Consider the following 112013-nt stretch of genomic DNA (forward strand, 5'->3'; position numbering starts at 1 on the left):
GCGCCTGGTAATACGACGCGCGCTTCCGTCAATACATAATCGATCTTAGCGGCGGTCGGCGTCTTTTCATCAGAGGTAACCATGTCTGCATCTCCATGGCGTTGACGAAATAGCATGGGTCCGTACCACAGCCCGAGCGCTGAGAGGCCGCATGCGATACCAGCGGTCAGTCCGACCCATGTGCCGAGGCCGCGGCTAGTGGCGACCCCAAGATCCAGGCCGAGCGCCAAGGCGAAGGGGGCGAGCGTCAACATAGATACGCGCGTGATAAAGTCGTTAAAACGTTGCGTTGCTTCTCCTCGCTCCACGACCCGATGGCGCGCGCTTGGCGCGATTAGGAGTCCCACGATGACCACCATGACGCAGAGCACGATGGCCCCGATCTCCTTCTCGTATAGGCTGAGAGAAGGACGCGCGTTCTGGAACGGCCCATGAAACTGAAACCCAAGCAAGATTTGCGCGCCCAACATCAGCATTCGCAATTCATCCAGAGCTGTCTTGGTTTTATCAGGCAAAGGCATCCCGCGCGACCTATGTTCTTCTGCGCGAACGCGATTTCATTGCGCCGCAGCTTGACAATTGGACGAAAAATGCTCCAGCGGATCGGAGCTTCGGACCCGGCAGCGTAGATCGACGTGACAGTGTCTGCAATACGACCATAAGGTCGCCACTTGATTGGGCCATTCTGGCTCGGTCGACGGCTATCTCGATCCTTTCGAAAACCGCGTCTGCGCTTTCGTCGCCCGAATGTGAGCTGGTGAGGATACTCCAAGAGCAGAGTTATTCGACGTATCATGATCGCAGTCGGCTCGGTACATTGGCGGTTTTCTGGATTGGAGAACCAGTTTGTGCCGGGTCGCCATGTAACCGATTATTCATGAAGTATCGACAAACGCACTCTGTCGAGGCTGCCGCCGCGAAAGCGTCTACCAGCCGGGCCATTGCTTACCGCCTCGATAAAGAGACGCGTCTTCCAGAGCAAAACGCCACGCGGACGTCGTGGCCCCGATCCACTTGAGCCCATATCCGATTCCGAGTTTGTCCCGCTCGTCAAGGCAGCACCCGGCATCCGCGCCGACGCCGTTTACAATAGCTTCAATGAAGTAGTCCCTCAATTGTGAATTCGATTGGACGCACCACCTAAGAGCATCCGGTCGCCTCAGCGCCAGGACAGCTGGTCCTTCGGTAGCCGACCGCTTGGATCGACCACCGTTACCTTGTGCGGAAGCTCCGCGCCCCAGTCCCAGAGCACGAGGTTCTTGTCATCGCCCTCGGCTCCGGGCGCGAAGCTCGGAACAATAATACCTGAAACGCCTTGAGGTCGCAGGCGATCGTAAATCGCCCACGACGCCGGCCGATCTCCCATACTGAGCGCCGTAGCCCATGCACAGGCCATATCCTCCAATGCGACGTTGAATTCTACCCTTCTCTCTTCTACCGTCAGGTCCACGACATGGTCGCAATCGACCTCGTAGGAGCAGAGCACACACGGATCGATCCGATGAGCAAACCCCTGATTGGCCTCCTTCACAGCCGTCATGATGCTCAGGCCCAAATATAGCGCTGGCACACCCTTGGGATTGAAACGCGCACCCCTTATCGCCGCTCCATCACCGGAGATCGGCTTGAATGCCCAACGAGGATCATGCGCCCGATAGCAGGTTCCCACGCACCTCAAGCAAAACCGCCGAGGGCCATATGATCGAGGTATTCGCGAACCGCAGCTGCCTTGCCGTCTTTCACGAGCGATTCGGCGGTGCGCCCGCCGAATGCCGGAAGCGGATGGGCCCGATACCAGGCCATAGCCTGCTCTTTACCGCCCGCCCATTCTGTAACGCGGCTGATGATCTCGAGCATTTCACGCAGGCGACCTTGGGTTTTGGCCGTGCCGCTGCGCTCCACCCGATAGAGCGTCTCCCGTGCAAGTCCTGCCGTTTCTGCGAGCTGGGTCTTGGACATGCCGAACCCGTCCGCGAGCCGATCGACTATGATCCTACCAGACCTATCCATATACGATAGAACCAGCGGTCCATTTTGCATTGCAACCTTCATGGTCCCGGCCATCGCCATCACCTTGCCACATCCAATGCCATATATTTCGTACAGAATATATGACCTCTCCGCGCGCAATGCAACCTCCGAACAATTGCCGGCAAAGGCTCCTGAAACGCATGCTTGAAGGATTATCGCGTGATTCAGCGCCGCTCACGCCCGCCATCAAACGCCAGATGCGACGACGATCGGCGGTCGAGCCCGTCATCGGACACCTGAAGAGCTAACGCAGTCGTTGGCTAACACGGTGATGCCGTTAATGCCGTTCTGGCGGCCGCCATGGTTGCTTTTAGGTTTGTTAGCAGCACTACTCTTCACGTTCCAGAGCCGGCCAATCCGGCATCTGCCTGCTTGAAAACGAGCCGTTTACGATCGGCTACTTCGGACATGTCGAATAAGCACCGTGCAGTGGCAGGTCTCAGCCTCGTGCAGCAGGGGCACATCTCAATCCCGCTGCACTCCGGCGGTTCGGCCCGATCATTCTGGGCGTTAATGGCGCAATAGGAATCATGTTAATTCCCTGTTCCGCAAGGGGCTAGTTTTCCAGCCACGTGTTAAAGCCGTCTCGCGCAGAGCATCAACGATTTCCACGATGGTGGCCTCATTAAGATGCTTGAGTGGCAGGGTTCCTGCGATGAGAACGATCTTCCCGGTCCTCATGTCAACTATCGACTAAGTCGAGTCCGGGTCACGTCTTGCATAGTAGGGCCGGGATCTGCGCATAATCATATTGGCTCCTTCAATCGAAGTTTCCAAGTTCTGCCCAGCGTGTGGCAATCGAGTGCCAACTTGCTGGATTCGATCTCGAACATGTCGCTGCTGGCAGCCTCTTTCACCGAAATCCTCGCTTCGGTGCTGCCCAGGCCGCCAAAAGGAAGACGCAGATCACTCGAACGAAAGCCAGGAAAGCAGGATTTCGAGAAGGTGGGCCATAGGATGGCTGGTCCAGGTGAACCGCGAAGGAGCCGGTCAATTCCATCGTGCTGGAACTTCGCCCTGGGATGTCGGTTAATCCACAGTCGCACAGTGTGCGGTCGCAAGCCACGGAGGTCGAATTGAATACAGCCAACCTGCAGCTCGAAGGTTTTATTATGGCCGTCGCCGCTCTTTCGGACATGCTTGTTGCCAAAGGCGTCGTCACTCATCAAGAATTGTCCGCTGCCCTTGGGCAGGCCGAGAGGGCCGTCGAACAGGACGATGAACACGATCTTTCGGACTCGAACCGTGCGGCGACGCTTTTTCCAATCCGCGTTCTGCTCCTGGCCAACGAGGCTTCCCAGCGTGGCAAGAAGTTCGCGTTCTCTGATTACGCGGAACTCGTCGGAAGGCTGACCTGACGAATTGGAGGCGTTGGAACTGGAAGATGGTCGACGTGCCGGTGGTCCACCGGCTTTGCATCGGAAGATGTGGTCCGACATCACTCAGCGTGCCGCGGCAGCCGCGTGATGGTAATAGAGCATACAATGTTGAAGGCCGCACGTGCGCGCGGCCAACTTTTCATGTTCCATGGCCATGCGGTTTTGCATGTCCGTGAGTCCGCATGTAACGCTCGTCCAATGCCGCGATCAGCGCTTCAGCTTTCTCCCCGGCACCGATCTTCAGCAATTCATCAATCTTGGCTTCCATGCGGTCATCGTTTTCCTTCGAGGAAGGCGAGCCGACGTAGAGGAAATAGGCAAGGCCCACCACTTGCCAGAGCAACTGCAGGAATTCCGACTGCCAGTTTTCCAACGTGTCTCTACCAACCTGGATGAGATACGCCGACAACTCGGGCGACTCACCATGCTGGGCAGCCTCATCCACGAAGGCGAACCAACCCAGGATCCAGTGACCCGAGATCGTGATGAGGAAAAAGGCGGCCGTGATATAGGCGTATCCATAACGCTTCATCGTCAAGGCTCCCAAATTGCGATTTGAGGAAATGCCTTACGTTGTCTTAATGTTCCGCAATGACGCTTGAGGCGAGGTCAGCGGGAAAATCAAATAAGATCGTGATCTTCGAGCGCAACGTCTGGGCTGACTCTACGGGCCAGCAACCTTCAGGGTGGATGTCGAAAAGTTCGCAAAATGGCGACAGCATAGACGATTTTGTCGGTCTGACGGAGAACGGTCGTCGGCCTCCGCACGTTGAGAGCCTCCGTTCCTAATCGGCCAAGATTGCCGCAACACACGCTCCACCGCGTTGCCTGCGCTCCCAGCTGTGAGCACTGCATCGATTTTCAGCCAGCGAAACGAGACTGCATCAGTAACGGGGTCGGATCCTAGTTCCCTCCACTCTCGATGTCGCTGTAGGACTAGGCCAACATGGCAGCTTCAATACTGGCAGCGATGAAGGCGTCGCTAGCAAAATCGGGCGATTCTTTGCGCTCGACAGCAGCGGCACAGATGCGCAGAGCGCTCAGATACTGGGGACTGTTCGTCGTTGGCCATCGATGTTTAAGATACTCGACTGCGGCCACGGGGCCGAAAATCGGTTCGCTGAAACCGTTTCCTGCTCTGACATTCACTGGTGCACTCCAAAATATCTGGGAGAACTTTCTTGCCTCGATGCTCATCGTGGGCGCCTCCTGAAGTCTAATTGCCGAACTATCAGGGGATTGGAACGTTCCACCCGAAAATCGAAGTGGGGCATTGATGTTGCGCGCGATTTTGCACAGCAGCCAGATCGGTGCTACGTCAGGATTCTTCGTTTTCGGGAACTCGCTGAGGTCTTGGGCTCTCGACGCCGCCGACCGATTTCAAGAAGGGAATCGCGGTGACCCTGGGCCCGAAATGTTGCGGCCGCACAAAAACCCGCGGGAATGGCGGCCTCACCGTCTGAACCGAAAAACACCGCGCCGTGATGCACATGACGACGGCGGCCGTGAGACCGCCATGGTGTATCCAAGGCATATCGGCTCGACTGGAGCCCGCGGAACCGCGGGCCGTCCAAATCCATCAAATGATCGTTTACTTCGCGTTCTTGTGGCTCTGCTGACCGGCTTTGACATGCTGTTCGTGGGAACCGCCTTGCTTTCCGGACGAAGAAGACTTCCGAGACGAAGAGCTGGATGCGCTCTTTTCGCCCTTGCCCGAGCTACTCCCCTGCCTGTTTTCATTTGGTGCCATGGGTGTTCCTCCATCGAGACCGTGATTGGCCACGCTATCTAACCTCGGTCAGCACTGTCGGTTCCACGCATCACATCCTGTGTAGTGACGACAAAAGAATCGCACGGCCCGCGCTCTTGTTACCTTCTGACGCGCGTCGAGAACGCAAGTTACACCGATATCAAAAGTCTGAAGCTCGATGACAAGGCGATTTGGATGGCGTTGGCCCCTGATGGCCATTCCAAAAAGAAGGATTGAGGCCTTCGGCGCCTTCGACATGTTCTCGATCAATCCCATTGCGAGGATGATTATGGCGGCGACGATCCCCTCCTAATGAAACTCTTTCTCCCCAGACGCTACAGCCGAGTAAATGAATCCGCCCGTCTCGAGCTGATGAGTTCATCAATTCGTCTGAGGCCGCGGTGGCACGTTATCATTGTCCCATCATAAAGCGGGACTTGGATCGCAGCCTCACCGGTCGCAGCTTTTATGGCAGATCACGAAACCTTCTATCAAGCGTTTGAAAAGATGATCCGGACAACTCATACATGTCGGCCTGGTGATCCTGCTCGCGACCACCTCCACAGGGAAACGCACGCAGACTTTTACAGGCGACAGGCAGTCCCCATCATTCAGGCGCGATCCTCATATGCGTGGATGCGGTTCTTAAGGATAAAAACTCGTCGCACTCCGCTCGGTAATTTCGCGTGACCAGAGTGAAGAGATCGAGCAGATGAATGCGGTCAAAGCTCGCCTTAATGATCTCGACTGATTGCCTTCAGTACGGCGCTAAGCGGCTGGATGAAAGAAGGCGCGAATTTCGCTGCACCTTTTGCGGTTGAGTGCGTTGAGGTGATCTGGATTGAGCATTTCTCTCGCTCGCCCCATAAACGCGGACTCGCGTCACGTGGATTGAACCCCGCGCTTGATCGCAGGCGTGATCTCGCTGTCGTGGAATGCCTTTATAATCATCAGGGCGCGGAGTTTCGGCGTGAACTCCTCGCCGGGAACCGTGGTGAACTTCACATGAGCTTGCGCAAATACTGCCAGTGGCTGTTCACACGGCCACTGGCAAAACACATCTCAGGCCCGAGGTATCTCCCAGCTCAAGTTTGCCGTTCGAAAACTCACTGAGTAGCCAGGGCCGGAAGCTGCACCTTCCTGACGGGCGGCGGATTCCATTTTCCGATCAGCGCTTCGGATTTCGGAGCGTACATGCGCATCGTCAGAGTGAACGCTCCTTTCGGCGTAGGTAGCCAGTTGGCCTCCTTATCCGGACCGGGGGACTCGTTTTGAATGTAGAGATCGAGCGAGCCATCGGCGTTGTGTGTGAACGGCATCCAGCTACTGACTGCAAAACGTTCGAGGCTGTTACCAACCTGAAATCCGGCTGCATCGTAGAGCGTGATCGACCAGAAAGCGTTGACGGGCGGCATGGCATTCCTTTCGAACGCTATGGTGTATTTATTCGCGCCATCGAGAGGCTGTCCTGACTCGTCGGCGAGATTGAGAGGGTAGATGGCATCCTCCGGCAGATTCGCGCCAAGGCCTTGCTGCGCAACAATGGCCCGCTTCAAATAGTAGTTGCCGTATGCTCCCATTGTATCGGTGTTCATCGACCAGCCGTTTTCTACCCTTGCCAATGTCGCCAGCTTCCATTCCATCAGTCTCTGGGCGACTTGCGGCGCGCTTTCCAAGGCTTTCTGCACGGTCGGATCGAGCTTGCTCATGTCAAAGCTCTTGCCGGGCTCGATGCCGATCTTCTTCATCTCCGCGAGGATCGGTTGATCGGTCAGGTGGGGCGGCTCGACCTTGAGCAGTTCGGCTGCATATGCGAAATATTTGCCAGCGTCCATCGTATCGACCTGGGTCTTTGGCGGTGTCTTCATGTCGACGCTGGGGTCGATTTTAACCTCAACCGGCTTCGCTGACTTACCCCAGTCCGACAGGAGCGTAACCTTGTATCCCGCTTGGATCTTGTGCACGGCATCGTAGTCAGCCGGGCCGTCGGTCTTTGTCCGGCCGATAACCCAGACATGTGTCGTCGGCGCTTCAATTCGCTGGGTGTTCTCGGGGAGCTTGAACTCCTCAATGAACTTGTCGCGCAAGTCGGGTCTCCAGCCCGGCGGCGTGACAAGGTATGTCCCTGCGGTTGTGCCCGTCGTCCGCCAACCCGGCGACGCAAAAACATCCGTCCACATGTCCAGCATCGGGAGTAGGTAATAGCGTCCGTCGGTATCCGGAGCACTGATCACCACCGGCTCCTTCGTCATGTCGAGCCACGCGGAGGAATACAGCGTGTCGAAGTTGGGCCGAACCACGCCCTTGAAATCCGCCGGAGGATACTCGGGAACGTTGGTGAAGACGTTCATCGGACCCTTCCCGAATTCCTTGCCAGGTTCGACGTTTGTGAATGTCTTTCGGCTGATGTCCATGGACAACAGCGGGTAGAAATACACATAGGCGTCCACTGCAATGGAGTGCGCCTCTGCCTCAGTAAGAGCGGGCTGCGCGGCTTGTGACAGCGCTGCCTGCCCGAGGGCCGAGCATAAAAGAAGTCCTAAGGACAGTCCGATCACGTGCCTGTTCATGATGTTCTCCCGCTGCTTTGATTGATGGCTCATGTGGGTGATGCCAACGCCGGACAACCTTCTCGTAGAGGTCCGTAATAGCAAGTATGTTACTGTAATACACGGCGATCGACTGCCTCCTGAGTGCCCGTCCTTTTGCGCGGCCGAAGTATCATGGATGCCGGTGCCGTCTGCGCGCGTAACGAGCGGTCGAGGATTCCATTTTGGACGACAGATTGTGTTGGATCAGGCCGCGCTTTCGGCGCAGTTGCTTTTGATGAAGTTGAAGGGCATCAGAGCGTCGACAGCGCGCTGAGGCAAATTCGGTGAGGACGTGGCGCAGCCATGTTAACGGCTCGACGCCACAGGCGCGGCAGGTCAGCATCAGGCTGTAGACGATGGCGCTGGCCTTGGCTCCGTCGACAGTATCGCTGAATAGCCAACTCTTTCTGCCAGTGGCAAAAATTCTGATGTCACGCTCCAGAAGATTGTTGTCGATCGGCATCCTGCCATCTTCGGTGTAGCGCGGTATAGGTTACGGCATCGCCGAGCTTGCTGTCAGGCAGGACCATTGGCTTGATTTCGTCGAGCCAATCCTTGAGAGCATTGAGGACGGGCACGCTGTGTTGCTGGCGGAAGCGGCGAATGCGGTCGGCCTGCGTTTCACCATCCTCGGGTTTTCTGTCCCGCGCTTGCCTTTCAACCCGATAGAGCTGCTCGAAGAACCGGAGCGCCTGTTCCGGCGATCCACCACCCGCCTTTCTGGCCTTGAAGGCCTCGACGAAGCGGCGTCTGGAATGGGCCATGCATCCCAGATGAGTTGCCCCACCCAGTGTGCGCCAGGCGGTGTAGCCATCGCTCATCAATATGCCGTGGTAATCGCCGAGGAAGGCCTGCGGATGTACCTGGCCGCGGCCCGGCTGATAATCCAGCAGCACGATCGGGTGGTCACTGTCCTCGCCGGTCCGGTAGGCCCACATATACGATGTGTCGGTGGCCTCTCTGTCCTTTTCCTTCAGGACCTGAACCGTCGTCTCGTCGCCATGGATGAGAGGCTGCGATCTGAGCCGCAGCTCAGTGCGTCATAGATGCGATGCAGGTGCTTCTCGCTCGAGCCGATCACCCAATGGCCCAGAGCGCCTCTGCAGACAGGAACACTGGCGCGTCGCCAACTGCGCCATCAGCTCTGCAACGCTTTGTTCGCCAGTTCGATTCATCGTAGTTTTGAATCTGAACCGTCCCGCCGCGTCAACCGCAGAATTCGAGAGGCCTCAGCCAGCAAGCTGATATTGCCGCACCGGATGGCGCACCATCGCATCGATATCAATGCCGTCGAGAATCCAGTGCAGTTGCTCGGTTGTCAGCGCACCTCACGGCGCGGCCATCGGAACTTGTCCTCGGTCAACCACTTCAGGACCAGCACAAAGCCCGACCGGTCGAAGAACAAGAGCTTCATCCGGTCGCGACGGCGATTACAGAAGGCAAAAACCGCAGGAGCAAACGGATCGAGTGCCATCGTCTCCTGGACCAGCACCGCAAGGCTATTGATGCCGGCTCGAAAGTCGATCGGTTCACGATGCAGGTAGACCTTGATATCAGCGCCCAGTCTGAACATGACCCAGAGCTCCGATTATCGCTGCCAAAGCGGCCACATCACTGCGTCAGCTTCACACCGTTCGGAAGTGACGCGTTCACCTTGGCTGGAGAGGACAGTGGGGCGATCCGCTCAGATTTCGACCGCCGCTCTTCACCACGAGTGGCAGCCAAATCCAACGCAAACGCACTGTTCTGTCGCGAACGGGCCTGATCCGCGGCGCTCTCAATCTGAACCGGAATAAACGTCGATGTTGAAGACGGAGGGAGAGGCTGGACCTCCGTGCGCTTCCTTATCCACTTCCAAAGGAGGTTCGCGCTGACCCCATATTCGAGCGCAAGGCGCGATACCAAGACATATGCGGCGGCTTCAACGCCATGCGCTCTCGTTCTTTTGCTCGTAGTGGGCAAAGGCGGTCTTCAAGCCAATGAGGACCTCGGCCGAAGTCTCAAACATCGCTTTAAGCTGCGGCTCATCGACCTTATCGATGTCTTCGCGAAGGTGAGTGATCGTCTCCTGAAGGTGGGTTTGCATCTTTTGAGTATGGTAACGTGGATTGCGGTCGGCTTCGCTCGCCATTAGAACACTCCCTGGCAATTGGGTTGCTTGATCCGCCGGCTTCGGTAGTCGGCGGACCAATACCCGTCCAACATCGGCTATCGCTATTGGTTCCCGCCTTTTCGAACTTAAATGCTCGCACCGCCGGTCTGGGAATGCTCCCCTGGACGGCAGATGGCCGAGAGTGTTGGTCCCGCCGCACCGTCACCCGATGTCACTACGACATCTCCGAGTGAGAGAATGCCGACGAGGCGCTTGTCCCGATCAACGACCGGCAGTCGCCGGATTTGCTGATCGCCGAGGTTCTGCAGCTCGTGATCGATATCTTCGTCTTCGAAGCAGTATTTCACTTCTGCGGTCATGACGTCTGCGATCTTCGCATGGGTCCCTTGCCGCGGGTGACAGCGCAGACGGCAATAATCGGATAGATTATTGCAGGCGGACGAAATCCTGCACCTGCCGGCCGGGCCGCGCCTTTCCGATCGGTCCTGGGCAGACGCAGTTGGCTCGGACGCCGTATTTACCCTGCTCCAAGGCACGCCGCGCATGAAGGCATGAACGAACGCTTGTGTGCCGCCATAAGGCGCATTGTTCGGCTCGCCGACTTCGCCGGACTCCGAACCGGTCGATAGGACCACGCCCCGACTTTTCTCTAGATGAGGAGGCGCGAGTATCGTCATCAGGAAGACGGAGCGGATATTGTTGGCGAATTGGTGCCGGCGTAGAGGAACAGTGCTGCAGGGGGAACTTTCCCTTGCAGCGCAAGTTGGTGCGCCAAGAGGCCTTGGTAATGAAAGTCAGGATTGTTCAGTTTCTCGCCATCATCATAGGCGCGCTCGCCCTTATCCCTTCCGGAGCGCATCTTGCCGCTTTGCCCAACAAGATCGGACTGCCTCAAACCGCCTATTTCACCGTTCAAGGCATTTATTACGGATGGGCAATCCTGGGTCTGCTCTGGCCTGCGGCCATGATTGCGAATGCCTTGTTCGCCTTCGTCGTTCGCGCCCAGAATCGTCCGTTTTGGCTCGCCGCGGTGGCCGTGCTCTGTTTCCTGGTCATGCTCGTGATATTTCTTGTATGGACGTTACCTGCCAACCAGGCGACGGAAAATTGGACAACGAGCCCCGACAACTGGGAAGTGCTGAGAAAGCAATGGGAATATTCTCACGCCGCAAATACGGTCATTGCTTTCGTGGCGCTCTGTCTCACGGTTCTGTCGGTGCTTTCGGCGCGTCCGGCAAGTCCGTAGCGCCTTCAGTCATCGTTGAAGAACCGGTCCGTACGGCAGCCCCCGCAACAATTCTCTTTGTTTCGAGCGAATCCAAAAGAGCGGCAATGGCGGCCATCGCCCATCGGGGGTTACCATGAAATGGTGGCCGCCCTATTATGACTAGATATCCTTTTCCGTCCGTCTGGTAGAGCCACCGCGTCGCCTGCCCCGCCCGCCGGCAGCACATCGCTCCAGACGGTCTTGCCGGTCTTGATGTCAATTGCAAGAATCAGATTGTCGGTAGCCGCCGCTATAACTATCCAGCCGCCGGCGCTCCCGACCGAACCGCCATTGTTTAGTGTTCCGAATTCGATCGGCAACATCGAACGAATGCTGAAGTTACGTTTGTTCGTAAATCCAGCGCCGTCAACCGCCCGCGCGCTTGTGATGCCCGCTTTCCTGGTTTTTGCCACGGATCATCTGGCGGTTGTCCTTGTCCGTCAGTTCGACTCCCGCGCCGCGAAGCTTCGCGCCGCCCCGATGGGCTTCCCGCTCCTGTTTCGAGCGCTTCAGTTCCTTCTCGGAGTTGAGATCGTCCCCGGCATTGCTGGTGTTTTCGCGTTTTTCGATAATGCGAAGCTGTTGCTCGTGAGTTTTCGGGCTAGCCATATCGGGCTCCTGCTATTTGTTTGTGCGTCCAGTGTGATTGGGCTTGATGCCGCCTTGCGGCGTAACATCGTTCTGGACGTCGCCCTCGAACGTGTTGTCGCCGTCGAGGCTTTCATCATCATCAAGGATTTCGCCGCCCTTAATCGTGCCCTTGGAGCTGCCGATTCCAGGGTTTTGCCGCAAATCCTTGTCGGTCGGTTTGTGGGTCTTTCGATGTTGATTGCCCATCGAATCTATCCTTCATTGGGTTGGTGGGTCTGGCGGAAGCCGACCTTGCATCGTCCGCAGCGCCGCGCCCAGAAGATGCCATGCGAGTTGCCGGTCGGACCCCAAATCCTCCATGATCTCATCCAACCAGATGTTTGTGGTGTGGATAGGCTTGACGAATATCTCTGGTCCTACAGCGCTCATCGACGCCTCCCGCGTTAATGCCCGTCGTGCGTACGAACTCGTGAAGAAGGCAGAGGTTCCGGAACAAATCTCGCCGTCTCGGGTTTCGAGAAATCATCAGACATTCGTTAGCCGACGAGGCGCTGGCTCGATGGAGTTGGTACCCTCATCCACAAAAACGGAGGAACATGATCATGGCCCATGGCGACAAAAAGCATTTCGGTAAGGGAACACAGGGGAAGGGCGCGGGCGCGGGCGGTATGACCGAACTCGATGAAGACAGCGTCGGAGAAAACGTGGTGCTCTCGAACCGGGACAAGAAGCAGCACTCCGAGGAGCGGGGTCAGGACGGCAACGCGATAAAGACCGAGCAGCAGCAGGACCACTCCGCCAATCGCCGGCCTTAGGAGCTATGACCATGCCTCAACTTGGTGCAGGCCTGCGTCGAAGAATGCCAACGCTACTACCCGGTCTGCCTCTCGAAATGGCTCGCGCCCACGTCGAGAAAGACCACTTCGCCCTCATGATGGCTTGCCCTGAAATCTGCCGGACCTCGGCGCATTTCATGCTGTTGGGTTCGCCTCACCACTAGCACGCCTGCGCCGAATGTGCTGAAATCTGTACTGAGTGCGCCGAGGATTGTGAGCCGGTCGGCGACATATTGGTGCTGTTGGACGTGCTTGACTGCGGTGACGCCGACAAGACCAAGCATCGATCGATCTTCATACCAAATACGGCCGCTTGCGTCGAATACAATGCGCATGTCGCTCGGACATCAACGCAAATTGCTCTTGGCCGAACAGAACCGTCCCGTAGCCGCCTTCTTACTAACTCCATAAGTGGCGGGAAGGGTTTGCTGCAAAGGAGCTCATAATTCAGCCTGGCTGGACGACTTAATCCTTCATCATCGGTTGAAGGAAGGTGCGCGAGGACGTTGAAGATCGACACAACGGGGTCATCTCAATCTCCTGTCCCGCAAGGGGCTGGTTGCCCAACCAGAGGTCAAATCCCTCTCGCACAGGGCATCTAAGATTTCGATGACAGTGTCCTCTTCAAGATGCGTGATTTTTGAGGGGCATGGTTTCCGCGATGACAACGATCTCCCCGGTCCTCATGTCAACTATCGACCAAGTGGCGTCCGGGTCTCGAATGATCACATTCGCTCCTTATTACAAAAGAGCCCCGACGGATCGGGGCTAGTTGACGACGAAGAGGAACGTCGGAGACGTTCAATGCATTCAACGCCTAATACGGATCATGGTTTCTGTACGATATCATACCATTGCGGCCAAGGATTGAGTGAACCGCTCGTGGCCGCACGATCCATTCCGCCGAAGATACGCGGCGGCAGCGGCAGTCGTCATATAAGGGGCGTGCGTGAGGCCGACGGGAATGCGGAGATTTATCAGATAGAGGAAACAATCGGCAGGAACCTGTTCCTCTCGCCGAGGTTCGGTGGATCAGAACCGAAGCTCAAAATGGAGGATCATCCAATGCTTCTGAAACTTATCACGGTCTTTGCACTTTCGATCGGCCTTGCAACATCGGCCATGGCTCAGGCCAACGACGGCTCGGGCGGTTCTGGTGGCACTAGTGATTCTGGCGAGTCGGGCAACACTTCAGGTTCAACCTCTGGGACGAGCTCTTCCGATAAAGACAAGGATTCCCAGGGCAAGCAAGAGTCTTCCGACTGCGCACCGGGTCAGGTTAAAAATGCCGCCGGCAACTGCCAGTAAAATCTGGCTATCGACAAAGAAACCCCGCGGTCAACTTGAACTCACCTCATTCAACGGAGGCAGGACGGCACCCCGCCCAGCCTCTGATATGGCTTCGTAAGTGCGCGCCTGATCTTTGCATTCTGCAGGGCAGCGGCTTTGGGCATGTAAGCCTCGATTGTCTTTAGGCTGTTCTCATGGACCGCATGGGCCGGGAAGAACAAGGCCGTCTCTACTCGACGAGTAATTTCCGCTCTTTGCGCACGCGCGGCTGACTCTTCTCACCGAAGGGTTCGAGGTACGCACCTTTCGCAAGCGCGCGCCCGGCGCGATGCCGACGGTCCTCGTCACATTGGCGTCCTCACACAGCTTCGAACTTTCGGAAGCCGCCTCGCTCGGCAGCGCATCGCGATCCTGTCGCTGCATCCCGCAAAGCAAGGACGCGGCCGAATATGGCGGCAAGGCGCAGGCGACCGAGCAGGCGCGCGACAGCGATCTCAGGCGGAGCGGGTAGCGAGGCGCGCGAGCTGATTATTGAATGAGTCCGTGGTCGCGGCGGAACACTTCTTCCACTTTGCGGTTAAGTTGTCAGGCTTACCGCGCATTAGCAAAGGAGAACCTCGATGAATCGAATCCTATTGGTATCGGCCATGCTAGCCCTGTCGGCAGGCGTTCCCCTTGCCCAAACGAGCACAACGAGTGGCACGACAACAACGACAACTACGACGACCAAACCAACTACTACCGAAAAGGAAACCGACACTGCGACCACTGGCAGCACGACGAATTCAAACTCGGCTAAGGACTGTGCACCTGGCCAACAGGCCGGAAGCGCGAAGCAGGCGGCACCGGGACAGCAGGATACTGACGCCAACTCTGCCGCTCCCGGCCAAATGAAGAAGACGACTGAGTGCTAACAGGCCAATAACCGGGCGCAGAGGTCGCGGGCCGGGGTAACAACGAAATAGCCCCGGCCTTAATCCGCTAGCGTCCGTGCAGCCTTTTGATCCGCTCGTAAAGCTCTTCGACTTTCTCTCTATGTCTCGCCCGAGGGCGCCCATCCGTTGTGAGGCAGAATGTTTTGCCTTTGCCAAGTATTATATTGATCGCCCATCGCCACTGGCGGGCGCGCGACCCGCTGGTAAGGTCGAGATAAATGCGGCAGAGCTTTGCCCTTCACGAGGGCTCGCGCTGGCAATCGGGTCAAACGCGAGTCATTTGTATCGCGCGACCGGGTGAGGGGTGACGGGGCGTCTTCATCCAGCCACGCACCACTAGAATAACAGTCCTTCAAGAGAGATCAAACTTGAGAAAACCCTTGGGTCGTCCCTGTGCGTTGGGCTGGCTGGTATATCCGAGTAACCACCTTGGCTTCTTCATTAAAAGAGCCCCGATGGGCTAATTGTTGAATATGGAGAGAACGTTCGACGGCGTCAGAAGCATCATAAGGGATGATGGTTTCGGTACGCTAACGCACCGATGCGTCGAGAATTGAGGTGGACCGTACAGCCACGTGCAAGGGCGGAAGCACGGTCACAGGAGAATTAGGCCGCACGATCCACTCGGCCGAACGTCTGAAGCGGTTGAAATGTTCCCAGTCGTCGGAACGTCAGTCATTCCACCAGTCGGCTGATATTTCGGTGGGTGCATGGGTCTTTCGCATGGAGTCCACTTCCAGCGACTTGGTTCACTGTGTCTTTATTCATTTGTTGTCAATCGCGGTTTCTCATTGTCTGTGTCCGGGGTACACTGCTCGTACGGCCCGTTAACAGCCGAGATGATCGTTTCTATTGCCACATGGAGGAGCACAAGATGTCCCTTCAAGAATTACTTCCCCTCGATGACAGCCGAATCGACATGGTTACCACGGTGGTTCACCAATGGTGCAAATGTCATCATGTTCCGATAGAGAGTGGCCGTGTGGCGATGACGACCGCTATTAGTCTAGCGCTCGGTGGCGAGCATTCGTCTAAAGCTCTCGCCGAGGCCGTCGGCCGCTTATGCGGATCGAGCAGTACAAGCGGCCGGTAGATTAGTATCGGCTGAATCTGCGTTGCCGGCCGAGACCGGTTGACAGTTCGGTCGCTTGCGCAGCGTGAGCAAATCTGCGCGGCATTTGCTATAGCCCGTTTAAGGGCGTATCATCCACCATCGGTCAAACGATTAAGGGTGCAGGCCGCTTGGGAGATAATCTGCTCTTGCCCATAAGGGAGGAGCAAGATGCCCGACCGAAACGCAACGCGCAATACCCTCATCGCAGCGATGGATGAAGAAACGGCCTGGGCCGTTCTGGACGCATCGGAGCGCGTCGAGCTCGATGTCCATTACCAGCTGCAGGCCCCCAACACTCCAAACGACTACGTTTATTTTCCGGAATCAGGCGTCACCTCAATTGTGGCCCATGCCCCGGGCGGTTTGAAGATCGAAACCGGCATTATCGGAAAGGAGGGAATGGTTGGAATTACCGTGCTCTCGGGAGTCAATCAATCTCCCCATGAGATATTCGTCCAGATGGCCACCACCGCTCGACGCATACCCGTTGACCAGATGCGGTCCTTGATCGCGGACAACCAGGCTCTTCAAGACCTCCTCGTCCGGTATTTGCACACCGTACATTTGCAGGTTGCCTGCACGGCGCTCGCAAACGGGAGGACGACAATTGTTCAGCGGCTGGCTCGCTGGCTGCTGATGTGTCACGATCGGGTCGGCAGCCCGAGGCTGTCACTGACCCACGAGTTCCTGTCCTTGATGCTGGGCACCCGCAGGGCCGGTGTCACAACGGCGTTGCACATTCTGGAAGGTGAGCATCTGATACGATCCGAGCGATCTATTTGCACCATCACCGACCGGGCCGGCCTTAAAGCACGCGCCGGCGGCATTTACGGTATACCCGAGGCGGAATACCGTCGGCTAATTGGCGTAAGCGCACAAGATCAGGATGCGATCATCAATGCGACGGCGGCCTCGGATAGTTATCGTCATGGCAACACCCGAAGTGAAGCAGCTTTGAAGCACTAGGACTTACCGCTTTGCCGTGATGTCGGCTTCGGCGCGCGTAAGAAAAGCCTCGGTTACACCGGAAAGATTGTCTTCCAGCCACTTTGCCATGGCGATCTCTTCTTTCAGGATGCCTTCGCAGACCGCCTTCGTTTGCCGGTCGCCGGCAAACTCTGCGGCGGCAATGAGAATCCTGTAGCTGGCAATCTCAAAATGCTCGAACGTGTAGCTCGCCAGCGATCCTTTGACGATCTCATCGCTCACAAACAGGCCGCTGAGGCCCTGCCCGAAGGCGGTTATCTTTCCGGCCATGTCCTTGATGGTCGAGGACCCGCCACCTATTTGGTTCAGGCAAGTCTCCAGTGATTTTGCCTGCTGCCTGGTTTCTTCGAGATGCTGACCGATGCGTGCCTTCAGATCCGGATAGTTTTTGATGCGCTCGTATTGTGCCTTCAGCATCGTTTCGGCCTGCTTTTCCATCGCGTGAGCGTCACGGAGCCAAGCGACGAGATTGTCTTGCGCAGTAGACATGAGATCCTCCATTGTTGTGCGGTGCTAACAGATCGTCTCATGAAATGTTCCGCTGGTGTCTGTGCAGAATCTTCATTGACACCCGCCTGAAGCCATTTGTGTCGGCAACCGGAATTGCGTCATAAAAAGCCGATCACAGATGGACAAGGACCGGGCTCGCCGTCGCCCTATACAGCTGGCCAGAAATGCTTTTCCGAAAATTCCAGTCGTTCGACAGACCATTTCAAAAAAATCGCCCCGCTGTCGATCGGCGGGGCAAAGGGGAAAAATGACGAATACCGCTCATAGGGGTGTGCGGCTTTTATAGAATGGGTGAGATCATCTGCCGATAAAACTAGCCCAAAGGTATTAGTACGATTCTGGACAAATTGGTGAATTGAAGCCCGACACACAAGCAGGGATCATCTCAATCCCCTGTCCCGCAAGGGGCTGGTTGCCCAACCAGAGGTCAAATCCCTCGCGCACAGAGCATCTAAAATCTCCATGATGGTGTCCTCTTCGAGATGTTTGATTGTGAGGGGTACGGTTTCCGCGATGACAACGATCTGCCCGGTCCTCATGTCAACTATCGACCAAGTGGAGTCCGGGTCACGTCTCGCATAGTAGGGAGCGCGTACTTGAATGATCACGTCCGCTCCTTCGCTACAAAGAGCCCCGACGGATCGGGGCTAATTGACGACGAACAGGAACGTCGGGAGACGTTCAGAACATGAACGAATGATGTGGAGGATAGTTTCCGCACGATATCATACGAAATTCGAGGCGGACCGCACAGCGACGTGAGGCTAAAGCACGGTCAGGAGAAATTGGCTGCACGATCCATTTTGCCGAACATTCGAGAAGGTGGAATGTTCCTATCGGGGCCTGGGGTTCGCGAACGACCAACAAAAAATGCCCCGCTGCTGCGATCGGCGGGGCAGAGGAAAGTGATGATGGTCGCCGCACAAAGTGGCGGCTCGTCATAAGTTAGGTGAGACGATCTGAAGGCAAACCAGCCTTAAGGTGTGGGTGCGATTTCGCACAAAACGGTCCTCTGAATCGGTGTAGCGCATAGGCATACTCGTTGTATTGGAAAGAGCAAAGCTCCAAGGCAAAGAGGCGCGAAAGCTGAATAAACGTACTCGCGCCTGAATAAGGAAAGGCTCGCGCTGAGCTACCGTTCAACGCGAGCCTTTTCGCAGCGCGTGACACAAGGGAAGGGTTTGCCTCCGCCACGCACTACCAGAATGACAGACGATCAAAACAGAGCAAATTAGTTAAAATGACTTAGGCCGTCGTTCGTGCCTTCGGCGGAGGCGCTGAATTCTCTGGAAGCCGAATGCCGCCTTCTCAGTTCATCGATAATCCCCAAAGCGGTGGCTTCATCAAGGCGTTTGAGCGGCATGGTTTCAGCAATGACAGCGACCTTGTGCGTCTGCGTATCGACAATCGACCAGCTGCCATCCCCGTCGCGTCTGGCGTAATACTGCGGTCGTATATTCACGTCGGCCTCTCTATCACGACGATGCTCTGATGGGGAGGAATAGCGGGCCCGGGGGCGGGCCCGCAGTGCTTTCAAGTTACTCGACGACCTCGATCACCGCGCGGGTCTTCGGATTGACGAGCACGCGCTTTTCGTTGACGACCACATAACCGTAATCCGGCTGATCAGGGATCGTGTGGATCTCGACCGTATCAGGAAGCGTCGTACCGACCGCAACCTCACCTTCGAATTTGACCGATGGCGATTTCTGCTCAAGAACATAGGTTCTGACCTCGCCGGGAACGGTGACCGTCGCTGTTTGCGCGATCGCCGCGCCCCCGATCGACAGAAACAGCGATACGGCAGAGATGACCAGTTTTTTCATGTTATCCTCCCAGGATTTTCAGGGTGCGGATAAAACGCTACCGATGGGATATAGTTCCTCCGCTGCACGGGATAAGTGCGGCGCGACGCGGCCTTATATTCCGGCCGCGCTCCCTGGCTTGGTAACGTGTTAACCCCGGCCTTATCGCTCTAAGCCGAATCTGGAAATCGGTTGTGTGCGTCAAGTTCTGCAAAATTGGGCGGTCATGAGTGCTGGTCATGCGGCTTGACGGAGTGCGAGTTTCTTGTGCTCTCGCAGATCGTCCATGTTGATGTAGCGATTGGCCTCCATCCAGTTTTCGTGGGTTTCGACGGCGAGCGCGCGGACGAGGCGTAGGCAGCTCTCGGTATTGGGAAAGATGCGCACGACGTAGGTTCTGCGGCGGATTTCCTCGTTGAGGCGTTCCAGCATGTTGGTGCTCTTGAGGTGCTTGTGATGCTGGCGCGGCAGACGAAAGAAGGTCAGCGTCTGCTCGATGGTTTCCTCGACCCAGGAGGTCAGGCGCGGATAGCGGACCGACCATTTTCCCAGCCAGGCGGCGAGATCGGCCTTCGCCTCGTCGAGATCGCGGCGATCATAAAGCCATCGAAGCTCCTGCAGGCAATCGTCGCCATGCTTGCGCGGCAGATGATCGAGGGCGTTCCTGAGGAAATGCACGTAACAGCGCTGCCAGGCAGCTTCCGGGATCACCTCGCCAATTGCCGCGACGAGACCGGCATGGTCGTCGGAGACCACCAGTTCGACGCCCTTCAAACCGCGCCCTTTCAGCCTGACGAGGAAGTCCTTCCAGGCGGAACGGCTTTCACGGCCGGCCATCTCGACCGACAGGATCTGCCGCCGCCCGTCCCAGTCGATGCCGACAGCGATCAACACCGCCTGGCTCATCACCACACCGGCCTCGCGCACCTTCTCATAACGGGCATCGAGGATCAGGTAGGCAAACGGCTCTTGAAGCGGGCGCTCGGCAAAGGCCTTCAGGCTCTCGTCCAGCCGCTTGTTGATCGCCGAGATCGACGACGCCGAGAAGGCATGGCCGCACAGCTCCTCGGTGATCGCCTTGACCTTCCGCGTCGACACTCCTTGCACATACATCTCCGCCAAGGTTGCCACCAGCGCCCGCTCGGAGCGCTGATAGCGTTCGAACAATTCGGTGGAGAAGTGCCCCGAGCGATCCTGCGGCACCCGCAGCTCGAGCTTGCCCACCCGCGTGATCAGCGTGCGGCCATAGTGGCCCGAGCGGTAGCCGAGCCGCTCCGGCGTGCGCTCGCCTTTCGCAGCTCCCAGCGCCTCGTCCATCTCCGCTTCCAATACCTCCTGCATCACGGTGCGGATCACCTCGCGCAGCCCATCGGGGTTCGAAAGCAAAATGTCTTTGACGGCGGCGCTCGCTGTCTTACCTTCAGTCTTGGTCATGGTGGCGTTTCCTTCCAGGGAATCAGGTGACGTTGAACATCACCAGCCTGCCATGACCGCCTCTCTCAGTGAATTTGCAGAACCTTCAGCACACTACCTGGAAATCGTTTGATGGGGAGCTGCCCTAATGAGTACGATGCGGGCCCGCGCGCATCGGAACAACGCGAGCCCTTCCGCACCGCGCGACAGGGTGACAGGGAGCTAACCTCCATCCTGCCACGCGCCAATGACAGACCTTCAAAAGAGAGCAAACTAGCTAAAACGGCTAAGTCCGATCTCCGCGTCCCTTTCAGGAGAGGTTCCAGGTGCTTCAGACGCCGAATACCTCTCACTCAGGGCATCGATAACCTCCATGGCAGTCGCTTCATCAAGGCGTTTAAGCGGCAGAGTTTCAGCAATGACTGCGACCTTGTGCGTTTGCGTATGGACAATCGACCAGCTGCCATCCCCGTCGCGTCTGGCGTAATACTGCAGGCGTATTGGCATTTTTCAGGTCTACCTCTGTTCCTCGGCAATACTCGCGAGTAGCTGTTCCAAGCTTTCGGACCCTATTTCCTGATGCCAGGTTAATGCGTATTTGATGGCTCAGTTTCGAAAATCGATCCTGAACGTCGGATGAAGAGCAAAGCGGTACCGTTCAGGCGGGACGACTGGGCTCGTCTGAGGGAAGGGTTCGAGACGAGCCCGTCGCATCATGTGCCGTAGCTGATCCAACTACGGCGCTTGGCTCGCGCGACTCGGTGGGCGAACGAGGGGCGGACGCCATCCCGTAAGGTGATTAACGAGCCCTCGTCGCGCGACGTTAGGTCAACGATCAGTGCGTCAAAGCGTTCCAGTGCGGTGTCGTACCGAGCCGGTTATACCCGAGGAGGAATGCCGTCGACCCCAGGGTGTTACGTCATGGCAACAGCTAAGATGAAGCGGCTTTGAACCAGCCTTACCGGGGTTCGAGTAGTCTCAGAAATTCCGGAACCTGGTGTCAAAATTCCGGAAATTCGCGTCCGGCTACATCGGATCATTCGATCGACCGGTGCGGCGGTCGGAAAGGCGTTTTAGCAGGTCATTGCCAGACAAGGTCCTCACTGTTCGCCAATGAGACCTTTGATTTCCGCCAACTTCTTCATGCAGCCCTGCTCATCACCGGCCTGGGCCATTTTGCGGGCATCCGCCATGATCTGGCTTGGCTTGCCGGCACTTTCACCAGTCCGTTTCCCGGTTACCTGCTCCTGATGGGGCGAAATCGCTTTCGTCTGGGTACCGGTTGAGCCTGTTGTTTCAGTTCCAACGCCCTGCTTCTGTTTGCCGGCCGTAACGTCTTCCTGGTGCTTCGTAACGGGCACACCGGACTTGTTGGCGCTTGCACCCGTTTCCGCGGAAACTACAGCTTGCTCGAGTTTTGCGAGTTCTTGACTGCAGTCCGCGAATGCCGGGACAGTCAGCAGAAGGGGGACGGCGGTAGCGGCTATGAGACGTATCAACATTTTGCTCCTCGCTCGCTGTCTAGGGATGCAACGCATCCGATACACGTGTGGAGCAAACGAAGCTCTAGGCGAAGAGTTCCGTGTGCAGATCGCTGAGTTTCTTTTAAATTCAGCTCGCGCTTAATTTCGAATAACTACGCGTCCGATGACACCCAAATACATCTTGTCGATCGAGGTCCTGTCGACCCGGTCACTTTCGGGGTGGCGGCGGATGTCGGTAGAGCATAGACGGTCAATCCTGTGAAACGGTCAACAGGTATGGCTTGTTGATTGCTCATGGACGGGCTGGTCTATGAGCCTTCGCGCTGGCTGATGGAGTTGGGCGAGCTTGCGGATATAAGTTCGCTCGACGGAGTTAGTTTGAAGAGGCCTTAAAGTGGTTTTCAAAAAATTCCGGAAACCCGTGTCAAAATTCCGGAAATTCGCGGCGGGCTACAATCGACCTGGAGCAGAGGACTTTGCAAACCATCGACAACCCGTTCGGCACGAGGTTGTCACCCATGTGTTAGGTACGTTTTGTTACCGATGTCTCCGGTATGGACAAAGAGTTGACTGGTAGCGGAGGAGGGATTTGAACCCCCGACACAAGGATTATGATTCCTCTGCTCTGACCTACTGAGCTACTCCGCCACTGGTCAACGATGCCGTTCGCGAAGCGGCGGCTCGTGGGATGAGCGGCTTATAAGGTGCGGTCCGGCTTGGTGTCAAGCAGGTGACATCAAGAAAACGGCGAGCCTTGTTGCACGCCGTTTCGCGTCCGGTTCAGGCGGCGACGGGTCCGGAAAGCAGGGCGTTCAGCGAGGCTTCGGCCGCCGGCTCGCGCTCTGAACGCTCGACAAAGCCGCCGCCGAAGACGCGGGCGTCATCGCCCGGCGCCGAATAAAGCGCGCAGGCCTGACCAGGTGCTACGCCGGCTTCGCCGACGGTCAGGTCGACATAGATGCCGTGCGCATCGGCACGGAGAGCGGCCGGTGCCGGCGCCCGGGTAGAGCGAACCTTCGCGTAGCAGGCAAAACCTTCCTCCGACGCAGCTTCGGAAAGCGGTTCGTCGCCGAGCCAGTTGACGTCGCGAAGATAGACGCGGTGTGTCTCCAGCGCTTCCTTGGGACCGACAATAACACGGCGGGAGCGCGCATCGAGAAAGACAACATAGAGCGGCTCGCCGGTGGCAACGCCGATTCCGCGGCGCTGGCCGATCGTATAATGAAGGATTCCGTCATGGCTGCCGAGGACGCGGCCGTCGAGATGCACGATCTCGCCCGCCAGCGCCGAGTTCGGCTTCAGCTTGGTGATGATATCGGAATATTTGCCCTGCGGCACGAAACAGATGTCCTGGCTGTCGGCCTTCTTGGCAACGACGAGCCCCATCTCCTCGGCAAGCCTGCGCGTCTCGGCCTTCGGCAACCCGCCGAGCGGGAAGCGTAAATAGTCGATCTGTTCCTGCGTGGTCGCAAACAGGAAATAGCTCTGGTCACGATCGGCATCGGCCGGGCGGTAAAGCGCGCGGCGGCTGGGGTTGCCAGATGCCGGATTCGGGCGCGAACGGATGTAATGGCCGGTCGCCAACGCATCGGCGCCGAGTTCCTTGGCGGTTGCCAGAAGATCGGCGAACTTGACGGTCTGATTGCAGGACACGCAAGGGATCGGCGTTTCGCCGGCGACATAGCTTTCCATGAAGGGATTGATGACGGTGTCGCGGAAGCGCTTCTCGTAATCGAGCACGTAATGCGGAATGCCGAGCGTTTCGCAGACACGCCGCGCATCGTCGATGTCCTGCCCGGCACAGCACGAGCCGGCCCGGTGAACGGCCGCGCCATGGTCGTAAAGCTGCAGCGTGATACCGAGCACATCGTAGCCCTGGCGCTTCAAGATGCCGGCAACGACGGAACTGTCGACGCCGCCCGACATCGCGACGACAACGCGCGTATCTTCCGGCTTCTTGTCAAAATCCAGTGTGTTCACGGGTGCTGCCAGTTCAGTGCTTGTTTCGCCCCGCCGTTTGCCCTGCAAATGCGGCGGAATTCACGCCTTCCGGCATGCTCGTTCGCCGGGCTTTCGTGGCCGTGGATATAGAAAGGATTGCGGCTTCGCGCAAGAGGCGGGGATTTGCAGCCAGCCGCGCTATTCTGCTGCCGCCCTGCGCCCCCTCTCCTCCCGGCTCTCCAGCATCGCTCTGAGCTGCGGCAAGGCCTGCGGATATTCGCGTTGGATGAAATCGATCAGCTTTTCGCGGATTTCGCAGCGCAGATCGAAGGTTCGCGCGGAATTCGAGGCTGAGGCGAGGATGCGGATTTCCATGACGCTCTCCCTGAAATCGGTGACGGCGACGTTGACCACCCTCCGATCCCAGAGCTTGGAGCCAGCCAGTATCTCCTCGGCCTTGGCGCGGATCGCGGAAACCGGCACGCTGTAGTCAAGATAGATCATGACCGTACCGATCAACGATGCGCTCTCGCGCGTCCAGTTCTGGAACGGGTTCTCGATAAAATAGCTGAGCGGCAGGACGAGGCGGCGCCAGTCCCATATCTTCACGACGACGTAAGTCGAGGTGATCTCCTCGACATTGCCCCATTCGCCCTCGACCAGAAGCGCATCGTCGATGCGGATCGGCTGCGTGATTGCAAGCTGAATGCCGGCGAAGAGATTTTTCAGGACCGGCTGCAAAGCCAGACCGACGACGATGCCGGCAACGCCGGCTGATGCGAGAAGGCTCACGCCATATTGCTTGACTGCGTCGAACGTCATCATGCAGGCGGAAATCGTCACGACGACGATGATCATGTCTGCGATCCGCTCGATGATCCGCGACTGCGTGACATGCTTGCGCGCGAGCAGATTGTCCTCGGCGTCCAGCTTGAAGCGCCGCAGATAGACCGTCATCCAGATATGCTTGGCAGTCTTCGCCATCCAAGCAACGAGGATGATGAAGGCGATCAGCAACACGTGGCGCAACGTCGAGGCCTGATATTCCGTGAGCGGTGAAATCGTGGCGGCAAAGCCCAGCGCGGCAGCCAGGATTGCTAGCCGCGCCATGCCCTCGAGCCGGGAGACGAGCGACCGCCAGAAGAGATCGTGTGAGGCGACGAGGCGTGTCAGAAGCCGGAAAGCCACGCGATGGAAGAAAAGCGAGAACGCCACTAGGATAGCGAAGGTGCAAATGCTTGCCACCCAATCAGGCAGCCAGATGCCTTGGCCGCGAATATCGTTCACAAGGTCGGACATGAAACGGCACTTAGGGTGCATTGCAATATGGAAAAGGGCAAAAATTCATGCGACCGCTTGCAGCGCAGCAAGGCCGCGGAGCCTTTCGATGCGAGATCTAAGCCGTTGACGGCGATGCGCAACTTTTAAGGGCGTGCCGTGTGTCAAATTCTTCGGCTTGCGCTCGTGGCATGTCTTGCCAAGCAGATGGCTCTGGATTTTCCCGAAACCTCCTACTTGAGCCTCTTGAGCTACTCTTTTGTTTCGACGACACCTTCGGCAGGCCTCGCGCAATGAAGCCCGGACCGATGCCGACTGCGCGGATGATGGCGAGATGCCGGCATCGCTCTCGATACCGGCCAGAAGCTGCGATCGAGTTTGCCTTGTCGAAGGCTGGTCACAGAAGAAAAATACATAAAATCAGCATCATAGATCGCCTGACTTTGGGCCAGAAGAATGTTGATCAGGCGATTGGAAACCGTTTGATGCCGCAGGAACAATCCCTGCGGCAATTTGTTTCTAGTGAGACGGCACGGAGCCAACGAAGGCGTCGAACCGCCCTTACGAACAACACACAAATAACCGACACATTTCGAAAAGGAGGCTCTTGTGACTCTCCTGGAACTTAAACCGAACCAGGCGGACGGCATCGCGCACGCAATTCGCCATGCATGCGAACCGCTGCCTCATCCCGCTCATATGATCGAATTCGGCGCGTTCTTTGATCCATATATCGATAGCTCGAAGGTCGTCCTCCTCGGCGAGGCGTCGCACGGCACCTCCGAGTTCTACCAGGCGCGCGCGGCAATCACCCGAAACCTTATCGAAAATCACGGTTTCAACATTATCGCCGTCGAAGCCGATTGGCCCGACGCCGAAAGGATCGACCGGCATGTGCGCCACCGCAACGTGCGAACTTACGACGCAGAGTCGTTTATACGTTTTCCCGATTGGATGTGGCGGAACGCCGAGTTCGAGCAGTTCGTCTCATGGCTGCGCAGCTACAATGAGAGCCTCGCGCCGGACCGGCGCGTCGAATTCCGCGGCTTGGATATCTACTCACTGAATAGCTCGCTCAAAGCCGTGCTCAATTACCTCCAGCGTATCGATCCCGAGGAGGCGATAGCAGCCCGCCGCCGCTATGCCTGCCTGACGCCATGGCAGGAGCGGCCCGCGGGCTATGCCCATGCCATCCTTTCCGGCGTTCAGGAGGAATGCGAACCGGCCGTCGTCGCACAGTTGCAGGAACTGCTCGCCCGCGAGCTCGATTATGCCGCCGCTGACGGCGAGGACTTTCTCGATGCAGCTCAAAATGCGCGTATCGTCGCAACCGCCGAACACTATTATCGGGCGATGTACCGGAGCGGCAACGATTCCTGGAACCTGCGCGACAAGCATATGTTCGAAACGCTCCAGAAGCTCATGGAGTATCGGCCAGATGCAAAGGCTGTCGTATGGGCCCACAATTCGCACATCGGCAATGCGGCTGCCACCGCCATGGGCTGGGACGGCCAGTTCAACATCGGCGAGCTTGCCCGGATCGCCTATGGCGAGGAGGTCCTCCTCGTGGGCTTCGGGACGGACCGCGGTACTGTGGCGGCCGCCGACGACTGGGATCAGCCGGTAAAAATTAAGACCATCAATCCTTCGCGTCCGGACTCCTACGAGCGTGTTTTCCGGCAGACCGCGATACCAAGATCGCTGACCGACCTGCGTGGAACCCGCGATCGGGCAGTGCGCGAGATACTGTCGGAACGACGACTTGAACGCGCCATCGGCGTTGTCTACCGGCCCGACAGCGAATTCTACAGCCACTATTTCGAAGCGGTGCTTCCGGAACAGTTCGACTGCTACCTTTGGTTCGAAGAAACGAAAGCCGTGAATCCGCTTGCCGCCGTGCGCCCGCAAGGCGTGCCCGAAACCTATCCGTTCGGATTGTGATGATGCAGAGCGCTCTCCGCTTTTATGATCGTGCCGACGCGGGCAGAAGGCTTGCCGAGGCCATTGGCGCACGAAACGATGCCCCGGTCGTGCTCGGTCTGCCGCGCGGCGGCGTGCCTGTGGCATTCGAACTGGCGCGCTGCCTGCACGCGCCGCTCGATATCCTCCTCGTCCGCAAGATCGGGGCGCCTGGCTATCCGGAATATGCCATCGGCGCTGTCGTCGACGGCAAAAATCCACAACGCGTGATGAACGAAGACGTCCTTGCCTACTGCGGCGCGTCCCTCGATTATTTCGAGAAAGAGGCAGCCCGCCAACTCGAAGAGATAGAAAGGCGCCGCAAGGTTTATCTCGGTGATCGCCCACCGACTGATCTTGCGAACCGGAGCGTCATTCTCGTCGACGACGGCATTGCCACCGGCGCATCGGTAAAGGCTGGATTGAAGGCGCTCCGGCAGGCGGGTGCGGCCCATATCACACTTGCGGTCCCGGTTGCGCCGCGGATGGTAATCGAGGAACTGAGGGCGCAAGTCGACGAAGTCTTCTGTCTATCCGCGCCCGAAGACCTCCAGGCGGTCAGCCTTCACTATGACGATTTCAATCAGACCAGCGATGGTGAGGTCACCGAGTTGCTTGCAAGGACTGCCTACGGCGACCTCCCGAAGGACTGAGGGCGGATAAGGCTCCAGCACCACTTCTCCACGTTCTTGCCATTCCAGTAGTGACGGCGATCGTATGGACCTTGATCATTGCGCCATGAGAAATGATCTGCCCCGTTTAAATTCAGTGGTGCGGATGCATGCACTGGCCGTGATCGGCAAGGACTTCGATGACCCGGCACTGATCCACACGGCCGTGGCCGCAGCCTTCGACCATGATCTCCAGCTCGGCTTTCAATGCCATGAGGCTGCGAATACGCTGTTCGACCTCGATGAGCCGCGCTTTGGCGATCGCATCGGCGGAAGCGCAGGATTGATCGGGATCATCCTGCAGCGCCAGCAAGGTTCGGATGGAACCGACCTCGAAGCCGAGTTCGCGGGCATGGCGGATGAAGGCAAGGCGGCGGATGTCGGCAGGTTCATAGGAGCGCTGGTTGCCCTCGCTGCGGCTGGGTGCCGCCAGCAGCCCGATGCTCTCATAGTAGCGGATCGTCGGAACCTTCACCCCGCTCTGGCGGGCTGCATCGCCGATCGTGATCTTTTTCATGATTTTCCTCTTGCACCTCTAGTCGCTAGAGCATGTAGGAAAAATGCTGCTGAAGAACAAGGAAATCCGAAATGGCTGAAGCGGCTCGGGCGAAATACAAAGTTGGCGGCATGGACTGCGCATCCTGCGCGGCGAAGATAGACACCGCAGTCCGCCGCATTGCCGGCGTCGAGGACGTTTCCGTTTCCATGGCCGCCGGCACGATGACCATCAGCCATGACGGTACCAGTGATCTGAAAGCGATCGAGAAGAAGGTGACCGGTCTCGGCTATTCTGTCCTGGCGATGCCGTCGAAGGCGCCGGATTACGATCACGCTGCGCAAGGCCATAAGCATGGTCATACCGATCGTGATCACCATGGGCATACTCATTCTGAAAAGGACATCACGGGGCTGCATGGCTACGAGCATGGGCAGATGGGCGGCCTCTGGTGGCAAAGCAGGAAAGGGCGGCTGACGATCGCAGCCGGTGCGGCTCTTGCCGCGGCCTATGTTGCCGGGCATCTCATGCCGGCGATCGCCTCCTACGCCTTTGTTGCCGCCGTACTGATCGGTCTTGTACCGATCGCCCGCCGCGCGATCACGGCGGCACTTTCCGGAACCCCGTTTTCGATCGAGATGCTGATGACGATCGCGGCCATCGGCGCCGTTATCATCGACGCCGGAGAGGAGGCCGCAGCCGTCGTCTTCCTCTTTCTGGTCGGCGAGTTGCTGGAAGGAGTTGCCGCCGGACGTGCTCGGGCGAGCATTCAATCACTGACGGCGCTCGTGCCGAAGAACGCCTTGCTGGAGGAAAACGGCCAAACGCGCGAAGTGCCGGCGGAAACGCTCGCTGTTGGCTCCACCATCCTCGTCCGCCCGGGCGACCGGATTTCCGCTGACGGCGTCATCGTCTCGGGCGAAAGCGCGATCGACGAGGCGCCTGTGACGGGGGAAAGCGTACCGGTGCGCAAAGGTACCGATGACACGGTCTTTGCCGGAACGGTGAACGGTGATGGCGCGCTCCGTATCAAGGTAACTGCTGCAAGTGCCGACAACACGATCGCCCGCGTCATCAAACTCGTCGAGGAAGCGCAAGAATCGAAGGCGCCCACCGAGCGTTTCATCGACCGCTTCTCGCGCTATTATACGCCAGGCGTCGTCGCCGCCGCGGCATTGGTCGCGATCATCCCGCCGCTCCTTTTTGATGGCACCTGGGACGAATGGATCTACAAGGGGCTTGCAATCCTGCTGATCGGCTGCCCCTGCGCTCTGGTGATCTCGACGCCCGCTGCAATCGCCGCTTCGCTGTCGGCAGGCGCGCGGCGCGGATTGCTGATGAAGGGTGGTGCCGTGCTAGAAACGCTCGGCAAGGTCACCGCGGTCGCGCTCGATAAAACCGGTACGCTTACCGAAGGTAAGCCGCGGGTGACCGACATCGTGCCTTTCGAATTGACGGGGGCTCAAGTGCTTTCGCGCACGGCCGTCCTGGAAAGAAACTCCAGCCACCCTCTCGCACTGGCGATCCTCGATCGCGCAAAGAGCGACAAGGTGCCCGTACCGCCGGCCTTTGAGGTGGAAGCCATTCCCGGCAAGGGCATGACCGGCCGCGTCGGCGGTGAAAGACTAGATCTTCTCTCTCCGTCTGCCGCCCGCGAGACGGGCGCCCTGACGGCCGAACAGGACAAGCGCATCGCTGCATTGAACGAACAGGGCAAAAGCGTATCGGTTCTCCTCGTCGACGGCAAAGCCGCCGGTTTCATCGCCATGCGCGACGAGCCGCGCGGGGACGCAAAAGCCGGCCTCAAGATGCTGTCCGATGCCGGTGTCCGGATCATCATGCTGACCGGCGACAACGAGCGCACAGCAAAGGCGATCGGTGAACAGCTTGGTATCGATATACGAGCCGAACTCATGCCCGGAGACAAGCAGCGTATTGTCGGCGAACTCAAGCGCGAAGGCTTCATTGTCGCCAAAGTCGGCGACGGCATCAACGACGCCCCTGCCCTGGCGGCCGCAGATGTCGGCATCGCCATGGGAGGCGGCACGGACGTAGCGCTGGAGACCGCGGATGCGGCGGTCTTGCATGGCCGCGTCGGCGACGTGGCCGCGATGATCGAGCTTTCCAAGCGGACGATGCGTAACATCTTCGAAAATATCGCCATCGCGCTTGGCCTGAAGGCGGTCTTCCTCGTCACGACCGTCATCGGCCTCACCGGCCTCTGGCCCGCAATTCTCGCCGACACGGGCGCAACAGTGCTGGTGACACTCAATGCGCTGCGGCTGCTACGTCCGGTGCGCTAGCGAGCCAACCATAGCTTGTGATGAATTTTCCATGACACGGGAACCATGTTGCCGTCCGCGCATTCCCGCATTCGGGCTGTATTCGACGAATGCGGCGCCCGGGCAAATCTCGATGGGGAGGATATCATGGATCGCAGAAATCTTACGGCATTGCTGGGCATACTCGCCGTCGCCGGCTATCAGAACCGCGACAAAATCGCCGCAGCACTCCGCGAACTCACGCAGGGTGGCGCACAGCCGCAAACTGCCGGCACGGAGCCCGGCGCGGTGCCCTCGCAACCTTCTGGAGGAAGCTTGGGCGGACTTCTCGGCGGCCTTGCAGGCGGTGGCCTTAGCGACCTCGTCAAGGGCGGCTCCGCCGGCGGTGTCCTGAGTGGCGGCCTTGGCGGCCTACTCGATCAGTTCACCAAGAACGGCTATGGCGATACGGCGGATTCATGGGTATCGCCCGGCGCGAACAAGCCGATCGACGACCGGCAGCTCTCTCAAGCGCTCGGCCCGGACGTTCTCGAAGAACTTTCTGCAAAGACGGGCTTGAGTGAGGATGAAATCCTGAAACGCCTTTCAAAGGATCTACCGAAGGCCGTCGATGACCTGACACCACAAGGTCAGATTCCGAACAGCGCCAACTTTTCGATCTGATTGAAAGGTTTGCCCGGCGCAGTCCCCCGCGCCGGGCATTCGCATTCTTCCTTGGGAGGAAATCTTAATCGACCGCGAAGACCAAGGGCTTGGCCTGGCGGATAGCCCGGTGCGCCGTCAGCTTCGCGAGAACGTCGTCGCCGATCGGACCATCGACATAAAGGAGCGCGATCGCATCACCACCCTGCTTGTCGCGGCCGAGCTGGAAGTTGGCGATGTTCACACCGGCTTCCCCGAGCGTCGTGCCTATGAAGCCGATCATGCCAGGAACGTCGGTGTTGGCAATATAGACCATGTGGCTGCCGACATCGGCATCGAGGTTGATGCCCTTGATCTGGATGAAGCGCGGCTTGCCGTCGGAGAAGACGGTACCGGCGATCGAGCGCGTCATGCTTTCGGTCGTCACCGTGAGCTTGATGTAGCCGTCGAAGACGCCGGTCTTGTCGCGCTTGACCTCGGAGAGCACGATGCCCTTTTCCTTGATCATGATCGGGGCCGAAACCATGTTGACGTCGGCAACTTGCGTGCGGATCAGACCGGCAAGCAGCGCGCTCGTCAGCGCCCGCGTATTCATGTTGGCCGTGGCGCCGTCGTAGAGGATCTCGATTTCCTTGATCGGCTCCTCTGTGACCTGGCCGACGAAGGCGCCGAGAACGTCGGCGAGCCTGATGAACGGCTTCAGGATTGGCGCTTCTTCAGCCGTGATCGACGGCATGTTGATAGCGTTGGAAACGGCACCCTTGACCAGGTAATCCGCCATCTGCTCGGCAACCTGCAGGGCGACGTTTTCCTGCGCTTCCGTGGTCGACGCACCGAGATGCGGCGTGCAGACGACGTTGGGCAGACCGAAGAGCGGGCTTTCTTTGGCGGGCTCGACCTCGAAGACATCGAAGGCAGCACCGGCGACATGGCCGGACTTGATCGCGTCTGCAAGCGCAGCCTCATCGACGAGACCACCGCGGGCACAGTTGATGATGCGCACACCCGGCTTCGTCTTCGCCAGTGCTTCCCTGTTGAGGATGCCGCGCGTCTTGTCCGTCATCGGCACATGCAGCGTGATGAAGTCAGCCTTGGCAAGCAGTTCGTCGAGTTCGACCTTGACAACGCCCATTTCCTCGGCGCGCTCCTTGGACAGGAACGGATCGTAGGCGAGAACGTGCATCTTGAGGCCAATGGCGCGAGCACAGACGATCGAGCCAATGTTGCCGGCACCGATGACGCCAAGCGTCTTGCCGGTGATTTCGACACCCATGAACTTCGACTTCTCCCACTTGCCGGCCTGCGTCGAGGCATCAGCCTGCGGCAGTTGGCGGGCAACGGCGAACATCAGCGCGATTGCGTGTTCTGCGGTCGTGATGGAGTTGCCGAAGGGCGTGTTCATGACGATGATGCCGCGGCGCGAGGCAGCCGGGATATCGACATTGTCGACACCGATGCCGGCGCGCCCAATGACCTTGAGGTTGGTCGCGGCTGCAATCAGCTTTTCCGTCGCCTTTGTGGCGGAGCGGATGGCAAGACCGTCATAGTTGCCGATGATTTCGGCGAGCTTGTCCTTGTCCTTGCCGAGTTGCGGCTGGAAATCGACTTCGACGCCGCGGTCGCGGAAGATCTGGACGGCGGTTTCCGACAATTCGTCGGATACGAGAACGCGAGGTGCCATTGGGGGCTTCCTTCAAAAGTGTTCAGCGATGATAAATGAATGCGAGGCCCCGCTCAGTGAGCGGAGCCGGATGCGATCACGTCAGGCAGCAGCCTGGGAAAGCGTCGCCTTCTGCGTCTCGAAGGCCCAGGAGAGCCAGGGCATCAGCTTCTGCATGTCGGCGGTTTCGATCGTGGCGCCTGCCCAGATACGGAGGCCCGACGGCGCGTCGCGATAATGGCCGATGTCGTAGGCGACACCCTCCTTTTCGAGCAGCGAGACGATGCCCTTGGCAAAATTCGCCTGGCCGTCGGCGTCGAGTGCCGCAACATCCTTGTCGACGATCTTCAGGCAGACCGACGTGTTCGACGCAGTCTCCGGCTTCACCGCCAGGTTGGCGATCCAGTCGTTGGCCACAACGAAATCGGCGATGACCTTGGCATTCGCATCGGCACGCGCCATCAGCGCCCTGAGGCCGCCGAGCTGCTTTGCCCAGACAAGCGCATCGAGATAGTCCTCGACGCAGAGCATCGAAGGCGTGTTGATCGTCTCGCCCTGAAAAATGCCTTCGGAGAGCTTGCCGCCGGAAGTCATGCGGAAGATCTTCGGCAGCGGCCAGGCCGGCGTATAGGTCAGCAGGCGCTCAACCGCGCGCGGCGAAAGGATAATGACACCATGGGCGCCCTCGCCGCCGAGAACCTTCTGCCAGGAAAAGGTGACGACATCGAGCTTGGCGAAATCGAGTTTCTGCGCAAAAGCGGCAGACGTCGCGTCGCAGATCGTCAACCCCTTACGGTCGGCCGGGATGAAATCACCGTTCGGAACGCGAACGCCCGACGTGGTACCGTTCCAGGTGAAGACCACGTCGCGGTCGAAATCGACGGAGGCAAGGTCTGGCAGCTCGCCGTAACCGGCTTCGAGCTTGCGGACGTCCTTGAGCTTCAGTTGCTTGACGACATCGGTGACCCAGCCGGCGCCGAAGCTTTCCCAGGCGAGCATGTCGACGCCGCGCTCACCGAGCAGCGACCAGAGCGCCATTTCAACGGCGCCGGTATCGGAAGCCGGAACGATGCCGATGCGGTAATCCGCCGGCACTTCCAGGACTTCGCGGGTAAGATCGATGGCTTGCTTCAGCTTTGCCTTGCCGACTTTCGCGCGGTGCGAACGGCCGAGAGCCGCGTCAGACAGGGCATCGAGCGTCCAACCGGGGCGCTTCGAGCAGGGGCCAGAAGAGAAATGAGTATTTTGCGGACGTACGTCCGGCTTTGCGGTCTTCGCCATGTGCTATCCTTCCAGATAGATAGCTCCTCGTTGGGGAGGAGTGTCCCGCCGCCGTGGATATAGATGACGCGCATTATAGTCAACGTGGAAGTGTCGCATCCGGAGGATTTTTTGACGCAGGCGCGATCAAGCCCGCATCGTCCATGCGGGGCCGACAGGGAGAGAACGACCCGAAGAAGGCTGTCCTATGCTATGTGCGACAAGATATCGGCAGTCCCAGCCTTCGACCTGAACACCTGCTAAGCGCACTCGATGCGCAGACAATGGCGCACCTCGAAGTCGAGTTACGAACGTACTCGATCTCGACCCATGACGAAAAAGCCGCCCCGACGGGCGGCTTTCGATCAGTCGCTGAGACTCCGGATCACTTGTAGACCGACGGCTGCAGCGGAATTTCCGGCGGCGGCTCATAGCTTGCCTGCTGGCAACCACCGAAGAGGTAACGGGCACCGACGCGAGCTTCATGAACATTGAAGCCCTTGTCCCGGCCAGGACCACCATTGCTCGCGTAACCGAACATGCTGCCGCCATCGACATGAAGGAAGCGATAGCCGACATCCGCCTTGACGTTACAAGTGACGTCGATCGAGGCGCCGGCCATGAGCGCGTAGCTGAAGCGCCAGTTGCCGCGGCCGCCATGGATCACTTCGTCATCGCAGCCGCCGCCATCATCCTGGCAGGAGACGTTACGAAGGTTTTTCCATTTGACATAGGTACCGCCGATACCGCCGCCGACATAAGGCGTGAAGATGCCGTAAGTGCCGAGGTCGACATAGGCATTCGCCATCAGTGTCCAGGCCGTGAGCGAGGAGACGTCGCGAGACGTACAGGCCTCGAGCGGGGCGCCGCACAGGCCGGTCGTTGAGCCGCGGAAATCAGCCTTGGTCAGGTAGTCGAGCGTGAGGTCCGTGCGGAAGTAATTGTTGATCTGGTAACCAACGCCGCCGCCGACCGTCCAGGAGTCGCGCAGCTCGGCGCTGTCGAAATCGACCTCATTGGCGTTGCTTCCCTGGAAGTAGCGGGCCCCGCGCATGTCGGTGAAGCCGTAGCCGACATCGCCGCGCAGATACCAGCCGGTCGATTCAGTGACCGTGACTTCCGGCGGCATTTCCGGCACGGGCTCGATAGGAGCGAGATCGGCGGCGAAAGCATTTGATGTGACAAGCAATGCGGCAAAGATACCGGCCAAGCTTCTTTTCATGATCCACTCCAAAATCCAGTTGCATCGGCAGAGCGGACCCCCTGCCAATCTGATAGGCTTTGCATGGATAATGAATTGGAAATGTTAAAAGCTGCTTAACTGTAAAAATTAACTACGTTTTTTGCCAAGCAACATGGCTACCAACCCGTTGAATTGAACGGAAACATGTCGAAGCCAAACAATTCTTCGATCTTCTAAGGTTCGACAAGTGATCGCATCAGAGGCCCACACTGGAGAAGGTCAGCCGCGTGAAGATCGTATAGTTCGATTCCGAGACCATCATGGCGACGAAAACAAGCACCAGAACCGGCGGCACCAGGATTGCATAGACAAGTGCCAGCCGCTCCCAGGCCATGTGCATGAAGACGGCGACGATCAGTCCTGCCTTCAGCACCATGAAGAACAGGATCAGGAACCACCGCGCATAGCCCTGGATGGCGAAATAGTCGACCAGGTACGAGAAGGTGCTGAGGACGAAGAGCAACCCCCAGACCAGGAGATAGAGCTTGACGGGGTGTTGTTGTCCGGAATGCGTTTGCGCATGTGCCATGGCAGTTCTCACCACAAATAGAAGAATGCGAAGATGAATACCCAGACGAGATCGACGAAGTGCCAGTAGAGACCCATGATCTCAACGATCTCGTAATCACCCTTGCGGCTGGTAAAAAAGCCCCGCCGCTCCGTGTCGAAATCACCGCGCCAGACCTTGCGGGCGACGATCAGAAGGAAGATTACGCCGAAAGTGACATGGGTGCCGTGGAATCCCGTGATCATGAAGAACGACGAACCGAATTGCGCCGCACCCCAGGGATTTTCCCAGGGCCGCACGCCTTCCGAGATCAGTTTCGTCCATTCGAACGCCTGCATGCCGACGAATGTCGCGCCGAGAACCGCTGTCAACAGCATCAGGGCAGCCGTCCGGCCGCGTTCGCGGCGATATCCAAAATTGACAGCCATCGCCATCGTGCCGGAACTGCTGATGAGGACGAAGGTCATGATGGCGATCAGGATCAGCGGCAATTCCTGCCCACCGATATGAAGTGCGAAGACCTCGCTGGGATTCGGCCAATCGACAGGCGTAGACATGCGCGCAGTCATATAGGCAAGCAGAAAGCAGCCGAAGACGAAGGTGTCGCTGAGGAGGAAGATCCACATCATGGCCTTCCCCCACGAGACGTTCTTGAACGCCCGCTGGTCGGAAGAGAGATCGGCCGCGATCCCACGCAGGCCTTCGGGCCGCTGGAGTGTTCCGCCGGTTTGCGCTTGCGTATATTCAGCCATCCTTCATCCCTCACGAAATCAGCTGGCGGCAGAGATCGACGAAATCATTCGCCCAGCCGGCAAAGAGTGCGAAGAGAACCACCCAGACGAAAAGCATGAAATGCCAGTAGACGGCGCAGAGCTCGAGGCTGAGGTACAGCCTGCGGGCAGGGAAACGACTGTCGAAGGCCCTGCCCGTCGTGCGGCCGAGCACCGCCAGACCGCCCAGAATGTGCAGGCCGTGCAGGCCGGTCAGCATGTAGAAGAAGCTGTTGGCAGGATTGTCGGCAAGCACGTAACCGGCCGCCGCAAGCTCCCGCCACGCCATCACCTGTCCGGCGAGAAAGAGGAATACCGTCGCCAACCCCAAAAGAAGCGCAACCCGCATGATGTCGCTACGACCGCGGCGTGCCTCGCCTTTTGCCCATTCGAGCGCGACGCTGCTGAGCGCAAGCGCGGCGGTGTTGACCCAGAGCAGCCCGGGAATGGGCGTCGCCCACCAGTCGGCTGCCGCCATGCGCATGGAGTAGGCGCTAATCAGAAGCGCAAAGAGCGCGCCAACTACGGCGAGGAAAATGCCGAGCCCGACCCTGGCGGGCGCGATCGGCAATCGCTTTTGGCCGGCCGACTCGGTCACCAGTCCCACTTCCAGCCACGGCTTGGATGTCAGCCGGTGCTGGGTCATCCACCAAAGGACGATGACGGCGATGACCGCCAGGAAGATCATCATGACGCTCATGAAGCTGCTCCCGCCGTCGTCCGGGCGGTGCCCGGATCATTCTGCGCAAGGAAGTCCTGGCTATTGCCTGGCACGCTGTAATCATACGCCCAACGGTAGACCACCGGCAGTTCCTTGCCCCAGTTGCCATGCACCGGCGGGGTCTGCGGCGTCTGCCATTCCAGCGTTGTCGCACGCCACGGATTGCCGCCGGCTTCCCGGCCCCTGAAAAGGCTCCAGACCAGGTTGAACAGGAAGACGATCTGCGCTGCCCCGACAATCAGCGCAGCAGCGGTGATGAAAACGTTCAGCGTATCGGCGGACGGCGGAACGAAAGCCGTCTCGCCCATCTCATAATAGCGGCGAGGCACGCCCACCAGGCCGAGATAGTGCATGGGAAAGAAGATCGCATAGGTGCCGATGAACGTGGTCCAGAAATGGATGTGCCCCAGCGTCTCGTCCAGCATGCGCCCGGTCACCTTCGGATACCAATGATAGATCGCACCGAAAATGACCAGGATCGGTGCCACGCCCATCACCATGTGAAAATGCGCCACCACAAACATCGTATCGGACAGCGGCACGTCGACGACCACATTGCCGAGGAACAGCCCCGTCAGGCCGCCATTGACGAAAGTCAGAATGAAGGCGAGCGCAAAAAGCATCGGCAGCGTCAGGTGGATATCGCCGCGCCAGAGCGTCAGCACCCAGTTATAGACCTTGATCGCTGTCGGCACCGCAATGATGAGCGTCGTGACGGCAAAGAAGAAGCCGAAATTCGGGTTCATGCCGCTGACATACATGTGATGCGCCCAGACGATGAAGCTGAGCGCCCCGATGATCAGGATCGCCCAGACCATCATGCGATAGCCGAAGATATTCTTTCGCGCATGCGTGCTAATGAGATCGGAGACGATCCCGAAGGCGGGGAGCGCCACGATATAGACCTCGGGATGGCCGAAGAACCAGAAGAGATGCTGGAAAAGGATGGGACTGCCGCCACCCTGCTGCAGCTGCGTGCCCATCTCCACGATGGCAGGCATGAAGAAGCTCGTCCCGAGCAGCCGGTCGAACAGCATCATCACGGCGGCAACGAAAAGTGCGGGAAAGGCAAGCAGCGCCATGACCGTCGCGGTGAAAATTCCCCAGACCGTCAGCGGCATGCGCATCAGCGTCATGCCGCGCGCGCGTCCCTGCAGCACGGTCACGACATAATTCAGGCCGCCCATCGTGAAGCCGATGATGAACAGGATCAGCGACGACAGCATGAGAATGATGCCCCAGTCCTGTCCGCCCGGCGTGCCCGAAAGAATGGCTTGCGGCGGATAGAGCGTCCAGCCGGCCCCGGTTGGTCCGCCGGGCGCGAAAAATCCGGCGACGAGCACCAGCACGGCGAGCAGATAGATCCAGTAACTCAGCATGTTGGCATAGGGAAACACCATGTCCCTGGCGCCGAGCATCAGGGGAATGAGGTAGTTGCCGAAACCGCCGAGAAACAGTGCGGTGAGAAGATAGATCACCATGATCATGCCATGCATGGTGATGAACTGGTAATAGTGCTCCGCGTCGATGAAAGCGAAGTAACCGGGAAAGGCAAGCTGCAGGCGCATCAACCAGGACAGGACGAGCGCCACGAAACCGATCGCCATCGCCGTCACCGAGTATTGGACGGCAATGATCTTGGCATCCTGGCTGAAGACATATTTCGTCCACCAGCTCTTCGGATGGTAAAGTTCCACATCTTCGACTTCTGCAGGCGGGATGACCTCCCCGGCGCCCGATCGGATATCGACCATGATATGTCCGTCCTCCCTGTTCCTCCGATAGTTACTGCGCCTGTTCTGCCGGCTGCGCTTGCCCCGATGCCAGCATCTGCGTGAATGTCGTCTGCTCCGCCAGCCACGCCTGGTAGGCGACCTCCTCATCGATCATGACCGTTCCGCGCATTTGCGAATGCCCGACGCCGCACAGCTCGGCGCAAAGGATTTCGAACGTTCCCGTGCGCGTCGGCGTAAACCAGAAATAGGTCACCATGCCGGGGATCATATCCATCTTTGCCCGGAACTCCGGCACGTAGAAATCATGAAGGACGTCGATCGAACGAAGCAGGACCTTGACCGGCTTGCCGATCGGCAGGTGCAACTCACCTCCCTCGACGATGACGTCGTCGAGCCCTGCGGTGTCGTTCTTGTTCAGGCCAAGGGGATTTTCCGGACTGACCTCACGGGTATCGGATTTCCCCAGCCGTCCGTCTGCGCCCGGCATCCGGAAACTCCACTGCCACTGTTGAGCGACGACCTCGATCTGGTGCGCATCGGCGGGCACGGTGATGAACTGGTTCCACACGACGAGCCCGGGCGCAAGCATCGCGGCAACCCCGACGGAGGTTACCACCGCAAGCCATATCTCCAGCCGCCTGTTTTCCGGCTCATAGGCAGCCTGGTTTCCGGGTTTGTGCCGGAACCGGAACACGCAATAGGCCATGAAGGAACCCACCGCCACGAACACCAGACCGGTGATCGCAAAGGTGATCAGCAGGGTGTTGTCGATGTAGCTCCAGTTGGAGGCGATCGGCGTCCACCACCACGGGCTCAGCAAATGGAACACGACGGATCCCACGACCAGCAGAACCAGAACCAGCACGATAGCCATTGCCTGCTCCTTGAACTGTGACTTGCCACAGGGCGAAATCCGCAATCCGTCGGTGTATTTTTAGCATTATCTCACGAACAAGTCGTGTGGACAATGACGACAGCGAAAGCGGCGTTGCGGCGACCGTAAGGCATTCGCATCACATCTATTGGGAAAACTGCTTGAGGTAAGCGATGAGGTTGTTGATCTCGCTGTCATCCTTCAGCCCGGCAAACACCATCTTCGTTCCCTTTATCTTTCCCTTGGGATCGTGGAGATAGTCGCGCAGTGTTGCCTCATCCCAAACAAGCCCGCCCTCGCCTGCTTTCTTCATTGCCGGGGAATAGCTGAAATTCGGATGCGTCGCCGCCTTCCTGCCAAGAATCCGGTTCAGCGACGGACCGACCTTGTTCTTGTCCGTATCGGCCACATGACATATGGCGCATTTTTTGAAAACAGTAGCGCCCGCCGCGGCATCGCCCTCTTGGGCATTCACGCCAAAAGCAGGAAGCATGGCAACACATAAGCCGGCTAAGAGAATGCGATACCGCATGACAACCCAATCCTCCCAGGTTGCCTGAAACGACGGCCGGCGCCATGTTTCTATCGCAATATGGCTTGCCGTGTTGTCGCCGCTGCAGGCGGGTGACACTTGTGCGATCAGGAAAAAGCTATGCCTCCTCGCCGATAAGTCAATTCATCCAATAAGATTGTGCTGAAACGAATGACGCAGGCAAAAAAGCCGGCGCATTGGCGCCGGCTGTGATCGATCATCCAAGGCAGAACTAAGCGGCGGTACGGACGCCCGAGATCATGCCGATCAGCTCGTTGACAATGCGCTCGATCTGCGCCCGGTCGTCGCCTTCCGCCATGACGCGGATTAGCGGTTCGGTGCCGGAGGGGCGGATAACGAGGCGGCCGTTCTTGGAAAGCTCGGCTTCCGCATCGGCGATTGCCTGCTGCACCTGCAGGTCTTCCAGCGGCTTGCCGCTGGAAATGCGGACATTGCGCAGAAGCTGCGGCACCGGCTCGAAGCGGCGGCAGACTTCGCTGACGGTCTTGCCAGTGCGCTTGACGGCAGCAAGAATCTGCAGCGCGGCAACAAGGCCATCGCCGGTCGTGCCGTAGTCCGAGAGCACGATATGCCCGGACTGTTCGCCGCCGACGTTGAAATTGTGCTGGCGCATGTGCTCGACGACATAGCGGTCGCCAACCTTGGTGCGGGCAAGACCCATCCCCTTGCCTTCGAGAAAGCGTTCCAGGCCGAGGTTCGACATCACGGTCGCAACGATGCCGTTGCCGCGAAGCTGCTGGTTCTCCGCCCACGTTTCGGCGATCACCGCCATCAGCTGGTCGCCGTCGACCATCGTGCCGTTTTCATCCACGATGATGACCCGATCGGCGTCGCCATCGAGCGCGATACCGATATCGGCCCGCACTTCGTCGACCTTCTTCTGCAAGGCAACGGGGCTCGTGGAACCGCAGTTGAGATTGATGTTGGTCCCGTTCGGCTCGTTGCCGATCGTTACGACATCGGCGCCGAGTTCCCAAAGCACGGCCGGTGCCACTTTATAGGCGGCACCATTGGCGCAGTCGATCGCAATCCTCAGGCCCTGCAGCGTGACATCGCGCGGCAGCGTGCGCTTCGCATGCTCGATGTAGCGGTCATGCACGCCATCGATGCGCTTGGCACGGCCGATGTCGTCGGACTTGGCAAGTTGCGTGTGGAGATCCTTCTCCATCAAGTCTTCGATCTGTATTTCGATATCGTCGGAAAGCTTGTAGCCGTCGGGGCCAAAGAGCTTGATGCCATTGTCCTCGTATGGATTGTGCGAGGCGGAAATCATGACGCCGATATCGGCACGCAGCGAACGTGTCAGCATGGCGACTGCGGGCGTCGGAATCGGGCCAAGAACGAATGCATCGACACCAGCGGCCGTGAAGCCCGCCACCATGGCATTTTCCAGCATATAGCCGGAGAGACGCGTGTCTTTGCCGATGACCACGCGATGGCGGTGATTGCCGCGGCGGAAGATCGTACCGACTGCAATGCCGACCCGCATCGCCAGATCCGGCGTCATCGGGAAGATATTCGACTGCCCGCGAATGCCGTCTGTGCCGAAGTAACGTCTTTTCATATGGTCCCCTATGCTTTCAGCGCGCCAAGAAGGCAGCGCGTTGCGCCAAGCAATTCAAGCCGCAGAGACGATTCGCCCCAATACAAAGCCTCATTGCGGCCTCTTCATGATAGCGGCATGCCACAAATCCTATGCGCCATCACGTAAATTACCAAGAAAATTGATTATATCCCGTTACCGACGGAAAAAGGCCGGATCTTCTGCTGGAAAATCCGGCCTTGTTCGTTCGAGTTGCTTTCCGTCAATGCGGCTGAGGCTCGAGCCCTGCTTCCGGCTCGTCGCCCTTGGAAGCCGGGCGTGCGCCGGCTTTCGGCACGGCCGAGCCGCGGCTCGGCGGCGAATCGTCGCCAAGGTCGCGAGCGGGCTTTTCACCGCGCAGCAGCGCCTTGATTTCCTCGCCGGTCAGCGTTTCGTACTCAAGCAAGCCTTCGGCAAGCGCGACGAAATCGTCGTGCTTTTCGGTGAGGATATCACGCGCCTGCGTGTATGCCTCGTCAATAAGCCGACGCACTTCGTTGTCGATCTTTTGAGCCGTGGCCTCGGAAACGTTCTTCGATTGCGATACGGAATGGCCGAGGAAGACCTCCTGCTGGTTTTCGCCATAGGCAACCTGACCGAGCTGGTCGGAAAAGCCCCACTGCGTGACCATCGCGCGGGCAAGCTTGGTGGCCTGCTCGATATCCGAGGACGCACCGGAGGTGATGTTCTCCTTGCCGAAGGTTAGTTCTTCCGCAACGCGGCCGCCCATCATGATGCAGAGGCGCGAGACCATCCACTTATAGCTCATCGAGTAGCGGTCGCCTTCGGGCAACTGCATGACCATGCCGAGAGAACGGCCGCGCGGAATGATCGTTGCCTTGTGCAGCGGATCGGCGACGGCGACGTTGAGCGCCGTGATCGCATGGCCAGCTTCGTGATAGGCCGTGAGCTTCTTTTCCGCTTCGGTCATCGCCGAAGAGCGGCGCTCGGCGCCCATCATGATCTTGTCCTTGGCGTCTTCGAATTCCTGCATGGTGACGACGCGCTTGTTGCGGCGTGCGGCCATCAGGGCGGCTTCGTTGACGAGGTTCATCAGGTCAGCACCGGAGAAGCCGGGCGTACCGCGGGCGAGAACCTTGAGGTCGACATTCGGCGCCAGCGGAACGTTGCGGGCATGTACCTTGAGGATGCGCTCGCGGCCGACGATATCCGGATTCGGAACGACAACCTGACGATCGAAACGGCCCGGACGTAGCAGTGCGGGGTCGAGAACGTCAGGGCGGTTGGTCGCGGCGATCAGGATGATGCCTTCATTGGCCTCAAAGCCGTCCATCTCGACCAGCAACTGGTTGAGCGTCTGTTCGCGCTCGTCGTTGCCGCCGCCAAGACCGGCGCCGCGATGGCGGCCGACGGCGTCGATTTCGTCGATGAAGATGATGCAGGGCGCATTCTTCTTCGCCTGCTCGAACATGTCGCGGACGCGACTTGCGCCGACGCCGACGAACATTTCGACGAAATCGGAACCCGAGATGGTGAAGAACGGGACGTTGGCTTCGCCGGCAACGGAGCGGGCGAGCAGCGTCTTACCGGTACCCGGAGGGCCGACAAGCAGCACGCCGCGCGGGATCTTGCCGCCGAGGCGCTGGAACTTCTGCGGATCGCGCAGGAATTCGACGATTTCTTCCAAGTCCTGCTTGGCTTCGTCGACGCCTGCGACGTCATCGAAGGTGACGCGGCCATGCGCCTCCGTGAGCAGCTTGGCCTTCGACTTGCCGAAGCCCATCGCGCCACGCGAGCCGCCTTGCATCTGCCGCATGAAGAACAGCCAGACGCCGAGAATGAGCAGCATCGGCAGCAGCGTGCCGAGATAGCTCAGGAAGCCTGACGAACCGTCGGTTTCAGGCCGGGCCGAAACCAGGACGTTCTTCGACTGCAGGCGCTCGAGCAGGTTGTCATCTATGACAGGAGAATAGGTCTGGAAGGTGGTGCCGTTTTCAACATAGCTTCCCGACACACGGTTGCCCGTGACGACGACTTCCTTGACGCGGCCCGCATCGACCTCACGCAGGAACTGCGAATAGGGTATGTCGCGCGAGCCGGTCTGCGCCGGCGTCGTCTGGAACATGCTGAAAAGGGCAATCAGCAGAAGCGCTATGATTGCCCACAAGGCGAAATTACGTAAGTTAGGGTTCATTGAACTCCCCAGCACTGCAACAACCGCCTCATGGCAGCCGTCTTATTTGGCTTCTAACATAGGGTTGCGCTGTGCCGTTGCCAAGGCGATACACTCTGTCAGATGGCTTTTCCGTCAATAAGACCTAAAGGCGGGCTTGGATAGGGGCGCATTCCAAAAGCCGCCGCGAGGCTTTCAGCAAAGATGAGATCAAATCGTGTCAAAAAGCGGTCGAACAGCGCAAAATACCGCGTGAGAGTGACATCCGGATGAGAATTCATGCACAGGTTCGCGTCAGCGGCGACTGAAATGCGTGGCTGAGCTGCCAAGGCCCGCTTGAGCGCAGCTTTTGGCAATCCAGCCACGCGCCGTGGCTGGATTGCCGTGGCAAGCACGGGAACGAGGGAGGAGTTGGCGGAACGTGCGATAACCGTCAGATCGAACGACGATCTATTCTCGACAACAAACCGGCCATCCCAGATGCCGCGCTCTGCGGGCGCAACGACCAGTGGCAAGATGCCGCGGCTTTCGCGTGCAAGGTAAAGGCCGTCGCGTCTTAGATCGAAAACCACTCTGCTTGCGGTCATGCGTCGGGGCGTGCCTGCGGTTACGAGAGCGAGAATGCGATCCATCTGCACGCGGCCTGGCGCAAAGCGTTGTCCGCCGAAAACGGCCGCAAGACGGCCGAGCGCATAACCGAGCACGTCCAGGGGCGCCTCAAGTCCATCTCTGTCCACGCGGCCCAGCCCTTCGCACGGAAGGGTAAAATGACGGCCGAGCCATTGGGCCGCCTGCCGTGAAAGCTCCAAGCGGATGTCGCCGTAAGCGTCTGCCTCCGGGGCGCCCTCACCCGCCAATGCGGCGCGCGTCCGCACGCGCTCATATTTAAGATCCTCATTGCTTGGATCATCGAGCCAAGGCAAGGCTCGGGCCGACAGAAATGCGCGGATATCGGCGCGCAGGCACGAAAGAAACGGCCGGGCGATCCAGACCCGGCGCTCAAAGAGAACGGCATCGGCGATGCCGGTGGAGGGGTTGTCGCTGCGCGCGCTGCGCATCGCTCGCGTCTCCCGCTGATCGTCCAGCGTATGCGCCGTCACGATGAGATTAGCGTCAAGTTCCGCCGCGGCATCTGCGAGCAGTTCGTAACGTGCCTCACGGGCGGCCACCATGATGCCGGTTTTTGGTTTGGGATCGCGCCAGACATGGATCACGTGGGCAATGCCGAGCGATTTGCATAAGGCTGCGACATGGCGCGCCTCATCTGCCGATTCTGCGCGCAGATCGTGGTCGATCGTCGCGGCGCATAGGGAAATTTGGGAATTGGGTTCGGCCTTCAGCGCTTCCAAAAGTGCAAGAAGCAGACCGGTCGAATCGCTGCCGCCGGAGATGGCGACGAGAATACGCGTCGGGCTGGCAAGCGAACGGAGAAAGCGACGGGCCGCGGCCTCGGGCGAAAGCACAGTGTCCGGAGACAAACCGGAATCCTCAGCAGGAGAGGCGCTTCTGTTCGCTCGCGACCTTGCTTATGACAGCGCGCGAAGCCTTCGGGTAACGCTTGGTGACTTCCTTGAGCGTCGCACAGGCCGTGTCGTTATTGTCGAGTGCAGCCAGCGACATGCCGAGCTTCAGTAGCATTTCGGGCGCCTTTTCGGACGAGCCGTATTTCTTGTGGGCATTCAGGAAGGTCTTGGCGGCCTCATTGAACTTGCCCTGGGAATAGAGCGCTTCGCCCAGCCAGAAATTGGCATCGGCAGCCCGAGCGCTTCCCGGATACTGCGCGATATACTGGGTGAACTGCTCTTCGGCAATCGCGTAATCACCGGAAAGGACGTGACCGTAAGCGGCCTTGTACTGATCGGTCTCGCTGCCGAGAGATGCGGTCTGCTGCGGCGACGTCCCGGCATTCACGTCGGGAAGCGGCGCTGAACCGACCTCGGCGCTCTCATTCACGCTGCCGCCGATCGGATTGCCGTTCTGATCGAACTGGATCGAGCCCAGCTGCTGCGGCGGCCGCCCGAAACCGCTGTCCGACGGAACGTCGTTGGAGGGAGCCCTTTCGGCTCCCTGTGGTGTCTCGATGATCGTCGCGACATCGTCGTTCTGGCGCTGGGGGCGTGCATCGGCCTGCCCGGAAGCCGGAGGCTGCAGATCCGCCTCGCTCTTCTTCGTGTTGCCCTTCGAACCAGCGGCACCGCCGCTCTTTTCCAGATCCTGGAAGCGAAATTCGTTGTCTTCCTGCGTCTTGCGCAGTGATTCCTGCATCTGCAGGATCTGGAAGCTCATTTCCTCGATGCGGCCGTTCAGTTGACGCAGTTGCTCTTCGAGTTGCTGCACGCGCATTTCCGCGCTGCTGCTCTGCACGTTGACCGCCGGCGGCGTCTGCGTCTGGCTTTGCGCAGGCTTGCCGCCAAAGTTCATGCCGAGAAACGAAGCGGAATAAGCCGCTCGCTCGGTTCCGGTTACGGCCGCGAGGCAGAGCAAGCCTGCCACGACAAGTTTCTTCATAGGTTTCGTCCTGTCCCAGTGATTCTTCGCGCCTGGATGGCACGAACAGGAGATTTTTCCAATTACCTTCAAAAAGCAACGGAGTCTGGCCAAAGTGTGTTCAAAAAGAAAGGCGGCCCGCGAAGGAGCCGCCTTTTCGCAACACAATATATTTGAGGGGATTACATACCGGCGCCGCCGAGAACAGTGACTGCACGGCGGTTCTGCGACCAGCAGGAAATATCGTCGCAGACGGCGACCGGACGTTCCTTGCCGTAGGAGATCGTCTTCATGCGCTGAGCCGGAACACCGCGCGAAGAAAGGTAATCCTTGGTGGCGGCAGCACGGCGGGCGCCGAGTGCAAGGTTGTATTCGCGCGTGCCGCGCTCGTCGGCATGGCCTTCGACGGTGATCGCATAGTTCGGGTAGCGAGCCAGCCACTGTGCCTGGCGGTCGAGTGTCTGGGCAGCGTCGGCACGGATCGAGGTCGAGTCAGTGTCGAAGAAGATGCGGTCGCCGACGTTGACGGTAAAGTCCTGAGCCGAACCCGGCGTTGCGGCACCTGCACCGAGGCCGAGCTCGCCAGCGCTGTTCGGCGTCTTCTTGTTGGCGCAGCCAGCGAGCGCCAGACCGGCAACGAGTGCGATCATGACGGGGTTGCGGGCGAAATACTGCATGCGGCTCATTGCCGGGGTGTGAATTCGGCTCATGGCCGGGTCTCCTTGCGATTTATCAGGGTTGCCGGACTGTAACCGTACTCGGTTAATCGGCGCTCAAGAAGTATGGTTAATAATTTGTTGATTGTCCCTGCATCGGCCAATTCCAGCACTTTGCGGCGACAAGAAGGCGAAATCCGGCTCATCCACTACTCAAGCAGCGGCGACCAGGCCGGGTCGGATGCGTAGGTCGGCGTCTTGATGGCCTGCTCGTTGTAACCGGTCAAATCGATCGAATAAAGCTGCGGGCCGCCTGCGCCGGCTGGCTGGCGGAAGAACATCAGCACACGCCCGTTCGGCGCCCAGGTCGGGCCTTCGTTGTGGAAGCCCGTCGTCAGGATGCGCTCGCCCGAACCGTCCGGCTTCATCACGCCGATCGAGAATTTCCCGCCCGATTGCTTGGTGAAGGCGATCAGATCGCCGCGTGGCGACCAGACTGGCGTCGAATAGTTGCCGTCGCCGAAGGAGATACGCGTCTGGCCGGAGCCGTCAGCATTCATCACGTAAATCTGCTGCTTTCCGCCGCGGTCGCTTTCGAAAACGATCCGGCCCCCATCCGGAGAATAGGATGGCGAGGTATCGATCGCGGCTGTCGACGTCAGGCGCGTCGTCGTGCGCGACCGCAGATCCATCGTGTAGATATTCGCGTTACCTTCCTGCTGAAGGCTCATCACCACTTTTTGGCCATCCGGCGAAAAGCGCGGCGAAAAGGTCATGCCGGGGAAGTTGCCGACAACTTCACGCTGTCCGGTTTCGAGCTGCAACAGGTAGACGCGCGGCTGCTGGTTGGCGAAGGACATGTAGGTCACTTCCTGCCGGTTCGGCGAGAAGCGCGGCGTCAGAACGAGGTCGCTGCCATCCGTCAGCGTGCGCACGTTAAAGCCGTCCTGATCCATGATCGCGAGTTGGCGTTTGCGCTGCTGCTTCGTGCCAGACTCGGAGACAAAGACGACACGGGTATCGAAATAGCCTTCTTCGCCGGTGATCTGCTTATAGATCGCATCGGCAATGATGTGGGCAACGCGACGCCAGTTTTCCGGCTGCGTATAGAATTGCTGGCCGGTCATCTGCTGACCGGCGAAGGAATCCCACAGACGGAACTCGGCGCGAAGTCGGCCATCACCTTCCTGCGTGACGCGGCCGGTGACGAGCGCCTGCGCGTTGATGACCTTCCAGTCTTCGAAACGCGGAGCGGCATCGGGGTTGGAAATCTTCTCGATGAAGGCGTTCTTGTTGATCGGCGCAAAGAGGCCGGAGCGCTGGAGATCGGCGGCGATCACCTGGGAGACCTGCGCGCCCATGTCGCCCTGCAGGAAATCGGTAATGGCGATCGGCAGCGGCTCGACGTTACCCTTGTTGATGTTGATCTCGACAAGCGCGTGGGCAGGCGTCGCGATAGCCGCCGTCACAGCCATGCCGAGAGCCACCATGAAGGCGCGGATGAGGGAACACTTGGTCATGAGGAGCAAGCCTTTCAGCATTTAAAGGGCCATCTGACTGGGGTCGAAGTTCACGATGACTTCGCTCCACGCGTCATATTTGTCTTTCGGAAGGTTGGTGAATGGCGCGGACCGTTTGACGGCACGATAGGCACCGCCTGCAAGTGCACGGCGTGTGGATTCGTTGCCGCCGGTCGCTTCGACCTCGGGGTCTCCGATGATCTCGCCATTCTCGTCCAGCTTCATGTGGACGGTGATGCGGACCTGGTCCATGTCCGCAAGGCCGGGAATGATCTGCCAGTTGCCGGCAATCGCATTACGCAGCGCATCCATCTCGCTCATGCTGAGCTTGGCGCCGGTGTTATTCGACTTCTTGGCACCCAGAGATGCGACTTCGGTCGAGCGCTTGGCGCCGCCGTTGGAAGGCTCCTGCTTGTTCAGCAGTGCTGCGATGTCGTCGGCGTTGAAATCGCTCTGCTTCGAGGACGAGGCCTTCGCCTTTTCCTGGGCCTTGTCGGCTTTCTTCTTGTCCGGCTGCTTGTCAGCCGTCTTCTGCTGGTCCTGCGCTTTTTCCGGCGGCTTTTCAGCGGGTTTCTGCTCGGGCGGCTTCACCTGCGGCTTGGCCACCGGCGTGGGAACATTGTCCGGCAGCGCTTCGGCTTCCGGCTTCGGCGGCTCGGCCTGTTCGGCGGGCATTTCTTCCGGCTTCGGCGGCGTCGGCGCAATTTCCGGCTTGGTTTCTGGAACCGATGCGACTTCCTTCGGCTCATCGACCACCGTGTCCTCCTTCATGATCTCCTTCACCTCGTTGGGGACGGGATCATTCTGGGGAAGCGGCTTTTCGGCGGCTTTCGGCGCGGCAGTGCTTTCGTTGTTGTTGGGCTTGGCGTTCGGGATCGGCGGCGTCTTCAGATCGATCTTGTTGTCGCCGAGGTTCTCTGCGTCTGCAACATCAGCGGGTTTTGACGTCGGCTTCGGCGCCGGCTTGTCGTTGGGCTTTGCCGTCTTGTCACCCTGCTGCATCTGGGTGATGGATTCGACTGGCACCAGATCGACCGGCATCGCTTCGAAATCATCGACCTTGAACGATTCCGGCGAACCGATGGTCACCAGAGCCGCGGCGAGCACCAAGCCGTGCAGAACAGCAGATGTGACGACACTGGTCTTCATCTTGCTTTCTACTGGTCCTTCTTCTGCTGCGTGACGAGACCGATATTCTTGAAGCCCGCGCCCTGGATGCGCGCCATGACGTCGGCGATCACGCCGTAGGGCGCCGTCGCGTCACCACGCACGAAGATGCGCTCATTGTAGCCGGTGGTCGCGATCGCTTCGAGCTTGGCGGCGATCTCTTCGGCCGGGATCGGCGTTTCCTGCAGGAACACCGCACCGTCGTTCTTGACGGAAATGGTGATCGGCTGCGTTTCGGAATTGAGCGCCTTGGCCTGCGTTTCCGGCAGGTCGATCGGCACGCCGACGGTCATCATCGGGGCCGCCACCATGAAGATGATGAGCAGCACGAGCATGACGTCGACGAGCGGCGTCACGTTGATCTCGGAAATAACACCCTTGTTCCGGCCACCACGGCGGCGGCGTCCTCCGCCTCCGCCGTTATTGCCTCCAACAGCCATACCCATGATCGTGTACTCCGTTGGTTTTACTGTGCGGCCTGACGCGGCTGCAGCTTCTCGTCGATCTGGCGCGAAAGTATGGCGGAGAATTCGTCCGCAAAGCCTTCCATGCGGCCAGAGAGTTTGCCGGCATCCGCGGAGAACTTGTTGTAGGCGATAACCGCCGGGATAGCGGCAACGAGGCCGATCGCAGTGGCGAGAAGAGCCTCGGCAATACCTGGGGCAACGACCGCGAGATTGGTCGATTTCGAACCGGCGATTGCCTGGAACGAAGTCATGATGCCGACGACCGTACCGAAGAGACCGATGAACGGACCGGCCGAACCGATGGTCGCGAGCGACCCGAGGCGGGCGGAAAGATATTCGGTTTCACGGGCGAGCGTCACATCCATTGCCCGGTCGATACGCATCTGCAGGCCGATCGGCGAGCGTGCGCCGCGCTCGAAGGACTTCTTCCACTCGCGCATGGCGGCGACGAAGATCGAAGCAAGCCCGGTATTGTTGCGTTCGGAAAGTGTCCTGTACAGCTCTTCCAGCGACTGACCCGACCAGAAAACCTGTTCGAACTTGTCGAACTGGCGCCGGGCGCGCCCATAGGCCAGATATTTGTCGATGACAATTGCCCAGGTCCAGACGGAGGCTGCGATCAGCCCGAGCATGACCAGCTTGACGACGATGCCTGCCTGCATGAACAGCGACCAGAGGCTGACGTCGGCCGTTGCTGCTGCCAATCCTACTTGTTCCATTTATCAAAATCCCCGAATCCAAACGCCCGGTGCTTGACCGGGCGGCACAGAAAGTGATCTCGCAAGAATTGCCTGGCGACCGCCGCCCAAAGCCCTGGTCAAGCTTAAAGCTCTTCTTCCGCCTTCCTTGCCGTCAAATTTGGTCAAAGGAAGGCGTGCACCGCACAATCTCTGACTTTCAGAGTAAGACACTATTATGGTTAATAGATCGTTAGTGCCAGAGTATGACGGCAAAGCTTTACCAGCTGAATTTTTTCTTCTCGGCTTGGCACGAAGAGACCGAAGTCCGACGACGGAGTACCGCGCAATTCTTGCAGCGCCGAATTCCTTCACATGAAAGTCAGGTTTTTGCAAGGCTTGCGTTTGGTCATTTCTGCATGTCTGGAATGCGCTTTCAGCCCTCCTGCGTCTCTATTTGCATCTGCCTTGCCAGCGCCTCGGGCAACCGCCGCGGTCTTCCCTTCGCGTTGATGACGGCAATGATGACCTTGGCGGCGATAAGCGGCGTTTCGCCGCGGCGGATGTCCTGTTGCAGCACCATCTTCGCGCCGCCTGCCTTCTCGGTGCGCGTGACGATGGTGAGAACATCGTCCATGCGCGCCGGATTCCTGAAGTCGATCTCCATGCGGTGGACGACGAAAACGAGCCCTTCCTCGTCGGCGGTGATCAGCTCGCGCTGCTCGACGCCCAGGCAGCGAAGATAGTCGGTGCGGCCGCGCTCGAGGAAATGCAGATAGCGCGCGTGATAGACGAGACCGGAGAAATCGGTGTCTTCGTAATAGACGCGCTGGATCAGTTGGTGCCCCGTCTCCGTCAGCACGCCAGAAATCGAAAAGCCGTTATCCGCCATAATTTTCTCCAAACACGCATGCCTGTTGGCGAGGCGCAGCAATGCCCTAGCTTTGAACAATCGTCACAGTACTTGAGTATTCCCGATAGTGGATGAACATGCAGGAGGCAATGCGATGAAGATTGCGGTGATGGGCGGAGATGGGTTCATTGGCTGGCCGACATCGCTGCATCTCTCAGACGCGGGGCACGACGTCCACATTCTCGACAATCTCTCGCGGCGCTGGATCGACACCGAACTTGGCGTGCAATCGCTGACGCCGATGGATTCCATTCAGGAGCGTACCCGCATCTGGCATGCCGAAACCGGGCGGCGCATCCATTTCAATCTGATTGACCTCGCCAAGGATTACGAGCTTCTCAAGAATTGGCTTGCCGAAAACCGGCCGGCGGCCATCGTCCATTTCGCCGAGCAGCGCGCGGCTCCCTATTCGATGAAGAGCGACCGGCACAAGAACTACACCGTCAACAACAATGTCAGCGCTACGCATAACCTTTTGAATGCGCTCGTCGAATTACAGCTCGACGCTCATCTGATCCACCTCGGCACGATGGGCGTCTACGGTTATTCGACCGTCGGCGCGGCGATCCCCGAGGGCTACCTGACCGTCGGCGTCGAAACGGCGGATGGCGAGATGGCCCGACAGGAAATCCTCTATCCGTCCAATCCCGGCTCGATCTACCATATGACCAAGTGCCTGGATCAACTGCTCCTGCAGTTCTATGCGAAAAATGATGCGCTGCGCATCACCGACCTGCACCAGGGCATCGTATGGGGCACACATACGCAGCAGACCTGCCGCCATCCCCAACTGATCAACCGTTTCGACTATGACGGCGACTACGGCACCGTACTGAACCGCTTTCTCATCCAGGCCGCGATCGGCTACCCGCTGACCGTGCACGGCACAGGCGGCCAGACGCGCGCCTTCATCCATATCCAGGATTCGGTTCGCTGCATCGAGCTTGCGCTGAAGAACCCGCCTGCGCGCGGCTCCCGTGTCGAGATCTTCAACCAGATGACCGAGACGCATCGGGTGCGCGATCTTGCCGAGATGATCGCCAGGATGAGCGGCGCGAAGATCGCCTGGCTTCCCAATCCGCGCAAGGAAGCGCCGGAAAACGATCTGATCGTCAGGAACGAGAAATTCCGCGATCTGGGGCTCGATCCGATCACGCTCGAGGCGGGCTTGCTCAGCGAGATCGTCGACGTCGCCAGGAAATTCGCTTACCGCGTCGACCGCTCCCGCGTTCCCGCAGTCTCTGCCTGGACGAAGGACATCGCCGCCACGATCGACCGCGACCCGGAAGGCAAGCGGCTGAAATCGGTGTCATGAGCATGGACGTGATGGAGACCGGAGCGGTCATCTCATTAGGAGAGTGGCCTCAGCGTTACGCCTACATCACCCTCGTCACGAATGCCGACTATGCCAAGGGTGCGACCGCGCTTGTACGCTCCCTTCGGCTCACGAAAACGGCGGCCAATATCGTCGTGCTGCATACCGGCGGCGTTGATGGAATCGCGCTTGCCCCGCTTGCCGATCTTGGCTGCCGCCTCATCGCAGTCTCGCACCTGCCGCTTTCCGGCGCCTTCAACGAGCGTCATGCCCGCGGCCAGCTTCATTCCGCCGCTCCCTTCGCTAAGGGCCGCAAGCCTGATTTTCATTCGCCGCTCGACAATTTCTGCAAGCTTCGCCTCTGGCAACTGACCGAATACGAGCGAATCGTCTTCATCGACGCCGATGCTATCATCTTGAAGAATATCGACAAACTCTTCGCCTACCCCGAATTTTCCGCAGCACCGAATGTCTATGAAACGCTTGCCGACTTCCGCCGCATGAATTCCGGTGTCTTCGTCGCAAGACCCTCCGAAGAAACCTTTGGCCGGATGCTTGCCATGCTCGACCAGCCGGATGCCTTCTGGCGACGGACCGACCAGACCTTCCTCGAAGCCTTCTTCCCGGATTGGCACGGCCTCCCCGTCTATTTCAACATGCTGCAATATGTATGGTTCACCATGCCCGCGCTTTGGGACTGGAAGAGCATTTCGGTCCTGCATTACCAATATGAAAAGCCATGGGAGAAGGATCATCCGAAGGCGGCCAGGCTCAAGCCGCTGATCGATCTCTGGCACTCCGTCCATGCCGGCAACGACCTGCCGGACCTTGCGTCCATGATGAACCCGGAGGCGAAATGAAGGTACTGGTATCCGGCGGGACGGGCTTGGTGGGACGCTATATCGTCGAGGAGCTGCTTGCCGCCGGATATTCGGTCATCATTGGCGGTCGCCGCGCGCCATTGCCACGCCTCTTCTCCCGTCCCGTCGAATTCGCACCGCTTTCGCTCGATCCCGACAAGGACCATATCGAGGCCTTCGACGATGCCTATTTCTTCGTGCATGCCGCGCTCAGCCACCTACCCGGTCGATATCGTGGCGGCGAAGGCGATGATCCGGGCGGCTTCCGCCGCCTAAACCTCGACGGCACTGTGTCGCTCTTCGACACCGCCAAGCGCGCCGGTACCCGCCGCTGCATCTTCATCTCCAGCCGCGCCGCCTATCAGGACACAGCGCCCGGCACTGTTCTCACAGAAGACATGCTGCCGGAGCCGGATACGCTTTACGGAGAGGTAAAGCTCGCCGGCGAGCGAGCGCTCGCCCATCTGGCCGGACCGGGCTTTGCAGCGACCAGCTTGCGCACCACGGGAGTCTATGGCGACTTGCTCCCGAACAAATGGACGGGTCTCATCGAGGATTACCTGAGCGGCAGGCCGGCGCCCGTTCGAGCCGGAACGGAAGTTCACGGCCGCGACCTCGGCCGCGCCGTGCGGCTGATGCTGGAGACGGAAAGCGCCCGCGTCTCCGGCGAGGTCTTCAATGTTTGCGATCTTCTCGCCGATACCCGCGATATCTTGTCGGTCGTGCAACAGCAAACCGGCTGTTCCAATCCTCTGCCTGCCTCGGCAGACAAGTCTGCCATCAATCGGATGAGCACCGAAAAGTTGCAAGCGCTCGGCTGGCTTGCGGGCGGCAAGGCCTTGTTCGAACAGACGGTCCGGCAACTGGCGGCCCCATTGCAGCACTTGCGGCAGTAAACGCCCGCTGTTTCACGGGATTGCAATGGCCCGCCAGCCGTTTATGGTTCGCATTATGCAGCAGACGATATCCAAAGGACTGAAAGCCCAGATGCGCGCCGAACGGCTTGCGCTGCGCGACTCAATCCCGCCAGAGACGCGGATCGAAAAAAGCCTGGCCATGGCGGAGCACGCCGGCGAGGCTGTGGCTTTCGATCCCGGCACGATCATTTCGGGCTTCATGCCCATCCGCTCGGAGGCCGATATCCGGCCGTTAATGGCGCGCTTTGAGGAACGCGGCGCCCGCCTCTGCGTTCCCGCCATCCTCGACAGGCAGACGATCGTCTTCCGTGAACTCCTGCGCAGCGCGCCGCTTGTTGCAACGGGCTTCGGTACTGCCGGACCGGGACAGGAGGCCACCGTTCTCGATCCGGAAATCATGCTCGTGCCGCTGTCGGCCTTCGACGATCGCGGCCATCGCATCGGCTATGGCGCCGGCCACTACGACCGCGCGATCGGCCGTTTGCGGCAAAAAGGCATGCATCCGAAGCTGATCGGCATTGCATTCGACTGCCAGGAAGTGGCACATGTGCCCGACGAGCCGCATGACATAAGCCTGGATGCCATCCTGACAGAAAGCGGCCTTCGCTTTTTTGCTTCTTGGATCGGATAAGGAATGCGTCTGCTTTTTCTGGGTGACATGGTCGGCAAGACGGGGCGCACGGCTGTATGGGATCGACTGCCCGGCTTGATTTCAGACCTGAAACTCGACTTCGTGATCGTCAACGGCGAAAATGCTGCCGGCGGTTTCGGCATCACGGAGGACATCTTTCTCGAGACGATCAACGCCGGCGCCGACGTCGTCACAACCGGAAACCACGTCTGGGACCAGAAGGAAGCGGTCGCCTTCGCGGGCCGCCACGATCAGTTCCTGCGCCCGGCGAACTATCCGCAGGGAACGCCCGGCCGCGGCTCAGGCCTCTTTTATGCGCGAAGCGGAGCACGCGTGCTCGTGGCAAACATCATGGGCCGCGTCTTCATGCATCCCGAGCTCGACGATCCCTTCAAATCCGCCGAAGCGATCCTCGATGCCTGCCCGCTGAAGGAGCAAGCCGATGCGATCATCTTCGATTTCCATGCGGAGGCCACCAGCGAGAAGCAGTGCTTTGGCCATTTCGTCGATGGACGCGCCAGCTTCGTCGTCGGCACGCACACCCATGTGCCGACCGCCGACCACCAGATCCTCAACGGAGGCACGGCCTATATGTCGGACGCCGGCATGTGCGGCGACTACGACTCCTCGCTTGGCATGGACAAGGAAGAGCCGCTAAACCGCTTCATATCCAAGATGCCGAAGGGACGTATGGAAGCCGCCACTGGACCTGCCACGATCTGCGGTGTCGGCGTGGAGATTTCCGACTCCACGGGGCTTGCTGAAAAGATCGCACCGCTGCGGATTGGCCGGCGGCTTTCCGAAACCATCCCGGATTTCTGGCGCTGAGAACACCCGCCAGCAACACGCAATTGTGAGCGGCCCTGCCTGATTTCGGCTGGACCGATGCGTCCCCTTGTCGCATCCTCGCCGCACCGTGAAAGCGCCGGAGGGGTGGCATGAAGCCGCAATTGCTTATCCTCGCTATCGCATGCCTTGTGCCTCTTGCCCTGCCCCGTGCAGCCGGCGCACAAGATGAACGGAAGCCCGTTAGCCAATGCCAGGCGATCGCACAGGCAATCCCCAAGGCCAGATTCGCAAGCTTTTCCCGTGAGATGCCCATCGTGCGCGCGGTTTCGGAAGGCGAGGATGTCAAGCTGACCTTCCTAGGACATTCCACCTTCGAAATCGAAACGCCGGGCGGCATCGTCATCGCAACGGATTTCAACGGCTGGTACCGGCCGGTCGTGACACCCGACGTGGTGACGATGAACCGGGCGCACTCCACGCACTACACGCTGACCCCGGATCCGGCGATCAAGCACGTGCTGCACGGCTGGAGCGATGTGCCCGGAGAAAAGGCCGACATCGACCTGATGGTCGGCGACACCTATATCCGCAACGTCACGACGGATATCCGCGGCGGCTACGGCGCTGCGCAGCAGGATGGAAATTCGATCTTCATCTTCGAGAGCGCCGGTCTCTGCATCGGCCATCTCGGCCATCTGCACTATGAGCTGACCGATGCCCACTACACCGAGATCGGCCGCCTGGACATCGTCATGGTGCCGGTCGATGGCGGCCTGACCATGGGCGCCGACAGCATGAGCCGCATCATCAAGCGGCTGCGCTCGTCGCTGATACTGCCGATGCACCGCCGCGGTCCGCCGGTCCAGCGCTTCGTGTCGATGTTCGGCAAGGATTTCGATATCAGCTACGCGCCCGACGACACGATCACCGTTTCCATGCGCTCCCTCCCCAAGAAGCCGCTCATTTATGTGATGAAGGGTGCTCAATAGAGAAGACCCGAAAGCCTGAGACCTCCGAGTCCTGCCCATATCAGGCAAATTGCAGATGCCGCTTGATGCCCACTTCCGGCATCTTGTCATCGCTGAGATTGGCCTTCGCGATCTCCCAGCCGAACTTCAGCTTGCTGCCGGTCGATACCCAGATTTCGGCGTCGTCGACATGCATGACAAGCATCGTCAGGTTCGGATCTTTCTTGCCCTCCTCGTACCAGGCAGCAACCACCGAATTCCAATATTGCTCGATCCTCGAAGGGTCCGGCCGAACCTCGATCTTGCCTGCCAGGCACGCGTGGTAGTCGTGATCCTTGCCGACGACGCAGAAATGCGCCCGCGTTCCCGGTTTGACGGCGCGGACGATGTCGGCATCCGACTTGGTATAGAACCAGATGGTATTGGTCTTCGGATCGGCATGCGGAGCCATCGGCTGCATGTGCATGTCGGCACCATCGATGCCGAGCATACCTGCGGAAACATCGTTCACCTGATCCCAAAGCTGCCGTGCCGGATGATCGCGCGCTTCACTAAAGCTTGCCATGGCCTTCCCCTTCCGTTCAGGCTTTTCAAGCCTTCAAACGTCACGTCTGCCGCTTTGTTCCGTAGCTTTTCGCCTTCCTCGGGACACAGAGACAAGCTGCTTTCCCCTTGAATGCAGCCCGCTTCGCTCTTATAAGGCCGTCCATTCCGAACAATGAGACGTGAACAGGGGTGCCATGGCTGGCCATTCACAGTTTAAAAACATCATGCATCGCAAAGGCCGTCAGGATGCCGTGCGGTCGAAAATGTTCTCCAAGCTTGCGCGCGAAATCACCGTTGCTGCCAAGGCCGGCCTGCCCGACCCGACGATGAACGCGCGCCTGCGCCTGGCAATCCAGAACGCCAAGGCCCAGTCCATGCCGAGGGACAACATCGACCGCGCCATCAAGAAGGCCGCAGGCGCCGATAGCGAGAATTACGACGAAGTCCGCTACGAGGGTTACGGTCCGGGAGGCACGGCGATCATCGTCGAAGCGCTGACCGACAACCGCAACCGCACCGCATCCAACGTCCGCTCGATCTTCACGAAGGCCGGCGGCGCGCTCGGCGAAACCGGCTCGGTTTCCTTCTCCTTCGATCACGTCGGTGAGATCACCTACAAGCCATCCGCCGGCGATGCCGACACGGTCATGGAAGCCGCAATCGAAGCCGGCGCCGATGACGTCGAGACCGACGAGGAGGGCCACACCATCACCTGTGCCTTCGAATCCCTTGGCGAGGTCGCCAAGGCCCTGGAAGGCGCGCTTGGCGAAGCTGAAACCGTCAAGGCCGTCTGGCGCTCCCAGAACAACGTGCCGGTGGACGAGGAAAGGGCCCAGTCCCTGATGAAGCTTATCGATAGCCTGGAAGACGATGACGACGTGCAGAACGTCTATTCGAACTTCGAGGTTTCCGAGGAAGTGCTCGCCAAGCTTTCCGCCTGAGCATACGAACGAACAACAAACGAACCCGGCTGCGGAAACGCTACCGGGTCTTTTTGTTTTCAGGAGTGATTTTGAGCTCAGAGCGACGCAGACTACATGCAACCTGCCGCTACCTCGTGCGCTCCCTCACTCCTGTGCTTGTCAGCCCAGCGCGCCCAAGTCCTTGGTCGCGGAAGACTCATTCACTGCAATGAGGAAGGAAGCCGGGGAGCGCTTCGCAGCTCCAGGACCTTAAGCCGCAACACGCATGAAATTCCCCAGTTCCGCAAACAGCTCGACCGACTTCAGCCGCGCCTCGATGTCGTGGATCGGCATCGAGATGATGAGTTCGTCCGCCCCGGTCTCCTTCAGGAATTCGGTGAGCTTCGCCTCTGACGTCTTCGGCGAGCCGACGACCGCATAGCGAAGCGTGTGCTCGACGTTCAGTTTCTCCATCGGTGACCAGAAGCCCTCCATGTCCTCGACTGGCCGCGGGAACGGGCCACGGACGTTACGGCGCAGATTGACGAACTGCTGCTGGGCAGAGGTGAAATGATATTGCGCCTCCTCGTCGCTCGGCGCGACGGAACCCATGACGCCGGCCATGACGTAGGGCTGGTCGAGCGAGGCCGAGGGTTGGAACTTGCTGCGGTAGATATCGATCGCATCGAGCAGCAAATCGGGCGCGAAATGCGAGGCGAAGGCATAGGGCAGCCCGAGCATCGCCGCGAGCTGGGCGCTATAAAGACTGGAGCCGAGAAGCCAGATCGGCACATGCGAATTGTGGCCCGGAACGGCAAGGATCGCCTGGTTTTCGACGGGCGCGCCCAATAGCTGCTGCAGCTCGACGATATCGTTCGGGAAGCTGTGGGCGCCTGTCTCCAGATTGCGGCGGAGCGCCTGTGCCGTGCGCATATCCGTACCCGGCGCGCGGCCGAGCCCGAGGTCGACCCGGCCCGGGAAAAGCGCCGCCAATGTACCGAACTGCTCGGCGATCACCAGCGGCGAGTGATTTGGCAGCATGATTCCGCCCGAGCCGATGCGGATCCGTGTCGTTGCGGCACCGACATGGCCGATGACCACCGCAGTCGCAGCACTTGCAACCCCCGGCATGCCGTGATGTTCCGCCAGCCAGAAGCGCTTGTAGCCGCACTCTTCCGCCTTCTGCGCCATGCGCGCCGAGCCTTCGAAGGATTGCTGGATCGTCGTGCCTTCGGCAACGGGCGAAAGATCGAGAATGGAAAAGGGAACCATAGGAAAAACCTGCCGGTGATTGGAAGGACAGGTCTATGTAGGTTCTGGAACCGCTCATTCCAAATCCCGCGGACGAAGAAAAGGGCCGGTTTCCCGACCCCCGATCTCTTCGCTTCGTTTGCTCGGCTTATCGGCGTTGCCTCAGAACATGAACCTCGGCGCTGTGATGGTAATGGTCGTGAGGCAGCGTGAAATTGCCGAGCTGACGATCCATCTCCACAGCCTCGGCCGCAAGGCGGTGGATCGCGGCTGTCGTTTCCTCGACCATGGCGGCATTCTGCTGCGTCATCGAATCGAGCTCGGAAACGGACGTGTTGATCTGGCGTAGCGTATCCGCCTCTTCGCGGGTCGATTCCATGATCTCGTTGATTTGGCCGTTGATCGCTTCCACATGGCTGCCTATGCCGGTCAGAGCCACCCCTGCCCGCTCGACAAGCGCCACGCCGGTCTCGACTTCGTGGGTCGACTTCTGCAGCAGGCTCGCAATTTCCTTGGCTGCGCTGGATGAGCGCTGCGCCAACTCGCGCACTTCCATTGCCACAACCGCAAACCCCTTGCCGGATTCCCCGGCGCGGGCGGCTTCGACGCCGGCATTAAGCGCCAGCAGGTTGGTCTGGAAGGCGATGTCGTCGATGACGGAGATGATCGTATTGATCTGCCGCGAGGAGGACTGGATTGCTTCCATCGCTGCGATTGTCTCGCGCATGATCTGGCTGGAACCGGTGGTCTCCTTCGTCGCGTCGCGGGCAATGCGCTCGGCCTGTTCGGCGCGTTGGATCTGAACGCGAACGGACTGGGTGATCGCGTCGATCGCATTGGCCGTTTCGGTGATCGAAGCAGCCTGGCGCTCGGTACGTCCGGCAAGGTCGTCGGCTCCGGTCCGCATCTCTTCCGAGCCCGACCGTACAGCCATGGAGTTGCCGCCGATCGCCGTCATCGTTTCGCTGAGCGTGGCGAGCGCTTCGTTGAAGTTGACGCGCAGGCTTTCAAGTTCGTTGGGGAAGCGCGTTTCGATCTGATAGGCAAGATCGCCTTTCGCCAGATGGTCCAGACCCTCGTCCAGTGCCTGGACGACATCCTGCAAGGTTCTCGCTTCCGCTTCGCGCAGAGCAAGGTTTTCCTGGCGGTCGCGTTCGGCGCGAGCGCGTGTTTCGGCGTTTGCCGCTTCCAACTCGCGGCTTTCGATCAGTGATTGCCTGAAGCGGGCGAGCGCCTTGGCCATCGTGCCGATTTCGTCCTGGCGGGTCTGGCTGCCGATCTCGACATCCAGCTTGCCGTCGGCCACATCGCGGGTATTTCCAGCGAGGCGGGCAAGCGGCGAGAAGAGCAGCTTGGTGATGAGGCCGGTGGCGATCGCCATGACGACAAGCGCTGCAAGGCCGATCATCGTCAGCAGCGTCGCGATCTCGATCGAACCAGCATTGAGCTCGCTGACGAGCACGCTTTCGACGACGAGGAACCGTTCGGCCTGATAGGTGATAGAGCGGACGTAGGCCCGGGCGGTGCCGTCGGGGCGCGCAAAGTCGTCCACCGTCATGCCGTTGGTGCTTGCAAGCGCATCCTTCATGAAGGTGAACGGCGCTGTGTCGAGCGTCGCAAGCCGGGCTTCGGCATTGAGCCCCACGGCAGAACCATCACTGGAAATGATGGCCGCCTGAGCCGTGCTGCCGGATACGATCCCCTTTGCCAGGATGCTGGTGACAATATCGTCGCGAACCTTGAAGAGGATGATGCCCTTCGGCTGTCCGAGCTTGATGATCGGCACTGCATAGAAGATCGCCGACTTGCCGTTGGAGGCATCAACGCGCAGGCCCGAAAATGCGGTCGGCGCGGAATCGTCTGTCGCCTTGGCCGTGTTCTCGATCGCCTTTGCAAACGCAATACCCGCACCTGTCGCCTTCCATGCATCAGCCTTCAGGTTTTCGGCAAAATTGTCGTCCTTCCTGTAGGAATAGAGAACCGAGCCATCGAGATCGGCGATCAGCAGGTCGCTGAAAGCGGTGTTCTCCAGGTCGCGTGCAACTTCGCCCTGCGTCTTTTCGTGGCTGGAGTAGTAGAAGCCGCTCGGTCCTTCCGGTTTCATCAGCTTTTCACGCTGATCGGCCGGGTTCGGATTGTTGGTGATGAACACCTTCTTGAGTTCGCCGCGAGCGTCGCCCGACGATTTTTCGATCGTCTTCCAGCCGCTCTTCAGGCTTGTGATCGACATCTGCAGCGCCTCGATGCGCGCAATGGAACTCGCCTGGTTTTCGAGCTGTCCCAGTTGATCCTGCAGCATGTCGCCGCGAAAGATGAGAACGCTTTCCTTGGCCTTCAGCGCCTGCGCATCTGAAATGCGGCTGCTGGTGAAGTAGCCGAGAACACTGATCGTGCTCACGGCCAGTGCCGTGAGCAGGATAAATGTCGCGATAACCTTAAAGGACAGGGACTGAAATCTCTGAGCCATGACAACGAACCCTTCCGGAGCGGCTTGCCGGCAGCGCAAACCTGCCACCTTGACCGAAAACAGAACACGGGGAGCCTTAACCTTTTGCAAAAAGGCAGCTCCTCTCACATTTGAATGGTAGCTTTGAGGTATTGGATTTAATTCGTGGTAAACGGCGCCTTATAAAGGGACGTAATGTTTTTGTTTTGTTCACATATCGATGGCAGTTATTTTGCAACCGCAATAAGGTGAGCCATGCAAAATACGATTCGCATCATCGGCATCGACCCGGGCCTTCGCCGCACCGGCTGGGGAATTATCGACACACTCGGCAATTCGCTGCGCTTCGTCGCCTCCGGTACGGTGACCTCGGACGGCGAGATGGACCTCGCCTCCCGCCTTTGCCAGCTGCATGATGGGCTTGCCGAAATCGTGCATGGCTACAAGCCGGATGAGGCAGCGGTCGAGCAGACCTTCGTCAACAAGGATGCGGTTGCGACGCTGAAGCTCGGTCAGGCTCGCGGCATCGCGATGCTCGTGCCGGCACGCGCCGGGCTCCAGGTATCGGAGTATGCACCCAACGCCGTCAAGAAAGCCGTCATCGGCGTTGGCCACGGCGAGAAGCAGCAAATTCACTTGATGCTGAAAATCCTGATGCCGAAAGTCGAATTCAAGGGCAACGACGCCGCTGACGCGCTGGCCATCGCCATCTGCCACGCCCACAACCGCGGCAGCAGCCGGATGCGCCAGGCAGCACTGGCCAGCTGACACGCGTTCTTGACTTGTTCTCTTTTTGCAGTTAGGTAATACGAACGAGGTATTACCATGCGTGTCACCGAAAAGGGCCAAGTGACGATCCCGAAGGGGATTCGCGACCGACTAGGGATCGGTCCCGGATCGGAAGTGGATTTCATCGCCTCCGGAGCGGGCGCCGTACTCGTCAAGATCGAGAAGAGCGGATCTGATCCGATTCGCAATTTCGATGATTGGGCGCGCCGCGTCCAAGGAACGGTTGATCTCGGCGGAATGACAACGGATGAGTATATCGAATGGTTGAGGGGCCCGCGTGACGATCTCGACCCTCGTTGACACTAATATCTTTATCGACATCCTGGGGCCTGATACCGCCGAACGGCAATGGTCGCTGAAGTCCCTGAAGCAATGCGTTATTGACGGTGATCTGGTAACGAACGTCGTTATCTGGTCGGAACTCGCCGCCTCGCCTCTGTCAGAGGAGCAGTTGACGTCTGCTTTGTCCTGGCTCGATGTCAAGCGTGAAGCCGTACCTTTCGAGGCGGCCTTTCGGGCCGGCAAAGCACACCGCCTATATCGGCGAGCCGGCGGTCAGCGCGAAAGGATACTTCCCGATTTTTTGGTCGGGGCTCATGCCGATTGGCGCCGGCATCGGCTGCTGACGCGTGACGCTGTCCGCTACCGTTCCTATTTCCCATCGCTCGATCTCATCACCCCTCAAACCCATCCCTGACGGACCTCTTCATGATCGGCAAGCTCAAAGGCACCATCGACGAAATCGGCGAAGACCATGTGCTCGTCGACGTGCACGGCGTTTGCTACGCCGCCTATTGCTCCGGCCGTACGCTATCGAGACTCGGCTCGCCGGGAGAAGCGTGCGTGCTCTTCATCGAGACCTATGTGCGCGAAGACCAGCTGAAGCTCTTCGGCTTCATGACCGCGCTTGAGCGCGAGTGGTTCAACCTGCTGCAAAGCGTACAGGGTGTCGGCGCCAAGGTCGCGCTCGCCATTCTCTCCATCCTGACGCCAGGCGAACTGGCCAATGCGATCGCGCTGCAGGACAAAACGGCCGTTTCCCGCGCACAGGGGGTCGGCCCGAAGGTTGCCGTTCGCATCGTCACCGAATTGAAGAACAAAGCGCCCGCATTTGCCGGCGAGGCGATCAATATCGGCCTCAAGCAGGAACTCGGTGAAGGTGTAGCTTCGGCCCCGGTCTCCGATGCCGTCTCGGCGCTGACGAATCTCGGCTATTCACGTGATCAGGCCGCCAACGCCGTCGCTGCGGCCATGAAGACGGCAGGCGAAGGTGCTGACAGTGCCAAGCTGATCAGGTTGGGTCTGAAGGAGCTCGCGCGTTAAATCCGCCGCGATTTGATGCAAAAGCGGACTGCGTCATGTATGGGTTGAATCCCTGTCAAACTGGAAGATTGCCAAGATGAGTGAACCCGCGCGCCTGATATCGCCGGAAAAGCGGGGCGAAGACCTGGATGTGACGCTACGCCCTCAGTCACTGGACGAATTCACCGGCCAGGCGGAGGCGCGTGCGAACCTGAAGGTCTTCATCGAGGCCGCCAAGAACCGCGGCGAGGCGCTGGACCATGTCCTCTTCGTGGGGCCGCCAGGCCTTGGCAAGACGACGCTCGCGCAGATCATGGCCAAGGAGCTCGGCGTCAACTTCCGCTCCACCTCGGGTCCGGTGATCGCCAAGGCTGGCGACCTTGCCGCGCTGCTGACGAATCTCGAAGAGCGCGACGTCCTCTTCATCGATGAAATCCACCGCCTCAATCCGGCCGTCGAGGAAATCCTCTATCCGGCGATGGAAGACTTCCAGCTGGACCTCATTATCGGCGAAGGCCCGGCCGCCCGATCGGTGAAGATCGATCTTTCGAAATTCACCCTCGTCGCCGCGACCACGCGTCTAGGCCTCTTGACCACGCCGCTCCGCGACCGCTTCGGCATTCCGGTGCGGCTGAGTTTCTATACGGTGGAAGAACTGGAACTGATCGTGCGCCGCGGCGCCCGTCTCATGAACCTGCCGATCGTCGACGACGGCGCGCGCGAAATTGCACGGCGCGCGCGCGGCACGCCGCGCATCGCCGGCCGCCTGCTTCGCCGCGTGCGCGATTTCGCCGAAGTCGCCAAGGCCGAGGCCGTTACCCGCGAGATAGCCGACGAAGCGCTCACCCGGCTGCTTGTCGACAGTGTCGGCCTCGACCAGCTCGACAAGCGCTATCTCAACATGATCGCCGTCAATTTCGGCGGCGGCCCCGTCGGCATCGAGACGATCGCTGCCGGCCTTTCCGAACCGCGCGACGCGATCGAGGACATTATCGAGCCCTACATGATCCAGCAGGGCTTCATCCAGCGCACGCCGCGTGGCCGCGTGCTGACGGCAACCGCGTGGAAGCATCTCGGACTGCAGCCACCGAAGGACCTGGAAGCCGCGCAGTTCCGGCTGTTTCAGGAAGACGATTGAGTGATCACGCGGCGCGGATTTCTGAAGATTCTCGGCGGCAGTGTCGCGGGCGTCGTGGCGCTCGGTGGTTATGCCTTCGCCTATGAGCCTCTCGCGCGGCTGAACATCACCCGTTATGCACTAACGCCGCCAGGGTGGACGCCGGGCTTGAAACTCAGGGTCGTCGCGCTTGCCGATTTGCATGCCTGTGAACCGTGGATGTCCGCCAGCCGTATTGCCGCGATCTGCGCCATGGCGAACGAACTCAGCGGAGACGTGACGGTCATGCTCGGCGATTATGCCTCCGGCATGAACATGGTGACCCGTTACATGCATTCGAGCGAGTGGTCGGAGGCACTCGCCACCTTGCGCGCTCCGCTCGGCGTTCACGCGATCTTGGGCAATCACGACTGGTGGGAAGACAAGGTCGCTCAGGAGAACGACGGCACGCAACCGTTCGGACATCGCGCCTTGTCCGATGTCGGAATTCCGGTTTACAGCAACCGTGCCGTCCGGCTCGAAAAAGATGGCTATGGCTTTTGGCTGGCGGGCTTGGAAGACCAATTGGCGCTTTTGCCCGGCAAGAGCTGGGGCCGCACGCACATGCTCGGCCTGGACGATCTGGACGGCACGCTGGCTCAGGTTTCCGACGATGCGCCGATCATCCTGCTTGCCCATGAGCCTGATCTCTTTCCACGGGTGCCGCAGCGAGTATCGCTGACGCTTTCGGGCCATACACACGGCGGGCAGATCCGTCTTTTTGGCCGCTCGCCGGTTGTTCCGTCCCGTTTCGGCAATCGTTACGCTTATGGTCACGTCGTCGAGGAGGGACGAAACATTATTATCTCCGGCGGCCTTGGCTGTTCGATTGCGCCAATCCGCTTCGGCGTCCCGCCGGAGATTGTCGTGATCGATCTTGGATAGACAAGGGAGTGTCCGAGCAAACCCTCGTTCGAGACGCTGAAGCGCGACGTGATCGAGGAACTCGGCGTCGGGTGAAAATTCAGCGGCTTCTCTGGAGGTCGAGAACTTCTTTGACTGCGATAAACGCGCCTGGCATGAGCTCGGTGACGTGATGGATATCCCGCCCGAGTTTCCGTTCAAGTCCGGCGAGATCACCCGCCGGATCGAGGATGGCGGCAATTATCTCGAGTTCAAATGGGCGCCTGCGACACCCCTGTCCGCGGCTGAATATTCTCCCTATTTCTTCGCTGGAGAAATCGAGACGTTGCCAGCCTCGCCGCGCCATCTTGCTGGCGCGATGGGAATCCAGCGGGCAACGATCGGGCCGACCGCAAACATTGACGCCACTGGATCGGCGCCTTAGCTACGCCTCATTCGCAATGAGGAGGATGCGCCATGCGGAGTCTCGATCCGTGCCGGGTTTTCCGCAAGCTTTCCTATAACAACGCGCTTGCGAACCATCGCCTATTGGCTGCCTGCGCGTCCCTGCGTCCGGGGGAGTTCGAGGCGAAGCGCGTGAGCTTCTTTCCATCGATCAAGTCGACGCTCAACCACATCATCACCGTGGACTGGTTCTATGTCGACGCGCTCGAGGGCGGCACGCTTGGTCCGAAAGCCTGGGAGGTCGAAGAGCCCTTCGATACGGTCGCCTCGCTTGCTGTCGAGCAGCGCAAGGTCGATCAGCGCCTCGTGGCGTTTTGCGAAGCCCTGAGCCCGGAAGGTCTTGCAGCGGTGATCGATCTTCAGCGCGAAGGCCGCCTCCAGAAAGAGCGGGCGGACGACGTGCTGAACCACCTCTTCCAGCATCAGACGCATCATCGCGGCCAGGTGCATGCGATGCTCGCTGGAACCTGCGTAGAGCCGCCGCAGCTCGACGAGTTTATCGTCGATGACGACGCGAAGTTCCGCAGTGTTGAGGTCGCCGCCCTCGGCTGGAGCGAAGAGACGCTGATGCGTTAATCGGCAAGCTGCGCCTTCAGCCGGTCGACGATCGTCTTCGTCAGCAGATCGTAGTTCTCGTCGAAATGGTGATCGCCCGGCAACTCGACGACGTCGGCGGCGCTATTCTTCAACGCAGGGCAGGCAACCTCGTCGTCGTCGTCCTTGCCGTAGATGCATTGCACAAGCTTGGGGTCGATGACTTTCAGATCATCGACCGGATCGCCGGCAGCACCCTGCGTCTTCTGGCCGAGCCAGCCCATGACGGAAATCACATAGTCCACCTCGTGGGAGAGCGAGAGCAGCGACACCTGGGCGATCGCCGCTTTGTCCGCGGCTTTGAGCCTGTTGTAGGTGGCGGGCACGATATCGGCACCGAAAGAGTAACCGATCAGAAGAACGTGCTTCACCTTCCATTGCTTGCGATAGAATTCGATAATCTTCGCCAGGTCGTCGGCCGTCTCCTGGGGCTGGCGCTCTGACCAGAAATAGTGAAGTGAGTCGACACCGATGACGGGAATGCCCTCTTTCTGCAGCGCCGCACCGACTTCCTTGTCGATATCGCGCCAGCCGCCGTCGCCGGAATAGATGATGGCCATGGTGTTCATGGACGGCTTTGCCTCGAGCACGGCAAGCGGCAATCCGAGCGGATTGTCCGCGCCTCCAGAAGCGGCGATCAGGTCGTCCAGTGTGTCAGAAAGCGCCGTTTCGGCATCATCCCCGACATCGCGGATCTCAATTTCCGGATGATCCTTCTTCAGCGCCTCGGCATGCGCACGCCCGTCTTTCGTTGCAGCGGAGGAGAAGGCAGCAGTGATGGGGTTCGGAAGGCTGCCTTCGGCGAGGCCGTAGATCATCCGGTCACCCACCGGCTTTTTGGATGCCGGCGTGCAGAGCTGTTGGGTCAGCGGAATGCCGGCAACCGGATCCACGACCAGCGTTTGGCCGATCGTCGCATCGGGCGTCTGCGCAGCAATCGCCAGCGCCAATGCGCCGCCCTCGCTGATACCGGCGATGATCGGCAGATGATAGGCGCTGTTGCCGGCAGCCCGCTGCACCTGCTGGCTGAGCGACTCGATGTCGGAAACCAGATAGATGCAGCCATCATTCTCGCGGACGTCATATTTGCGCAGGGCGTCCATATAGGTCGGGAAGTCGACACCGATTACGACGGCTCCCTCCTGCACGAGACTGTCGGCCTCCGCCTTTTCCTTGTCGCCCCAGCCAGTGCCATCCGAAATCAGCATCACCGCGCCTTTGACATCGCCGTCCGGCAAAAAGATGTGCGGCGAAGGAATAAGTCCGGTTTCAAAGCGTTGCGTGGTTTCCTCGGCAGCGACGGCCGGGGCCGTCAGCGCGAAAGCGCACACGGCAGAGAGGAGATATCTTCTGATCATTTCCTGACGACTCCCTTCAATCCGCCGCCGATGAGAAGTGTAGCGTCCATCAACGCGATCATCGGATTGCCCCCTCCTGGAACCGCAAGATAGCGCGGCTGCCAGTGCGGATGAAACTTTGATTTGAATGCCCGAAGGCCTTTGAAATTGTAAAAGCGCTCGCCGTGTTCGAAGACGGTGCTGCCGATCCGGTCCCAGACAGGTGCCGTCTCGCGGTTGGACATGCCGGAAAGCGGCGCCATGCCAAGGTTGAAGTGCGTATAGCCTTCGCCTCGCAGATATTCCATGATCCGCACGAAGAGGAAGTCCATCGATCCCTTCGGCGCCTCCGGCGAAAAGCGCATGAGGTCAATCGTACCTTCCGACTTCGTTTCGGTGACGAGGATATTGGCAAACGCAACGATCCTCCCGTCCTTCTTCAAAACGCCGACAGGCTGGACGCTGACGTAATCCGCCTCGAAGGCGCCGAGCGAGAAGCCTTTCTCCTTGGCGTTGTGATGTTCGAGCCAGGCGTTGGAAACCGCAGAGAGCTCATCGATGACACCCGCGACCTCCTCGGGGGGGATGACTTCGAATTCCAGCCCGTCGCGCTGCGCGCGCGCCGCCGTCTGCCGCAGGTTTGCCCATTTGCCGCCCTTCATTTCGAAATCCGTCAGATCGGCAACGGCCAGTTCGCCGAGCTTGAACGCACGCAGGCCCGCATCGGCGCAGTGGGACAGAAGTGCTGGAGAAATCTGATAGAACACTGCCCGGCAACCGGCAGCGCGCGCCGCCTCGACGAAGCGCCACACGAGTTCCGGCCTCGCTTGCTTTGCCCCGATGGGATCAAAGAGTGCGATCCAGGAGCGCCCCTGCCGGCCATACATGATGAAGGCATCGCCCTCCTCGGAAAACATGATGCTCTTGTCGCCCATGCGCACGAGATTGGCATCGGCATCATTCTGCGTCCTGACGATCTCGACCGCGCGCCGGAGCGCATCCTCCGTCGCAGGCTCCGGCTTGAAAGCGGCGGGGCGCAGCAGGCTGAAGATCGCGATGGCCGACGAAATGATCGTGAGGCCGAGAACGGCACGCAGCCCGCGCGGCGCCTCGCCGGCGAATTCGAACTGCCACCAGAGCTCATTGCTGTATTCCACATCGCGGTAGACGAAGAGCAGGATGACGACCGCGCCCACGCAGATCACTGCAATCGCCGTCATCCATGATGCCGTCAGCGTCTGGTTAAGCAATGAGGCGTGACGGGTGAAGAGCCGGCGGCTGACAAACAGGCTGGAGATAAGGAAGGCAAGGAACACCGCTTCGACAAGCGCGACGGCCTTGAGCAACGAAAGCGCTAGCGCAGCAACAGCGGCGATAACCGCCACCAGCCAGGCACCGTCGAGCCGCTGGCCAAGACCGCGCGCGGCAACGAGTAGCGCGAGACCCATCAGACTGGAAAGAAAATGTGCTCCTTCAACGATCGGCAGCGGCAGATAGCTGGCGAGGAATTCCAGGTTCTGGTCGGGCGTTGGCGTGACGCTCGAAAAGATCAGCATGACGCCGAGCAGCAGCGCCAGCGCCGAAAGCAGCTGCGGCGTCAGTCGTGCGCCGATGCGCCGGATGCTGGAAGCCGCCGGATGATCGACAAAGCGCCGAAATTCGGTTGCCGACACCGCGAGCACGGCGATCAGAAGCGGCAGCACATGATAGATCAGACGGTAAAGGACCAGCGAGCCGAGAACCGCGTCGATATTCACCGCGCTGCCGAGCGAAGCGATGATGACCGTCTCGAAAACACCGAGACCCGCCGGAACATGGCTCAACACCCCGAGCCCGACAGCGATCGCATAGACGGCAAGGAACACCGGCCAAGCGATCGCCGTTTGCGGCAGCAGAACATAAAGAACCGTGGCTGAAGCCGCGATGTCGAAGGCGGTCACCAGGAACTGGCGCGACCATGTGCGCGAATCCGGCAAGCGGATTGCGATCGGGCCGATGTGCATCGCCCGACCGTCGCGTCCAAGTACGACAAGCGCGCCAAGAGCCGCGATGATCACGCCCGCGACCAGCCGGAGCAGCAATGCGCTCGTTCCCACCAGAGGTGCGATTTCATCGGCGATGATCATCAGCGCGATCGATGCGACCCCTGCCAGGCCAAGCCCGAAGGACAGCGTGACGAACGCAATGACGCGGCCGATATCTTCCGGCGTCAGGCCGAGACGCGAATAGGCGCGATAGCGGATCGCCCCGCCGCTCAACGCGCCGAAGCCCGCCGTGTTGCCGACCGCATAAGCGCTGAAAGCCGTCAGGGCTACATGCGGAAATGGCAGCCTCTTGCCGATGTAATCGATGGCATTGAGATCGTAAACGATGAGCGCCAGGAAGCTCAATCCGGTAAAGAGAAGCGCAAGCAGGATGGCGCTGGGGCGCGTATTGGAGAGCGCTGCGACGACATCCTCGTAGCGCACCTCATCCGTAAGCTGGACGACGGCATATCCGACGATGCAGAAAACAAGAAGCGTGGCGAGCGCCACCAGATGGGGCCGATAGCGCCGCAGGAACCCGCGCGCACCCCGGCTGTCTGCGACTTCGATCTCTTCCAAGCTGCCGTCACTCGCCATCTCTACCTGCCGCTTTGCCGTCTGGCGGATCATCCCGGTAGACGAAGCATACGCGGCATTCAAGCTCTGCGAGCTTCTACCGGACGATACCCCACCGCCGTCATTTGCGTCTCACTCGGCTTGAATTGGGGCAGAATTAGCGCCGTCAAACGCAATGAAACATTGCATTTTCGTAAGGTTTGACAATCGAAGAACAAGATCAGCCAAGACCTGCGTTCGTGCGGCACTGTCCGACACAAGCCTCGGAATTTTCAGCTCGCGACCTCGCTCGCCGTATCCGGCTTTTGTGTCACAAGGCGCGCCGCCGCCGCACGCGCCTCGGCCTCGCGCCCGTCGCCGGCGACCTGTACGGTCGGCACCGCGAATTCAATGCCGTTCTCCTTGAAGGCATTGCGGATCATCGCCAGTGCGTTGCGGCGGATGACGAATTGCTCGCCCGGCTTGGTCATCATCGACAGCCGGAGCTCAATAGCGAATTCGCCGAATTGCTCAACGCCCTTCATCTTCAGCGTCTCGATGATATGCGGCCCGAATTCGGGATTCTCGAGCAATTGCTGTCCGATCTGCTTGATTACCTTCTTCGCTTTCACGAGGTCAGTATCGTAGGTCACGTTGAGACTGATCTTGTCGATCGTCCAGTCGCGATTGAGGTTCTTGACCGCGCCGAGTTCGCCGAAGGGCACGGTCGTCAGTGGTCCGCGGTGATGGCGCAGTTTCACCGAGCGCAGGCTGAAGGCCTCGACCACGCCCTTGTGGCTGCCGCTCTCGATATACTCGCCGACGCGAAAGGCATCGTCCCACAGATAGAACATCCCACTGATGACATCCTTGACGATCGCTTGCGCTCCAAAACCCACCGCAACACCGACGACGCCGGCTCCGGCGATCAAGGGCGCGATCTGTATGCTGAGACCGGCGAGCACCATCAAGACGGCGATAACGGCGATAACGACAGCAAGGATGTTACGAAAAATCGGCAGCAGCGTCTGCAACCGCGCGCGCCTCGCCTTTTCCTCATCCGTGGCGCCATCGGCAAGCGGGGAATCGGCAAGCTTGCTGTTGATAAAAGCCTTCACGAGATGCCAGAGCAGATCGGCTGCAAGCAGAATGACGACACCGCCGATGACGCCGCGAGCGATGCGATCCACCATCGTCTCCCCGGCGGCCATCGTATCGGCTCCGACGCCAATCATGCGGCCCAACCAGACAGCTGCCAACGCGATGATGACCGCCCTGACGCCGCGGTCAAGCAACACTGCTGCCATGCTGCGCTTTGCAAGGAAACCCGCTTCAGCCTGATGCAGCGCACGGACAGAAATCGTGGCGATGGCGAGGACTTTCGGCAATATCAGCGCGTAGATGCAGAGCCAAAGCAACCAGGCGAAGCCGGTGACCCACAGCACCCAAAGCAACACGAAATAAAGCGTCAACGCCCAGGATGTCGTAGGACTTCGGCGTGCACCATCTGCCGGTCGCGACCAAACAGCCTCGGTGGCAATCAGAAACAATCCGATACCAAGAACATAGGCAACGAAATAGCGCGATGCACTGGAAAAGCCGAGCGGCGCCAAAACCTGGATGACGGCCCATCCGAAGGCGAAATAGATGACGAAAACTGCCGAGCGCCGGAACCAGAAAAGCGCTTCGGCGCGAGAGACCTCGCGTTCGCCATCGGCCCTTGGAAGCGTCACCAAAGCAACCAGCAGCCGTCCAAGCGAAATAACAAAGCGTGCGGCCACCAGCGCAATCGTCACGGCGATCGCCATCGACTGACTGATCGGGGGCCAGTTCAACAAAAGAAGCGCTATGAGAGTTGCGATCATGAAGACGATAGCAGGGACGAGGCGATAGAACAGATTGACCCCTGCCTGATAAAGCCCCGCCGGTTCCTCGGCATCCACGCGCCGAATGCGCGGGCGCGACGCAAACGCACGGAAAAGCAATTCAGCCAGAGGACCTGCAAGAAAAAGAGCCAGCGCCTGAACCAGAATCCGGCCGACGCCTACGGGCTCCACCTCCCGGTCGACAATATCGGATGCGCTTGAGACCTCGTCCGGCAGGGCCATTGGGGCTTGCGACACCATCTCGACATGACGGCGTACGTGCCCGAGTAAATCCGAAAGCACGGACATCTGCTCTTCAGGCGCGGTGGCGGCTGGAGCAGATGGGGCTTCATTCGTCTTCGCCGACATCCATTTCTGGACTTCGGGGGCCCGCATCAGTTCCATTATCTGGCGCACTTTGTCCGGCGGCGGCCCGCCCGCATCCGCGGCAGGTGCTGGTGTTTGCCCACGCGTCGCGCCGGAAAGGGCCGTCAAAATCACCAAAGAGAGAAGAAGCGCCCAAAGACCGCGCCCCATGAACCTTGAACCCGACATGATGCCGCCCCTCCGGTGTGATTCCGCATCAACCATATCGCGTGCACGGCCATAGGCAATGGCCCGTGAAAAGCCCGCAACCGGCGAACTTTATGGGGTCAGTCCACCGAGGATGCAGGCTTGTAACGCTTGGGGCTTGGACCTTAGGCTTTCGGCTTTTCCACATGGCCGCCGAAGCCGGCGCGCATGGCGGAAAGCACCTTATTGGCGAATTCGTCATTATCGCGCGAGGAAAAACGGCCATAGAGCGCAGCGCTCAGCACCGGCGTCGGCACGCTTTCGTCGATAGCTGCCATGATCGTCCAGCGGCCTTCGCCGGAGTCCGAAACGCGGCCAGCAAATTTCGTCAGCGCCGGATCGTCATGCAGCGCGTCCGAGGTCAAATCAAGCAGCCACGAGGTGATGACGCTGCCGCGCCGCCATACTTCGGCGACATCCTGCAGGTTGAAATCGTAGCGGTAGTGTTCCGGGTGGGAGAGAGGCGCGGTTTCGGCGTCCGATTCTTGCGCCGCCGCACCGATATTCGCCCGCTTAAGGATGTTCAGCCCCTCTGCATAAGCGGCCATCAGGCCGTATTCGATGCCGTTGTGAACCATCTTGACGAAATGGCCCGCGCCGTGAGCACCGCAATGCAAATAGCCCTGCTCCGCCGTGCTGTTCGGGTCAGGCTCGCGGTTTGCCGACGGCGGCGTCGTGCCGGCGCCAGGGGCAAGCGAGGCGAAGATCGGCGAAAGGCTCTGCACGATGCCCTTTTCGCCGCCGATCATCAGGCAATAGCCGCGCTCTAGACCGAAGACGCCGCCGCTGGTACCCACATCCACATAGTGGATGCCCTTGGTGATCAGCTCGGCGCCGCGGCGGATATCGTCGTGATAATAGGAATTGCCGCCATCGATGATGATATCGTCGTCGTGCAGCAGCGGCACGAGCTGGGCGATCACCTTGTCGGTGATGGCCGCCGGCAGCATCAGCCAGACCGCGCGCGGACGGGAAAGCTTCGAGACGAACTCCTCGAGAGAGGCGCTGCCGACTGCGCCTTTTGCGACGAGATCGGCGACGCTCTCCGGCTTCGTGTCATAGACGACGCATTCATGGCCGTCGCGCATCAAGCGCTGGACCATATAATTGCCCATACGGCCCAAACCCACCATGCCAAGCTGCATCTGAAATCTCCTGGAACGTAATCAATACAATAATTCCGGAAACTAGCACCCACAGTGCAGCAGGCAAGCGAAGTCTCTATCACATTAAGGCGAAGGCGCTCCCGTGATGGCTTGTATTGTCATTTGAGCGCCTCGTAGTCTGGAGCCTCCGCAGGCTCGCCGCGCATCTCGCTGAGGAACATGCCCTCCCGAAGATTGATGCCATGTTCGACGAAGGCCTTCATGCAGCAGAGCATGTTGGCCCAGCCCTCGCAGTTGAGATAGGTGCCGCGCCGGCCGGCCTCGTTTTCCTGCCAGCCATTCTCTGAGATCGTCACCATCGTTCCGCCGTCCTCCAGCGGATCGAATTTCATCTCGACCGTCGTTTTGTAGCGAACCTTGTTCTCGTCCGTGCCACCATCCCAGCGCAGCAAGATCAGGCGCTCTGGAACGAGATCGACCACTTCGACCGGCGAATCCTTCCACCAGGTTACCGTCGTACCCTTGACGAGCGGTGCGCTCGCCCCGCCGATGGTCGTGAAATAACTCGAGAGCTTCTTCGGATTGACCACCGCATCGAAAACTTCTGCGACCGGACGTCCGATCCGTCCGCCGACACGAATACTGAGGGACATTGCACTTCCTCCTCTTTTCGATTGTGATAAGCGCCATTATGTTATAAAAATATAACATGTCAAGCGAATCGGTCGACGACCCTGTTTTCAAGGCACTGGCCCACTTTCGGCGCCGTGAAATTCTCGACATTCTGAAAGACGGTCCGCGCACCACCGGCATGCTCTGCGAAACCTTCGCAGACATGGATCGCTGCACAGTCATGCAGCATCTGAAGGTTCTCGAAGAAGCCGACCTCGTTGTCCCGAAGAAGGAGGGCCGCGAGCGCTGGAACCACCTCAACAGCCTGCCGATCAAGCATATCTACGACCGCTGGATCAGTACTTATGCGGGGCATGCGCTATCGATACTCGACAGGCTGAAGAGCGACCTGGAGGGATAAATTCAGAACAAAACGGGCGCCGAAGCGCCCGTTTTGTTAAGGACCAGTTCAAGCCGCCTTGCGCAAAGGCGCAGCAAGCGGTGCAGAGCGGCGGTCGAGCGCGCCGCTCGTGAGGGTGAGGACAAGAGCCGCAGCAACGAGGATCGCGCCGACCCAAGGCGTGGCGGCGAGCCCGAGCGAGGATTCTACGACCAACCCGCCGATCCAGGCGCCCGCCGCGATCCCGAGGTTGAAGGCAGCAATGTTGAGCGCCGAAGCAACATCGACGGCGGCCGGACGGACCTGCCTTGCCAGTTGCACGACATAGAGCTGCAGGCCCGGCACGTTTGCAAAGGAGAGAAAACCGAGCGCAGCCAGCGTCGGGATCGCAAGCCATGGCGAAACAGCCGTGAAGCTGAAGAGAGCAAGCACGATCGCCTGGGCGATGAAGAGCCCGGTCAGCGCCCTCACCGGATCACGATTGGCAATCCGTCCGCCGATAATGTTGCCGATGGCGATCGCGATGCCGTAAAGCACGAGGATCAGGCTGACGGCAGAGGCTGAAAAGCCGGTGATCTCCTCCAGGATCGACGCAAGAAAGGTGAAGGCGACGAACGTGCCGCCATAACCGAGCGCGGTGGTGGCAAAGACGATCAGCAACCGGCCGCTGCCAAGCACGCGAACCTGATCCTTGATGCTCGCGGGCGGCGCCTTCGCGAGGTTGGAAGGAAGCAGGAGCGCAATCCCGGCAAAGGCCACGACGCCGAGCCCCGCGACGGCGGCAAAGGTCGCCCGCCAGCCGAATGTCTGCCCGATGAAAGTGCCAAGCGGCACGCCGGTCACGATCGCGACAGTCAGTCCCATGAACATCATGGCAATGGCCGAGGCGCGGCGGTTCTCCGGCACGAGATCGGCGGCGATCGTCGAACCGACGGAGAAAAATACGCCATGCGCGAAAGCCGAGAGCACGCGCGCAACCAAGAGCGGTGTGTAACCGGGGCTGGACGCCGCCATGGCATTGCCGACGATGAAGAGCGTCATGAGCCCGAGCAGCAGCGGTTTGCGGGCGATCCGGCCGGTCAGCGCCGTCAGGATCGGCGCGCCGAAAGTCACGCCAAGCGCATAGACGCTGACAATGAGACCTGCGAGCGGCAAGGTGATGTGGAGATCATTGGCAACAGTCGGCAGCAGGCCGACGATGACGAATTCCGTGGTACCGATCGCATAGGCGGCGATCGTCAAGGCAAAAAGAGCAAGTGGCATAAGAATGACCCGTGATATGTGCCCAAAGTTCGGGCGCAGGTTAGTGTTCGGGTCCCAATATGGACGCGCGGCACCGCGTCGATAATCCGATGGAGCGGCCCAGCAGTTGTGAATTGAATTCAAGATACGCGGCTGCTTAAGAATGCTCCGTCTCGCTGACAAGCCATTTTCGAAAGAGCGCCAACGACGACCTTTCCAGGGCGCCGGGGGGATAAAGCATCGCATAGTTCAGGGCTGCAGGCTGGCGTTCGACGAAACAGCGCACAAGTCTTCCGGCGGCAACATGCTCGGCAACCAGCGAACTGCGCACCAGGGCAAAACCCTGTCCCCTGCCGCAAGCTTGCAGCATCTCCTCGAAGGTATCGAAGACCGGCGCTTCATCGACCGCTCTTGCGATGTCGAAGCCGGCAAGTGGCTCGACGTTCGGATCGTCTCGGACAGTCACCTGTTCGTACCATCGCTGCCAGTCGAGCACAGTGTGCCGCATGCCGCGATAGATCAACAACGGCGCGGCGCGAATGGCACCACGGCTTGGAAGCCGGCTTGAGAGGGTCGGCGCGCAGACGACGAATTCCTCGTCGAGCAGAAGCGGCTCCGTCACAAGGTCCGGGCCGCCATGACCAAGCCAGATCGCCAAATCGACACTCGAAAAATCCGGTCGCTGATAGCCGACGGCGGTGCGGACTTCGATTTTCGGATAGCGGCGGCAGAAAGCCTCGAGACGCGGAGCAAGCCATTGGCTTGAAAATTCCGGTGTCGTCGCGATCGTCAGTGACGGACTGGCGCTTGCCTCCCGTGCCTGATGCAAAGCACTTTCAAGCGAAGCAAGTGCGCCCGCGATCTCGGGATGAAGCCTGAGACCAAGCGGTGAAAGCCGGGCGCCGTGCCGCCCGCGATCGAAGAGCCGGCCGCCCATCCAGCCCTCCAGCTGTGCGATCTGATGGCTGACGGCTGTCTGTGTCAGCCCCAGCCGCTCCGCGGCGCGCCCAAAGCCTCCTGTCTTTGCAATAGCGCAGAAGGCCTGCAGGGTCGAAAGCGGCGGCAACGGACGGTCTGCCATGAAAATCTCTCATGATAATAACAGTCGAGTTTCATTATACCGTGGTGCAAAGCAAGAATAAATTGACCACAGGGAGATAGACCATGTGGTTTTCGATAAAAATTCTGAATGCATTGCTACCGTTTAACAGCCTCGCCGCTCCAGCGCAGCGGCAAAGATCCACAGCCCCGCCGCAGCCGGCAACCGCACTGAACGCGCATATGCGAAGAGATATCGGAATAGACGAGGGGCGGAACCCTGCCGCCGAAAAATGAAGTGCGATCCGCGGCAGCCGATGGAGATTTACGATCCTGGGCGCCTACAAACGTAGGTGGGCACCGTGTGTCCAGGCCCACGAGCCTGGTCAGGGACAGCTCCCTTTGGATCGAGTATGGCCCCAGGGATTGTGGTTCCTGTCGAGAGGCGCAGATCGCAGCACGATATATAAGGCCGTTCACGAAGCTGCGCCAGAGGGACATGCACGCTGCGAAAATTTAATTGAGCTCGGCAGGCGCCCGGCCGTTGAGCTTGTCGGTGAGGCCGCGAATGCGGCTCGTCACCTCTCCGAGCACTTCGGCGAGGCTTTCCTCCGTCCGCGCGGTCGCAGCAAGAACGGTGTCTCGATTGCCGCGCAACGTTTCGAGCTCGGCTTCCAGCTCACCCACGCGGCGGCTCAGCTCGGAGATTTCGTCCATCACCATGATCCCGGCCATGACGGTGATCCTCAGATCGCCGATTTCGCCGAACTGACCCTTGAGGTGGCCGACATAGCGGTCGAAGCGGTTGGCGAGGTCGGTCAGATGGTCTTCCTGTCCTTCCTCGCAGGCCATTCGATAGGCCTTCCCGTCAATCGTTACCGTCACCTGTGCCATGTCACTGTCTTTCCATTAGCGGTCCAGAACCGCGCGGATCGTCTCCATCGCCGTTACCAGCCGCCGCGAAACCTCGCGGTTGACCTCTTCCAGCCGGTTGGCACGGAATTCTGCCTGGTCGAGTTCCTGCGCGAGTTTGGAGCGATCGGCATGCACGCGTCGAACCTCGCCCTCGATGTCGCCCTGCTCGCGCTGGCGTTCGATTCGCATATCCACGGCGTTTTCCAAGCCGGAAATCGCCTGCTTCAGCTCGTTGAGGGCCGCTTCCATGGATTTGCCTGTGGGCGTCATGTCGCTGTCCGGTTCTCCCGCGCAAGACCTCTCGAATCGGCAGGCCTTGCCGGTCCAGTGATTTCAACAGGATATGCAGCTAGCCGACGGCGCGTCAATAAAAGCCATACCGGCGCATAGGCCCTATTCTGTGGATGACTGAAATACACGCACCTGAAGCGGCCGATTCGTCTTTTGCACAACTCAACGATCAAATGTCAAAAATCGTCGCACCCGGCCCGGATATGGCCCGCAATTTATTGACTTGGCCGTTCCAACTGCTATGTCTCACCCGCTTTCATCGATGGCCTTCAGAAGGCTCGAGGCCATCTCCCGACACCGGAACCCCGTGGAAAAGCCATGACCTCTCCCGAACAACATGACCGGATGGCGAATGCGATCCGTTTTCTCTCCATGGATGCCGTCGAAAAGGCAAATTCGGGCCATCCGGGCCTGCCGATGGGCATGGCGGATGTCGCCACCGTTCTCTTTACGAAATATCTGAACTTCGATCCCAAGCAGCCGCACTGGCCGAACCGCGACCGCTTCGTGCTGTCGGCCGGTCATGGCTCCATGCTGCTTTATTCGCTGCTTTATCTGACCGGTTATCCGGACATGTCGATCGAGGACATCAGGAATTTCCGCCAGCTCGGCTATAAGACAGCCGGCCATCCGGAATACGGCCATGCGACCGGTATCGAAACCACCACCGGCCCGCTCGGCCAGGGTATCGCGAATTCGGTCGGCATGGCGATCGCCGAGCGCAAGCTGCGCGAGGAGTTCGGCTCCGACCTGCTCGACCACTACACCTATGTGATCGCCGGCGACGGCTGCCTCATGGAAGGCGTCAGCCAGGAAGCCATCGCGCTCGCTGGCCACCTGAAGCTCAACAAGCTCATCGTCTTTTGGGACAACAATTCGATCACCATCGACGGCGCCGTATCGCTGTCGGATTCGACCGACCAGGTTGCGCGCTTTAAGGCAGCGCACTGGAACACGATCGAAGTCGATGGTCATGACCAGGCTGCCGTTGCCGCCGCTATCGAAGCCGCGCAAAAATCCGACCGTCCGACACTGATCGCCTGCAAGACGATCATCGGCTTCGGCGCGCCGAACAAGCAGGGCACCCACAAGGTGCACGGCAACCCGCTCGGCGCAGATGAAATCGCCGCTACCCGCGAGGCCCTGAACTGGGACGCCGAAGCCTTCACCGTCCCGGCCGACATTCTGGAAGCCTGGCGCAAGGCGGGCACCCGTTCTGCCGAAACCATCACGGCCTGGGAGGGCCGCCTCGCTGCCTCCGACAAGAAGGCCGAGTTCACCCGCCGCTTTGCCGGCGAATTGCCGCCCGGCTTCGATGCAGCGATCAGCGAGTACAAGAAGAAGCTTGCCGAAACCAAGCCGACGGTCGCGACCCGCAAGGCTTCGGAAGATGCGCTCGAAGTCATAAACGGCTTCCTGCCAGAAACGCTCGGCGGCTCCGCCGACCTGACGCCCTCGAATAACACCAAGACCAGCCAGATGAAGTCGATTACCCCGACCGACTTCTCCGGCCGCTACATGCATTACGGCATCCGCGAACACGGCATGGCGGCCGCCATGAACGGCATCTCGCTGCACGGCGGCCTGATCCCCTACGGCGGCGGCTTCCTGATCTTCTCGGATTATTGCCGCCCGCCGATCCGCCTCGCCTCGCTGATGGGCATCCGCGTTATCCACGTGCTGACGCACGACTCGATCGGCCTCGGGGAAGATGGCCCGACGCACCAGCCGGTCGAACAGCTCGCCGCACTGCGCGCCGTTCCGAACCTGATGATCTTCCGCCCTGCTGATGCCACGGAAACCGCCGAATGCTGGCAGATCGCCATCACGACGCCAAACCGTCCGTCGGGCCTGGCGCTCACCCGCCAGAACCTTTCGGCCGTGCGCACCGAATACAGCGAGGAGAACCTCTCGGCAAAGGGCGCCTACACGCTCGCCGGCTCCGATGATGCCAAGGTCACGATCTTCGCATCGGGCTCCGAGGTCGAGATCGCCATCGCCGCGCGCGCCACGCTGGAAGGCAAGGGCGTTTCCACCCGCGTCGTCTCCGTTCCCTGCACCGAACTCTTCTTCGAGCAGCCGGAAGCCTACCGCAATGCGGTCCTCGGCAAGTCGCCGGTCAAGATCGCCGTCGAAGCCGCCGTCCGCGAAGGCTGGGACGCCTTTATCGGCCCGGCAGGTACCTTTATCGGCATGAAGAGCTTCGGCGCCTCCGGCCCGTACAAGGAACTCTACAAGCATTTCGGCATCACGGCGGAAGCCGTTGTCGCCGCAGCAGAAGCCAAACTCTAAAGGGGGAGCGTTCCGGCGCTCTCCACTCATCCGCAAGCCCCATATCTAGGGAGTGAATGCAAATGACTGTTAAGGTTGCCATCAATGGCTTTGGCCGCATCGGCCGCAATGTTCTTCGCGCGATCGTCGAATCTGGCCGCACTGACATCGAGGTGGTCGCGATCAACGACCTCGGCCCCGTCGAAACCAATGCCCACCTGCTGCGCTATGACTCGATCCACGGTCGCTTCCCCGCAGCCGTCAAGGTCGAAGGCGACACGATCGTCGTCGCCAATGGCAGGCCGATCAAGGTGACGGCGATCAAGGACCCGGCGACGCTACCGCACCGGGAACTCGGCGTCGACATCGCGATGGAATGCACCGGCATCTTCACCGCGCGCGACAAGGCCGCAGCCCACCTCACCGCCGGCGCCAAGCGCGTCCTTATCTCGGCGCCTGCCGACGGTGCTGACCTGACCGTCGTCTACGGCGTCAACCACGACCAGCTCACCAAGGAGCACATGGTCATCTCCAACGCCTCCTGCACGACGAACTGCCTGGTTCCGGTCGTCAAGGTGCTGAACGACGCCGTTGGCATCGACCACGGCTTCATGACCACCATCCACTCTTACACAAACGACCAGCCGTCGCTCGACCAGATGCACAAGGATCTGTACCGCGCCCGCGCTGCCGCACTCTCGATGATCCCGACCTCGACCGGTGCGGCAAAAGCCGTCGGCCTCGTCCTGCCGGAACTGAAGGGCAAACTCGACGGCACGTCGATCCGCGTCCCGACCCCGAACGTCTCCGTCGTCGACTTCAAGTTCGTCGCCAAGAAAGCAACCACGGTTCAGGAAATCAACGAAGCCATCAAGGCTGCCGCCAACGGCAAGCTGAAGGGCGTTCTCGGCTACACCGAGGAGCCGCTGGTTTCGCGCGACTTCAACCACGACAGCCAATCCTCGATATTCGCAATCGACCAGACCAAGGTCATGGAAGGCAATTTCGTCCGAATCCTCACTTGGTACGACAACGAGTGGGGCTTCTCCAACCGCATGGCCGACACGGCCGTTGCATTTGCAAAACTCAGCTAAGTTTTGCCAAGCGGATTTAGGAAGGCGGCCTGCGAAAGCGGGCCGCTCTTGTTTTGAGCACTGCCCGAGCTATCAAGTCCCTTGCGGCAAAAACGGCATGTATCTGCCCATGCCGGCAAAACGAGGATGAAGATCGTGGAATATCTCGATATTCGAAAGGCAAGCGCAGACGACGCAGAAGAGCTCTGTGTGCTCCTCAACGAAATAATCGAAGTTGGCGGCACCACTGCTCTGGAAGAGCCCCTCTCAGTAAAGGAGCTGACCGACTGGTTCATCACCGGTAAGTCCGCACTGACATGCCACGTCGCACAGGCCGGGCCCGGCATTGCAGGATTTCAGTTCCTGAGCCTTTACGAAAACCTACCGAAAGGGTGGGCCGACATCGGAACCTTTGCTCGCCTGAGCCCGAAGATACCCGGCGTCGGCACGAAGCTCTTCGCCGCGACCTTGTCCACCGCCGAAGAGCGCGGCGTCGCATTCATCAATGCAACCATCCGCGCCGATAACACTGGCGGACTCGCTTATTATGAGAAGATGGGCTTCCGGACATATAAGACCATTGACAAGGTGCCGCTCCGCGATGGCACGCTCGTGGATAGAATTCAGAAGTGCTTCGCGGTGAAGAAAAATTTGAGCGGCGTCTAACGACCTTTCGAAAAACAAAAAATTGCAGTCCTCTTCTCCTTGCCCTGCTCTTGCCTGATTTACCTATAAATTCTTCAATGAGAATCTCTCCCGTAGCATCCCCACCGGCCAGCCGTCCGGCGCGCCGTTCAGCAGCATGAAGCCGCAGGCAAGCGAGGTTAAGCCACAAGGCCTACCCTTCTTACCTGTTTTGCCGTTTACTGATGCAGGCGGATTGAAGCGTGGAGGGCGGAAATAGCTGCATGCCGGGGCGGGTTTGCGGCGGGCAATGAAAAGGGGTTGGACGTGGAAGCATTCTACATCGTCGTACTGGTATCGACGGCGCTTGTGCTTCTTGCGGCCTTCTCAAGCCTGCTCGCCTTCCGCTTTGGCGCTCCCCTGCTTTTGCTTTTCCTGGCAATCGGCCTGATTGCGGGTGTAGACGGGCTCGGCATCGAGTTCAGCAACAATTACCTCGCCTATATCCTCGGTTCGATCGCACTTGCCATCATTCTCTTCGATTCCGGCTTCGGCACGCCGATTCAGGCCTTCAAGCTCGCGGCCATACCTTCGCTGACGCTTGCCTCCGTTGGCGTGCTGATGACCGCCGGCCTCTTTGCCGTGGTCGCCATGTGGCTGCTGAACTTCACCTGGCTCGAGGGCCTGCTGCTCGGCTCGATCGTCGCCTCCACGGATGCGGCCGCCGTCTTCTTCCTGCTGCGCATCGGTGGCATCAACATCCGCGACAAGGTGCGCTCGACGCTCGAAGTGGAATCCGGCACCAACGATCCAATGGCGATCTTCCTCACCATCGCCCTCGTCGAACTGCTTGCCAGCGGCGAAGGCTATGCCGGCATCAATATCGGCATGCTTGCGGTGTTCATTCAGGAAATGGGCCTTGGCGTCATCCTCGGGCTGCTCGGCGGCATGATGATCGCGCAGGTCGTCGGCCGTCTGGACACTGACCGCGGCCTCACGCCGATCTTTGTGCTCGGCCTTGCCATGCTGGTGTTTTCCTTCGCAGGCGCCGTCGGCGGCAGCGGTTTTCTGGCCGTCTATGTCGCCGGCATCTATGCCGGAAACCGCAAGCTTCCGGCGCTGGGATCGATCAAACGCTTTCAAGACGGCATGACCTGGCTCGCGCAGATCATCATGTTCCTCGTGCTCGGTCTGCTCGCGACGCCCTCCCAGTTTCCGGCGATCATCCTCCCAGCGGTTGTACTGGCGCTGTTCCTGATCTTCGTCGCCCGTCCGCTCGCCATCTGGCTTTCGCTCCTGCCTTTCGACTATACGCAGCAGGAGATCGGCTTCGTTGCTTGGGTCGGGCTTCGCGGCGCAGTTTCGATCCTGCTCGCCATCATGCCGATCCTCGGCGGGCTGCCGAACGGGCAGATCTATTTCAACACCGCCTTCATCATCGTGCTGGTCTCGCTGCTCATTCAGGGCTGGACGATCAAGCCAGTGGCCAAGAAGCTCGGCCTCATCATTCCCCCGCGCATGGGTGCCGTCGACAAGGTCGAGGTCGACCTGCCGGGTGCGGCAAACCACGAGCTACTTTCCTATCGCGTCATCAAGGACAGTCCGATCCTTCGCGGCGAGCGCATCCCGCGCTGGGCAACGCCTTCGCTCGTCATCCGCGACGGCAAGTCGATGCGTTATCAATATGCCGGGCGGCTACGCGAGAACGATCTCGTCTATCTGTTCATCGTGCCGAGCCATTCGCGTCTGCTTGACCGGCTCTTCGCCAGTCGCGCGCCGGTGGATGCAGACGATGCCGAGTTCTTTGGTGCCTTCGCGCTCTCCCCTGCCCGCCCTGCAGCCGATCTCGATGCTGCCTACGGCCCGGGCCTGCTGAATGAATCCGAGAAGGGGCTGACGATCGCCGAACTGATGAAGCAGCGCCTTGGCGGCAAGGCGGACTATGCCGATCGCGTCCGTCTCGGCTCGATCATCCTGATCGTCCGCGACCTCGACGACCAGGCCCATATCACCTCGGTCGGCATGTCGCTCGAGGCTGTCGAGCCTGCCATCACGCTGCCGATCTTCATCAATCTGCATGACATCGTCCAGCGTGTCCGCGACCGCCTCAAGGGTCGCAAAAAACCGGAAGCCGCAACGGCCAAGGGCGTGCCGGACCATGACGAAAACGCGCGTGAAAACCACGGTTGAACGCCTTGCGTCTTGAGGCATCCTTGCTATGGTCGGCCACCTTCCAAGGCAAATAACGAACGGATAGTCCCATGCCAGCTTTCAAGACTCTCGACGACCTCAGCGGCATCGCCGGAAAGCGTGTTCTCGTCCGCGTCGACCTCAACGTGCCCGTGAAAGACGGCAAGGTGACCGACACGACGCGCATTGAACGCGTTGCGCCGACGATCCTCGAACTGTCGAAGAAGGGGGCCAAGGTTGTTCTGCTTGCGCATTTCGGCCGCCCGAAAGAAGGCCCCTCACCGGACCTCTCGCTCTCGCTGATCGCGCCGGACGTTTCAAAGGTGCTCGGCAAGCCGGTTGCCACGGCATCGGACTCGATCGGCGAAGCGGCTGCTTCGGCCGTCGCCGGAATGAAGGATGGCGATATCCTGCTTCTCGAAAACACCCGCTTCCACAAAGGTGAGGAAAAGAACGACGCGGAGTTCACCAAGGCGCTCGCTGCCAATGGCGACATCTATGTGAACGACGCTTTCTCCGCCGCGCATCGCGCCCATGCGTCCACCGAGGGCCTTGCCCACCTGCTTCCTGCCTATGCCGGCCGCACGATGCAGCAGGAGCTCGAAGCGCTCGAAAAAGGCCTCGGCAGTCCGGCCCGCCCGGTCGTTGCCATCGTCGGCGGCGCCAAGGTTTCCACCAAGATCGATCTGCTCATGAACCTCGTGAAGAAGGTCGACGCCCTGGTGATCGGCGGCGGCATGGCCAATACCTTTCTCGCCGCGCGCGGCACCAATGTCGGCAAGTCGCTCTGCGAGCATGACCTTGGCGAAACCGCAAAGCAGATCATGATCGAAGCCGCGACAGCCGGCTGCGCGATCATTCTGCCGGAAGACGGCGTTGTCGCGCGCGAGTTCAAGGCAGGTGCCGCAAACCAGACCGTCGACATCAATGCCATTCCGGAAGATGCCATGGTCCTCGACGTCGGTCCTAAGTCGGTCGAGGTGGTCAAGGCCTGGATCGAGCGCGCCCAGACGCTGGTCTGGAACGGGCCGCTCGGCGCATTCGAAATCGAGCCTTTCGATAAGGCGACGGTCGCAGCGGCCAAATACGCTGCCGAACGCACCAAGGCTGGCAAGCTCACCTCCGTCGCAGGCGGCGGCGATACCGTTTCGGCACTGAACCATGCCGGTGCCGCGGATGACTTCAGCTATGTTTCGACCGCAGGCGGCGCCTTCCTCGAATGGATGGAAGGCAAGATCCTACCGGGTGTTGCCGTTCTTTCCGGCAAGTAACGCCCGGCTGATTTGGCAATCTTTACATACGGATAGACCGCGGAAGCGTTTAGGCTTCGGCGGTCTTTTGCTCACGCAGCGAAAATAATCTCAAAGTTTCAAACGATTGAAATGATTTCAATCGTTTCAATGACTTAGCGCTCCATTCTCCTGCCTATAAACTTCTGTTATCGCCGACCTATATGCATGGTTGCCGATTTTTTTGTCGTGGAGAGAGTAAAAATGAGCGAACGCGTGGAAGACATTGCAGCAAAGATGGTAGCGGGTGGCCGGGGGCTGCTTGCCGCCGATGAATCGACCGGTACGATTGGAAAGCGGTTCGATACGATCGGCCTGGAATCCACGGAAACGAGCCGCCGCGATTATCGCGAAATGCTCTTCCGCTCCGACGAGGCTATGAAGAAGTATGTCTCGGGCGTGATCCTCTATGAAGAGACGCTTTATCAGAAGGCGGCCGACGGCACGACCTTCGTCGACATCATCAAGGCTGCAGACAGCATTCCAGGCATCAAGGTCGATACCGGCGCCAAGCCGATGGCGAAGTATCCGGGCGAAACGATCACCGAAGGCCTCGACGGCCTGGCCGACCGCCTTGCCAAATATTATGAAGCCGGAGCGCGCTTTGCCAAGTGGCGCGGCGTGATCGCCATCTCCTCCTCGCTGCCGACCTGGGGTTCGATGAAAGCGAACGCTCATGCACTCGCCCGCTACGCCGTGCTCTGCCAGCAAGCCGGTATCGTGCCGATCGTCGAGCCGGAATGCCTGATGGACGGCAAGCCGGGCGACCACAACATCGACCGCTGCGCCGAAGTCACCGAATGGACGCTGCGCACCGTCTTTGAAGAACTTGCCGATGCACGCGTCAGCCTGGAAGGCATGATCCTGAAGCCAAACATGGTCATTGACGGCAAGAACGCCCGCAAGGCATCCGTTGCGGAAGTCGCCGAACGCACCGTCCAGGTTTTGAAGCGCACCGTTCCGTCCGCCGTGCCCGGAATTGCCTTCCTTTCGGGCGGTCAATCCACCGAAGAGGCGACAGCTCACCTATCGGCGATCAATTCCGGATTCGAATTGCCTTGGAAGGTCACCTTCTCCTATGGCCGCGCGCTGCAGGATACGGCCCTGAAGGCGTGGGGCGGAAAACAGGAAAACGTCGCCGCTGGCCAGCGCGCCTTCAGCCACCGCGCCGAAATGAACAGCCTTGCGGCCAAGGGCCACTGGAAACAGGAACTCGAAAAGGCGGCGTAGCCGCCACTGAGCGCCCTTGCGACGCGGCCCCGTGAGCTTGTCACGGGTCCGCCATGTCCTGGCGCGACTGACTCGAAAACGAATGATGAAGAAAACCATTCTCGGCGCGGACGCGCGGTGGCTTCGTTCCCAGACAAGCACTGGAATGCAGGAGGGCGGCGCAAGCTCGCCAAGCTAAATTCTTGCATTGTCACGGCGACAAGATTGCGCTTTGGCGATCGACGGACGTGACTCATTATTGCGGTTTCCAAAATATCGGAGCCGCAATGACTGTCCTTTCTTATACGACCGTCGACGTTTTCACTTCTAACCGTTTTGAAGGCAATCCGCTCGCAGTCGTCACCGGCGCGGAGCAGCTCAGCACCCAGACGATGCAGAAGATCGCAGCGGAATTCAGGTATTCCGAAATCACCTTCGTCCTGCCGCCCAAGGATCCCGCCAACACGGCGAATGTCCGAATCTTCACGCCGACGATGGAGGTGCCTTTCGCAGGTCATCCGAATGTCGGTACAGCTTATGTTCTCGGCCAGCAGCAGGAGATCTTCGGCAGGCCGATCGGCGATACGCTGCGTTTCGAAGAAAAGGCCGGTCTGGTTGAAGTGGCGCTTCGGCGTATTGAAGGTCGGGTAACTGCTGCAACGATCCGTGCACCTCGGCCTCTGGATATCGGGGCTGCCGTCTGCGAAGAAACCATTGCACGCTGCGTCGGCATCGACCGCAGCGCAATTGTCAAATCGACCCACCAACCGGTTTTTGTCTCCGTCGGCCTTACCTTTGCGGTTGCCGAACTCGACGGTCTGGCATCGCTTGGCGCCGCCCGACCGAATCTCACGCATTTCCAAGAGGCTGCCGGCCCGAACGCTGAAAGCAATCACGATTTCTCGCTCTTCGTCTATGTCCGTTCGCCGGACGAGCCTTGGACGATCCGCGCCCGCATGTTCGCGCCGTTAGACAACGTTCCCGAGGATCCGGCGACAGGTAGCGCTTCCGCCGCACTCTCCGCCCATCTCGTCTCGCTCGCACCGGAGCAAACCGTGACCCAGCGTGTGACGATCGAGCAAGGTGTCGAGATGGGCCGGCGCAGCATCATCGAAGTCGACGTCGTCAAGAAGGATGGCATCGTGACGGACGTCGCGATTTCCGGCAGTTGCGTGCCGGTCATGCGCGGTGAGATCACCGTCTAGGCGATCAGGTCGCGGCCAAGAAGCGCGAGCGCCCAAACGGCAAACGCAATCAGCGCAATCTTCCAAAAGTCCATCCGCTGCCGCAAACCAGGAAGCCCCAGCGGCTTGATGATCTGAATAACCATGGCAAGGACGAGCAACAGCGCCAGCAGCTTTGTCATGGCATTATTTTTCCAATATTTCAGAATGTCACAGGACGGACATTATTCCGCGCGAACACAGCACTTCTTCATGCCGTAACGGCATTCCGAACCATAATCAACACCATTGGGACAGGGCGGGCAGCGTCTTGTCTTATGACTTTTTAAATCGAACTTGCCGAGAATTTGGAAATGAGAAGAAATCTGCTGTCCGTCGCCGCGCTGCTTTTCGGAACGCTTTTCCTCTTCATGGGCAATGGCCTGCAGGGCATCCTGCTCCCCGTCCGCGGCAATCTCGAGGGTTACGCCACGACCACGCTCGGCCTGCTCGGCACGTCCTGGGCGGCGGGATTTGTCGTCGGCTGCCTCGTCGCCCCCAAACTGGTGCGGCGCGTCGGACATGTGCGCGCCTTCTCCGGTTTCATCTCGATCATCGCCATCATCGCCCTTGTGAGCGGCATCATCATCGATCCGATCTGGTGGATCGCGCTGCGCGCCGTCACCGGATTTTCGACCGCCGGCACCTCGATGATCATCGAAAGCTGGCTGAACGAGCGCGCCACGAACGAAAGCCGCGGTGCGATCTTCTCGCTCTATATCGGCATCACCCTTCTCGGCGTCGTCGGCGGCCAGATGATGATCCCGCTCGAAGACGTGCGAACGCCGTTGCTCTTCATGGTCTGCGGAATCTTCTACTGCATCGCCATGCTGCCCACGACGCTCTCGACCGCAGCCTCGCCGCAGCCGCTGAAGGCCGTGAAGCTCGACCTGCCTGCGCTCTACCGCAATTCGCCTGTCTCCTGCCTCGGCATCCTGATGGTCGGCATCGCCAACGGTGCCTACGGCACGCTTGGCGCGGTTTTCGGGGCAGGTGCGGGACTTTCCGATGCCAGCATCGCAATCATGATGAGCGCCACCATTTTCGCCGGTGCGCTTATGCAGCTTCCAGCCGGCCGCCTTTCCGATCGTGTCGATCGCCGGTATGTTCTGGCGGTCATGTCGGCGGTTGCCGCGGTCGCTGGCCTTCTGATCGTGGTGCTGCATCCCTCTTCACCCGCGCTTCTTATCGGCCTTGTCATCCTCTACGGCGCAGTCGCCAACACGCTCTACCCGATCGCCGTAGCGCATGCGAACGACTTCGCCTCCGCCGAGGATTTCGTGAAGGTTTCCGGCGGGCTCTTGCTGCTCTACGGTATCGGGACCGTGATCGGACCAACGATCGGCGGTCCTGTCATGGCGATGACAAGCCCGCACGCACTCTTCCTCGTCACGGCGCTGTCGCATGTCTTCATCACCGCTTACGCAATCATCCGCAGCCGCATTCGCGCCGCAGTGCCGGCAAGCGAACGCGACACTTACACGACGATGCCGACCGGCACCTCGCAGATGCTGACGCCCGAAAGCATGTCGCTTGTCGAACCCATGTCGAACAAGCCTCCCGAAAGCGACGATCCTGCTGTAAAATACGGCTGAGAACCGGATGGAGGATTGCTCATGAGCTTCATTGACGATGACCTGCCTAAGAAGGCGGCTTACGAAATCGGATCCGACCTCTCCATGCTTTCCGTGGACGAGCTGAAGGAACGTGTCGAACAGCTGAAGGCGGAGATTGCCCGCATAGAGGCGGAAGTCACGAGGAAGGCTTCGGGACGCGCCGCAGCCGAAAACCTTTTTCGCTCCTAGCGTTCGATCAAAGGCTACGGGCAAGCGAATAACCGCTGCCGCAAGTCTTAATACGAAACAATGTTAATAGAATATTAAGCTTTATGAGATATTACTGTTCTTATCCAGATTTCGTCTGGATCTCAGACAGTTTTCCATGCGGCGAATTGGTCTGATTTTTCTCCCTGTTTTACCTTGAGAGCCGCTTTTGCGGCTCTTCTTTTTGCGCCAGCGCCGATTTCCCACGAAACTGTGGAAGTTAACCTTTTCTTAAGAAACGCCTTGCGCATTTGGGCTAAAGATACCATCCTAAAGACATAAAGACAGGCCTCTGAAACTTTTGTTTCAGGCTGGCGTTACCTGAACATCTGTAGACGCGTGCAACAGGAACCATTTGAATGTCGGAACTCGGTTTGAACACCATCAGTTTTGCGGGCCGCGTTGCCGCATCCTCGCAGTTCAAGACACTGTACGCGGAAGGCATGTCGCTGGTCGAGGAAACTGCCGCCTATTTGGATGGCAATGGCCGCGCCGCATCCAAGGTTCTGCCCCGCATGGCTTCTGTTCTCTACGCTGCCGAATCGATGCGCCTCACGACCCGCCTGATGCAGATGGCGTCCTGGCTGCTCCTGCAGCGTGCCGTCAATAACGGTGAGATGTCGCGAGACCAGGTTCTCGCTGAAAAGAACAAGGTCCGCCTCGACGGGTTCAACGTGGACCGCAATGCTCCGGGCTGGGGCGATCTGCCGGAAGCCTTCCGCGATCTCGTCGAACGCTCGCTGCGCCTCCAGAACCGCGTTGCCCTTCTCGACCGTGAAATCTATCGCCCGAACGAAGCGCCGATCGTCCCGGACAATCAGAACAGCGTCCAGGCACAACTGAGCCTGCTGCAAACGGCTTTCGGCAACAACTGAGAACTTGCATAGGCTAAAGATGGAACCGGCTGCGTGATACGCGGCCGGTTTTTTGCTGCATACTGCTTGTCGCTAAATCCAGGCGGAAGCGATGTCCGCACATGCCGTGGTGCGCGCGAGTATATGGGTACAGAAACAATAGAGAAGGCGACTGCCGCCCTCGAAGCGATGGGGTTTCCGTTTCCGACGCAATCCGTTTTCTGATGATGCGGTGCCGACGAGCATCGCCTGCTATTTGAAGCGTGCCGAGGCATCGGAAAAAGCAATGGAACTGGAAGAAGGCCAAGGCAAGCGCCTCGAAAATGCCGACGCCCTCTTTGAAGATCTTGGCCGCTGATCCGTGCTGACGCCTGTTCAATCAGGAAAGTTCAAACGGGACGTCCAGCGCATGGAAAAGCGCGGCAAGATATCCGCAAGCTAAAGGATGCCTGCTTTTCATGATCAATGAACAGGTACAGAGTACTCGGATCATCTCGCGCGGCGATTGGTTGCCGCTGTATCTCATCGAGGATCGTGAACTGCAGCTTGCCTGCCCCGGCACTCATTCAGATTCAAGCAATAAAAAAGCCCGGAATCTCGGGCTCTTTTCAAATTCCGTGCCGCAGAAGCGATTAGAGGCCGAGGCCGCCGAAGCGCTTGTTGAACTTGGACACGCGGCCGCCGCGGTCCATGAGCTGCTGGTTGCCGCCGGTCCAGGCCGGATGGGACTTGGAATCGATTTCGAGGTTCATGACAGCGCCTTCCGAACCCCAGGTCGAGCGGGTTTCGTATTCGGTGCCATCGGTCATCACCACCTTGATGACGTGGTAGTCGGGATGGATATCAGCCTTCATAACAATCTTCCTGCGATGCCAGGGTCCAATTTGACGCAAGTCATTGCGGCAAGAGAACCGATTGAATAAATGAAGCCGCAGTCGCTAAGGCTACGGCTTCCCATTCGGATGCGGTGCCTATACATGAAGGCCGCCCGGATAACAAGGGCCTACAAACCGCTGATCAGCGGTATTGGGGCGATTGGAGATGATTTGGCAAACGCAGTGCAGACCGCGGAAAAGAAGTCGCGTTCCTTGAAGCCGTTCGGAAGACTGGCACCCTATGTGAAGCGTTACCGCGGCATCGTCGCAGGCGCGCTGGTTTCGCTTGTCGTTGCCGCCGTGACGTCGCTCACACTTCCCCTTGCCGTGCGCCGCATGATCGATCATGGCTTCACGCAAGCTGACGGCACCTTCATCAACAGCTACTTTGCCATGTTGTTGGTCATCGCCGTAATACTCGCGGCCGCAAGCGCCTTTCGCTACTATTTCGTCATCACGCTCGGCGAACGCATCGTCTCGGATCTGCGCCGGGATGTCTTTGCGCATGTCACACGGCTTTCTCCCTCCTTCTTCGATGTCAACCAGTCCGGCGAGATTGTGTCACGCCTGACGGCCGATACCACGCAGATCAAATCGGCTGTCGGTGCCACCGCCTCGGTGGCACTTCGCAATCTGATCCTCTGTCTCGGTGCCATGGGCATGATGATCGTGACCTCGCCGAAGCTTTCAAGTCTTGTGCTCGGCGCAATCCCGCTGATCGTCTTCCCGCTCGTCGGATTCGGGCGGTCCGTGCGCAAGCGCTCCCGTGCCGCGCAGGATACGCTCGCCGAAGCTTCCGCCTTTGCCAACGAGACGATTGCTGCCACGCGCACCGTCCAGGCCTTCAACGGCGAGGATGCGGCCGCAAGCCGCTATGGCGCTGCCGTCGAATCCGCTTATGAGGCAGCACGCTCGGCCATCCGCTCGCGCGCGCTTTTGACAGGCATTGCGATCACCCTGATCTTTGGCAGCGTCGTTGCTGTCCTTTGGGTTGGCGCGCACAATGTTCTGACGGGAACGCTATCGGCCGGCACGCTCGGGCAGTTCCTGCTCTATTCGGTCATCGCCGCCGGCTCTCTCGGCGCCTTGTCGGAAGTCTGGGGAGAACTCTCGCAAGCGGCAGGCGCCGCCGACCGGCTGACCGAGCTGCTGGACGAAGTCTCGACGATCGCAGCACCGGAAAAGCCTGAGACACTGCCCGTTCCGGCCCTAGGGCGCGTCGAACTCTCGAACGTGCACTTCGCCTATCCGTCACGCCCCGGAAAATCGGCGCTGCATGGCCTGAGCTTCAATGTGACGCCGGGCGAAACCGTCGCCATTGTCGGCCCATCAGGCGCCGGCAAGAGCACCGTCTTCTCTGTGCTGCTCCGCTTCTACGATCCGCAGCAGGGCAGCGTCGGGATCGATGGCATCGATGCGCGCGAAGTAACGCCCGGCGATCTGCGCGAACGCATGGCGATCGTGCCGCAGGATGTCACCATCTTTGCCGCTTCAATCCACGACAACATCGCCTTCAGCCGCCCCGGCGCGACGCGCGAGGACGTACGCACCGCAGCGATTGCCGCCCAGGCCGATGAATTCATCGCGAGGCTGGACAAGGGCTACGACACCGAGGTCGGCGAGCGCGGTATTACCCTTTCCGGCGGCCAGCGCCAGCGTATCGCCATCGCCCGCGCGATCTTGAAGAACGCCCCGATCCTCCTGCTCGATGAAGCGACGTCAGCCCTTGACGCCGAGAGTGAGACGCTGGTGCAGAAGGCCCTCGACGGTCTCATGCACGGCCGCACGACGCTCGTCATCGCCCATCGCCTTGCGACCGTCTTGAAAGCCGACCGCATTCTCGTCATGGATCAGGGCCGCATCGTCGAGGAAGGCACGCATCAGAGCCTGATCCGCCACGGCGGCATCTATGCCAGGCTGGCGAAGCTGCAGTTCGATGCAGGTGCAGAAGAGGTCCTGGCTACCGCCAAATAGACGCTACTCCTGAGGAAACGCGTAGACATCCACAGGCTCATCCAAGCCGCGCAGCGGGTGAGATCCGAGGCTTTCCAGGTCGCTTTCGCACCCTGCCATTTCGACGAAGGCTTTCGACAGCAGCACAGGACGCTTAATTTCCTTGGTCAGGCTCTCCAGCCGCGATGCAATGTTGACGGCCGGGCCGATGACGGTGAAATCGAGGCGCTTGCGCGAGCCGATATTGCCGTACATGACATCCCCCACATGCACGCCGACGCCATAACGCAGCTCCACATGTCCCCTTTCCGCGTTGAAGAGATTGAGCTCGGTCATTGCCGCTTGCGCTTCCTTGATTGCCCGCAGAAGATTGATGCAGGCATCCGGATCGGTCAGCGGAAATATGGCGAGCAAGCCATCGCCCATGAATTTCAGGATCTCGCCGCCGTGCTTTTCGATTGGCTCCGACATGGCATCAAAATAGGCGTTGAGCAATTCGATGACATCGTCGCGCGGCCATAAGTCGGAGATCGTCGTGAAGTCGCGCAAGTCGCAAATGAGGATCGCTGCGCCGACCGTTGCGCCGCTGCCGCGGGTCGTGGCGCCTGCAAGAATCTGCTCGCTGGCATGCGGCCCGACATAGGTCTGCAGCAGCGTGCGGGCAAGAATGTTCTTGATCCGGATTTCGGTGACAAGCGTGAGCGCCGGTAAAAGATCCTTGAGGAAAATCAGATGGTCTTCCCTAAAGCCGCCTGGCGTGTCGCTTGAGAAGGTAATCACGTGCCGTTTTCCGAGCGTGTGCTCCATCGGCCAGGCCACATAGTCCGTCAGCCCCTCACCCTGCAACTCGCCATAGAGCGGATAGGAAGCAACTTCACCTTCGAGGCTCTGCCGCACTTCCCTACCGCCGCTGAAGATCTCGTTGATCGGGCTGTTCAGGAATTGCGACGTTGTCTCGACGCCGTAGCCGAAGGTGGTGATCTTTGCTTCCTGCAAGCCGGGACGCCAGAGGATGCGCGCGCCGAGCCATTGAGGATGCAGCGTCCGGAAATGCATCGTCGCGCGAGCGACGGGAACGCCCGCAGCTCGCAGCCGCTCGCACATCTCCACCAAGATATTGTCGATGAACCGCTGGTTGCGCGTTTCATTGATCAACCAGTCGAGGATCTTGTGCCGGCGCACCGGCCAAAGACCGTCCTCCTCGTTCTCGACTGCCGGAAATGGATTGGATACCGGCTGCATGTCAAACTCCACGATCTCGCCCCGCCAAGCCTACACATTCGATTGCGTCTTTCGCATAGATGGTTATCGGAGGACGGATTGTAATATCAATAGTCGGATAGTTTACCTCAGCGACTAAAGTTGCAATTCCATGCCGCCGCTTCCGGTTGCTTTTATCCGCCTCCGCCCTACCCTCCTTTTGCCCGATTTGATGCAGTCGGGCGACATCATCGCTGAATTCCGGGAGGAAAATCGAATGGCACTTTTTAATATGACCCGCCGCATGGCACTCGGCCTCGGCTTGTTTGCGGCCATGAGCGCCGGAGGCGCCCATGCCGAAGGGTTTCCGGAGCGCTCGGTTACGCTCGTCGTTCCCTTTGCCGCCGGCGGGTCGACCGATGTCGTGGCGCGCATCATCGCCGAGAAGATGTCGGAAGACCTTGGTCAGCAGGTGATCGTCCAGAACGTCGCCGGTGCGGGCGGCAATCTTGGTGCGGGCAACGTGGCTCGTGCGGAACCGGACGGCTACACCATCTTGATGGGAACGGTCGCGACGCACGCGCTGAACCCGCTGATCCTTAAATCCACTCCTTACGATCCGGAAAAGGATTTCGCGCCGGTTTCACTGCTCGTCATCGTGCCCAACGTGCTTGTCGTCAATCCGGAGCTGCCTGCAAAGAACGTCCAGGAATTGATCGCGCTGCTGAAGGCCGAGCCGGATAAATGGAGCTATGCTTCCTCCGGCAACGGCACGCCGTTACATCTTTCCGGCGAATTGTTCAATTCGATGGCCGGCGTCAAGATGCAGCACATCCCCTACAAGGGTGCAGGCCCGGCGCTGACCGATCTGCTGGGCAATCAGGTATCGATCATGTTCGATAACCTGCCGTCATCGTCCAGCCACATCAAATCCGGCAAGCTGCGGGCGCTGGCGGTCACTACGGCGAAACGTGCTCCATCCTTCCCGGATATTCCGACCATCGCTGAGTCCGGCGTTCCGGGTTACGAGACCTATACCTGGAACGCGCTCTTTGCGCCGGCGAATACGCCCGCCGATGTTGTGGCAAAGCTCAACGCGTCCGCCAACAAGGCTCTGAAGGACCCGGCCGTTGCCGAGCGCATGAAAGACTTCAGCGCCACGATCGTCGGCTCCACGCCGGAGGAACTTGGCGCACACGTCAAGGCCGAACTGGCGAAATGGGGACCCATCGTCAAGGGTGCGAATATCCAGATGGAATAGACTCAACTTTTGCACTAGATTGTCTCCCGTTACCGAGGCAACTTCCTGATAATTGGGAGATAATCGATGTATAAGTTTGAAGTGTACAAGGATAAGGCTGGCGAATTCCGTTTCCGCTTCAAGGCTTCGAACGGCGAATCCATGTTCAACTCGGAGGGCTACAAGGCCAAGGCATCCGCGCTGAGCGCCATTGAATCCATCAAGAAGAATGCGCCCGACGCAACGGTCGACGACCAGACCAAGGCAACGGCTTAACGAGACTGGCGGCGCTCGAAAGGCGCCGCCTTATACGGCTCTTCCCGCCACCCGGCCCGAAAAGATGCAGCCGCCGAGAAAAGTTCCCTCAAGCGCTTTGTAGCCGTGCATGCCGCCTCCGCCGAAACCGGCGACCTCACCGGCGGCATAGAGACCCGGCACCGCATCACCATTCATACTGATCACCCGCGCCGAAAGATCCGTCTGCAGACCGCCCAGCGACTTTCGTGTCAGGATATGCAGCCGAACGGCGATCAACGGCCCCGCCTTGGTATCCAGTAGCCGGTGCGGCTTTGCCGTCCGCAACAGCTTGTCGCCAATATAATTTCGAGTGCCGCGAATGGCAGTTATCTGCGCATCCTTGGAGTAGGCATTGGAGATTTCCCGGTCGCGCGCCTCGATCTGGCCACGCAGATGCGCAGTGTCGAGCCGGTTTTCTCCGGTCAGCGCATTCATGCCTTCGACCAGTTCTTCGAGCGTCTCGCGGACGATGAAATCTTCGCCCTTGTCCATGAAGGCTTGCACCGGCCCGGGCGGGTTCTTGCCGAGCCGTTTCAAAAGCAACGCAATATCCCTACCGGTAATGTCGGGGTTCTGCTCCGAACCCGAAAGCGCGAACTCTTTCTTGATGATCGCCTTGGTAAGAATGAACCAGCTATAGTCATGCCCGCTGGCGCGGATCGCCTTCAAGGTGGCAAGCGTATCAAAGCCCGGCATTGCCGGCGGAGCAAAACGGTTGCCGTCGGCATCGCACCAGAAGGACGACGGACCGGGAAGGATGCGGATACCGTGGTTCGCCCAGATCGGATCCCAGTTCCTCACGCCTTCCGTATAGTGCCACATGCGGTCGCTGTTGATGATGCTCGCGCCGGCACGCTCGCCGATCGCCAACATGCGGCCGTCGACATGGGCGGGAACGCCCGCAACCATCGACGCAGGCGGACGACCAAGACGCTCTACCGGCCAGTTCCGACGCACGAGATCGTGGTCGCCGCCGATGCCGCCGGAAGTGATGATGACGGCACCCGCACGGAATTCGAATGTTCCGGCAGCCCTGCGAACCGTTGCCTTGCCACGCGGCGCAGCATCGGGCTCGAGGATCGTCCCCTGCACGCCGCAGACGGCGCCATTTTCGACCACGAGCTCGTCCACGCAGTGGCGGAAAGCAAATGTGACGCGGCCTTTCGCCTCTGCCTCCCGAACGCGCCGGATAAATGGTGTAAGCACGGCTGGCCCCGTGCCCCAGGTCAGATGAAAGCGCGGCACGGAATTGCCGTGACCATGAGCCACGCCGCCGCCGCGCTCGGCCCAACCGACGACCGGAAACCACCGCATGCCCTGTTGATGTAGAAAGGAGCGTTTCTCGCCCGCCGCAAAGTCGAGATAGGCGTCCATCCAAAGCCGCGGCCAGTAATCCTCGGGCCGGTCGAAGCCTGCCGACCCCACCCAATCCTGCCTGGCAAGATCGAGGCTGTCGCGAATGCCCAGGCGGCGCTGCTCGGGACTGTCAACGAAAAAAAGGCCGCCCAGCGACCAGAAGGCCTGCCCGCCGAGGCTCTGTCCGCCCTCTTGGTCGAGAATGCAGACCTTGCGTCCCCGATCTGCCGATTCCGCCGCAGCGACAAGCCCGGCAAGACCCGCACCAACGACCAGCACGTCATATTCCATCCCGAACGCCTCCCCGCATCCATCCGCATGAAATTACGCGCACGTAAACGTCAATGCAACCGCAGGACTTCCCACCGCGATTTTTTCATCGGTGATTTCAAATGGGTGGCAGAGCCCTTGTGAGGCCGCCCGCCCCCTGCGGCTGGCAAGGGCGGGTGTGTCTATCACAAACTATTTCTCGGTCAGCTTGAGCTCGATGCGGCGGTTGGTGGCGCGGGCTTCTGGCGTATCGCCGGGTGCGATCGGCTGGAATTCGCCGAAACCTGCCGCAACGAGGCGGTCGGAAGGCACGCCCTGCGAAATCAGGTATTTGACGACGGAGATGGCGCGCGCCGAGGAAAGCTCCCAGTTGTCGCGAAAGCGGCCGGCCCCGGAAAGCGCCACATTGTCGGTATGGCCGTCGACCCGGAGCACCCAGTTGATTTCCGGCGGTATTTCCCTGGACAGATCTAGCAGCGCAGTGGCAAGTTTCGTCATCTCTGTCGTGCCTTCAGGATTGAGATCGGAACTGCCGGAAGGGAACAGAACCTCCGACTGGAAGACGAAACGGTCGCCGACGATGCGGATGTTTTCGCGGTCGGACAGGATCTCGCGCAGGCGGCCGAAGAAGTCGGAACGGTAGCGATTCAGTTCCTGAACCCGCTGCGCCAGCGCGACATTCAGCCGCCGGCCCAGATCGGCGATCTTCGCCTGCGAACTCTGGTCCTTCTGCTCCGATGCCTGAAGCGCCGCCTCGACGGCTGCGATCTGGCTGCGCAGGGCCGCAATCTGCTGGTTGAGAATTTCGACCTGGCTGAGCGCCCGGTCGCTTAGCTGCTTCTGTTCGTCGAGTTCTTTTGTCAGGCCGCCGATGCGCTGTTGTGCCGCATCCTTTCCGCCGGAACCGGCATCGAGCAATGCCTGCAGCCGTGAGCGGTCACCTTCAGCGGTCGCGAGAGATGCCTGCAGATTGGCAACGGAATCCTCAAGATCCTGCTTGCTGCCCTTCTCAAGCGCGAGCAACTGCGTCAGTTCGTTGATCTGGCTGTTGAGGCGGGTGAGCACTTCGTCGCGACCGGATATCTCGCGGCTTAGAATGAACTGGCCGACGACGAAAACCGTTAGCAGGAACATGATGGCGATCAGCAGCGTCGAAAGTGCGTCGACGAAACCCGGCCAGTAGTTCAGTTCGCCGTGGCGGCGGCGGTTTCGGGCGAGCGCCATGGCTTACTTGCCCTCGCTCTTTTCGGTCTGGCTGACGCGGTGGCTTCTCTCGGCGCCGCTCTGCTTTTCCTGCGCGCCGATGCGTTCCGCCAGCCGGTCCAGCGTGCGACGCATGGCCTTTGCCTCGTCCTGCTGCGCTTCGATCCAGTCGCGCAGCATCTGCTGTTCGTTGCGCATGTTCTTGACGAGACCCTGGATGCCTTCGGCAAGGCTTGCCATCGCGGCAACCGAGCGCTGGCTGCCGGCTCCGCCTTCCTCGGCAACCTTCTTCAGATAGTCCGACATCGCGCGAAGGTCCTCGGAAGACGTACCCGAGCCGAGCGCCGGAACGGCAACATCCGACCCGACATCGGTCACCGAGGAAAGCCAGTTTTCGAGTTCCGTGTAGAAGCGAGTCTGCGCCCGGCCGGCCTGAAGATCGAGGAAGCCGAGAATGAGCGACCCGGAAAGGCCGAGCAGCGAAGACGAGAAGGCTTGGCCCATACCGGAAAGTGGCAAGGACAGACCTTCCTTGAGCGTGGTCAGCACGTCGCCGGTGCCGTTCGAGCCTGCATCAAGCGACTGAATGACGCCGCTGATCGAGCCGATCGTGCCGATGAGACCCCAGAAGGTACCGAGAAGACCGAGGAAGACGAGAAGGCCGATGAGATAACGCGACGTATCACGCGATTCATCGAGGCGGGTGGCGATCGAATCCAGAATAGAGCGTAGCGCGGTGGTCGAAAGCGTCGCCGTCGACTTACGGTTACCGATCAGCGCCCGCATGGGGGCAAGCAGTCTCGGATTGCGATTTACCTTGTCCGCACTGCCGGCTGCGCGAAAGGAATTGAACCAGCGCACTTCCGGACGAAGCGACAGCACATGGCTGAAGACCAGGATGATGCCGACCGCAAGCACGCCGACGATGAGGCCGTTGAGGCCCGGATTGTGCATGAAAGCTGTCTGCGTCTGCCGGAAAAGAATGGCGGCGATGAAGCCGACGATGACCAGGAACAAGAGCATCGTCCAGAGGAACGGCATCGGGCTGGAGAGTTTATAGACATAGTTGCTGCTCGGTTTTTCGGTCGAGCCGAATTCCGCCGCATTCACATTTTCCATGGTTGCGCAGCCCTCCGGATTGCTTGCAACCGAAGACTAGATCAACATTGTGCCGAATTGAAGTGCGCGGGCAGAGAAAACCGTGTCTTTACAACAGTCGGTTTCCCACGTGTCTCACTTCGCAGGGATGGGGCGCTTGATGGTCTCGATCAGCGCCTTGTGAATATATTCATTGCCGGCGACGATCGCGCCGCCATCGAGGATATCCGTGCCGCCGTTCCAATCGGTCGCATAACCGCCAGCTTCACGGATAAGCAGGATGCCGGCTGCCATGTCCCAGGGCGACAATCCCATTTCCCAAAAGCCATCGAAGCGGCCAGCTGCGACATAAGCGAGATCGAGCGAGGCAGCGCCCATGCGGCGGATGCCGGCCACTTCGCCCATCACATGACGAAGCTCGACGAGGAACTTGCCGTGGTTGCCGCGGCCGAGATGCGGCACGCCGCAGCCGATGACGGAATCGGAAAGAACACGGCGCGCACCGACGCGCAGCCGGCGGTCGTTCAAGAAGGCGCCGCCGCCGCGCTCGGCAGTATAGAGCTCGTCCATCGCCGGATTGAAGACGACGCCCGCAACGACTTCGCCGTTGCGCTCAAGCGCGATCGACACGGCAAAGGTCGGAATGCCGTGCAGGAAGTTGGTCGTGCCATCGAGAGGATCGACGATCCAGCGGTGCGCCCCGTCCGTGCCCTTGATCTCTTCGCTCTCCTCTCCAAGGAACCCATAGGTCGGGCGCGCCTTCAACAGCTCGTCCCTGACGATCTTTTCGGCTTTCCGGTCAGCATTGGATACGAAATCGCCCGGCCCCTTCACCGAAACCTGCAGGTTCTGCACTTCCCCGAAATCACGCCCCAGCGACTTTCCTGCCTTGACGGCAGCCTGAACCATGACATTGAGAAGAGCAGAACGGGCCATTGGGGCATTTTCCTTGGAACTGATACGGGGTGCGCTGTCAGGGCGGGAACGGTCCCTGATCGCCGGAAGGGGCAGCGCTCTGAGTTAGATGGCGGCCTCAAGACCACAAAATCAGGCAAATTTCAAGGGGAGAGCATTGCAGACGCTGAAAGAGGTCGCCGGCACCGAAGGCTTCGCCGACGCACTGTTGTGAACCTCAGGGCAGGCGGCGGAACTTGTTTGCCCGGTCGATCGCCTGCTTTTGCTGAGCGTCTTCGATGCCGAGATAGAAATCCTCAAGCTCCGGATCGGGCAACCCTGCCCGGCGGGAAAGCACGTACCATTTCGCCGCTTCGACCGGGTCCGGCTTGGTGCCGAGCGCCCCGATATAAAGATGTGCGAGCTTGTTCTGCGCCGCGACGTTACCGCGATTAGCAGCGAGCTTCATCCACTGAAAGCCCTTCACGAAGTCCCGCGGTCCATTTGTGCCATTGACGAGCCATACGCCAAGATCGAGCTGCGCGGTGTCGTAACCTGCGCGCGCTGCCCGGGCGAGCCATTCGCGCGCCAGCTTCTTTTTCTGCTTTGGCAGATCGGCAAGCACGGAATAGATTTGCGCCACGGCATATTGGGCGTCGGCAATACCCTGCTGGGCGGACTTTTCATAGTAGGGAAGCGCGAGCTTCAGTCCTTCGGGGCCGGGATGATCGGTCGTCAGCAACTGCCCCCAGTTGAATTGCGCTGAAGGATTGCCGCCGTCGGCCGCCCGGCGCATGTAATCGTCCGCCTTCGCCTTGTCGCGCGCCACGAGCTCTCCCGCCATCAGGATGAGCGAATATTTGAACATCGCCGCCACATCGCCGCCTTCGGCAGCCTTGCCGTACCAGAATGCTGCGCTCTTCAGATCGCGGCGAACACCGAGCCCGGCATACTGCATTTCCGCAATGAGCGTCTGCGCTGCCGGATCCCCAAGCTGCGCGCGCGGCAGCGCCAGCTGCATTGCCGTCAGGTAATAACCGCGTTGATAGGCGCCGTAAGCCGTATCGATCGGCCCTTTGTAATCCTTCTCCGGCGGCAGGTCGGGCAGCTTGGCGCCCATGCGATCCAGCACGCCGAGACCGGTCGAGGGCTGCGCTCCTTCCGCCGGCCGGTTGGTCTTGAACGGTTCAGCTTCTGAACCCAGCGGACGCGTCACGACGTTGTCGACGGTCTGCGCCGAAGCGCCATATGGCAAAACAGCCGTGAAAACGGCGGCAGACAGGAGAGATCGGCGCAAACAGGCAAAGAGGATCGGCATGGCCGCGATATCAATCCCCAAACCGTGGCGCTTTTTCGTCAAGAAGTGCGTTGACCTGAGCGACGACCGACGGGGCCAGGCCAGGCTCGCCAAACACCGCCAGGCGCAATGCCACGAACTCGGCACCGGACTCGGCGACGACAAGGGCAGAAGCCGGATCGGTCCCGCCCATGACGATGCAGGGAATTTCAATCATCGAGGCCCACCATTCGCCGAGCGCCACGTTCTTCGGATGCGCCTCCGGCTTGATGTCGCCGTCGAGTTTGCCGAAGAAGATATAGTCCGGCCGTGCCTCGCCGATCTCCAAAGCCGTGTGGCGGTCGGTCGCTTTACCGCCGCCAATGATCATCTTGCCGGCGTGTTTGTCGATCGCCTCGGCGATTTCGGCGGCTAGACCCGTCAAATGCAAACCGTCTGCCTTCGAGCGTCCGGCGACGCGGCTGTCGCCCGCAATCAGCGCCGCTGCCCCTGCATTCTGGATGATCGGAACCAGTTTCTCGGCATGTTTCTGAAACGCGCCGGCATCGAGCCCGTATTGCGGCACGATCACCGAGGCAACGTCGCCGCCCTTCAGCGCGTCGGCGACAATATTTGCCTGCTCGTCGGCATCGGCGATGTCCGGGACGATCAGGACAAGGCGGCAGCGGTTTTCCGGTCCGGTCATGAACTCTTTCCATTTTCAGCGGGTTTCGCCAGCAGACGGCAAATCCACACTCGTTTTGTGTGAGTAATTCCGTTAGACGGGGCTGGCAAGGGGAGGACTTGAAAAGCATGCTGCCGGAACTGTCATTCTTTTATGCCGCGGTGCCGGCCGTGCTGCTTGTCGGTCTGGCCAAGGGCGGCATGGGCGACGCACTGGCCTTGATCGGCGTCCCTGTTTTAGCCTTGGTGGTCTCGCCTGTCGAAGCAGCCGCCATCTTGCTGCCGATCCTGATCTTCATGGACATGATCTCGCTCGTTGTCTGGCGCAAGCACGGCGACTGGACGACGCTGAAGATCATGCTGCCGGGTGCCCTCTTTGGCATTGCGGTCGGCTGGGCAACATCCGCACTGGTGCCCGGAAATGTCTTGCGCGTGGTCATCGGTGCAGTCACCGTACTTTTCTGCGCCCGCTATTTCTGGAACAATTTCGGCCCCGGTGCGGGAAAGGTCGTCCTGCCGCGCGGCCAGCGGCCCTTGCTTGCGGGCGCATGGGGAACGCTTTCCGGCTATGGCAGTTTCGTCGCCCATGCCGGCGGTGCGCCGTTTCAGATCTACGCGCTGCCCTTGAAACTGCCGCCACGCGAATTCATCGGCACCAGCGTGCGTTTCTTTGCCATCTTGAACGCGGTGAAACTCATTCCTTATTTTGCGCTCGGCCAGCTCGATACCAAAAATCTCGTAACATCGGCGACATTGCTGCCTTTCGCCCCACTCGCGACCATTGCTGGCGCCTGGTGCGTTAAGCGCATGAAGCCGGAGATATTCTATCCGTTCATGTATGCGATGGCACTGATCGCAGCGCTTCTGATCATTCACGAAGGGCTTGGATTCTAGGTCCTGGCGCCGGCAATCGCCGCTCGGTTGCGGCGCACAATTTCCTTGCCCGGAGGCTGCCTTTGACGTAGCTTTTCGCCATGTCGACCACCGACCCTTTCGCCGCGATATCAGATCCGAACCGGCGGTTCCTGCTGGAGCAGTTGCGGCGCGCGCCGAGAACGGTCAACGAACTTGCCGAAAGCCTGCCGATCAGCCGGCCGGCGGTTTCGCAGCATCTGAAGGCGCTGCTTGACAGCAACCTCGTATCGGTAACCTCCGAGGGCACGAGGCGCATCTATGCGGTCAACAATCGAGGCTTCGACAAACTCAATCTGTGGCTTGATCAATTCTGGGCGTGAACGCGTTCGTCCAAAAGAAATGCGCCAGCCCAACTCCGCAGTGTTTGGGACTGGCGCATGATTTTTCAAAAAATCGCCGGTTATTAACTAACCCGTTTGAAAGATTGGATTTTATCCTCTTTATGCTGCAGGATCAGCGCGCCGGCAATCGGCATTATCGCTTAGTGAACGGATGATTTCAGACGTTGGATTTCGTCTTTGATGCGCAGCTTTCTGCGCTTGCAATCCGCAATGTCGGTGTCTTTTCTGGAGGGGGATGCCATCAGCGAATGTAACTCCTCCTCAAGAGCTACATGCTTTTTTTCGAGTGACTCAAGATGAGCTTGAACAGTCATTTGACCCTTCCTTCCTCTTGCCTTCCCCAGCCATCCATCGCTGGAGTTCTAGGCGTCAACTTTTGGAATGTGACACATTTTTACATCCTTGTCGAAGGCGAAAACGTGCTCAGTCCATGGCAAATTCATGATCAACACCAACTAGCCGCTGCCGCTATTTGGTGATAGGAGCTTGCGGAAATCATCGGCAGGCCGGACAACGTCCGAAGACGACTATGGGGAATACGAATGGCCGATCAGGAACAGGCGGAAATCAGGCTCATGGCAGCGCGCTTGCGTCAGGAGCACGAGGATTACGACGCCGCGATCAACGCCATGATTGCCATGGGATGCGACGCGCTGCGCATCCAGCGCATGAAAAAGAAGAAGCTCGCCATCAAGGACAAGCTGACGAAGCTGGAAGACCAGATCATTCCGGATATCATCGCCTGAAAGGGTAATGCCGTTGACGCTGACAGACAGACCGCCCGTCGCCATCATCATGGGCAGCCAGTCCGACTGGGAGACCATGAAAAACGCCGCCGACACGCTGGAGGCGCTGGAAATTCCCTATGAAGCGCGCATTATTTCGGCGCACCGGACGCCCGAGCGCATGGTGAATTTTGCCAAGACCGCGCGCGACGAGGGCTTCAAGGTGATCATCGCCGGTGCGGGCGGCGCCGCCCACCTTCCCGGCATGACGGCCGCGCTGACGCCGCTTCCGGTTTTCGGCGTTCCCGTCCAGTCGAAGACGATGTCCGGCCAGGACAGCCTTCTTTCCATCGTCCAGATGCCAGGCGGCATTCCGGTCGGCACTCTTGCGATCGGCAAGGCAGGTGCAATCAACGCAGCACTCTTGGCCGCCGCCGTTCTTGCGCTTTCGGACGAGGATATTGCCGAGCGTCTCGATGAATACCGCGAACGGCAAAGCGCCTCGATTGCCGAATATCCCATGGACAACCTATGACGGCAAAGACGATCGGCATCATCGGCGGCGGCCAGCTCGGCCGCATGCTTGCGATGGCCGCAGCACGGCTGAACTTCCGCACGATCATCCTGGAACCGCAGGCCGATTGTCCCGCCGCGCAGGCCGCCAACCGTCAGATCGTTGCGGCCTATGACGATCCTGCCGCGCTGGCCGAACTCGCAAAGTCCTGTGACGTCGTGACCTACGAATTCGAGAATGTGCCGGTTTCCGCTGCCGAGGCCTTGGCAAGGGACGTTCCCGTCTACCCCCCGCCTAAGGCGTTGGAAGTGGCACAAGACCGTCTCGTCGAAAAACGCTTCATCAATGAATGCAGCATCCCGACCGCGCGCTTTCACGCCGTCGACAGCCAAAGCGAGCTTGACACAGCGCTGAAGGACTTCGGCGGCCAGGGCGTGCTCAAGACGCGCCGCCTCGGCTATGACGGCAAGGGCCAGAAGGTATTCCGTTCCGCCGCCGACAGCGCGGAAGGCGTCTATGCCGGCCTTGGCGGCGTGCCGCTGATTCTGGAGAGCTTCGTCGCCTTCGAGCGCGAGATTTCGGTCATCGCCGCCCGCGCGGCGAACGGCACCGTCGTCGCCTTCGATCCGGCGGAAAACGTCCATCGCAACGGCATTCTGCACACGTCGACGGTGCCAGCGTCGATTTCAGAGGCAACCGCCGCGGCTGCACACCGGGCGGCGGAAGCAATCCTCACCTCGCTCGGCTATGTCGGTGTCATCGGTATCGAATTCTTCGTGCTCGCAGACGGCAACCTGATCGCCAACGAGATGGCCCCGCGCGTCCATAATTCCGGCCACTGGACCGAGGCAGCTTGCGTTGTCTCGCAGTTCGAGCAGCACATCCGTGCCGTCGGCGGCCTGCCGCTCGGCAACGCGAACCGTCATTCCGAATGCGTGATGCAGAACCTGATCGGTGACGATATCTTGAGCCTTCCGGAATGGCTGAAACGCCGCGATACCTTCGTCCACCTCTATGGCAAGACCGAATCCCGCCCCGGCCGTAAGATGGGGCATGTGACGGTACTGACGGGGAAAGCCTAGGTTTTTGCCCGAGAAAAAGCCTTCATGTGGTTGACACAGACATGAGGCCGGGTTATCTGCACGCCCAACCTAAAGAGCGCGCACAGACGCGCTTTTTGATTGTTTAAAAGATACGGGCGAATGTGACATTCCCCCACAGAGATCGCGGATCAGAAAAATGAAGATCAAGAATTCGCTCAAGTCGCTCAAGGCTCGCCACCGTGACAACCGTCTGGTTCGCCGCAAGGGCCGCATCTACATCATCAACAAGCTGAACCCGCGCTACAAGGCTCGTCAGGGCTGATCATAGCGTGAGCCGGATTACGCCTGCGCGTTTATGTGCTGCGGGCTTTTCCGTTAGGGTCGCTTCGGTGATCACATCAAATTTTCTTTGATCTTCGGCGCTGGCGGGCTACATTGTCCGCCATGCGCTTTTTTGCTTTGACCTGCGCGGCGCTGCCGCTTGCTCTCGGTTTCCTTGCTCCTGCTTTCCCTGCCGCTGCCGCGGACAAGGAAGTTATTATCGAGCAGCCGGATGCCAACTCCTCTCCGAAACAGCATCTCGACAATCTCTATGCCCAGCTGAAGCGCGAGCGCGATCCGGACAAGGCAAGCGGCATTGCGGAGGAAATCCGCCTCCAGTGGAATAATTCCGGCAGCGCCACTGTGAACTTGCTGATGCAGTGGGCCGACAAGGCGATCGAGGAAAAGCGCAATCCTGCAGCCCTTGATTTCCTCGATCAGGCGATTGCGCTGAAACCTGACTACGCCGAAAGCTGGAATCGCCGCGCAACGCTGAATTACGCCATGGGCAACTATCGCAAGTCGATGTCCGACATAGAGCACGTGCTCAATCTCGAGCCGCGCCACTTCGGTGCACTGTCGGGATTGGCGACGATTCTCAATATGTCGGGCAATGACCAACTCACCTTGAAAGCCTGGGAGCGCTTCCTGGAGGTCTACCCCGCAAACCGCGCGGCGCAGCAGCAGGCAAATACGCTCTCCGAAAAACTCGCCGGAAGCCGGACCTGATCTTGACGCCGAACCGGCATGCGCAATCTTACGGATTGGTGCCGTAACTGTTGCCGGTTCAAAGCCATGCTTGCCGAAATTTCCGCCATTCTCGTCCCCATCGCTGCCGCAATCGGCTATTCGTCTTACAAAGCCCGGCAGTTTGAACAGGCATTTCCCAATATCGGCGAACTGGCCGATATCGACGGCTACAGGATGAACGCCGTGCACATCCCCCGCCCCGACACTGCCGACCTACCGCCCCTGGTCTTTATCCACGGCGCGAGCGGCAACCTGCTCGACCAGATCGGCGCCTTCTTGCTGCCGCTCGAAGGGCGCGCGGAAATGCTCTTCGTCGACCGTCCCGGACATGGCTATTCGGAACGTGGAGGACCGGAGAATGCTTTCCCCTCCGGCCAAGCGGATGCGATCGCAAAGCTCATGGAAAAGCGCGGGATTGAAAAGGCGATCATCGTCGGTCACTCCTTCGGCGGTGCAATCGCCGCAGCCTTCGGCGTGCACCATCCGCAAAAGACCGCCGGTCTCCTCTTCCTTGCCCCGGCGACTCATCCATGGCCGGGCGGCATCGACTGGTACTATCACATCGCGACCGTGCCGCTGATCGGCTGGCTCTTTAGTCGCGTTGTTGTCGTACCACTGGGCCTGTGGCGGCTGGAGCAGGTTACGCTTAATGTCTTCCGGCCCAATCCGCGCCCGGCCGATTACATCTCAAAGACTGGGCCGTCCCTGGTGTTGCGGCCGAAGACCTTCCATGCCAACGCCACCGATTTCATCAGGTTGCTTGAATATCTGAAGGCGCAATCGCCCTTCTATAGCCGCATCACGGCACCGACCGTCATCATTACCGGCGACAGCGACGGCATCGTCTGGGAGCACCTGCATTCCCAGGGCCTTGCCCGCGACATCGCCGGCTCGAAACTGCTGAAGATCAAGGGCGTCGGCCATAAGCCTGACTATCTCGCAACCGATGTCGCCATCGCCGCACTGGAAAATATCGCCGGAATGCCGCGCGATCTTGAGGCCGCCGTGCGCGTTGCCGAAGAAAGGTTGTCAGGCGGCAGCGCAATTGCCGCCTGAACGGACTTGCGCACCGCCAAAACGAAACCATATCCCTCCGGATAATTTGATGGTTTGGAGGGGAAGTGATGGCACGCTTGCGCATTAAAGCCATTTCGCTATTTACCGCTTTTGCCTTTGTCGTCTCGCCGCTCGCACCGGCTTTCGCCGCCTCGCCTGCGCCCGTCGAAGCCGAACATGGCATGGTCGTAACCGCACAGCATCTGGCGACGGATGTCGGTGTCGAGATCCTGAAGGGAGGCGGCAATGCCGTGGATGCGGCAGTGGCGGTCGGCTACGCGCTGGCAGTCGTTTATCCGACAGCGGGCAATATCGGCGGCGGCGGCTTCATGACGATCCGGCTGAAGGACGGCAAGACAACCTTCCTCGATTTTCGTGAGCGGGCACCGCTTGCCGCCACCAAGACCATGTATCTTGATGCCAAAGGCGATGTCGTTCCGAGCGCCAGCCTGGACGGCTATCTCGCCGTTGGAGTACCGGGCTCGGTCATGGGTTTCGAAACGGCGCGTGAGCGCTATGGCACCAAACCCCGCGCCGAGTTACTGGCGCCGGCGATCCGCTTTGCCAAGGACGGCTTTACGTTGGAACAGGGCGACGCCGCGACTTTCGCCTCAAGCGCAAAGCGCCTCGCAAAAGATGAAGCTGCCGCAAAGATCTTCCTGAAGCCGGATGGCAAAACTTATTCCGCGGGAGAAAAGCTCCTGCAGCCCGAGCTCGCCGCGGTGCTGTCCGGTATTTCCGAGAAGGGCACGGACGCCTTCTACAAGGCCGCACCTGCCGAGGCGATCGTAAAGGCAAGCCAGGCGAAGGGCGGCGTTCTGGCGAAGGAAGATTTCGAGCAGTATAGCGTGCGCGAATTAAAGCCGGTCGAATGCAACTACCGTGGCTACGACATCGTCTCCTCGCCGCCCCCCTCTTCCGGCGGCGTCATCATCTGCGAGATCCTGAACGTGCTGGAGGGCTACCCGCTTTCCTACATGGGTTATGGTTCGTCCGAGACAGTCCGCGCCATGGTCGAGGCCATGCGTTACGCTTACGTCGACCGCAATGCCGCACTTGGTGATCCGGACTTCGTCGACAACCCGGTTTCGAAGCTTCTGGACAAAGGCTATGCCAAGGAAATCCGCGAGAAGATCGACCCCTACAAGGCCGGTAAATCCGTCAACCTGAAGCCGCTCGGGGCCAAGGAAAGCGTTGAAACCACTCATTATTCGATCATCGACGACGAGGGCAACGCGGTTGCCGTCACTTATACGCTGAACGGCTCCTTCGGTGCCGGCGTGGTTGCCCCCGGCACCGGTATTCTGCTCAACAACGAAATGGACGACTTCACCTCGAAGCCGGGCGTGCCCAACCTCTACGGGCTCGTCCAGGGAGAGGCCAACGCCATCGCGCCGAAGAAGACGCCGCTCTCTTCCATG

112 protein-coding genes, 1 tRNA gene, 1 other RNA gene and 7 pseudogenes (2 of these 121 cut by a window edge) are annotated in these 112013 nt (G+C 59.5%); 52 read left to right on the plus strand and 69 right to left on the minus strand.

What is annotated here, in order from left to right; all coding sequences use genetic code 11:
• Nucleotides 1-521, minus strand: partial view of a DUF6328 family protein gene (locus RGR602_RS16485; protein ID WP_039845984.1) — the 5' portion only. Its footprint begins 403 nt before the window's first position; 521 of the gene's 924 nt are visible here — the first part of the coding sequence; the start codon lies at nucleotides 519-521; its stop codon lies off the left edge, out of view.
• Between the two features lie 356 nt (nucleotides 522-877).
• On the opposite strand from RGR602_RS16485, the pseudogene RGR602_RS35815 reads away from it, so the two are divergent.
• Nucleotides 878-1118, plus strand: a pseudogene (locus tag RGR602_RS35815) (IS21 family transposase); the annotation flags it as partial.
• A gap of 41 nt (nucleotides 1119-1159) precedes the next feature.
• On the opposite strand, the gene RGR602_RS16490 reads toward RGR602_RS35815, so the two are convergent.
• Both RGR602_RS16490 and RGR602_RS16495 read right to left on the minus strand, forming a co-directional pair.
• Complete coding sequence (locus RGR602_RS16490) at nucleotides 1160-1678, minus strand: RES family NAD+ phosphorylase (protein ID WP_039845985.1); 519 nt, start codon at nucleotides 1676-1678, stop codon at nucleotides 1160-1162.
• The gene (locus RGR602_RS16495; protein WP_039846967.1) at nucleotides 1675-2064 is read right to left on the minus strand and encodes an antitoxin Xre/MbcA/ParS toxin-binding domain-containing protein; all 390 of its coding nucleotides are present in this window, start codon (nucleotides 2062-2064) and stop codon (nucleotides 1675-1677) included. Before RGR602_RS16495 ends, RGR602_RS16490 begins: the two co-directional genes overlap by 4 nt.
• A gap of 140 nt (nucleotides 2065-2204) precedes the next feature.
• Between RGR602_RS16495 and RGR602_RS35820 the strand changes: the two are divergent.
• Nucleotides 2205-2407: pseudogene (locus RGR602_RS35820) on the plus strand (IS5/IS1182 family transposase); the annotation flags it as partial.
• A 700-nt stretch (nucleotides 2408-3107) separates the two neighbouring features.
• A complete protein-coding gene (locus tag RGR602_RS38430; RefSeq protein ID WP_039846968.1) occupies nucleotides 3108-3389 on the plus strand; it encodes a hypothetical protein in 282 nt (93 codons plus the stop codon).
• Nucleotides 3390-3549: 160 nt separating this feature from the next.
• On the opposite strand, the gene RGR602_RS16505 is transcribed toward RGR602_RS38430, so the two are convergent.
• The 11 genes and pseudogenes from RGR602_RS16505 to RGR602_RS39740 all read right to left on the minus strand — a co-directional run.
• On the minus strand, nucleotides 3550-3942 hold the full coding sequence (locus RGR602_RS16505) for a DUF6766 family protein (protein ID WP_039845986.1): 393 nt from the start codon (nucleotides 3940-3942) through the stop codon (nucleotides 3550-3552).
• A gap of 404 nt (nucleotides 3943-4346) precedes the next feature.
• Entirely contained in the window at nucleotides 4347-4607 is a 261-nt protein-coding gene (locus RGR602_RS16515) for a DUF982 domain-containing protein (protein WP_039845988.1), read from the minus strand.
• 1435 nt (nucleotides 4608-6042) lie between these two features.
• Nucleotides 6043-6165: a hypothetical protein gene (locus tag RGR602_RS39215; RefSeq protein WP_267285069.1), complete on the minus strand. Its 123-nt coding sequence runs from the start codon at nucleotides 6163-6165 to the stop codon at nucleotides 6043-6045.
• 101 nt (nucleotides 6166-6266) lie between these two features.
• On the minus strand, nucleotides 6267-7730 hold the full coding sequence (locus tag RGR602_RS16520) for a DUF1254 domain-containing protein (RefSeq protein ID WP_039845989.1): 1464 nt from the start codon (nucleotides 7728-7730) through the stop codon (nucleotides 6267-6269).
• Between the two features lie 151 nt (nucleotides 7731-7881).
• Complete coding sequence (locus RGR602_RS39220; RefSeq protein WP_246703775.1) at nucleotides 7882-8094, minus strand: transposase domain-containing protein; 213 nt, start codon at nucleotides 8092-8094, stop codon at nucleotides 7882-7884.
• Nucleotides 8095-8178: 84 nt separating this feature from the next.
• Nucleotides 8179-8782: pseudogene (locus tag RGR602_RS39225) on the minus strand (IS66 family transposase); the annotation flags it as partial.
• A 287-nt stretch (nucleotides 8783-9069) separates the two neighbouring features.
• A complete protein-coding gene (gene tnpB / locus RGR602_RS16530; RefSeq protein WP_082046572.1) occupies nucleotides 9070-9324 on the minus strand; it encodes an IS66 family insertion sequence element accessory protein TnpB in 255 nt (84 codons plus the stop codon).
• Nucleotides 9305-9713: pseudogene (locus RGR602_RS39735) on the minus strand (IS66-like element accessory protein TnpA). The gene tnpB and the pseudogene RGR602_RS39735 overlap by 20 nt, the downstream one beginning before the upstream one ends.
• Complete coding sequence (locus RGR602_RS16535) at nucleotides 9673-9882, minus strand: hypothetical protein (protein WP_039845990.1); 210 nt, start codon at nucleotides 9880-9882, stop codon at nucleotides 9673-9675. Before RGR602_RS16535 ends, RGR602_RS39735 begins: the two are co-directional and overlap by 41 nt.
• 107 nt (nucleotides 9883-9989) lie before the next feature.
• Complete coding sequence (locus RGR602_RS35835) at nucleotides 9990-10223, minus strand: CBS domain-containing protein (RefSeq protein WP_082046613.1); 234 nt, start codon at nucleotides 10221-10223, stop codon at nucleotides 9990-9992.
• 237 nt (nucleotides 10224-10460) lie between these two features.
• Nucleotides 10461-10541, minus strand: a pseudogene (locus RGR602_RS39740) (hypothetical protein); the annotation flags it as partial.
• 110 nt (nucleotides 10542-10651) lie between these two features.
• On the opposite strand from RGR602_RS39740, the gene RGR602_RS16545 reads away from it, so the two are divergent.
• Nucleotides 10652-11110: a DUF1772 domain-containing protein gene (locus tag RGR602_RS16545; RefSeq protein WP_039846969.1), complete on the plus strand. Its 459-nt coding sequence runs from the start codon at nucleotides 10652-10654 to the stop codon at nucleotides 11108-11110.
• Between the two features lie 110 nt (nucleotides 11111-11220).
• Here RGR602_RS16545 and RGR602_RS40040 read toward each other — a convergent pair whose 3' ends face one another.
• From RGR602_RS40040 to RGR602_RS38440, 3 genes are read right to left on the minus strand one after another with little or no spacing between them, the layout of a single operon-like run.
• A complete protein-coding gene (locus tag RGR602_RS40040; protein WP_039845991.1) occupies nucleotides 11221-11454 on the minus strand; it encodes a PQQ-binding-like beta-propeller repeat protein in 234 nt (77 codons plus the stop codon).
• 43 nt (nucleotides 11455-11497) lie between these two features.
• Nucleotides 11498-11740, minus strand: coding sequence for a hypothetical protein (locus RGR602_RS38435; RefSeq protein ID WP_039845992.1), 243 nt, complete (start codon nucleotides 11738-11740; stop codon nucleotides 11498-11500).
• A gap of 12 nt (nucleotides 11741-11752) precedes the next feature.
• Nucleotides 11753-11968: a hypothetical protein gene (locus RGR602_RS38440; RefSeq protein ID WP_039845993.1), complete on the minus strand. Its 216-nt coding sequence runs from the start codon at nucleotides 11966-11968 to the stop codon at nucleotides 11753-11755.
• A 356-nt stretch (nucleotides 11969-12324) separates the two neighbouring features.
• Between RGR602_RS38440 and RGR602_RS16565 the strand changes: the two genes are divergently transcribed.
• The 5 genes and pseudogenes from RGR602_RS16565 (at nucleotide 12325) to RGR602_RS16590 (ending at nucleotide 16863) form a co-directional block, all read left to right on the plus strand.
• Nucleotides 12325-12537, plus strand: coding sequence for a hypothetical protein (locus RGR602_RS16565; protein ID WP_039846970.1), 213 nt, complete (start codon nucleotides 12325-12327; stop codon nucleotides 12535-12537).
• Between the two features lie 24 nt (nucleotides 12538-12561).
• Nucleotides 12562-12827 (plus strand): annotated as a pseudogene (locus RGR602_RS38445) (ferredoxin); the annotation flags it as partial.
• Nucleotides 12828-13425: 598 nt separating this feature from the next.
• A complete protein-coding gene (locus tag RGR602_RS34930; protein WP_203226172.1) occupies nucleotides 13426-13866 on the plus strand; it encodes a hypothetical protein in 441 nt (146 codons plus the stop codon).
• A 310-nt stretch (nucleotides 13867-14176) separates the two neighbouring features.
• Nucleotides 14177-14359, plus strand: a complete 183-nt coding sequence (locus RGR602_RS16580; protein ID WP_039845995.1) for a hypothetical protein — start codon at nucleotides 14177-14179, stop codon at nucleotides 14357-14359.
• A 1706-nt stretch (nucleotides 14360-16065) separates the two neighbouring features.
• Nucleotides 16066-16863, plus strand: a complete 798-nt coding sequence (locus RGR602_RS16590; RefSeq protein WP_052451607.1) for a Crp/Fnr family transcriptional regulator — start codon at nucleotides 16066-16068, stop codon at nucleotides 16861-16863.
• Between the two features lie 3 nt (nucleotides 16864-16866).
• Here the strand turns inward: RGR602_RS16590 and RGR602_RS16595 are convergent, their stop codons facing one another.
• The 9 genes from RGR602_RS16595 to RGR602_RS16640 form a co-directional block, all read right to left on the minus strand.
• The gene (locus RGR602_RS16595; protein ID WP_039846973.1) at nucleotides 16867-17373 is read right to left on the minus strand and encodes a ferritin-like domain-containing protein; all 507 of its coding nucleotides are present in this window, start codon (nucleotides 17371-17373) and stop codon (nucleotides 16867-16869) included.
• Between the two features lie 1252 nt (nucleotides 17374-18625).
• On the minus strand, nucleotides 18626-18931 hold the full coding sequence (locus RGR602_RS37285) for a hypothetical protein (RefSeq protein ID WP_203226173.1): 306 nt from the start codon (nucleotides 18929-18931) through the stop codon (nucleotides 18626-18628).
• Between the two features lies 1 nt (nucleotide 18932).
• A complete protein-coding gene (locus RGR602_RS16605) occupies nucleotides 18933-19220 on the minus strand; it encodes a DUF1236 domain-containing protein (RefSeq protein ID WP_039845998.1) in 288 nt (95 codons plus the stop codon).
• Nucleotides 19221-19436: 216 nt separating this feature from the next.
• A complete protein-coding gene (locus tag RGR602_RS16610) occupies nucleotides 19437-20633 on the minus strand; it encodes an IS256-like element ISRm5 family transposase (RefSeq protein ID WP_039845999.1) in 1197 nt (398 codons plus the stop codon).
• A gap of 1079 nt (nucleotides 20634-21712) precedes the next feature.
• Nucleotides 21713-22114 (minus strand): hypothetical protein, encoded by a 402-nt coding sequence (locus RGR602_RS16620; RefSeq protein ID WP_039846001.1) that lies wholly within the window; start codon nucleotides 22112-22114, stop codon nucleotides 21713-21715.
• A 553-nt stretch (nucleotides 22115-22667) separates the two neighbouring features.
• Nucleotides 22668-22744, minus strand: a tRNA-Met gene (locus RGR602_RS16625).
• A gap of 132 nt (nucleotides 22745-22876) precedes the next feature.
• On the minus strand, nucleotides 22877-24076 hold the full coding sequence (gene mnmA, locus RGR602_RS16630) for a tRNA 2-thiouridine(34) synthase MnmA (RefSeq protein ID WP_039846002.1): 1200 nt from the start codon (nucleotides 24074-24076) through the stop codon (nucleotides 22877-22879).
• Between the two features lie 159 nt (nucleotides 24077-24235).
• Nucleotides 24236-25336, minus strand: a complete 1101-nt coding sequence (locus tag RGR602_RS16635; RefSeq protein WP_052451608.1) for a mechanosensitive ion channel family protein — start codon at nucleotides 25334-25336, stop codon at nucleotides 24236-24238.
• 230 nt (nucleotides 25337-25566) lie between these two features.
• Complete coding sequence (locus RGR602_RS16640) at nucleotides 25567-25827, minus strand: hypothetical protein (protein ID WP_170250156.1); 261 nt, start codon at nucleotides 25825-25827, stop codon at nucleotides 25567-25569.
• 97 nt (nucleotides 25828-25924) lie between these two features.
• Between RGR602_RS16640 and RGR602_RS16645 the strand changes: the two genes are divergently transcribed.
• Both RGR602_RS16645 and RGR602_RS16650 read left to right on the plus strand, forming a co-directional pair.
• The gene (locus tag RGR602_RS16645; protein ID WP_323808230.1) at nucleotides 25925-27256 is read left to right on the plus strand and encodes an erythromycin esterase family protein; all 1332 of its coding nucleotides are present in this window, start codon (nucleotides 25925-25927) and stop codon (nucleotides 27254-27256) included.
• Nucleotides 27257-27258: 2 nt separating this feature from the next.
• Nucleotides 27259-27927, plus strand: coding sequence for a phosphoribosyltransferase (locus RGR602_RS16650; protein ID WP_318299807.1), 669 nt, complete (start codon nucleotides 27259-27261; stop codon nucleotides 27925-27927).
• A 112-nt stretch (nucleotides 27928-28039) separates the two neighbouring features.
• Here RGR602_RS16650 and RGR602_RS16655 read toward each other — a convergent pair whose 3' ends face one another.
• Entirely contained in the window at nucleotides 28040-28462 is a 423-nt protein-coding gene (locus RGR602_RS16655; protein ID WP_039846005.1) for a MerR family transcriptional regulator, read from the minus strand.
• Between the two features lie 71 nt (nucleotides 28463-28533).
• Here RGR602_RS16655 and RGR602_RS16660 point away from each other — a divergent pair, with 71 nt between their 5' ends.
• Together RGR602_RS16660 and RGR602_RS16665 are read left to right on the plus strand one after the other, a co-directional pair.
• Nucleotides 28534-30744, plus strand: a complete 2211-nt coding sequence (locus RGR602_RS16660) for a heavy metal translocating P-type ATPase (protein ID WP_039846006.1) — start codon at nucleotides 28534-28536, stop codon at nucleotides 30742-30744.
• A gap of 126 nt (nucleotides 30745-30870) precedes the next feature.
• The gene (locus tag RGR602_RS16665; protein ID WP_039846975.1) at nucleotides 30871-31386 is read left to right on the plus strand and encodes a YidB family protein; all 516 of its coding nucleotides are present in this window, start codon (nucleotides 30871-30873) and stop codon (nucleotides 31384-31386) included.
• A gap of 64 nt (nucleotides 31387-31450) precedes the next feature.
• On the opposite strand, the gene serA is transcribed toward RGR602_RS16665, so the two are convergent.
• The 19 genes from serA to ybgC all read right to left on the minus strand — a co-directional run bounded on the left by serA (nucleotide 31451) and on the right by ybgC (nucleotide 52272).
• Nucleotides 31451-33046: a phosphoglycerate dehydrogenase gene (serA, locus tag RGR602_RS16670; protein WP_039846007.1), complete on the minus strand. Its 1596-nt coding sequence runs from the start codon at nucleotides 33044-33046 to the stop codon at nucleotides 31451-31453.
• Nucleotides 33047-33127: 81 nt separating this feature from the next.
• A complete protein-coding gene (locus RGR602_RS16675) occupies nucleotides 33128-34306 on the minus strand; it encodes a phosphoserine transaminase (protein ID WP_039846008.1) in 1179 nt (392 codons plus the stop codon).
• Nucleotides 34307-34670: 364 nt separating this feature from the next.
• Entirely contained in the window at nucleotides 34671-35507 is an 837-nt protein-coding gene (locus RGR602_RS16680) for an outer membrane protein (RefSeq protein WP_039846009.1), read from the minus strand.
• A gap of 217 nt (nucleotides 35508-35724) precedes the next feature.
• Nucleotides 35725-36057 carry a cytochrome C oxidase subunit IV family protein gene (locus tag RGR602_RS16685; RefSeq protein ID WP_039846010.1) on the minus strand — a complete coding sequence of 111 codons (333 nt, stop codon included), beginning with the start codon at nucleotides 36055-36057 and terminating at the stop codon, nucleotides 35725-35727.
• Nucleotides 36058-36065: 8 nt separating this feature from the next.
• Nucleotides 36066-36788: a heme-copper oxidase subunit III family protein gene (locus tag RGR602_RS16690; RefSeq protein WP_039846011.1), complete on the minus strand. Its 723-nt coding sequence runs from the start codon at nucleotides 36786-36788 to the stop codon at nucleotides 36066-36068.
• A 10-nt stretch (nucleotides 36789-36798) separates the two neighbouring features.
• On the minus strand, nucleotides 36799-37506 hold the full coding sequence (locus RGR602_RS16695; RefSeq protein WP_039846012.1) for a cytochrome c oxidase subunit 3: 708 nt from the start codon (nucleotides 37504-37506) through the stop codon (nucleotides 36799-36801).
• Nucleotides 37503-39281, minus strand: a complete 1779-nt coding sequence (gene ctaD, locus RGR602_RS16700) for a cytochrome c oxidase subunit I (protein WP_039846013.1) — start codon at nucleotides 39279-39281, stop codon at nucleotides 37503-37505. Before ctaD ends, RGR602_RS16695 begins: the two co-directional genes overlap by 4 nt.
• Before the next feature lie 31 nt (nucleotides 39282-39312).
• On the minus strand, nucleotides 39313-40137 hold the full coding sequence (locus tag RGR602_RS16705; protein WP_039846014.1) for a cytochrome c oxidase subunit II: 825 nt from the start codon (nucleotides 40135-40137) through the stop codon (nucleotides 39313-39315).
• Between the two features lie 145 nt (nucleotides 40138-40282).
• The gene (locus RGR602_RS16710) at nucleotides 40283-40669 is read right to left on the minus strand and encodes a c-type cytochrome (protein WP_039846015.1); all 387 of its coding nucleotides are present in this window, start codon (nucleotides 40667-40669) and stop codon (nucleotides 40283-40285) included.
• A gap of 232 nt (nucleotides 40670-40901) precedes the next feature.
• Nucleotides 40902-42254: a phosphoglucosamine mutase gene (glmM, locus tag RGR602_RS16715; RefSeq protein WP_039846016.1), complete on the minus strand. Its 1353-nt coding sequence runs from the start codon at nucleotides 42252-42254 to the stop codon at nucleotides 40902-40904.
• 241 nt (nucleotides 42255-42495) lie between these two features.
• Nucleotides 42496-44427: an ATP-dependent zinc metalloprotease FtsH gene (gene ftsH / locus RGR602_RS16720; RefSeq protein ID WP_022715750.1), complete on the minus strand. Its 1932-nt coding sequence runs from the start codon at nucleotides 44425-44427 to the stop codon at nucleotides 42496-42498.
• A gap of 98 nt (nucleotides 44428-44525) precedes the next feature.
• Nucleotides 44526-45884, minus strand: a complete 1359-nt coding sequence (tilS, locus tag RGR602_RS16725; RefSeq protein WP_039846017.1) for a tRNA lysidine(34) synthetase TilS — start codon at nucleotides 45882-45884, stop codon at nucleotides 44526-44528.
• A 10-nt stretch (nucleotides 45885-45894) separates the two neighbouring features.
• The gene (gene ybgF, locus RGR602_RS16730; protein ID WP_039846018.1) at nucleotides 45895-46914 is read right to left on the minus strand and encodes a tol-pal system protein YbgF; all 1020 of its coding nucleotides are present in this window, start codon (nucleotides 46912-46914) and stop codon (nucleotides 45895-45897) included.
• A gap of 161 nt (nucleotides 46915-47075) precedes the next feature.
• Complete coding sequence (gene pal / locus RGR602_RS16735; RefSeq protein ID WP_039846019.1) at nucleotides 47076-47603, minus strand: peptidoglycan-associated lipoprotein Pal; 528 nt, start codon at nucleotides 47601-47603, stop codon at nucleotides 47076-47078.
• Between the two features lie 155 nt (nucleotides 47604-47758).
• Nucleotides 47759-49069 carry a Tol-Pal system beta propeller repeat protein TolB gene (tolB, locus tag RGR602_RS16740; RefSeq protein ID WP_039846976.1) on the minus strand — a complete coding sequence of 437 codons (1311 nt, stop codon included), beginning with the start codon at nucleotides 49067-49069 and terminating at the stop codon, nucleotides 47759-47761.
• Nucleotides 49070-49090: 21 nt separating this feature from the next.
• Nucleotides 49091-50218 (minus strand): prolipoprotein diacylglyceryl transferase, encoded by a 1128-nt coding sequence (locus RGR602_RS16745; protein WP_039846020.1) that lies wholly within the window; start codon nucleotides 50216-50218, stop codon nucleotides 49091-49093.
• 8 nt (nucleotides 50219-50226) lie between these two features.
• A complete protein-coding gene (gene tolR, locus RGR602_RS16750) occupies nucleotides 50227-50682 on the minus strand; it encodes a protein TolR (protein WP_022715756.1) in 456 nt (151 codons plus the stop codon).
• 20 nt (nucleotides 50683-50702) lie between these two features.
• Nucleotides 50703-51422, minus strand: a complete 720-nt coding sequence (tolQ, locus tag RGR602_RS16755; protein WP_022715757.1) for a protein TolQ — start codon at nucleotides 51420-51422, stop codon at nucleotides 50703-50705.
• 394 nt (nucleotides 51423-51816) lie between these two features.
• Nucleotides 51817-52272, minus strand: coding sequence for a tol-pal system-associated acyl-CoA thioesterase (gene ybgC, locus RGR602_RS16760; protein ID WP_039846021.1), 456 nt, complete (start codon nucleotides 52270-52272; stop codon nucleotides 51817-51819).
• A 115-nt stretch (nucleotides 52273-52387) separates the two neighbouring features.
• Here ybgC and RGR602_RS16765 point away from each other — a divergent pair, with 115 nt between their 5' ends.
• The 6 genes from RGR602_RS16765 to RGR602_RS16790 all read left to right on the plus strand — a co-directional run bounded on the left by RGR602_RS16765 (nucleotide 52388) and on the right by RGR602_RS16790 (nucleotide 57794).
• Nucleotides 52388-53608 (plus strand): NAD-dependent epimerase/dehydratase family protein, encoded by a 1221-nt coding sequence (locus RGR602_RS16765; protein ID WP_039846022.1) that lies wholly within the window; start codon nucleotides 52388-52390, stop codon nucleotides 53606-53608.
• Between the two features lie 2 nt (nucleotides 53609-53610).
• Nucleotides 53611-54468 carry a glycosyltransferase gene (locus RGR602_RS16770; protein WP_223844024.1) on the plus strand — a complete coding sequence of 286 codons (858 nt, stop codon included), beginning with the start codon at nucleotides 53611-53613 and terminating at the stop codon, nucleotides 54466-54468.
• Nucleotides 54465-55364, plus strand: a complete 900-nt coding sequence (locus RGR602_RS16775) for an NAD-dependent epimerase/dehydratase family protein (protein WP_039846023.1) — start codon at nucleotides 54465-54467, stop codon at nucleotides 55362-55364. Before RGR602_RS16770 ends, RGR602_RS16775 begins: the two co-directional genes overlap by 4 nt.
• Before the next feature lie 55 nt (nucleotides 55365-55419).
• The gene (locus RGR602_RS16780; protein WP_039846978.1) at nucleotides 55420-56016 is read left to right on the plus strand and encodes a 5-formyltetrahydrofolate cyclo-ligase; all 597 of its coding nucleotides are present in this window, start codon (nucleotides 55420-55422) and stop codon (nucleotides 56014-56016) included.
• A gap of 3 nt (nucleotides 56017-56019) precedes the next feature.
• The gene (locus tag RGR602_RS16785; RefSeq protein WP_039846024.1) at nucleotides 56020-56844 is read left to right on the plus strand and encodes a TIGR00282 family metallophosphoesterase; all 825 of its coding nucleotides are present in this window, start codon (nucleotides 56020-56022) and stop codon (nucleotides 56842-56844) included.
• A gap of 110 nt (nucleotides 56845-56954) precedes the next feature.
• Nucleotides 56955-57794 carry an MBL fold metallo-hydrolase gene (locus tag RGR602_RS16790; protein WP_039846025.1) on the plus strand — a complete coding sequence of 280 codons (840 nt, stop codon included), beginning with the start codon at nucleotides 56955-56957 and terminating at the stop codon, nucleotides 57792-57794.
• Nucleotides 57795-57834: 40 nt separating this feature from the next.
• On the opposite strand, the gene RGR602_RS16795 is transcribed toward RGR602_RS16790, so the two are convergent.
• Entirely contained in the window at nucleotides 57835-58338 is a 504-nt protein-coding gene (locus RGR602_RS16795) for a pyridoxamine 5'-phosphate oxidase family protein (RefSeq protein ID WP_039846026.1), read from the minus strand.
• 175 nt (nucleotides 58339-58513) lie between these two features.
• Here RGR602_RS16795 and RGR602_RS16800 point away from each other — a divergent pair, with 175 nt between their 5' ends.
• Nucleotides 58514-59260 (plus strand): YebC/PmpR family DNA-binding transcriptional regulator, encoded by a 747-nt coding sequence (locus tag RGR602_RS16800; RefSeq protein ID WP_039846027.1) that lies wholly within the window; start codon nucleotides 58514-58516, stop codon nucleotides 59258-59260.
• Nucleotides 59261-59491: 231 nt separating this feature from the next.
• Here RGR602_RS16800 and RGR602_RS16805 read toward each other — a convergent pair whose 3' ends face one another.
• Complete coding sequence (locus RGR602_RS16805; protein WP_039846028.1) at nucleotides 59492-60493, minus strand: LLM class flavin-dependent oxidoreductase; 1002 nt, start codon at nucleotides 60491-60493, stop codon at nucleotides 59492-59494.
• Nucleotides 60494-60620: 127 nt separating this feature from the next.
• Nucleotides 60621-62939, minus strand: a complete 2319-nt coding sequence (locus tag RGR602_RS16810; protein WP_039846029.1) for a methyl-accepting chemotaxis protein — start codon at nucleotides 62937-62939, stop codon at nucleotides 60621-60623.
• Between the two features lie 234 nt (nucleotides 62940-63173).
• Between RGR602_RS16810 and ruvC the strand changes: the two genes are divergently transcribed.
• From ruvC to RGR602_RS16850, 8 genes and pseudogenes are all read left to right on the plus strand, one after another.
• Nucleotides 63174-63686 (plus strand): crossover junction endodeoxyribonuclease RuvC, encoded by a 513-nt coding sequence (gene ruvC / locus RGR602_RS16815; protein WP_039846030.1) that lies wholly within the window; start codon nucleotides 63174-63176, stop codon nucleotides 63684-63686.
• A 57-nt stretch (nucleotides 63687-63743) separates the two neighbouring features.
• Nucleotides 63744-64007: an AbrB/MazE/SpoVT family DNA-binding domain-containing protein gene (locus tag RGR602_RS16820; RefSeq protein WP_039846031.1), complete on the plus strand. Its 264-nt coding sequence runs from the start codon at nucleotides 63744-63746 to the stop codon at nucleotides 64005-64007.
• Nucleotides 63985-64404 (plus strand): type II toxin-antitoxin system VapC family toxin, encoded by a 420-nt coding sequence (locus RGR602_RS16825; protein ID WP_039846032.1) that lies wholly within the window; start codon nucleotides 63985-63987, stop codon nucleotides 64402-64404. The genes RGR602_RS16820 and RGR602_RS16825 overlap by 23 nt, the downstream gene beginning before the upstream one ends.
• A gap of 11 nt (nucleotides 64405-64415) precedes the next feature.
• On the plus strand, nucleotides 64416-65030 hold the full coding sequence (gene ruvA / locus RGR602_RS16830) for a Holliday junction branch migration protein RuvA (protein ID WP_039846033.1): 615 nt from the start codon (nucleotides 64416-64418) through the stop codon (nucleotides 65028-65030).
• A 76-nt stretch (nucleotides 65031-65106) separates the two neighbouring features.
• Nucleotides 65107-66147 carry a Holliday junction branch migration DNA helicase RuvB gene (gene ruvB / locus RGR602_RS16835; RefSeq protein WP_022715772.1) on the plus strand — a complete coding sequence of 347 codons (1041 nt, stop codon included), beginning with the start codon at nucleotides 65107-65109 and terminating at the stop codon, nucleotides 66145-66147.
• Nucleotides 66148-67050 (plus strand): metallophosphoesterase, encoded by a 903-nt coding sequence (locus RGR602_RS16840; protein ID WP_039846034.1) that lies wholly within the window; start codon nucleotides 66148-66150, stop codon nucleotides 67048-67050.
• Nucleotides 67051-67074: 24 nt separating this feature from the next.
• Nucleotides 67075-67431: pseudogene (locus tag RGR602_RS38450) on the plus strand (NUDIX hydrolase); the annotation flags it as partial.
• Between the two features lie 54 nt (nucleotides 67432-67485).
• The gene (locus RGR602_RS16850; protein WP_039846035.1) at nucleotides 67486-68049 is read left to right on the plus strand and encodes a DinB family protein; all 564 of its coding nucleotides are present in this window, start codon (nucleotides 67486-67488) and stop codon (nucleotides 68047-68049) included.
• Here RGR602_RS16850 and RGR602_RS16855 read toward each other — a convergent pair.
• From RGR602_RS16855 to RGR602_RS16875, 5 genes are all read right to left on the minus strand, one after another.
• Nucleotides 68046-69425: a virulence factor family protein gene (locus RGR602_RS16855; protein WP_039846036.1), complete on the minus strand. Its 1380-nt coding sequence runs from the start codon at nucleotides 69423-69425 to the stop codon at nucleotides 68046-68048. The genes RGR602_RS16850 and RGR602_RS16855 overlap by 4 nt on opposite strands.
• Nucleotides 69422-72025: a bifunctional lysylphosphatidylglycerol flippase/synthetase MprF gene (gene mprF / locus RGR602_RS16860; RefSeq protein ID WP_039846979.1), complete on the minus strand. Its 2604-nt coding sequence runs from the start codon at nucleotides 72023-72025 to the stop codon at nucleotides 69422-69424. Before mprF ends, RGR602_RS16855 begins: the two co-directional genes overlap by 4 nt.
• A 251-nt stretch (nucleotides 72026-72276) precedes the next feature.
• Nucleotides 72277-74403, minus strand: coding sequence for a mechanosensitive ion channel family protein (locus RGR602_RS16865; RefSeq protein ID WP_052451610.1), 2127 nt, complete (start codon nucleotides 74401-74403; stop codon nucleotides 72277-72279).
• A gap of 143 nt (nucleotides 74404-74546) precedes the next feature.
• Complete coding sequence (gene gnd, locus RGR602_RS16870) at nucleotides 74547-75566, minus strand: phosphogluconate dehydrogenase (NAD(+)-dependent, decarboxylating) (protein ID WP_039846038.1); 1020 nt, start codon at nucleotides 75564-75566, stop codon at nucleotides 74547-74549.
• A gap of 119 nt (nucleotides 75567-75685) precedes the next feature.
• Nucleotides 75686-76180, minus strand: coding sequence for an SRPBCC domain-containing protein (locus RGR602_RS16875; RefSeq protein ID WP_039846039.1), 495 nt, complete (start codon nucleotides 76178-76180; stop codon nucleotides 75686-75688).
• A gap of 56 nt (nucleotides 76181-76236) precedes the next feature.
• Between RGR602_RS16875 and RGR602_RS16880 the strand changes: the two genes are divergently transcribed.
• Nucleotides 76237-76560, plus strand: a complete 324-nt coding sequence (locus tag RGR602_RS16880) for an ArsR/SmtB family transcription factor (RefSeq protein ID WP_039846040.1) — start codon at nucleotides 76237-76239, stop codon at nucleotides 76558-76560.
• Nucleotides 76561-76608: 48 nt separating this feature from the next.
• Here RGR602_RS16880 and RGR602_RS16885 read toward each other — a convergent pair whose 3' ends face one another.
• The 5 genes from RGR602_RS16885 to RGR602_RS16900 form a co-directional block, all read right to left on the minus strand.
• Nucleotides 76609-77802, minus strand: coding sequence for an MFS transporter (locus tag RGR602_RS16885; RefSeq protein ID WP_039846041.1), 1194 nt, complete (start codon nucleotides 77800-77802; stop codon nucleotides 76609-76611).
• Between the two features lie 136 nt (nucleotides 77803-77938).
• Nucleotides 77939-78862: a LysR substrate-binding domain-containing protein gene (locus tag RGR602_RS16890; RefSeq protein WP_039846042.1), complete on the minus strand. Its 924-nt coding sequence runs from the start codon at nucleotides 78860-78862 to the stop codon at nucleotides 77939-77941.
• Nucleotides 78863-79117: 255 nt separating this feature from the next.
• A non-coding RNA gene (gene ssrS, locus RGR602_RS35170) (6S RNA) lies at nucleotides 79118-79276 on the minus strand.
• Between the two features lie 59 nt (nucleotides 79277-79335).
• Complete coding sequence (locus RGR602_RS16895) at nucleotides 79336-79713, minus strand: cell division protein ZapA (protein WP_039846043.1); 378 nt, start codon at nucleotides 79711-79713, stop codon at nucleotides 79336-79338.
• Nucleotides 79714-79728: 15 nt separating this feature from the next.
• A complete protein-coding gene (locus RGR602_RS16900) occupies nucleotides 79729-80004 on the minus strand; it encodes a DUF4164 domain-containing protein (RefSeq protein WP_022715786.1) in 276 nt (91 codons plus the stop codon).
• A gap of 339 nt (nucleotides 80005-80343) precedes the next feature.
• On the opposite strand from RGR602_RS16900, the gene tkt reads away from it, so the two are divergent.
• The 7 genes from tkt to RGR602_RS16935 all read left to right on the plus strand — a co-directional run bounded on the left by tkt (nucleotide 80344) and on the right by RGR602_RS16935 (nucleotide 89886).
• The gene (tkt, locus tag RGR602_RS16905; protein ID WP_039846044.1) at nucleotides 80344-82317 is read left to right on the plus strand and encodes a transketolase; all 1974 of its coding nucleotides are present in this window, start codon (nucleotides 80344-80346) and stop codon (nucleotides 82315-82317) included.
• 62 nt (nucleotides 82318-82379) lie between these two features.
• Nucleotides 82380-83390: a type I glyceraldehyde-3-phosphate dehydrogenase gene (gene gap, locus RGR602_RS16910; RefSeq protein WP_039846045.1), complete on the plus strand. Its 1011-nt coding sequence runs from the start codon at nucleotides 82380-82382 to the stop codon at nucleotides 83388-83390.
• Nucleotides 83391-83516: 126 nt separating this feature from the next.
• Entirely contained in the window at nucleotides 83517-84035 is a 519-nt protein-coding gene (locus RGR602_RS16915; RefSeq protein ID WP_039846046.1) for a GNAT family N-acetyltransferase, read from the plus strand.
• A 285-nt stretch (nucleotides 84036-84320) separates the two neighbouring features.
• Complete coding sequence (locus tag RGR602_RS16920) at nucleotides 84321-86183, plus strand: potassium/proton antiporter (protein ID WP_039846980.1); 1863 nt, start codon at nucleotides 84321-84323, stop codon at nucleotides 86181-86183.
• A 71-nt stretch (nucleotides 86184-86254) separates the two neighbouring features.
• Complete coding sequence (locus RGR602_RS16925) at nucleotides 86255-87454, plus strand: phosphoglycerate kinase (RefSeq protein ID WP_039846047.1); 1200 nt, start codon at nucleotides 86255-86257, stop codon at nucleotides 87452-87454.
• Nucleotides 87455-87676: 222 nt separating this feature from the next.
• Entirely contained in the window at nucleotides 87677-88702 is a 1026-nt protein-coding gene (locus RGR602_RS16930; RefSeq protein ID WP_039846048.1) for a class I fructose-bisphosphate aldolase, read from the plus strand.
• Nucleotides 88703-88968: 266 nt separating this feature from the next.
• Nucleotides 88969-89886, plus strand: coding sequence for a PhzF family phenazine biosynthesis protein (locus RGR602_RS16935; RefSeq protein WP_039846981.1), 918 nt, complete (start codon nucleotides 88969-88971; stop codon nucleotides 89884-89886).
• Here the strand turns inward: RGR602_RS16935 and RGR602_RS37290 are convergent.
• Nucleotides 89883-90047, minus strand: a complete 165-nt coding sequence (locus RGR602_RS37290; protein ID WP_166677319.1) for a hypothetical protein — start codon at nucleotides 90045-90047, stop codon at nucleotides 89883-89885. The genes RGR602_RS16935 and RGR602_RS37290 overlap by 4 nt on opposite strands.
• Before the next feature lie 171 nt (nucleotides 90048-90218).
• On the opposite strand from RGR602_RS37290, the gene RGR602_RS16940 reads away from it, so the two are divergent.
• The 4 genes from RGR602_RS16940 to RGR602_RS39230 all read left to right on the plus strand — a co-directional run bounded on the left by RGR602_RS16940 (nucleotide 90219) and on the right by RGR602_RS39230 (nucleotide 92939).
• Nucleotides 90219-91499, plus strand: coding sequence for an MFS transporter (locus RGR602_RS16940; RefSeq protein ID WP_039846049.1), 1281 nt, complete (start codon nucleotides 90219-90221; stop codon nucleotides 91497-91499).
• Nucleotides 91500-91520: 21 nt separating this feature from the next.
• Complete coding sequence (locus RGR602_RS16945; RefSeq protein WP_039846050.1) at nucleotides 91521-91709, plus strand: DUF1192 domain-containing protein; 189 nt, start codon at nucleotides 91521-91523, stop codon at nucleotides 91707-91709.
• Between the two features lie 377 nt (nucleotides 91710-92086).
• Nucleotides 92087-92602 carry a protease adaptor protein RcdA gene (gene rcdA / locus RGR602_RS16950; RefSeq protein WP_022715797.1) on the plus strand — a complete coding sequence of 172 codons (516 nt, stop codon included), beginning with the start codon at nucleotides 92087-92089 and terminating at the stop codon, nucleotides 92600-92602.
• A 211-nt stretch (nucleotides 92603-92813) separates the two neighbouring features.
• Nucleotides 92814-92939 carry a hypothetical protein gene (locus RGR602_RS39230; protein ID WP_267285073.1) on the plus strand — a complete coding sequence of 42 codons (126 nt, stop codon included), beginning with the start codon at nucleotides 92814-92816 and terminating at the stop codon, nucleotides 92937-92939.
• A 274-nt stretch (nucleotides 92940-93213) separates the two neighbouring features.
• Here RGR602_RS39230 and rpmE read toward each other — a convergent pair whose 3' ends face one another.
• Nucleotides 93214-93435, minus strand: coding sequence for a 50S ribosomal protein L31 (rpmE, locus tag RGR602_RS16955; RefSeq protein ID WP_027508080.1), 222 nt, complete (start codon nucleotides 93433-93435; stop codon nucleotides 93214-93216).
• 123 nt (nucleotides 93436-93558) lie between these two features.
• On the opposite strand from rpmE, the gene RGR602_RS16960 reads away from it, so the two are divergent.
• Nucleotides 93559-95430 (plus strand): ABC transporter transmembrane domain-containing protein, encoded by a 1872-nt coding sequence (locus RGR602_RS16960; RefSeq protein WP_082046573.1) that lies wholly within the window; start codon nucleotides 93559-93561, stop codon nucleotides 95428-95430.
• A gap of 3 nt (nucleotides 95431-95433) precedes the next feature.
• Here RGR602_RS16960 and RGR602_RS16965 read toward each other — a convergent pair whose 3' ends face one another.
• Nucleotides 95434-96651: an adenylate/guanylate cyclase domain-containing protein gene (locus RGR602_RS16965; protein ID WP_039846051.1), complete on the minus strand. Its 1218-nt coding sequence runs from the start codon at nucleotides 96649-96651 to the stop codon at nucleotides 95434-95436.
• A 235-nt stretch (nucleotides 96652-96886) separates the two neighbouring features.
• On the opposite strand from RGR602_RS16965, the gene RGR602_RS16970 reads away from it, so the two are divergent.
• Together RGR602_RS16970 and RGR602_RS16975 are read left to right on the plus strand one after the other, a co-directional pair.
• A complete protein-coding gene (locus tag RGR602_RS16970; protein ID WP_039846983.1) occupies nucleotides 96887-97870 on the plus strand; it encodes a Bug family tripartite tricarboxylate transporter substrate binding protein in 984 nt (327 codons plus the stop codon).
• A gap of 66 nt (nucleotides 97871-97936) precedes the next feature.
• Nucleotides 97937-98125 carry a YegP family protein gene (locus RGR602_RS16975; RefSeq protein WP_039846052.1) on the plus strand — a complete coding sequence of 63 codons (189 nt, stop codon included), beginning with the start codon at nucleotides 97937-97939 and terminating at the stop codon, nucleotides 98123-98125.
• Nucleotides 98126-98155: 30 nt separating this feature from the next.
• Here the strand turns inward: RGR602_RS16975 and RGR602_RS16980 are convergent, their stop codons facing one another.
• The 6 genes from RGR602_RS16980 to RGR602_RS17005 all read right to left on the minus strand — a co-directional run bounded on the left by RGR602_RS16980 (nucleotide 98156) and on the right by RGR602_RS17005 (nucleotide 104949).
• Nucleotides 98156-99793 (minus strand): FAD-binding dehydrogenase, encoded by a 1638-nt coding sequence (locus RGR602_RS16980; protein ID WP_039846053.1) that lies wholly within the window; start codon nucleotides 99791-99793, stop codon nucleotides 98156-98158.
• A 171-nt stretch (nucleotides 99794-99964) separates the two neighbouring features.
• Complete coding sequence (locus tag RGR602_RS16985) at nucleotides 99965-100996, minus strand: peptidoglycan -binding protein (protein WP_039846054.1); 1032 nt, start codon at nucleotides 100994-100996, stop codon at nucleotides 99965-99967.
• A gap of 3 nt (nucleotides 100997-100999) precedes the next feature.
• Nucleotides 101000-102094 (minus strand): hypothetical protein, encoded by a 1095-nt coding sequence (locus RGR602_RS16990; protein ID WP_039846055.1) that lies wholly within the window; start codon nucleotides 102092-102094, stop codon nucleotides 101000-101002.
• A 114-nt stretch (nucleotides 102095-102208) separates the two neighbouring features.
• A complete protein-coding gene (locus tag RGR602_RS16995) occupies nucleotides 102209-103009 on the minus strand; it encodes an inositol monophosphatase family protein (RefSeq protein WP_022715806.1) in 801 nt (266 codons plus the stop codon).
• Nucleotides 103010-103205: 196 nt separating this feature from the next.
• Nucleotides 103206-104285 (minus strand): tetratricopeptide repeat protein, encoded by a 1080-nt coding sequence (locus RGR602_RS17000; protein WP_039846984.1) that lies wholly within the window; start codon nucleotides 104283-104285, stop codon nucleotides 103206-103208.
• Between the two features lie 10 nt (nucleotides 104286-104295).
• Nucleotides 104296-104949 carry a thiamine phosphate synthase gene (locus RGR602_RS17005; RefSeq protein ID WP_039846056.1) on the minus strand — a complete coding sequence of 218 codons (654 nt, stop codon included), beginning with the start codon at nucleotides 104947-104949 and terminating at the stop codon, nucleotides 104296-104298.
• A 107-nt stretch (nucleotides 104950-105056) separates the two neighbouring features.
• Between RGR602_RS17005 and RGR602_RS17010 the strand changes: the two genes are divergently transcribed.
• Entirely contained in the window at nucleotides 105057-105821 is a 765-nt protein-coding gene (locus RGR602_RS17010; RefSeq protein ID WP_039846057.1) for a sulfite exporter TauE/SafE family protein, read from the plus strand.
• An 80-nt stretch (nucleotides 105822-105901) separates the two neighbouring features.
• Nucleotides 105902-106162, plus strand: a complete 261-nt coding sequence (locus RGR602_RS17015; protein ID WP_022715809.1) for an ArsR/SmtB family transcription factor — start codon at nucleotides 105902-105904, stop codon at nucleotides 106160-106162.
• A gap of 161 nt (nucleotides 106163-106323) precedes the next feature.
• On the opposite strand, the gene RGR602_RS35855 is transcribed toward RGR602_RS17015, so the two are convergent.
• Entirely contained in the window at nucleotides 106324-106497 is a 174-nt protein-coding gene (locus RGR602_RS35855) for a YdcH family protein (protein WP_022715810.1), read from the minus strand.
• A 228-nt stretch (nucleotides 106498-106725) separates the two neighbouring features.
• On the opposite strand from RGR602_RS35855, the gene RGR602_RS17025 reads away from it, so the two are divergent.
• The 7 genes from RGR602_RS17025 to ggt form a co-directional block, all read left to right on the plus strand.
• Nucleotides 106726-106929, plus strand: coding sequence for a YdcH family protein (locus RGR602_RS17025; protein ID WP_027508067.1), 204 nt, complete (start codon nucleotides 106726-106728; stop codon nucleotides 106927-106929).
• A 19-nt stretch (nucleotides 106930-106948) separates the two neighbouring features.
• Entirely contained in the window at nucleotides 106949-107443 is a 495-nt protein-coding gene (gene purE, locus RGR602_RS17030; RefSeq protein ID WP_028739727.1) for a 5-(carboxyamino)imidazole ribonucleotide mutase, read from the plus strand.
• Nucleotides 107440-108504 carry a 5-(carboxyamino)imidazole ribonucleotide synthase gene (locus RGR602_RS17035; RefSeq protein WP_039846058.1) on the plus strand — a complete coding sequence of 355 codons (1065 nt, stop codon included), beginning with the start codon at nucleotides 107440-107442 and terminating at the stop codon, nucleotides 108502-108504. The genes purE and RGR602_RS17035 overlap by 4 nt, the downstream gene beginning before the upstream one ends.
• A 157-nt stretch (nucleotides 108505-108661) precedes the next feature.
• The gene (gene ykgO / locus RGR602_RS17040) at nucleotides 108662-108787 is read left to right on the plus strand and encodes a type B 50S ribosomal protein L36 (protein WP_003582204.1); all 126 of its coding nucleotides are present in this window, start codon (nucleotides 108662-108664) and stop codon (nucleotides 108785-108787) included.
• 113 nt (nucleotides 108788-108900) lie between these two features.
• Complete coding sequence (locus RGR602_RS17045) at nucleotides 108901-109515, plus strand: tetratricopeptide repeat protein (protein ID WP_039846059.1); 615 nt, start codon at nucleotides 108901-108903, stop codon at nucleotides 109513-109515.
• A 66-nt stretch (nucleotides 109516-109581) separates the two neighbouring features.
• Nucleotides 109582-110592 carry an alpha/beta hydrolase gene (locus tag RGR602_RS17050; RefSeq protein WP_052451611.1) on the plus strand — a complete coding sequence of 337 codons (1011 nt, stop codon included), beginning with the start codon at nucleotides 109582-109584 and terminating at the stop codon, nucleotides 110590-110592.
• Nucleotides 110593-110660: 68 nt separating this feature from the next.
• On the plus strand, nucleotides 110661-112013 hold the 5' portion of the coding sequence (gene ggt, locus RGR602_RS17055) for a gamma-glutamyltransferase (RefSeq protein WP_039846060.1). 393 nt of this gene lie beyond the right edge of the window; the window shows 1353 of its 1746 coding nt (coding positions 1-1353); its start codon is at nucleotides 110661-110663; its stop codon lies off the right edge, out of view.

The organism is Rhizobium gallicum bv. gallicum R602sp (assembly GCF_000816845.1).
GTDB lineage: Bacteria > Pseudomonadota > Alphaproteobacteria > Rhizobiales > Rhizobiaceae > Rhizobium > Rhizobium gallicum.

What these genes read in the sequence shown, in the direction of transcription:
- RGR602_RS16495 (WP_039846967.1), bottom strand. Translation starts at nt 2,064, where the DNA reads ATGGCCGGGACCATGAAGGTTGCAATGCAAAATGGACCGCTGGTTCTA.
- RGR602_RS16505 (WP_039845986.1), bottom strand. Translation starts at nt 3,942, where the DNA reads ATGAAGCGTTATGGATACGCCTATATCACGGCCGCCTTTTTCCTCATC.
- RGR602_RS16515 (WP_039845988.1), bottom strand. Translation starts at nt 4,607, where the DNA reads ATGAGCATCGAGGCAAGAAAGTTCTCCCAGATATTTTGGAGTGCACCA.
- RGR602_RS16520 (WP_039845989.1), bottom strand. Translation starts at nt 7,730, where the DNA reads ATGAACAGGCACGTGATCGGACTGTCCTTAGGACTTCTTTTATGCTCG.
- RGR602_RS39220 (WP_246703775.1), bottom strand. Translation starts at nt 8,094, where the DNA reads ATGCTGACCTGCCGCGCCTGTGGCGTCGAGCCGTTAACATGGCTGCGC.
- tnpB (WP_082046572.1), bottom strand. Translation starts at nt 9,324, where the DNA reads ATGTTCAGACTGGGCGCTGATATCAAGGTCTACCTGCATCGTGAACCG.
- RGR602_RS16535 (WP_039845990.1), bottom strand. Translation starts at nt 9,882, where the DNA reads ATGGCGAGCGAAGCCGACCGCAATCCACGTTACCATACTCAAAAGATG.
- RGR602_RS35835 (WP_082046613.1), bottom strand. Translation starts at nt 10,223, where the DNA reads ATGACCGCAGAAGTGAAATACTGCTTCGAAGACGAAGATATCGATCAC.
- RGR602_RS16545 (WP_039846969.1), top strand. Translation starts at nt 10,652, where the DNA reads ATGAAAGTCAGGATTGTTCAGTTTCTCGCCATCATCATAGGCGCGCTC.
- RGR602_RS40040 (WP_039845991.1), bottom strand. Translation starts at nt 11,454, where the DNA reads ATGTTGCCGATCGAATTCGGAACACTAAACAATGGCGGTTCGGTCGGG.
- RGR602_RS38435 (WP_039845992.1), bottom strand. Translation starts at nt 11,740, where the DNA reads ATGGCTAGCCCGAAAACTCACGAGCAACAGCTTCGCATTATCGAAAAA.
- RGR602_RS38440 (WP_039845993.1), bottom strand. Translation starts at nt 11,968, where the DNA reads ATGGGCAATCAACATCGAAAGACCCACAAACCGACCGACAAGGATTTG.
- RGR602_RS16565 (WP_039846970.1), top strand. Translation starts at nt 12,325, where the DNA reads ATGGCCCATGGCGACAAAAAGCATTTCGGTAAGGGAACACAGGGGAAG.
- RGR602_RS16580 (WP_039845995.1), top strand. Translation starts at nt 14,177, where the DNA reads ATGCCGACGGTCCTCGTCACATTGGCGTCCTCACACAGCTTCGAACTT.
- RGR602_RS16590 (WP_052451607.1), top strand. Translation starts at nt 16,066, where the DNA reads ATGCCCGACCGAAACGCAACGCGCAATACCCTCATCGCAGCGATGGAT.
- RGR602_RS16595 (WP_039846973.1), bottom strand. Translation starts at nt 17,373, where the DNA reads ATGTCTACTGCGCAAGACAATCTCGTCGCTTGGCTCCGTGACGCTCAC.
- RGR602_RS16605 (WP_039845998.1), bottom strand. Translation starts at nt 19,220, where the DNA reads ATGAAAAAACTGGTCATCTCTGCCGTATCGCTGTTTCTGTCGATCGGG.
- RGR602_RS16610 (WP_039845999.1), bottom strand. Translation starts at nt 20,633, where the DNA reads ATGACCAAGACTGAAGGTAAGACAGCGAGCGCCGCCGTCAAAGACATT.
- RGR602_RS16620 (WP_039846001.1), bottom strand. Translation starts at nt 22,114, where the DNA reads ATGTTGATACGTCTCATAGCCGCTACCGCCGTCCCCCTTCTGCTGACT.
- RGR602_RS16635 (WP_052451608.1), bottom strand. Translation starts at nt 25,336, where the DNA reads ATGTCCGACCTTGTGAACGATATTCGCGGCCAAGGCATCTGGCTGCCT.
- RGR602_RS16650 (WP_318299807.1), top strand. Translation starts at nt 27,259, where the DNA reads ATGCAGAGCGCTCTCCGCTTTTATGATCGTGCCGACGCGGGCAGAAGG.
- RGR602_RS16655 (WP_039846005.1), bottom strand. Translation starts at nt 28,462, where the DNA reads ATGAAAAAGATCACGATCGGCGATGCAGCCCGCCAGAGCGGGGTGAAG.
- RGR602_RS16660 (WP_039846006.1), top strand. Translation starts at nt 28,534, where the DNA reads ATGGCTGAAGCGGCTCGGGCGAAATACAAAGTTGGCGGCATGGACTGC.
- RGR602_RS16665 (WP_039846975.1), top strand. Translation starts at nt 30,871, where the DNA reads ATGGATCGCAGAAATCTTACGGCATTGCTGGGCATACTCGCCGTCGCC.
- serA (WP_039846007.1), bottom strand. Translation starts at nt 33,046, where the DNA reads ATGGCACCTCGCGTTCTCGTATCCGACGAATTGTCGGAAACCGCCGTC.
- RGR602_RS16675 (WP_039846008.1), bottom strand. Translation starts at nt 34,306, where the DNA reads ATGGCGAAGACCGCAAAGCCGGACGTACGTCCGCAAAATACTCATTTC.
- RGR602_RS16680 (WP_039846009.1), bottom strand. Translation starts at nt 35,507, where the DNA reads ATGAAAAGAAGCTTGGCCGGTATCTTTGCCGCATTGCTTGTCACATCA.
- RGR602_RS16685 (WP_039846010.1), bottom strand. Translation starts at nt 36,057, where the DNA reads ATGGCACATGCGCAAACGCATTCCGGACAACAACACCCCGTCAAGCTC.
- RGR602_RS16690 (WP_039846011.1), bottom strand. Translation starts at nt 36,788, where the DNA reads ATGGCTGAATATACGCAAGCGCAAACCGGCGGAACACTCCAGCGGCCC.
- RGR602_RS16695 (WP_039846012.1), bottom strand. Translation starts at nt 37,506, where the DNA reads ATGAGCGTCATGATGATCTTCCTGGCGGTCATCGCCGTCATCGTCCTT.
- ctaD (WP_039846013.1), bottom strand. Translation starts at nt 39,281, where the DNA reads ATGGTCGATATCCGATCGGGCGCCGGGGAGGTCATCCCGCCTGCAGAA.
- RGR602_RS16705 (WP_039846014.1), bottom strand. Translation starts at nt 40,137, where the DNA reads ATGGCTATCGTGCTGGTTCTGGTTCTGCTGGTCGTGGGATCCGTCGTG.
- RGR602_RS16710 (WP_039846015.1), bottom strand. Translation starts at nt 40,669, where the DNA reads ATGCGGTATCGCATTCTCTTAGCCGGCTTATGTGTTGCCATGCTTCCT.
- glmM (WP_039846016.1), bottom strand. Translation starts at nt 42,254, where the DNA reads ATGAAAAGACGTTACTTCGGCACAGACGGCATTCGCGGGCAGTCGAAT.
- ftsH (WP_022715750.1), bottom strand. Translation starts at nt 44,427, where the DNA reads ATGAACCCTAACTTACGTAATTTCGCCTTGTGGGCAATCATAGCGCTT.
- ybgF (WP_039846018.1), bottom strand. Translation starts at nt 46,914, where the DNA reads ATGAAGAAACTTGTCGTGGCAGGCTTGCTCTGCCTCGCGGCCGTAACC.
- pal (WP_039846019.1), bottom strand. Translation starts at nt 47,603, where the DNA reads ATGAGCCGAATTCACACCCCGGCAATGAGCCGCATGCAGTATTTCGCC.
- tolB (WP_039846976.1), bottom strand. Translation starts at nt 49,069, where the DNA reads ATGACCAAGTGTTCCCTCATCCGCGCCTTCATGGTGGCTCTCGGCATG.
- RGR602_RS16745 (WP_039846020.1), bottom strand. Translation starts at nt 50,218, where the DNA reads ATGAAGACCAGTGTCGTCACATCTGCTGTTCTGCACGGCTTGGTGCTC.
- tolR (WP_022715756.1), bottom strand. Translation starts at nt 50,682, where the DNA reads ATGGGTATGGCTGTTGGAGGCAATAACGGCGGAGGCGGAGGACGCCGC.
- tolQ (WP_022715757.1), bottom strand. Translation starts at nt 51,422, where the DNA reads ATGGAACAAGTAGGATTGGCAGCAGCAACGGCCGACGTCAGCCTCTGG.
- ybgC (WP_039846021.1), bottom strand. Translation starts at nt 52,272, where the DNA reads ATGGCGGATAACGGCTTTTCGATTTCTGGCGTGCTGACGGAGACGGGG.
- RGR602_RS16765 (WP_039846022.1), top strand. Translation starts at nt 52,388, where the DNA reads ATGAAGATTGCGGTGATGGGCGGAGATGGGTTCATTGGCTGGCCGACA.
- RGR602_RS16770 (WP_223844024.1), top strand. Translation starts at nt 53,611, where the DNA reads ATGGACGTGATGGAGACCGGAGCGGTCATCTCATTAGGAGAGTGGCCT.
- RGR602_RS16775 (WP_039846023.1), top strand. Translation starts at nt 54,465, where the DNA reads ATGAAGGTACTGGTATCCGGCGGGACGGGCTTGGTGGGACGCTATATC.
- RGR602_RS16780 (WP_039846978.1), top strand. Translation starts at nt 55,420, where the DNA reads ATGCAGCAGACGATATCCAAAGGACTGAAAGCCCAGATGCGCGCCGAA.
- RGR602_RS16785 (WP_039846024.1), top strand. Translation starts at nt 56,020, where the DNA reads ATGCGTCTGCTTTTTCTGGGTGACATGGTCGGCAAGACGGGGCGCACG.
- RGR602_RS16790 (WP_039846025.1), top strand. Translation starts at nt 56,955, where the DNA reads ATGAAGCCGCAATTGCTTATCCTCGCTATCGCATGCCTTGTGCCTCTT.
- RGR602_RS16795 (WP_039846026.1), bottom strand. Translation starts at nt 58,338, where the DNA reads ATGGCAAGCTTTAGTGAAGCGCGCGATCATCCGGCACGGCAGCTTTGG.
- RGR602_RS16800 (WP_039846027.1), top strand. Translation starts at nt 58,514, where the DNA reads ATGGCTGGCCATTCACAGTTTAAAAACATCATGCATCGCAAAGGCCGT.
- RGR602_RS16805 (WP_039846028.1), bottom strand. Translation starts at nt 60,493, where the DNA reads ATGGTTCCCTTTTCCATTCTCGATCTTTCGCCCGTTGCCGAAGGCACG.
- RGR602_RS16810 (WP_039846029.1), bottom strand. Translation starts at nt 62,939, where the DNA reads ATGGCTCAGAGATTTCAGTCCCTGTCCTTTAAGGTTATCGCGACATTT.
- ruvC (WP_039846030.1), top strand. Translation starts at nt 63,174, where the DNA reads ATGCAAAATACGATTCGCATCATCGGCATCGACCCGGGCCTTCGCCGC.
- RGR602_RS16820 (WP_039846031.1), top strand. Translation starts at nt 63,744, where the DNA reads ATGCGTGTCACCGAAAAGGGCCAAGTGACGATCCCGAAGGGGATTCGC.
- ruvA (WP_039846033.1), top strand. Translation starts at nt 64,416, where the DNA reads ATGATCGGCAAGCTCAAAGGCACCATCGACGAAATCGGCGAAGACCAT.
- ruvB (WP_022715772.1), top strand. Translation starts at nt 65,107, where the DNA reads ATGAGTGAACCCGCGCGCCTGATATCGCCGGAAAAGCGGGGCGAAGAC.
- RGR602_RS16850 (WP_039846035.1), top strand. Translation starts at nt 67,486, where the DNA reads ATGCGGAGTCTCGATCCGTGCCGGGTTTTCCGCAAGCTTTCCTATAAC.
- RGR602_RS16855 (WP_039846036.1), bottom strand. Translation starts at nt 69,425, where the DNA reads ATGATCAGAAGATATCTCCTCTCTGCCGTGTGCGCTTTCGCGCTGACG.
- mprF (WP_039846979.1), bottom strand. Translation starts at nt 72,025, where the DNA reads ATGGCGAGTGACGGCAGCTTGGAAGAGATCGAAGTCGCAGACAGCCGG.
- RGR602_RS16865 (WP_052451610.1), bottom strand. Translation starts at nt 74,403, where the DNA reads ATGTCGGGTTCAAGGTTCATGGGGCGCGGTCTTTGGGCGCTTCTTCTC.
- gnd (WP_039846038.1), bottom strand. Translation starts at nt 75,566, where the DNA reads ATGCAGCTTGGCATGGTGGGTTTGGGCCGTATGGGCAATTATATGGTC.
- RGR602_RS16875 (WP_039846039.1), bottom strand. Translation starts at nt 76,180, where the DNA reads ATGTCCCTCAGTATTCGTGTCGGCGGACGGATCGGACGTCCGGTCGCA.
- RGR602_RS16880 (WP_039846040.1), top strand. Translation starts at nt 76,237, where the DNA reads ATGTCAAGCGAATCGGTCGACGACCCTGTTTTCAAGGCACTGGCCCAC.
- RGR602_RS16885 (WP_039846041.1), bottom strand. Translation starts at nt 77,802, where the DNA reads ATGCCACTTGCTCTTTTTGCCTTGACGATCGCCGCCTATGCGATCGGT.
- RGR602_RS16890 (WP_039846042.1), bottom strand. Translation starts at nt 78,862, where the DNA reads ATGGCAGACCGTCCGTTGCCGCCGCTTTCGACCCTGCAGGCCTTCTGC.
- RGR602_RS16895 (WP_039846043.1), bottom strand. Translation starts at nt 79,713, where the DNA reads ATGGCACAGGTGACGGTAACGATTGACGGGAAGGCCTATCGAATGGCC.
- RGR602_RS16900 (WP_022715786.1), bottom strand. Translation starts at nt 80,004, where the DNA reads ATGACGCCCACAGGCAAATCCATGGAAGCGGCCCTCAACGAGCTGAAG.
- tkt (WP_039846044.1), top strand. Translation starts at nt 80,344, where the DNA reads ATGACCTCTCCCGAACAACATGACCGGATGGCGAATGCGATCCGTTTT.
- gap (WP_039846045.1), top strand. Translation starts at nt 82,380, where the DNA reads ATGACTGTTAAGGTTGCCATCAATGGCTTTGGCCGCATCGGCCGCAAT.
- RGR602_RS16915 (WP_039846046.1), top strand. Translation starts at nt 83,517, where the DNA reads ATGAAGATCGTGGAATATCTCGATATTCGAAAGGCAAGCGCAGACGAC.
- RGR602_RS16925 (WP_039846047.1), top strand. Translation starts at nt 86,255, where the DNA reads ATGCCAGCTTTCAAGACTCTCGACGACCTCAGCGGCATCGCCGGAAAG.
- RGR602_RS16930 (WP_039846048.1), top strand. Translation starts at nt 87,677, where the DNA reads ATGAGCGAACGCGTGGAAGACATTGCAGCAAAGATGGTAGCGGGTGGC.
- RGR602_RS16935 (WP_039846981.1), top strand. Translation starts at nt 88,969, where the DNA reads ATGACTGTCCTTTCTTATACGACCGTCGACGTTTTCACTTCTAACCGT.
- RGR602_RS37290 (WP_166677319.1), bottom strand. Translation starts at nt 90,047, where the DNA reads ATGACAAAGCTGCTGGCGCTGTTGCTCGTCCTTGCCATGGTTATTCAG.
- RGR602_RS16940 (WP_039846049.1), top strand. Translation starts at nt 90,219, where the DNA reads ATGAGAAGAAATCTGCTGTCCGTCGCCGCGCTGCTTTTCGGAACGCTT.
- RGR602_RS16945 (WP_039846050.1), top strand. Translation starts at nt 91,521, where the DNA reads ATGAGCTTCATTGACGATGACCTGCCTAAGAAGGCGGCTTACGAAATC.
- rcdA (WP_022715797.1), top strand. Translation starts at nt 92,087, where the DNA reads ATGTCGGAACTCGGTTTGAACACCATCAGTTTTGCGGGCCGCGTTGCC.
- rpmE (WP_027508080.1), bottom strand. Translation starts at nt 93,435, where the DNA reads ATGAAGGCTGATATCCATCCCGACTACCACGTCATCAAGGTGGTGATG.
- RGR602_RS16960 (WP_082046573.1), top strand. Translation starts at nt 93,559, where the DNA reads ATGAAGGCCGCCCGGATAACAAGGGCCTACAAACCGCTGATCAGCGGT.
- RGR602_RS16965 (WP_039846051.1), bottom strand. Translation starts at nt 96,651, where the DNA reads ATGCAGCCGGTATCCAATCCATTTCCGGCAGTCGAGAACGAGGAGGAC.
- RGR602_RS16970 (WP_039846983.1), top strand. Translation starts at nt 96,887, where the DNA reads ATGGCACTTTTTAATATGACCCGCCGCATGGCACTCGGCCTCGGCTTG.
- RGR602_RS16975 (WP_039846052.1), top strand. Translation starts at nt 97,937, where the DNA reads ATGTATAAGTTTGAAGTGTACAAGGATAAGGCTGGCGAATTCCGTTTC.
- RGR602_RS16980 (WP_039846053.1), bottom strand. Translation starts at nt 99,793, where the DNA reads ATGGAATATGACGTGCTGGTCGTTGGTGCGGGTCTTGCCGGGCTTGTC.
- RGR602_RS16985 (WP_039846054.1), bottom strand. Translation starts at nt 100,996, where the DNA reads ATGGCGCTCGCCCGAAACCGCCGCCGCCACGGCGAACTGAACTACTGG.
- RGR602_RS16990 (WP_039846055.1), bottom strand. Translation starts at nt 102,094, where the DNA reads ATGGAAAATGTGAATGCGGCGGAATTCGGCTCGACCGAAAAACCGAGC.
- RGR602_RS16995 (WP_022715806.1), bottom strand. Translation starts at nt 103,009, where the DNA reads ATGGCCCGTTCTGCTCTTCTCAATGTCATGGTTCAGGCTGCCGTCAAG.
- RGR602_RS17000 (WP_039846984.1), bottom strand. Translation starts at nt 104,285, where the DNA reads ATGCCGATCCTCTTTGCCTGTTTGCGCCGATCTCTCCTGTCTGCCGCC.
- RGR602_RS17005 (WP_039846056.1), bottom strand. Translation starts at nt 104,949, where the DNA reads ATGACCGGACCGGAAAACCGCTGCCGCCTTGTCCTGATCGTCCCGGAC.
- RGR602_RS17010 (WP_039846057.1), top strand. Translation starts at nt 105,057, where the DNA reads ATGCTGCCGGAACTGTCATTCTTTTATGCCGCGGTGCCGGCCGTGCTG.
- RGR602_RS17015 (WP_022715809.1), top strand. Translation starts at nt 105,902, where the DNA reads ATGTCGACCACCGACCCTTTCGCCGCGATATCAGATCCGAACCGGCGG.
- RGR602_RS35855 (WP_022715810.1), bottom strand. Translation starts at nt 106,497, where the DNA reads ATGACTGTTCAAGCTCATCTTGAGTCACTCGAAAAAAAGCATGTAGCT.
- RGR602_RS17025 (WP_027508067.1), top strand. Translation starts at nt 106,726, where the DNA reads ATGGCCGATCAGGAACAGGCGGAAATCAGGCTCATGGCAGCGCGCTTG.
- RGR602_RS17035 (WP_039846058.1), top strand. Translation starts at nt 107,440, where the DNA reads ATGACGGCAAAGACGATCGGCATCATCGGCGGCGGCCAGCTCGGCCGC.
- ykgO (WP_003582204.1), top strand. Translation starts at nt 108,662, where the DNA reads ATGAAGATCAAGAATTCGCTCAAGTCGCTCAAGGCTCGCCACCGTGAC.
- RGR602_RS17050 (WP_052451611.1), top strand. Translation starts at nt 109,582, where the DNA reads ATGCTTGCCGAAATTTCCGCCATTCTCGTCCCCATCGCTGCCGCAATC.